Source organism: Salmonella sp. 2020_1395, assembly GCF_043848115.1.
GTDB lineage: Bacteria > Pseudomonadota > Gammaproteobacteria > Enterobacterales > Enterobacteriaceae > Salmonella > Salmonella enterica.
The window spans coordinates 57,672-173,014 of the sequence record NZ_JBCMFH010000007.1; the positions used below are offsets into that span (position 1 = coordinate 57,672).

Genomic DNA, 115,343 nt, shown 5'->3' on the forward strand with positions numbered 1-115,343 from the left:
TGAACCGCAGCCGTTAAGCGGACAGACTTATACCTTTTCAACGTTTGATCCCTCTTATTATGTCGATATGCATTATGACCAGGACAGCGATATCACGATGCCGGAACCGCTGCGCGAAAAGTGTCGGATTCAGGTTTATACTCCTGCGCCCGGCGAAGAGACGCTACGTTTCGCCCAGTCGCTGGATAAGGAGGACGCGCCGCCGGAGGATATGGATTTAGGTAAACAGTTTGCCCAAACGGTGACCTTGCAATGTCAGTAATTTTTTCTCAACGCACTCCGGGGCGACGCTGGCTCTCGCTGTGGCCATTGGCGTTATTCCTGCTGCTGATGCTGGTTGGCGGTCTGTGGATATGGCAGGCCTGGCCGCAGGTGATGTTGAAAAGCGCTCTTTGGCAGCGGGACGTAAATCAGCAGTTGAGCGCGCTGCTTAATGCGGTGGCGACGCATCCTGAGCGGGCGGGCGGATCGTTGCTTCTGCTGAGTTTTATGTATGGCGTGCTTCATGCGCTGGGGCCGGGACACGGCAAAGTGGTGATCGCGACATGGTTGGCGACGCATCCTTCGAAGCTGAAATCAAGTATCGTGTTAACCCTCGCCGCCGCGTTATTACAGGGGTTCGTGGCTATCGGGTTGGTGGTGGGCGTGCTGACCGTATTGCAACTTCCGGCCAGGCAGCTCCATCTGAGCGGCTTCTGGCTGGAAAAGGGGTGCTATGCGTTAGTTGGCGGGCTGGGCATTTTGCTGTGCTGGCGGGCCATAAAAAGGTTACGCGCGCTGCTACGTAAACCTGTCTTTATCGCTTTTACGCCGCGCCATGTTCACCATGAAAAATGCGGCTGCGGACATCAGCATCTACCGACGCAGGAACAATTGCATAGCGGCGATGACTGGCGCGCGCGATTCATGATCGTACTGTCTATGGGGATGCGGCCCTGTTCCGGCGCGATAATGGTGCTGTTATTCAGTAAAGTGATTGGCGTTTTTAGCTGGGGAATGGCGTCGGTACTGGCGATGGCGGCGGGAACCTCGCTAACGATTACCTCGCTGGCGTTGCTGGTACACACTTTTCGTGCTCTGGCGGTGAAGCTCAGTGGAAACAAAGCGCCGGCGTTATGGCGGCAGGTAGGCTGGTCAACGCTGGCGCTGGCCGGAGGGGTCATACTGCTTGTCGCGGCGCTGGTCATGTGGTTTAGCGTGCCGCAGCCTGTGGGCGGGCTGCGGCCATGGCGTGGTTGATTAGTGTCCGGCGGGTTTGAGATGCATCCGCGCGACGGATTCGTCTTCGGCCCAGTAAATGCGTTCGGCGACCATCGCTTCCGGATTGAGCTGAACGCCGCGCAGTACCCGTTCTTTAAAACGCAGATAGCCGCCTTTGTCGATCAGATGGCCCATATGTAGATAGATCGGTTTTCCGCCGAGCATCTCTTTTTCAAATTCATACAGGTTAACGATCACCTGCTTTATCACATCTTCAGTCACCCAGTTGAGGAAGAGCTTGCCGACGCGCGGCGTCTTTTTACTGGTGCGTCCGCCCAGACGGACTTGCCAGAGCTGATCCGGCTTACGTTGCCAGGCCAGCGTCGGACAGGCCAGCACGCACTCGCCGCAGCCGATACAGGCGGACTCTTCTTTGACCGCTTTGCCGTTCTTCAGCGCCAGGCAGCCTACCGCGTGGTGACTACAGGCCTTCACGCAGGCGCCGCAACCGATACAGCGATCGGCAGTGAAGCGCATTTTCGCCACGCCAATAATTCCCAGATCGGCCATTGACGCCTTCGCGCAATCATTCGGGCAGCCAACAATGACCGTTTTGAGATGATAAGGGCTGGGATAGACCAGTTTTTCAAGACGACGGGACAGACCGGTCGTGTCAGTGTTGGCTTTCTGGCAAATGCGGTTCCCCTGACAGGCGACAATATTTCGCCCGCCAATAGCGAGATAGCCCGCTTTGGTATCCTCAACCTGGACGTCGCACAGTTCTATTTCAATCTCGCGAAGAAACGGCTCCAGCGCAGCGTTCACGTTGTCGATATCTTCGTAACGGATACCCGGCATCGCCAGCTTCTGGCGGGTAGTGAGGTGAATTTGTCCGTTGCCCCAGGTTTCGGCGATGTCACGCGCCACCGTTAGCAAATGCGCGGGCAAAATACCGCCGGGAATGCGGACGCTGATCATGGCTTCGCCGCGCACTTTTGACAGGCGATATTCGTTTTTCGCACGGGCTTTAATGATATCAATATCAATGCTCATGATGTTCTCCTTAATCGGCAAAACGTTGCGCGACGGCGTAGTTAAATATCGGACCGTCGGTGCAGACATACACTTCGCCCATACGGCAGTGGCCGCACTTCCCGACGGAGCAGGCCATCCGGCGTTCGTAGTCCACCCAGATTTGCTCCGGCTTGAGCCCTTTTTGCAGCAGCATTTTTACGGTAAAGGTAATCATTATTGGCGGCCCAACGACGATGGCCTGCATAGTGTCGATATCGCTAAGCGTCATGTCGGCAAGCCGATCGGTCACCCGGCCAATCTGGTAACGGTCATCAGCCTCGCCTTCATCCAGCGTGAGTACCAGATTATGTTTGCCGCGCCACGTCGCCATTTCTTCTTTGTACAGCACGCAATCGCGATTTTTATAGCCGAGAATCATATCCAGTTGACCAATTTCCTGGGGATTCTCAACGAAATAGCGCATTAAGCCTTTCACCGGCGCGACGCCCGTACCGCCTGCGACAACCAGTAAGGGCTTATGGCGCAGCGTATCGACCGGATAGCCATTGCCATAGCAGCCGCGTAGCCACACGTTGTCGCCTTCTTTCAGCGTAAAGAGGGCGCTGGTCACTTTTCCGACATTACGAATCAGCAGATCTATCCAGCCGTCGCCGTAGTCGGAAACGGAGATGGGCGCTTCGCCGACGCGCGGCAGCGACACCTCAACAAATTGCCCCCAGTGCGCGGGAAAATCGACGGCCACGCGGAAATTCCACTCCAGCGGCGTGTGGCGAGTAATACTGAGGATGCGGTACGCCGCAGGCAGCAAACTGTGCTGCGGTTTATCATGACAGGAACAATGTGACATGCGTTATGCCTCCTCTGCCAGCGCCTGCCGAACGGCAGCGGTCATTTTGTTGATAATCAAAGAAAATTTGATGTATTGCGGGCAGCGATCGTCGCAGCGGCCGCAGCCGACGCACATATGTTCAATGCCGTTGCGCGCTTTGTAGTCATTGACCTTATGCAGGGCGCGGTAGCGCAGACGCTCGCCGGGTTTTTCGCGAAAACCATGACCGCCGGCCATGTCGCTAAAGCCCGGCACCATGCAGCTTGCCCACTGGCGACGGCGTTCGCCGCGCTGCGGATTTTCATCATAGGCGACGTCAAAGACGCTATAGCAGGTACAGGTTGGGCACCCGGTAGTGCAGCGGCCACAACTGATGCAGCGGCTGTCGTAGGCGTCCCATAGCGGGTGGCGGGTGAGAATGTCGCGAATTTTTTGCGGATCGCGGCAAACGCTGTCCGGCGTGACGACGGTTTCCCGGTTTTCGCTGACGAAAGAGGGGGTATAGTCAGCCTCCTGCCCCAGCCCTTGTATCGCCGCCTCGATAAAGGGATCGCGGATGCTGACAAGCGCGCCCTCATCGCTAAAACGCATGGCGGCGCTATAACAGTCAGTTTTATTGGTACCCATTGAGACGCAGAAACAATTTTCGAAGCTTTCTTCACACTCAATAAGGACGAAACGAATATGCTCCCGTAGCAGTTGGTAACTGTAATCGGAATTATTCCCATTTGATAAATACATATAATCCAGCCGCGACATGGCGTTAATGTCGCAGGCGCGGGCAAAGATGATTATCGGGGAAGTGTCTGTCTCGGCAATTTGGATGGTGTCTTTATCGAAATAAAAGAGCGTTTCGGTGATAGGGGCAATTATGGTATTCGGCGACATGTGCGATTTCTCGTGCCAGATGAGATCGCGCCAGCCGCTAATCCGTTGATAAATAATGTTGTCAGTGTCGGAAAAACGTCCGCCGCGAAACTCTGCGGACGGGGCAAACACGCGCCATTTTTTGTTTAATCGCTGGATAAGCAAACTAAACTCGTCAGGCGTAATTTTGATAGCCATCACATACTCCACAGTAATATTCAGGAAAAACAAATGAAAATAAATTGTTATAAAAATCAGTTGAATATTACTGTTACGCTAGCGCTAATCCACTGCCTTCGCTAACGGGAAAAAATGGTTTTTACTATCGGTATAATAAATATATTCTTAATCATAAAATATGCATATATACAGCGTCGCGCTATTTAGCGGATAGCGCGGTCTGAATAAATTTAATCATTGCATCACGGTAAAGGTTTGCATAACGTCCGGAAAAAGCATCAATGTGATCGCCGTCAGGAATGAAGATTTTTTGTTTGGGCTCCCGGGCGAGGGCATACAATTTCTCACTGTCCTGCCAGGGAATAACATGGTCTGCCGTGCCATGAAGAATCAATACCGGAATGGGGCTGACGCTGGCGATATTGCGATCCGCGCTATAGCGGTCATCAAGCAAATAGCCGCTGCCCGGGATCATCTGGTTGGCGATGGAGGAATAGGATAAAAACGTTGAGTCGAGGATAATCGCACGTATCCCCGCCTGGTCGGCGTAGCGCATATTTGCGCAGCCTACGCAGTGGCCTACGGCGGCCAGCACATTATTACCGCCCAGGCTCTGCCCCAGCAGTACCAGGCGCTCGGGGTTAACGTCGGCGCGATGCCGCACATAATCTATCGCGCTTTTCGTATCGTCCAGTAGCCCCTCTTGTGATGGGGTACCCTCCGATTCGCCAAAACCACGGTAATCAAACATAAACAGGTTTACGTTGCGTTCTGGCAGCCAACTGACTAACGGCCAGTGTGCCGACATATTTCCGGCGTTGCCATGGGCATGAATCACCGTCGCGACGGCGTTTTCCGGCCTGCCGAAAGCAGTGGGAATAAACCAGCCGTGCAGATGCGTGCCATCTTTGGCGGTAAAGGTAATGGATTCAGCTTCGGCAGGGGTTGGCCCATAGACTTTATTGTCCGGGTAATAAAAGGCATTGATCGCTACGCGGGGTAGCAGATAAATACAGACCACAATGATAAACAGAATAAAAAGGGATTTGACGATGCGTCGGGTATGTTGAAGGGTCATGTTCGCTTCCTTGCCGCTTTATGCCAATAGCGGAGCAGGGAGCGATCGTACAAAAACATGCAGGCAAGTAAAGCGATGAGGCTGTGTTTAGGAAAAACGCCTGAAAAGGCACGGCGGATGAGTGGCCCCATCCGCCGAAGAGACTTAGCGCTTCAGCGCATCGCTCAGTTCGTCGCGCATATTCGCCAGCATGGCTTTAACGACGCGCGGATTCCCCGCCACGATATTACCGGTCATCATGTAGTTATGACCGCCGGTGAAATCGCTGACGATACCGCCCGCTTCACGAACCAGCAGTTCGCCCGCGGCGAAATCCCACGGACGAAGGCCAATTTCAAAGAAACCATCGACACGACCTGCAGCCACATAGGCCAGATCCAGCGCGGCGGAACCGGTGCGGCGGAAATCGGCGCATTCGGTGAACAGCTTGCCGATAATATTAATGTAGGTGGTCGCGTATTGTTTGGCTTTGAACGGGAAGCCGGTAGCGAGGATAGTGCCGTCCAGATCGCGAGCGGTACTGCCGCGCAGACGGTAGCCGTTCAGCTGCGCGCCCTGACCGCGGGTGGCGGTGAACAGTTCGTTACGCATCGGATCGTACACGACAGCCACTTCAGTACGGCCTTTAATGCGTACAGCAATGGAAACAGCGAAGTGTGGCAGACGTTTGATGAAGTTGGTGGTGCCATCCAGCGGATCGATAACCCATTGAACATCCTGATCTGTGCCAACGTGCTCACCGCTTTCTTCGGTGATAATAGTGTGTTGCGGGTAAGATTTGCGAATGGTGTCGATAATCACCGCTTCAGCGGCCTTATCTACATTGGTCACAAAATCGTTACTGCCTTTTTGGCTCGCTTCTACAGCGTCCGGAGTTTCATAGTTTTTGGCAATTACATTACCCGCCTTGCGCGCTGCGCGCACGGCGATGGTCAGCATCGGATGCATCGGTCTCTCTCACTGGATGTTAAAGAACGGGAAAACGGCGCAGAGTATAGCAGCGAGATCGGAATCTGTCTTGGTTTTATGGTAAGATGTCAGAATAATCTTTAGCTGAAGAAAGACAATGCTGCAAAACATTCGAATTGTGCTGGTGGAAACCTCCCACACCGGCAATATGGGCTCCGTGGCTCGCGCTATGAAAACCATGGGCTTAACTAACCTGTGGCTGGTAAACCCGTTGGTGAAACCGGACTCCCAGGCCATCGCCCTGGCGGCAGGCGCCAGCGATGTGATCGGTAATGCGCAGATCGTCGATACGCTGGATGAAGCGTTGGCTGGCTGTAGCCTGGTGGTCGGCACCAGCGCCCGTTCCCGCACTTTGCCGTGGCCGATGCTTGATCCGCGCGAGTGCGGCTTAAAAAGCGTGGCGGAAGCGGCAAATACGCCGGTTGCGCTGGTTTTTGGTCGTGAGCGTGTCGGGCTGACTAACGATGAGTTGCAAAAATGCCATTATCACGTCGCGATTGCCGCTAACCCGGAGTACAGCTCGTTGAATCTGGCGATGGCGGTACAGGTCATCGCGTATGAAGTCCGCATGGCCTGGCTGGCGACGCAGGAAAACGGCGACGCGGCAGATCATGAAGAGACGCCGTATCCGCTGGTGGACGATCTTGAACGTTTCTACGGCCATCTGGAGCAGACGTTGCTCTCCACTGGCTTTATTCGCGAAAACCATCCGGGGCAGGTGATGAATAAATTGCGCCGTCTGTTTACCCGCGCCCGCCCGGAAAGCCAGGAGTTGAATATTCTGCGTGGGATTCTGGCGTCTATTGAGCAGCAGAATAAAGGCAAGTAACCGCATCAATATCGCACGGAACGCTAAATACCTGACTAATTTACTCAAGTAAATAGTTGACCAAATTACTCGGGAATGTCAGACTTGTCCCTGCTATGCAATACCCCCATTTTACAATAAAAAACCCCGGGCAGGGGCGAGTTTGAGGTTAAGTAAGACATGAGACTGACATCTAAAGGGCGTTATGCCGTGACCGCAATGTTAGACGTTGCGCTCAACTCCGAAGCGGGCCCGGTACCGTTGGCTGATATTTCTGAACGTCAGGGGATTTCCCTTTCTTATCTGGAACAGCTATTTTCCCGTTTACGTAAAAACGGTCTGGTTTCCAGCGTACGCGGGCCGGGCGGCGGTTATCTGCTGGGTAAAGATGCTGGCAGCATTGCGGTCGGCGAAGTGATCAGCGCGGTTGATGAATCCGTTGACGCGACCCGTTGCCAGGGCAAAGGCGGCTGCCAGGGCGGCGATAAATGCCTGACCCATGCGCTGTGGCGTGATTTAAGCGATCGTCTGACCGGTTTTCTCAACAATATTACCTTAGGCGAGCTGGTGAATAACCAGGAAGTTCTGGATGTGTCTGGTCGCCAGCACACGCATGACGCGCCGCGCGCCAGTAGTCGTGCGCAGGACGCTATCGACGTTAAATTACGCGCTTAATTAAAATATTACGCCATCTCTTCTGGCGGCCTCATGCGGTGAATGCCGCGGTCGTCTGAAAGATGAAGCGTAAAAAAGAATTCAGAATCAGGCCGGGACGCGGACGTCCCGTCAACACGGTCGTACATCCAGCCGGTTGCCTGATTCCTTGCATTGAGTGATGTACGGAGTTTAAGAGCAATGAAATTACCGATTTATCTCGACTACTCCGCAACCACGCCGGTGGACCCGCGTGTTGCCGAGAAAATGATGCAGTTTCTGACCCTGGACGGAACCTTTGGGAACCCGGCGTCTCGTTCACACCGTTTCGGCTGGCAGGCTGAAGAAGCCGTCGATATCGCCCGCAACCAGATTGCTGAACTGGTCGGCGCCGACCCGCGTGAAATCGTCTTTACCTCAGGGGCGACGGAGTCTGATAACCTGGCGATCAAAGGCGCTGCCAACTTTTATCAGAAAAAAGGCAAGCACATCATCACCAGCAAGACCGAGCACAAAGCGGTGCTGGACACCTGCCGTCAGCTTGAGCGCGAAGGGTTTGAAGTGACCTACCTGGCGCCCCAGCGCAACGGCATCATCGATCTCAACGAGCTCGAAGCAGCGATGCGTGACGACACCATTCTGGTTTCCATCATGCACGTGAACAACGAAATCGGCGTGGTGCAGGATATCGCGACCATCGGCGAAATGTGCCGCGCGCGCGGTATCATCTACCACGTTGACGCCACCCAGAGCGTGGGCAAACTGCCTATCGACCTGAGCCAACTGAAAGTGGATCTGATGTCCTTCTCCGGTCATAAAATTTATGGTCCGAAAGGCATTGGCGCGCTGTATGTGCGTCGTAAGCCGCGTATTCGCATTGAAGCGCAGATGCATGGCGGCGGGCACGAGCGCGGTATGCGCTCTGGTACTCTGCCTGTCCACCAGATTGTCGGCATGGGCGAAGCTTACCGTATCGCGAAAGAAGAGATGGAGACCGAAATGGCCCGTCTGCGCGGTCTGCGTAACCGTCTGTGGAACGGCATCAAAGATATTGAAGAAGTTTACCTGAACGGCGACCTTGAGCAGGGCGCGCCAAACATTCTCAACGTGAGCTTTAACTACGTTGAAGGCGAGTCGCTGATCATGGCGCTGAAAGACCTGGCGGTCTCTTCCGGTTCCGCCTGCACCTCCGCCAGTCTGGAACCGTCCTACGTGCTGCGCGCGTTGGGCATGAATGACGAGCTGGCGCATAGCTCTATCCGTTTCTCTTTAGGTCGTTTTACCACTGAAGAAGAGATCGACTACACCATTGATCTGGTTCGTAAATCCATTGGCCGTCTGCGTGACCTTTCTCCACTGTGGGAAATGTACAAGCAGGGTGTGGATCTGAACAGCATCGAATGGGCACATCATTAATCGGTATCGGAATCAGGAGAATTTATAATGGCTTACAGCGAAAAAGTAATCGATCACTATGAGAACCCGCGTAACGTAGGGTCGTTTGACAACAACGACGATAACGTGGGAAGCGGCATGGTTGGCGCTCCGGCCTGCGGCGACGTTATGAAGTTGCAGATTAAAGTTAACGATGAAGGTATCATTGAAGACGCGCGCTTCAAGACTTACGGCTGCGGTTCCGCTATCGCCTCCAGTTCTCTGGTAACGGAGTGGGTGAAAGGAAAATCCCTGGACGAAGCGCAGGCGATTAAAAACACCGACATTGCAGACGAACTGGAGCTGCCGCCGGTGAAAATTCACTGCTCTATTCTGGCGGAAGACGCGATTAAAGCCGCTATTGCGGATTACAAAAGCAAACGCGAAGCGAAATAAAATAGAACGTTAACATTGAGGTTTTGTTATGTCGATTACACTTAGCGACAGTGCAGCAGCGCGAGTTAATACCTTCCTGGCCAACCGTGGTAAAGGGTTTGGTCTGCGTCTGGGCGTGAGAACCTCCGGCTGCTCAGGTATGGCTTATGTACTGGAATTTGTTGACGAGCCAACGGCGGAAGACACCGTGTTTGAAGACAAAGGCGTTAAGGTAGTGGTTGACGGCAAGAGCCTGCAATTTCTGGACGGTACACAGCTGGACTTCGTAAAAGAAGGTCTGAACGAAGGGTTTAAATTCTCCAACCCGAATGTGAAAGATGAATGTGGTTGCGGCGAAAGCTTCCACGTGTAACCGTGTTCCGCTGTTATACCGAGCATTCGTGCTGCAGAAAAGCGGCAAGCGAGTGAATCCCCAGGCGCTTACTTGAGTAAATGACTGGGGGAACCCGCGCAGACAACGCATCTGCGGCGCGAAGTAAGAAGGTATAACCCCACCGTGGTCGCCTGCGTGTGGGGTTTGTTCTGACAGGCTATCCCTGAGAATGTTATGGATTACTTCACCCTCTTTGGCTTACCAGCCCGTTATCAGATTGACACCCAGGCGCTGAGCCTTCGTTTTCAGGATCTGCAACGCCAGTATCACCCTGACAAATTTGCCAACGGCACCCAGGCGCAGCAGCTTGCCGCCGTCCAGCAATCCGCCACGATCAACCAGGCCTGGCAAACGCTGCGTCACCCTTTGACGCGCGCGGAGTATCTGCTTTCCTTACACGGGTTCGATCTGGCCAGTGAGCAACATACGGTACGCGACACCGCGTTTCTGATGGAACAACTCACGCTTCGCGAAGAGCTGGACGATATCGATCAATCAAAAGACGACGTGCGGCTGGAAAGCTTCATCAAACGCGTACAAAAGATGTTTGATGCTCGCCTTCAGCAAATGGTGGAACAGTTGGACAACGCCGCGTGGGACGCGGCGGCGGATACGGTGCGCAAACTGCGGTTTCTCGATAAACTGCGAAGCAGCGCAGAACAACTCGAAGAAAAGCTGCTCGATTTTTAACTGGAATCTAACATGGCCTTATTACAAATTAGTGAGCCTGGTCTGAGCGCCGCGCCGCATCAGCGTCGTCTGGCGGCGGGCATCGACTTAGGCACTACCAACTCTCTGGTTGCGACGGTTCGCAGCGGCCAGGTGGAAACTCTGCCTGACCACGAAGGGCGCCACCTGTTGCCTTCAGTGGTTCACTATCAGCAGCAGGGCCATACGGTCGGTTACGCTGCGCGTGACAATGCCGCGCAGGATACGGCCAACACTATCAGCTCTGTGAAACGCATGATGGGACGCTCGCTGGCGGATATCCAGGCGCGCTATCCGCATCTGCCTTACCGGTTTAAGGCAAGCGTTAATGGGCTGCCGATGATTGACACGGCGGCTGGATTGCTCAATCCGGTACGCGTATCGGCTGATATTCTCAAAGCGCTGGCCGCGCGGGCTAGCGAATCGCTCTCCGGCGAGCTGGATGGCGTGGTGATTACCGTTCCCGCCTATTTCGATGATGCCCAACGTCAGGGGACGAAAGACGCCGCGCGGCTGGCAGGCCTGCATGTACTGCGCCTGCTCAACGAACCGACGGCGGCGGCGATTGCCTACGGTCTGGACTCAGGCAAAGAAGGCGTTATTGCTGTTTACGATCTCGGCGGCGGTACCTTCGATATCTCTATTTTACGCCTGAGCCGCGGGGTGTTTGAAGTGCTGGCGACGGGCGGTGATTCTGCGCTCGGCGGCGACGACTTTGACCATCTGCTGGCGGACTATATTCGCGAGCAGGCGGGAATTGCCGATCGTAGCGACAATCGCGTTCAGCGCGAACTGCTGGATGCCGCGATTGCGGCGAAAATTGCCTTAAGCGATGCCGATACCGTTCGCGTTAACGTTGCGGGCTGGCAGGGGGAGATCACTCGCGAGCAGTTTAACGATCTCATTTCCGCGCTGGTTAAGCGCACGCTATTGGCCTGCCGTCGCGCATTGAAAGATGCCGGCGTTGATCCCCAGGACGTTCTGGAAGTGGTCATGGTCGGCGGTTCGACCCGTGTACCGCTGGTGCGTGAGCGGGTGGGCGAATTTTTTGGCCGCACGCCGTTAACCGCTATCGACCCGGATAAAGTGGTCGCTATCGGCGCAGCGATTCAGGCCGATATTCTGGTCGGCAACAAGCCGGACAGCGAAATGCTGCTGCTGGACGTGATTCCACTCTCTCTTGGGCTGGAAACGATGGGTGGCCTGGTGGAAAAAGTCATTCCGCGCAACACCACTATCCCGGTGGCGCGCGCGCAGGATTTCACCACCTTCAAAGACGGCCAGACCGCGATGTCTATCCATGTGATGCAGGGCGAACGCGAACTGGTGCAGGACTGCCGCTCGCTGGCGCGCTTTGCGCTGCGCGGGATTCCGCCGCTGCCGGCGGGCGGGGCGCATATTCGCGTGACCTTCCAGGTAGACGCCGATGGCCTGTTGAGCGTCACCGCAATGGAAAAATCCACCGGCGTCGAGGCCTCCATTCAGGTCAAACCTTCCTATGGCCTGACCGATGGCGAAATCGCCTCGATGATCAAGGATTCCATGAGTTTTGCCGAGCAGGACGTGAAAGCGCGTATGCTGGCGGAGCAAAAAGTCGAAGCCGCGCGCGTGCTGGAAAGTTTGACCGGCGCGCTAACTGCCGACGCCGCGCTGTTAAGCGCCGCAGAACGTCAATGCATTGATGATGCCGCCGCACATTTAAGCGCGGTCGCACAAGGCGATGATGTTGACGCCATAGAACAAGCCATTAAAAACGTAGATAAACAAACCCAGGAATTTGCCGCTCGCCGCATGGACCAGTCGGTTCGTCGCGCGTTGAAAGGCCATTCCGTAGACGAGGTTTACCATGCCGAAGATTGTTATTCTGCCTCATCAGGATCTTTGTCCGGATGGCGCAGTTCTGGAAGCTGAGACCGGTGAAACCATTCTTGACGTTGCGCTGCGCAACGGCATCGAGATTGAACACGCCTGTGAGAAATCGTGCGCCTGCACCACCTGTCACTGTATTGTACGTGAAGGCTTCGACTCCTTGCCGGAAAGTTCGGAAGAAGAAGACGATATGCTGGATAAAGCGTGGGGGCTGGAGCCGGAAAGTCGACTGAGCTGCCAGGCCCGCGTTACCGACGACGATCTGGTTATCGAAATTCCACGTTACACAATCAACCATGCGCGTGAGCATTAACAGAGGGTAGTATGGGACTCAAGTGGACCGATAGCCGCGAGATCGGCGAAGCGTTATACGACGCATATCCTGATGTCGATCCTAAAACCGTTCGTTTCACCGATCTGCATCAGTGGATCTGCGAACTGGACGATTTTGACGACGACCCTAACGCATCCAATGAAAAAATTCTGGAGGCGATTCTGCTAGTCTGGTTGGATGAAGCAGAGTAATTTTTGCGTCATGATCCTCGCCGCAGGTGCGTTGGCTACGTTCGCTCACCCCAGTCACATAGTTTGCTATGCTCCCGGGGATGATGAGGGACATCCTTGTCCCTCACCAGAGGCAGCCTTTGGCTGTGCAAATTCGTTCCCGACGAATTTGTCGCTCACTTGCCGCCTTCCTGCAACGCGAATCATTTAGCAAAAGATCTAACGGGCTGCCCTACGGCGGCCCGTTTGCTAATAAGGAAAATAACAATGACAGAAGCCATGAAAATTACGCTTTCCACGCAGCCTGCCGATGCGCGCTGGGGCGATAAAGCCACTTACAGTATTAATAACGACGGTATTACCTTGCATCTTAACGGTAAAGACGATCTGGGATTGATCCAGCGTGCGGCGCGTAAAATCGACGGCCTGGGAATAAAACAGGTCGCGCTGACAGGCGAAGGATGGGATACCGAGCGTTGTTGGGCATTCTGGGCGGGTTACAAAGGACCAAAAGGCGTCCGTACCGTAATGTGGCCGGATTTAGACGATGCCCAACGTCAGGAGCTGGATAACCGCCTGACCATTATTGACTGGGTGCGCGACACCATTAATGCTCCGGCGGAAGAGCTTGGGCCGGAGCAACTGGCGCAGCGCGCGGTGGATCTGCTGTGCAGCGTCGCGTGCGATAGCGTCACTTATCGTATCACCAAAGGCGAAGATCTGCGCGAGCAGAACTATATGGGGTTGCATACCGTAGGCCGTGGTTCTGAGCGTCCGCCGGTGCTGCTGGCGCTGGATTACAACCCGACGGGAGACAAAGATGCGCCGGTTTATGCCTGCCTGGTCGGTAAAGGTATCACCTTTGACTCCGGCGGCTACAGTATCAAACAAAGCGCTTTTATGGACTCAATGAAATCCGATATGGGCGGCGCGGCGACAGTAACGGGCGCGCTGGCGTTCGCCATTACCCGTGGGCTGAATAAACGCGTAAAACTGTTCCTGTGCTGCGCCGATAATCTGATCAGCGGCAATGCGTTTAAACTGGGCGATATTATTCGCTACCGTAATGGTAAGAATGTCGAAGTCATGAATACCGATGCGGAAGGGCGACTGGTACTGGCGGATGGCCTGATTGACGCCAGCGCGCAACACCCGCAGCTAATCATTGATATGGCGACGTTAACCGGCGCGGCGAAAACGGCGCTGGGTAACGACTATCATGCGCTATTCAGTTTTGACGATACGCTGGCGGGGCGCTTGCTGACCAGCGCGGCGCAAGAGAATGAACCGTTCTGGCGTCTGCCGCTGGCGGAGTTCCACCGTAACCAGCTGCCGTCTAACTTTGCGGAACTGAACAACACCGGCAGCGCGGCGTATCCCGCCGGGGCAAGCACTGCCGCGGGTTTTCTGTCGCACTTTGTTGAAAATTACCGCGAAGGCTGGCTGCACATTGACTGTTCCGCCACTTATCGCAAAGCGCCGGTTGAGCAGTGGGCTGCCGGGGCAACCGGTCTGGGTGTGCGCACCATCGCGAATTTGCTGACCGCCTGAACGGTGTTTTTGTAGGCCGGGTAAGCGAAGCGCCACCCGGCATTTTGCCTGATGGCGACGCCGTGCGTCTTATCAGGCCTACAACCCATATACATAATTTGTGATTCCTATGTCCGAAACTAAAAATGAATTAGAAATCTTGCTGGAGAAAGCGGCGACTGAGCCCGCGCATCGTCCGGCATTTTTCCGTACCTTACTGGAGTCCACCGTCTGGGTGCCGGGCAGCGCTGCCGAAGGCGAGGCGATTGTGGAAGACAGCGCTCTGGATTTGCAGCACTGGGAAAAAGAAGACGGCACGACCGTCATTCCCTTCTTTACTTCTCTGGAGGCGCTGCAGCAGGCCGTGGAAGACGAACAGGCGTTTGTGGTGATGCCGGCGCGCACGCTGTTTGAAATGACGCTTGGCGAAACGCTATTCCTCAACGCTAAATTGCCGACCGGCAAAGAGTTTATGCCGCGTGAAATCAGCCTGCTTCTCGCTGAGGAAGGCAGTCCGTTAAGTACGCAGGAAGTGCTGGAAGGCGGCGAGTCGCTTATTTTATCCGAAGTGGCCGAGCCGCCGTCGCAGATGATTGATTCCCTCACTACGCTGTTTAAAACCATCAAACCGGTGAAACGCGCGTTTCTCTGCGCGATTAAAGAACATGCGGACGCCCAACCCAATCTGCTGATTGGCATTGAGGCTGACGGCGAGATTGAAGAGATCATTCACGCAGCGGGCAATGTGGCGACCGACACGTTACCGGGTGACGAACCGATCGATATTTGTCAGGTGAGGAAGGGCGAGCAGGGTATCAGCCACTTTATCACTGAGCATATCGCGCCGTTCTACGAGCGCCGCTGGGGCGGGTTCCTGCGCGATTTTAAACAGAACCGCATCATCTGAAGAAAAGAAAGCCGCCCAACAGGGCGGCCTCCTGGCTTACCTGCTCTGGACGTTGAGCGTTACGGGAACAGAGCTACCTGGGTGGCTTCTGTCTGCGTGAAGACACAACGTGCCAGAAACAAGAAGCACGACACAAAAGTATCGTACCTTCATGTTGCGGTCCTTGCGAAGACCGCATCACGACAGCACCGCTGGCGATAATGCCGTGATAGCAGGCACTGTGGTGTGCCTGCGCTTACGGCCATGGAACATCCTCTCCTGAAGCCAGCGCCCGTTTGCGAGACGGCGGAGGGGGCCGGGAAAGATAATACCTCAAATGCTGAATAGTTTCGTCGTGAATTAACTTGACTTTGCTCTCCTTAAAAGGGAGTATTTACCTACTGTGGTGTGCCTGCGTTGCTATGGCAACAAAGCCTGCTGGAAAGGCCGCGAACCGGACCAGCACAAAAAAACCGCTCAATTGAGCGGTTTTTTTGTGGCCTGCTTAAACCGAATTTATGTAGATTCGTTTTAAATCAGCCTGAACGGTAGGCCGGATAAGCGTGAGCGCCACCCGACAGCATGTCGATTAATCGACGAGCGCGTCCAGTTTTGCCCAAAACGCCTCATGATAATCCTCCAGGTCAAGTAAAGCGGCATCGCGTTTTTCATTCATTTTTTGCTGTGCCTTCCATTGCGAAAGATGTAAATCCTCTTCGGTAAAGCCAATGTCTTTAGCGCCCGAAATAATATTATAGAGATATTCCACCAGAGAAGACTCCGCCAGCCAGAATTCATTTCGTTCCATGCGGGCAATAGGGTATTCGCCGTTGGCATCCCGTTCGGTGATATAGATAAAAATGGCCTGATCGCCGACATGATCGATACGAATTAATGCCGGAAGACGGGGATCGTTACTCCAGACAGGCATCAGATCTTCAATATCAATACCTGAGCTATCCATGCCAGCGCCGTAATACGCCTCTTCATCAGGGGAGTAAGAATGAATTACTCCCTCTTTATCAATAGATCTTTGTAATGTTTCAATCACAGGCATATTATAATTGCTAAGTAGATCGCGGTCGTAGGCCAGTAGCGCCTTCAGGCTTTCAGGCAACTCAGTGGTTTCCGTATTTTGCGGATCGCGATACTTACGCACTCGCAGACGACTTATTTCCTCGGCAGGCATAGAATTAGGCACCTTATTGCGGTTAACCTTTTTAACCAACTCAATTAAATTAGCGAGTGAAATATCCATTTTCCATCCTTAAAAATTATATTTACAGGAGTTATTTCCCGGTGAAAACCAAAACAGCGGTGATGATACTCCTTATACCCGGCGTAAAGTATTTACCGATAAAAAATAGGATTTTATTAAGAGAAAATAATGCCCGTTTGCAGGACAGTGGAAAAGAGCTGAATAAAAACAATGTCTGTAGATCGTTTTACATCAGCCTGAACGGTAGGCCGGATAAGCGTGAGCGCCATCCGGCATGGCGGATATTAAGCGGGTTCAACCGGTAAATCGGTACGCGCGCCCCATTCGCTCCACGCGCCGTCGTAAAGCGTGACGTCAGGCACATCCAGCGTGGCGAGCGCCAGCACCACGACCGCGGCCGTCACGCCGGAACCGCAACTGGCGATAATCGGTCTGTCGAAACTCACGCCGTGGCTGAAAAAAACCTCATTCAGTTCGTCAGTGGTCTTTAATTCGCCCTCATACACCAGTTCCGTCCACGGGACGTTTAGCGCGCCAGGAATGTGTCCGCGCCTCAGTCCCGGACGCGGTTCATCAGCCTGAGCGTTAAAACGCGCCGCCGGACGCGCGTCAACGATTTGCGCGGTTTTTTCATGGCTTGCCAGCAATACGTCGGTGAGACGCACCACGGCTTGCGGCGTGAATTTCGCCTCAAACTCGCCTCCTTCATGCGCTTCCTCGCCTTCGCGCAATAGCCATTCGTCGCGCTGCCAGCCCGCCAGTCCGCCCGCCAGAATGGACACTTTCTCGGCACCGAACGTGCGCAGCATCCACCACGCCCGCGGAGCGGAGAACAGATTGCCTTCATCGTATATGACCAGGTGTTTATCCTGGCGAACACCCAGTTCACGCATGGCCACCGCAAACGCTTCCGGGCGCGGCATCATATGCGGCAACGGCGATGCGCGATCGGAAAGCGCTTCAATATCAAAAAACAGCGCGCCGGGAATATGTCCGGCGCGATATTCGCCCGCCATATCACGATGTCCCTGTCCTGGCGGCGCCATACGGGCGTCAAGAATCTGTATTTCCGGATCATCAATATGTTCGGCAAGCCAGTCGGCGGCGACAAAAAAGGCGGTGGTCATGGGCATCTCCATTGTTACCTGATTATGGTCAAATTGTCGGACGTTTCCCGAAAAGGGACAAGTAGAAGAGGCTGTTTTGGCTGGCGAAACCACATTTCTGCGTAAAATTTTCGCATCATCACAGTAATACGGACTTACACAATAAAATTTCTCGCGCATAATATCTCATCAACCGTTGCTGACAGGCCGTTAAGGCCAGGGATGAAAGATGAAACATTTACGCGTGGTGGCCTGCATGATCATGCTGGCGCTGGCGGGATGCGATAACAACGATAAAACCGCCCCGACGACTAAAAGCGAAGCGCCAGCCGTAGCGCAGCCCTCGCCCGCGCAAGACCCGGCACAGCTACAAAAGCTGGCGCAGCAAAGCCAGGGCAAAGCGCTCACGCTATTAGACGCCTCCGAAGCGCAGCTTGACGGCGCGGCGACGCTGGTGCTGACGTTTTCAATTCCTTTAGATCCTGAACAGGATTTCTCCCGTGTGGTTCACGTGGTTGATAAGAAAAGCGGCAGCGTTGACGGCGCATGGGAGCTGGCGCCAAATTTAAAAGAGCTAAGGTTACGTCATCTGGAACCTGAGCGCGTGCTGGTGGTCACGATTGATCCCGCCGTTAAAGCGCTGAATAACGCCACCTTCGGCAAGTCTTATGAAAAAACGATTACCACGCGTGATGTCCAGCCCAGCGTCGGCTTTGCCAGCCGGGGATCGCTGCTACCGGGGAAAATCGCGGAAGGACTGCCGGTCATGGCGCTTAACGTCAACCACGTTGATGTGAACTTTTTCCGCGTTAAGCCCGGATCGCTGGCGTCATTTGTCAGCCAGTGGGAGTACCGTAGTTCTCTCTCTAACTGGGAGTCCGACCATCTGCTGAAAATGGCGGATCTGGTTTATACCGGTCGTTTTGATCTTAATCCGGCGCGCAATACGCGTGAGAAACTGCTGCTGCCATTAAGCGATATTAAGCCGCTGCAACAGGCGGGCGTATATGTGGCGGTAATGAATCAGGCTGGACACTACAACTATAGTAATGCCGCTACGTTGTTTACCCTTAGCGATATCGGCGTGTCCGCGCACCGTTACCATAATCGGCTGGATATCTTTACGCAAAGCCTGGAAAACGGCGCGGCGCAGTCGGGAATTGAGATTGTTCTTCTGAATGATAAAGGTCAGACGCTGGCGCAGGCGACGAGCGACGCGCAGGGGCATGTGCAACTGGAAGCTGATAAAGCGGCGGCGCTATTACTGGCGCGTAAAGAGGAGCAGACCACGCTGCTCGATCTCACGCTTCCGGCTCTGGATCTGTCGGAATTTAATGTCGCTGGCGCGCCCGGCTACAGCAAGCAGTTCTTTATGTTCGGCCCGCGCGATCTCTACCGACCGGGCGAAACGGTTATCCTCAACGGATTACTGCGCGATAGCGACGGTAAAACGCTGCCCGATCAACCCGTTAAGCTGGAAGTGGTAAAACCAGACGGACAGGTGATGCGTACCGTCGTCAGCCAGCCGGAAAACGGGCTATACCGTTTGAATTATCCGCTGGATATCAACGCGCCGACCGGCTTGTGGCATGTCCGCGCCAACACCGGCGATAATTTGCTGCGGAGTTGGGATTTCCACGTGGAAGACTTTATGCCGGAGCGGATGGCGCTCAACCTGACGGCGCAAAAAACACCGCTGGCGCCTGCGGATGAGGTGAAATTCTCCGTTGTCGGCTATTACTTGTATGGCGCGCCTGCTAACGGCAATACCCTGCAAGGGCAACTTTTCCTGCGTCCGCTGCGCGACGCTGTCGCGGCCTTGCCTGGCTTCCAGTTCGGCAATATTGCTGAAGAGAATCTTTCGCGCAGCCTGGACGAAGTTCAACTGACGTTGGATAAAGGCGGACGTGGTGAAGTGAGTGCTGCCAGCCAGTGGCAAGAAGCGCATTCGCCGCTGCAGGTAATTCTACAGGCCAGCCTGCTGGAGTCTGGCGGTCGTCCGGTCACTCGTCGCGTAGAGCAGGCGATTTGGCCTGCCGATACGTTACCGGGAATTCGTCCACAGTTCGCCGCCAAAGCGGTATACGACTACCGTACGGATACCACCGTTAATCAACCGATTGTCGACGAAGACAGCAACGCCGCATTCGATATTGTTTACGCCAACGCGCAGGGCGAGAAAAAAGCGGTGTCCGGTTTACAGGTGCGGCTCATCCGCGAGCGTCGCGACTATTACTGGAACTGGTCGGAAAGCGAAGGCTGGCAGTCGCAGTTTGATCAAAAAGATCTGGTGGAGGGCGAGCAGACGCTGGATCTTAACGCGGATGAAACCGGAAAAGTCAGCTTCCCGGTGGAATGGGGCGCGTACCGTCTGGAGGTCAAAGCGCCGAATGAGACGGTCAGCAGCGTTCGTTTCTGGGCCGGCTATAGCTGGCAAGATAACAGCGACGGTAGCGGCGCGGCGCGTCCGGATCGCGTCACCCTCAAACTGGATAAAGCGAATTATCGTCCAGGCGATACCATGAAATTGCATATCGCCGCGCCGGTCGCCGGTAAAGGTTATGCCATGGTGGAGTCCAGCGACGGTCCGCTGTGGTGGCAGGCGATCGATGTGCCGGCACAAGGTCTGGAGCTCACGATTCCGGTGGATAAAACCTGGAATCGCCACGATCTCTATCTCAGTACGCTGGTGGTGCGTCCCGGCGATAAATCTCGTTCCGCGACGCCAAAACGCGCCGTGGGGTTACTACACCTGCCGCTGGGGGATGAAAACCGCCGCCTCGATCTGGCGCTGGAAAGCCCGGCTAAAATGCGCCCGAATCAGCCGCTCACCGTCAGGGTGAAAGCCAGCGTTAAACACGGCGAAATGCCAAAACAGATCAACGTGCTGGTCTCCGCGGTCGATAGCGGCGTATTGAATATCACCGATTACGCGACGCCGGACCCGTGGCAGGCGTTCTTCGGTCAAAAACGCTACGGTGCGGATATCTACGATATTTACGGCCAGGTCATTGAAGGGCAGGGGCGGCTGGCGGCGTTGCGTTTTGGCGGCGATGGCGACGACCTTAAGCGCGGCGGAAAACCGCCGGTAAACCATGTCAATATCATCGCGCAGCAGGCGCAGCCGATCACGCTCAATGAGCAGGGCGAAGGGGTCGTAACGCTGCCGATTGGCGACTTTAACGGCGAACTGCGGGTTATGGCGCAGGCATGGACAGCGGACGATTTTGGTCGCGGCGAAAGCAAAGTCGTTGTCGCCGCGCCAGTGATTGCCGAGCTGAATATGCCGCGTTTTCTGGCGGGAGGGGATGTTTCGCGACTGGTGCTGGACGTCACCAATCTGACCGACCGTCCGCAGACGCTGAATATTGCGCTCGCCGCCAGTGGGTTACTGGAATTGCTTAGTCAACAGCCGCAACCGGTCAACCTGGCGCCGGGCGTGCGCACCACCTTATTCGTTCCGGTACGCGCGCTGGAAGGTTTTGGCGAAGGCGAAATCCAGGCGACCATTAGCGGTCTGAATCTGCCGGGAGAAACCCTCGGCGCGCAGCATAAGCAGTGGCAAATCGGCGTGCGTCCGGCCTGGCCTGCCCAAACGGTAAATAGCGGCATTGCGCTGGCGCCGGGAGAGAGCTGGCATGTACCAGAGCAGCATCTGGCAAACGTCTCGCCAGCCACGTTACAGGGACAACTGCTGTTAAGCGGAAAACCGCCGCTCAATCTGGCGCGCTACATTCGCGAGCTGAAAGCATATCCGTACGGGTGCCTGGAACAAACCGCCAGCGGGTTATTCCCGGCGCTGTATACCAATGCCGCTCAATTGCAGTCGCTCGGTATTACCGGCGATAGCGATGAAAAACGGCGCGCCGCGGTGGATATCGGCATCTCCCGGATACTACAGATGCAGCGTGATAACGGCGGTTTTGCGCTATGGGATGAAAATGGGGCGGAAGAGCCCTGGCTAACGGCCTACGCGATGGATTTCCTCATTCGCGCGGGCGAGCAGGGATATAGCGTCCCGCCGGAGGCCATTAACCGGGGCAATGAGCGACTGCTGCGCTATCTGCAGGATCCCGGCACGATGCTGATGCTGATTCGTTATAGCGATAATACCCAGGCCAGTACTTTTGCCGCTCAGGCTTACGCCGCGCTGGTACTGGCGCGTCAGCAGAAAGCGCCGCTCGGCGCGCTGCGCGAAATCTGGGAGCGCCGTAGTCAGGCGGCTTCAGGACTGCCGCTGATGCAATTGGGCATCGCGTTAAACACGATGGGTGATGCCAGACGCGGCGAAGAGGCCATTACGCTGGCTCTGAATACGCCGCGTCAGGACGAACGGCAATGGATAGCGGATTACGGCAGTTCTCTGCGCGATAACGCTCTGATGTTGTCGTTACTGGAAGAGAACAACCTCAGACCGGACGCGCAAAACGCGCTATTAAGCTCGCTTTCTGAGCAGGCCTTCGGTCAGCGCTGGCTCTCTACCCAGGAGAACAATGCCTTGTTCCTCGCCGCGCATTCGCGACAGGCCAGCGCGGGCGCCTGGCAGGCGCAGACCTCGTTAGAGGCGCAGCCGCTGGCGGGCGACAAGGCGCTGACCCGTAATCTGGATGCTGACCAGTTGGCCGCCCTTGAGGTGACGAACACCGGTAGCCAGCCGCTATGGCTGCGTCTGGATAGCAGCGGCTATCCCTCATCTGCGCCTGAGCCTGCCAGCAACGTTTTGCAGATTGAACGACAAATACTGGGGACCGATGGTCAGCGCAAATCGCTGTCCTCGTTGCGTAGCGGCGAACTGGTGCTGGTCTGGTTAACGGTAGTGGCCGATCGCAATGTGCCGGATGCGCTGGTGGTGGACCTGCTCCCGGCCGGGCTGGAGCTGGAAAACCAGAATCTGGCTGACAGCAGCGCCAGCCTGCCGGAGAGCGGTAGCGAAGTGCAAAATCTGCTTAATCAGATGCAGCAGGCGGATATTCAGTATATGGAATTCCGCGACGATCGGTTTGTGGCTGCCGTCGTTGTCAATGAGGGCCAGCCCGTGACGCTGGTCTACCTGGCGCGCGCGGTAACGCCGGGAACGTACCAGCTTGCGCAACCGCAGGTGGAATCGATGTACGCGCCTCAGTGGCGGGCAACCGGCGCGAGCGAGGGGCTGCTGATTGTGACGCCTTAAATGAACGGTTGGCGTGGTAAACGTGGCCGCTGGCTGTGGCTGGCGGGCGCGCCGCTTTTTATTTTCCTGGCGTTATGGGCAGCGGATAAACTCTGGCCGCTGCCGCTCAATGAGGTCCATCCTGCGCGGGTCGTGGTAGCCCATGACGGTACGCCGCTGTGGCGCTTTGCCGACGCCGGGGGGATCTGGCGTTATCCGGTGACGATTGAAGAGGTCTCTCCCCGTTACCTGGAGGCCTTAATCAATTACGAAGATCGCTGGTTCTGGCAGCACCCTGGCGTTAACCCTTTTTCCGTCGCGCGCGCGGCATGGCAGGATCTTACCGCCGGGCGCGTTATTTCCGGCGGCAGTACGCTGACTATGCAGGTGGCGAGACTGCTGGACCCGCATTCGCGCACGTTCGGCGGTAAAATCCGCCAGCTTTGGCGCGCCCTCCAGCTTGAATGGCATTTGTCCAAGCGCGATATCCTGACGCTGTACCTGAACCGCGCGCCGTTCGGCGGCACGCTACAGGGTATTGGCGCTGCAAGCTGGGCCTACTTCGGCAAGCCGCCCGCGCGCCTGAGCTACGCTGACGCGGCGCTGCTGGCCGTATTGCCGCAGGCGCCGAGCCGGTTACGCCCCGACCGCTGGCCTGCGAGAGCCGAAGCGGCACGAAATAAAGTGCTGGATCGGATGGCGGCTCAGGGCGTCTGGCCTGCCGAAACGGTACGCGAGTCGCGTGAAGAACCGGTCTGGCTGGCGCCGCGTCAAATGCCGCAACTGGCGCCGCTTTTTGCCCGAATGATGTTGAGTAAAAGCCAGAACGACAAAATTGTGACCACGCTGGACGCCGGGTTGCAGCGGCAACTGGAAGATCTGGCGCGGGCATGGAAAGGGCGGCTGCCTGCACGCAGTTCGTTGGCGATGATCGTCGTCGATCATACCGATATGAGCGTGCGCGGCTGGGTCGGATCGGTAGACCTTAATGACGACAGCCGTTTTGGTCATGTCGACATGGTAACGGCGATCCGATCGCCGGGATCGGTACTCAAACCCTTTGTGTATGGTCTGGCGCTGGATGACGGCTTGATCCATCCCGCATCATTATTACAGGACGTTCCGCGCCGCACCGGAGATTACCGCCCGGGAAACTTCGACAGCGGATTTCACGGCCCGGTCAGCATGAGCGACGCGCTGGTACGCTCGCTGAATCTGCCTGCCGTTCAGGTACTTGAAGCCTATGGGCCGAAACGATTTGCGGCAAAACTGCGTAACGTCGGCCTGCCGCTATATTTGCCTGCTGGCGCGGCGCCCAATCTTTCGCTGATTCTGGGCGGCGCGGGCGCGCGGCTTGACGAGATGGCGGCGGCATACAGCGCGTTCGCTCGTCATGGGAAAGCGGCGAAACTACGGTTACAGCCGGACGATCCGCTGTCGGAAAGACCATTAATGTCGCCGGGAGCGGCGTGGATCATTCGACGGATTATGGCGGATGAAGCGCAACCCTTGCCGGATAACGCGCTGCCGCGCATTGTGCCGTTGGCGTGGAAAACCGGCACCAGCTACGGCTATCGCGATGCGTGGGCTATTGGCGTTAACGCGCGCTATATCATCGGCATCTGGATAGGCAGACCCGACGGCACGCCTGTGGTGGGGCAATTTGGTTTTGCCAGCGCGGTGCCATTGCTTAATCAGGTCAATAATCTGTTACTGGCGCATACGGGACGCCTGCCGGAAGATCCGCGTCCGCAGGCGGTAAGCCGCGGCGTCATTTGCTGGCCGGGCGGCCAGACTCTGCCTGCCGGAGACAGCAACTGTCGCCGCAGACTGGCGACATGGCTGCTCGATGACAGCCAGCCGCCCACGCTGCTGTTACCTGAGCAGGAAGACATCAACGGTATTCGTTTCCCGGTCTGGCTGGATGATACGGGGCGGCGTGTCGCTGCCGACTGTCCGCAGGCGCGTGCGCATACGTTTATCGTCTGGCCGCGGCCGCTGGAGCCGTGGCTGCCGCCTGCGGAAAGACGTAGCGCCCGCTTGCCCGCGGCGTCCGACCACTGTCCGCCGCTACAGGGCAGTGATGCCGCGCCGTTAATGCTGTCAGGAGTGAGGGACGGCGCGGTGATCAGGCAATTGCCAGGCCAGGAAAACGTTACGCTGCCCGTCTCGACTACCGGCGGTAAAGGGCGTCGCTGGTGGTTTTTAAATGGCGAACCTGTTAATGGCGAAAATAATCGCCTTTCTTTATTACTCAATATCGCTGGACGTTATCAACTTGTCGTAATGGATGAGTCCGGTCAGGTTGCAGCGGTTAATTTTGAATTAATACGTTAACAACTCTTCAGAATAAATTATGAATTTCATTTAATTTAAAGTTAATGAGAATTATTAATTTTTCCGGAATTACCCTTAATGAGGGAGCTTGATAAATATCAAGAGATCTAACACTTAAAAACGTGAGAATGGGTTTTTATTTGACGAGTCGGATCATGAAAAATATAAAAAGCCAGGGAAATGGCGAACAGCCCGCTATTTCTCGCCGCCACTTTATCCAGGCCAGCTCCGCGCTTATTGCGTTACCGTTTGTCTCCTCGCCAGCTACCGCTCAGGCGCGCGCTGTGACGGCAACTGAAAACAGGCCTGCGGAAAAAGTCGTTCAGACATGCAGCACTTTTGACTGCGGGGGTAAATGCGATATTCGGGCGCATGTTAGTGACGGTATCGTGACGCGAATTTCAACGCGACCGGATAATGCGCTGGATGCGCAAATGCCGGTGATGCGTGCCTGTGTTCGTGGACGCGCATACCGTAAATTTGTTTATCATCCTGACAGACTTAAATATCCCATGAAGCGCGTAGGAAAACGCGGTGAAGGAAAGTTCGAGCGAATTTCCTGGGATGAAGCGACAACCTTAATCGCCGATAATTTAAAATCGATTACTGAAAAATATGGCCCGGCTTCGCGCTATGTTCATGTTGGCACCGCCGTTTCCGGCGGCACCTTTTCCGGCGATAAAATGGCGCGTCGCCTGCTGAATCTGACCGGCGGCTATCTCGAAAGCTACCATTCTGTGAGTATGGGCAACACGGCGGCCGCGACGCCTTATACTTACGGCATTGCCGCCAGCGGCAGTTCGCTGGATACACTTTTGGAGACCAAACTGGTGATTCTGTGGGGCCATAACCCGACGGAGACCATTTTTGGTCATACCAACTATTTCTTGCAGAAGATGAAGCAGAACGGTACGCGGTTTATCGTGGTCGATCCGCGCTATTCCGACACCGTTTCGTCGCTGGCGGATCAGTGGATCCCGCTACTGCCCACCACCGACAATGCGCTGATGGACGCGATGATGTACGTCATCATCAGCGAGAATCTGCACGATCGCGCATTTATTGCGCGCTACGCTATCGGTTTTGACGAAGACTCAATGCCGGAAGGAGTACCGGCTAACGAATCGCTGGTGGCGTATCTGACCGGCGCCAAAGACGGTGTCGTTAAGTCCCCCGAGTGGGCGGAAAAGATCACCCATGTGCCGGCGCAAACCATTCGCCAGTTAGCGCGTGATTACGCGAATACCAAACCCGCCGCGTTGATTCAGGGGTGGGGACCACAGCGCCACAACTGCGGCGAGCGCACCGCGCGCGGCTCGACCCTACTGGCGACCATTACCGGTAATGTCGGCATCAAAGGCGGTTGGGCTGCGGGTTACGGCGGCTGCGCTAACCGTAAATTTGCCGCGGGTCCGGAGATGCCGGATAACCCGGTAAAAGCCAAAATTTCGGTGATGAACTGGGTGCAGGCCGCAGACGACGCCAGCAAAGTGACGCCGGATATGGGGCTGAAAGATGCCGATAAGCTGGACAGTAACATCCGTATTCTGTTCTCGCTGGCCGGGAACTATCTGGCGAATCAGAACCCCGATCTGCACCAGGCGGTACGCGTACTGGAGGATGAATCAAAGATCCAGTTTATTGTCGCCAGCGATCTGTTTATGACGCCGAGCGCGAAATACGCTGATCTACTGCTGCCGGAAACCAGCTTTATGGAACGCTGGAACATCGGTGAAACCTGGGGTACGGCAAGCTACCTGATACTCTCTGAAAAACTGATCGAGCCTGAATTTGAGCGGCGCTCCGACTACGACTGGCTACGTGAGGTGGCGGCGAAATTAGGCATTGAGAATGAATTTAGCCAAGGGCGCGATGAGAAAGCGTGGATTGAACACATCTGGGAACAGACGCGCTTGGCGATGCCGGACGAAAATCTGCCGGATTTCGCCACGCTGCAAAAGACCCGTCAGCATCTGTTCAAAAGCGCGCCATTTATCGCCTTTGAAGACAATATTCGCGATCCGGAAAATCATCCGTTCCCGACGCCGTCAGGGAAAATAGAGATCTTCTCGAAGCGCCTCTACGACATGCAGCATCCGGAAATCCCGGCGTTATCGCACTACGTTCCCGCGCATGAAGGCCCGGAGGATGCGCTGGCGAAAGATTTTCCGCTCCAGTTAATTACGTGGAAAGGAAAAAACCGCGCCAACTCAACGCAATACGCTAACCCGTGGCTGATTGAAGTGCAGCATCAGACATTGTGGATCAACCCGCAGGATGCGCAAAAGCGCGGCATTACGCATGGCGACATGGTGCGTATTCATAACTCACGCGGGATTTGCGAAATCCCGGCGGAAGTGACGCCGCGCATTATTCCTGGCGTTGTCGCGATGCAGGCCGGCGCCTGGTGGCAGCCGGATGAGAACGGTATTGATAAAGGCGGCTGTGCGAACGTCCTCAGCTCGGCCCGTATTACCGCGCTGGCGAAGGGAAATTCACATCAAACCATGCTGGTGGAGGTGGCTAAAGCATGAGTCAGTTTACACATTACCCGCCGGTGAGCGATAAACAACTGGGGTTTTTCATCGACTCCTCACGCTGCTCCGGTTGTAAAGCCTGCCAGGTGGCCTGCAAAGACAAAAACAATCTGGAAGTAGGCCGTCGTTTCCGCCGCGTCTATGAAGTCAAGGGCGGAAGTTTCATCCCGACCGGGCAGGGCGGGGTCAGCAATAACGTATTTGCTTATACGCTTTCCATTTCCTGCAACCACTGTGCGGACCCTGTCTGCACCAAAAATTGCCCGACTACCGCTATGCATAAACGCCCGGGCGACGGCATCGTGCGCGTTGATACCGACAAATGCGTCGGCTGTGGCTATTGCGCCTGGTCCTGCCCTTACGGTGCGCCGCAGCTTAACGAGCAGACCGGCCAAATGTCCAAGTGCGACATGTGCGTTGATTTACTGGCGAAAGGTGAACAGCCCGTCTGTGTCGCGACCTGCCCGCTGGAGGCCATCAAGTTTGGCCCGATTGATGAACTGCGCGCGAAGTACGGTAGCGTATGCGACGTTAACGGGCTGCCAGATTCATCCATAACCAAACCTAATCTGGTTGTCAAAGCGCATCAGGGCGCAGAAAAAGAGGGTAAACGCCATGCATGAGTTACCGCTGCTGATTTTTACGCTCTGTTTGCAAGGGTCTGTGGGTGTGACAGTGTGGCTGGCGTTGGGCCGCCAGTACGCCGTAGAGGGACGCGTGCCTGCACGCGGCGCGCTTCCCGCGATGGCGGGGGCGTTTGTACTGGCCTGCGTGGGGCTGCTTGCTTCAGCGCTGCACATGGGCTATCCCCTGAATGCGCTAAACGCGTTACGTCATGTCGCCAGTTCGTGGCTGAGTCGCGAAATCGTCTTTGCCAGCCTTTATCTGGCGACGCTGGGACTGGGGGTTGTGCTGCTATTTTTCCGAAAACCAGGCTGGCAGCCGCTGCTGGCGCTGGCGGCGGCGTTCGGGCTGGTGGATGTATTCTGCATGGCGCAGGTTTATATCCATGCCTCGGTGGCGACCTGGCAGCATAGCAACACGCTGGCGCTGTTTTTTGGCACATCAGGCATTATCGGCTCGGTAGTCATTGCGCTGGCTTATCTGCGCAACGCTGGCGCCGCAATGCGCTGCGCTGTGATAGTGGTCGCACTGATGGTGCTGATTCGCCTGATCATGCAGCCGCTATGGCTGGCGGATATTAATGCGGTGGATACGACGGTCGTCACTTTCCCGCATCATCCGCTACAGGCGCTGGCGCAGTTGCGTGACGTCTATCTTCTCGGCTGGTGTGTCTCAGCGGCGGGAATGCTCTGCTTTGCCGCAGGCGGTCTGCGAAACGCCAGAGGGACGCTGGTGGCGGGCAGCGTATTGCTGCTTCTCGGCGAGATTATGCTGCGCTACGTCTTCTTTAGTATTGGCTGATGGTTAACCTGACGATCGATCCGGCGGTAGACGTGACGCAGGCTTGCGTCCGTCGTCGCTTTCGTTTTTCTTCCTGCCGCGCTTGCGCCGATGTTTGTCCGGCGCAGGCGTTTTCGCTGGCGCAGGGGCAGGTCAGCATAGATACGACGCGCTGCATAGCCTGTGGCGACTGTCTGTTTGTCTGTCCTGTTGACGCCATTACCGGTATCAAACCGGTTAAACGCTTTGTGCAGGGGGATACGTTGGTGGGGCCGTTTTCGCTACAGGCGCCAACGGTCGATGAACTGCTTCTCTGGCACAGCCAGTACGGTATTCGCTTTATTGATATTGCGGTGGAGCGATCGGCGCAGTGGCTGATGGCGCTGGCGAGGCTAAATTTAGCGCTGCGCCGCTACGGCGAGCCGGGCTGGTCTTTCAAACACGTTGTCGGCGCGGAAATTAATGCCTCGCGGCGCACTCTGTTTCATGTTCCGCGCGACGCCATTACCCCGTGCGCCGTCGAGCCGGGGAAACGGCGTCTCAGACAGGCGTTTTCCGCGTTCAGCGAATGCGTACCCGAAATCAGTCCGCAAGAGTGCAGGATGTGCGGTGCCTGCTGGCGAAGCTGCCCGGAGAACGTTATCCAGTTTGACGACAATACCCTGACGATAGCGGCGGCGCGTTGTACGGGATGCGGCGGCTGTGCGGCGGTATGTCCGCATCAGGCGCTGCGGCTGCGGTTTGACGTGGAACCCGCCTCAACGCGGCATAGTGCGGCGTATACGCTCACCTGCGAAAGCTGCAAACGTACTTTTCATGCTCTCACGCCTGAACACACGCACTGCGTGCTGTGTCAGTCCCCTGAGTTTGCTGTGCGCCTTTAACTTTTGTTGCTAATGCTCATTTTATTTTAAAAAAATGTTACCTGCATCCATAGGCAATTGATGGGATGCTCTTTATAATCCGCGCCTGACATAACAACAGAACATATTTCAGAGGTAAACATGGCTATTGAACGGACTTTTTCCATCATTAAACCCAACGCGGTGGCAAAAAACGTTATTGGCAGCATCTTTGCGCGCTTTGAAGCTGCAGGGTTCAAAATTGTTGGCACTAAAATGCTGCACCTGACCGTTGAGCAGGCGCGCGGCTTCTATGCTGAGCACGACGGCAAGCCGTTCTTTGACGGTCTGGTGGAGTTCATGACCTCTGGCCCTATCGTGGTATCCGTGCTGGAAAGCGAAAATGCGGTACAGCGTCACCGCGATCTGCTTGGCGCCACCAACCCGGCGAACGCGTTGGCGGGTACGCTGCGCGCCGACTACGCTGATAGCTTAACTGAAAACGGCACCCACGGTTCGGATTCGCTGGAATCCGCGCAGCGCGAAATCGCCTTTTTCTTCGGTGAAGGCGAAGTGTGCCCGCGCACCCGTTAATCTCCTTCGTCTTTCACGCTGTAAATGCGTTGGCGATAAATTATCGGTTCAAATATTATTTTTGCTAATGCCGCGTGCAGACGTGGCATCCTTACGCCAGAATTTGTACAATGCAGCGCCCCTGGACGAGCAGTAAGCTTACCGGGGCGTTTCTTTTTTCAACCCTCCAGGGGCCATAACGTGTAATAACGAGGCCGGAATAGCATATGTCTGAACAAATTGTCACACCTGAAAGCAGTACCCCGGTAGTTCCTAACAAAGAAGCAAAAATTAACCTGCTGGATCTCAACCGTCAGCAGATGCGCGAGTTTTTTAAAAACTTAGGTGAAAAACCTTTCCGCGCCGATCAGGTGATGAAATGGATGTATCACTATTGCTGCGATAATTTTGATGAGATGACCGACATCAACAAAGTGTTGCGCGGCAAATTAAAAGAGGTCGCGGAAATCCGCGCGCCGGAGGTCGTTGAAGAGCAGCGTTCCTCAGACGGCACCATTAAGTGGGCGATTGCTGTCGGCGATCAGCGCGTTGAAACGGTCTATATCCCGGAAGACGACCGCGCTACGCTGTGTGTCTCTTCACAGGTAGGATGCGCGCTGGAGTGCAAGTTTTGTTCAACTGCGCAGCAGGGCTTTAACCGCAACCTGCGCGTATCGGAAATTATCGGTCAGGTCTGGCGTGCGGCGAAAATCGTCGGCGCGGCCAAAGTCACCGGCCAGCGTCCGATCACCAACGTGGTCATGATGGGGATGGGCGAGCCATTGCTTAACCTGACCAATGTCGTACCGGCGATGGAAATTATGCTCGATGACTTTGGTTTCGGCCTGTCCAAACGCCGCGTCACGCTCTCAACGTCCGGCGTGGTGCCTGCTCTGGATAAACTGGGCGATATGATAGATGTCGCGCTGGCTATCTCCTTACATGCGCCGAATGACACTATTCGCGACGAAATCGTCCCGATCAACAAAAAATACAATATCGAAACGTTCCTGGGCGCGGTTCGCCGCTATCTGGAGAAATCCAACGCCAATCAGGGGCGCGTGACGATTGAATACGTAATGCTTGACCACGTTAACGACGGCACTGAACACGCGCATCAACTGGCGGAGCTACTAAAAGAGACGCCTTGTAAGATTAATCTGATTCCGTGGAACCCGTTCCCTGGCGCGCCGTATGGCCGCAGCTCTAACAGCCGTATCGATCGCTTTTCTAAAGTTTTGATGAGTTATGGTTTCACGACCATCGTACGCAAGACGCGTGGCGATGACATTGATGCGGCATGCGGACAGTTGGCAGGCGATGTGATTGACCGTACTAAACGTACTCTGCGTAAGCGTATGCAGGGAGAGGTGATTGACATCAAGGCTATTTGATAGCAGTTGCGCCACGGGGCATTCATTATACCGTGGCGCAATGTCAGTTGAATAATGTCTGGCGTTGTACTTGTCTGGTCAATAATAACGGTGCGTTTTTGTCGACTTTAAGGCAGTATGTAATGGTGCAACAAGAGTTTAGCCTTGTGTCTTAGCGGTTTTGTCATCTGCGGCCTGACAGGCTTATACTGTCTGACTAAGGTTAACTAACCTGATGTTTCGCGGTGTGGGCGGGCATTACGGCTCGTCGGCGCCTGAATCCTAATTTACACGTACCTGTAGCTGTAGCGAATGAATACTGAAGCCACGCACGACCAAAATGAAGCACAAACCACCGGCGTTCGTCTGCGCAATGCCCGTGAACAACTCGGACTCAGCCAGCAGGCTGTCGCTGAGCGACTTTGCCTGAAGGTTTCTACGGTACGCGATATTGAAGAAGATAAGGCGCCGTCCGATCTTGCTTCAACCTTCCTGCGCGGATATATCCGCTCATATGCGCGTCTGGTGCATGTTCCAGAAGAGGAACTGCTGCCGGGGCTGGAAAAGCAGGCCCCGCTGCGCGCCGCCAAAGTCGCCCCGATGCAGAGTTTCTCATTAGGAAAGCGTCGTAAAAAACGCGACGGCTGGTTAATGTCTTTTACCTGGCTGGTACTGTTTGTGGTCGTAGGGCTGACCGGCGCCTGGTGGTGGCAGAACCATAAGGCGCAGCAGGAAGAGATCACGACAATGGCCGATCAAAGCACGGCTGAACTGAACGCAGATAAAGACAGCGGCCAAAGCGTACCGCTGGACACCGGTGCCGCGACAAGCCAGGATACGACGCCAGCGCAAACGGCTCCGGCTCCTGCGACGCCGGTTGATTCGACGGCGGCGACGCAAACGCCAGCGCCAACGGCGGCGGCGACGCAAAATACGGTAGTCGCGCCTTCGCAGGCGAATGTCGATACGGCTGCGACATCTGCCGCGCCAGCGGCAACGGAGACGCCGTCCGCGCTGCCGACCAGTCAGGCTGGCGTAGCGGCGCCTGCTGCCGATCCGAACGCGCTGGTGATGAATTTTACCGCTGACTGCTGGCTCGAAGTCACTGACGCCACGGGTAAGAAGCTGTTTAGCGGTATGCAGCGTAAAGATGGTAATTTAAACCTAACCGGTCAGGCGCCTTATAAACTTAAAATTGGCGCGCCGGCCGCGGTGCAGATCCAGTATCAAGGAAAACCTGTCGATCTGAGCCGCTTTATCAGAACTAATCAGGTTGCGCGTCTGACCCTTAATGCCGAACCGACACCGGCGCAGTAACAGACGGGTAACGCGGGAGGTTTTTCATGCATAACCAGGCTCCGATTCAACGTAGAAAATCGACACGTATTTACGTTGGGAATGTGCCGATTGGCGATGGCGCCCCCATCGCCGTCCAGTCGATGACTAACACGCGTACCACTGACGTGGAAGCGACGGTTAATCAGATCAAAGCGCTGGAGCGCGTTGGCGCAGATATTGTTCGTGTTTCTGTACCGACCATGGACGCCGCCGAAGCGTTTAAACTTATCAAACAGCAGGTTTCAGTTCCGCTGGTTGCCGATATTCACTTCGACTACCGCATTGCGCTGAAGGTGGCGGAATACGGCGTTGACTGCTTGCGTATCAACCCCGGCAATATCGGTAACGAAGAACGTATTCGTATGGTGGTGGACTGCGCGCGCGACAAAAACATCCCTATTCGTATCGGCGTAAATGCCGGATCGCTGGAAAAAGATCTGCAGGAAAAATACGGTGAGCCGACGCCGCAGGCGCTGCTGGAATCAGCCATGCGCCATGTCGATCATCTCGATCGTCTCAACTTTGATCAGTTCAAAGTGAGCGTAAAAGCGTCCGATGTATTCCTTGCCGTTGAGTCTTATCGTTTGTTGGCTAAACAGATCGATCAGCCGCTGCATCTGGGGATCACCGAAGCGGGCGGCGCGCGTAGCGGGGCGGTCAAGTCGGCGATCGGTTTAGGTCTGCTGTTATCGGAAGGCATCGGCGACACGCTGCGCGTATCGTTGGCGGCCGATCCGGTGGAAGAGATCAAAGTCGGTTTCGATATCCTGAAGTCGCTGCGCATTCGCGCGCGCGGCATCAATTTCATCGCTTGCCCGACCTGTTCTCGCCAGGAGTTCGACGTTATCGGCACGGTGAACGCGCTGGAGCAGCGTCTGGAAGATATCATCACCCCGATGGACGTCTCGATCATCGGTTGCGTGGTGAACGGGCCGGGCGAAGCGCTGGTATCGACGCTGGGCGTGACGGGCGGCAATAAGAAAAGCGGCCTGTATGAAGACGGCGTGCGCAAGGACAGACTCGATAACGACGATATGATCGCGCAGCTTGAATCCCGTATTCGCGCGAAAGCAAGTCAACTTGATGAAGCGCGTCGGATTGACGTGCTGCAGGTTGAAAAATAAGAACGTGATGGGAAGCGGCGCGCTTCCCGTGTATGATTGAACCCGCATGGCTCCCGGTTCGTTCGGGGAAGCGCTGAGGGTTCATTTTTATATTCAGAAAGAGAATAAACGTGGCAAAAAACATTCAAGCCATTCGCGGCATGAACGATTATCTGCCTGGCGAAACCGCCATCTGGCAGCGCATTGAAGGCACACTCAAAAACGTGCTCGGCAGCTACGGTTACAGTGAAATCCGCTTGCCGATTGTAGAGCAGACCCCGTTATTCAAACGCGCGATCGGTGAAGTTACTGACGTAGTTGAAAAAGAGATGTACACCTTTGAGGATCGCAACGGCGATAGCCTGACATTGCGCCCTGAAGGTACGGCGGGCTGTGTACGCGCCGGCATCGAACATGGTCTCCTGTACAATCAGGAACAGCGTTTGTGGTATATCGGCCCGATGTTCCGTCATGAGCGTCCGCAAAAAGGCCGCTACCGTCAGTTCCATCAGCTAGGCGCCGAAGTCTTCGGCTTACAAGGCCCGGATATTGACGCGGAGTTGATTATGCTGACCGCACGCTGGTGGCGCGCGCTGGGCATCGCTGACCACGTTAGCCTGGAGCTGAACTCTATTGGTTCATTAGAGGCGCGTGCGAACTATCGCGATGCGCTGGTCGCGTTCCTCGAACAGCATCAAGAGACGCTGGACGAAGACTGCAAACGCCGTATGTATACCAATCCGCTGCGCGTGCTGGATTCAAAAAATCCGGACGTGCAGGCGCTGCTCAACGACGCGCCCGCTCTCGGCGACTATCTCGATGACGATTCACGCGAGCACTTTGCCGGCCTGTGTAAATTGCTGGACGCGGCGGGAATTGCCTACACCGTCAACCAGCGTCTGGTACGCGGTCTGGATTACTACAACCGCACCGTATTTGAATGGGTAACAAACAGTCTGGGGTCACAAGGCACCGTCTGTGCGGGTGGTCGTTATGACGGTCTGGTGGAACAACTGGGCGGTCGCGCTACCCCGGCAGTGGGCTTTGCGATGGGCCTGGAACGACTTGTTTTGTTAGTTCAGGCAGTTAATCCGGAATTTATTGCCTCTCCTGTTGTCGATATATACCTGGTAGCTGCCGGCGCACAAACGCAGTCTGCGGCAATGACGCTGGCGGAGCGGCTGCGCGATGAAATGCCAGGCGTGAAGCTAATGACAAACCACGGCGGCGGCAACTTTAAGAAACAGTTTGCCCGCGCCGATAAGTGGGGCGCCCGTATTGCACTGGTTCTTGGCGAATCTGAAGTCGCCGATGGGACTGTTGTAGTGAAGGATTTGCGCTCCGGTGAGCAAACGGCAGTGGCGCAGGACAGCGTCGCCGCGCATTTGCGCACTTTATTGGGCTAAGGAGAAGGACAGCGTGGAAATTTACGAGAACGAACACGACCAGGTGGATGCGATTAAACGCTTCTTTGCCGAAAACGGCAAAGCGCTGGCTGTCGGAGTGATTTTAGGGGTTGGCGCGCTGGTTGGCTGGCGTTACTGGAGCAGCCATCAGACGGAGTCCGCGCGTGCTGCTTCTCTGGCGTATCAAAATGCGGTGACGGCGGTAAGCGCCGATAAGCCGGATAGCATTCCCGCCGCTGAAAAATTCGCGGCTGAGAATAAAAATACCTATGGTGCGCTGGCGTCTATGGAACTGGCGCAGCAGTTTGTGGATAAGAATGAACTTAAAAAAGCCGAAGCCCAGTTGCAGCAGGGGTTGGCGGCCACCAGCGATGAAAATCTCAAAGCGGTGATTAATCTGCGTCTCGCTCGCGTTCAGTTACAGCTTAAGCAAGCTGACGCCGCGCTGAAAACTCTGGATGCCGTTAAAGGCGAAGGATGGACGGCCATTGTCGCTGATTTGCGCGGCGAAGCGTTGCTGAGTAAGGGTGATAAAAAAGGCGCGCGCAGCGCATGGGAAGCGGGCGTCAATAGCGATGCTTCTCCGGCGTTGAGCGAAATGATGCAGATGAAAATCAATAATTTGTCCATCTGAGAGGGACCCGATGCAATTGCGTAAATTACTTCTGCCAGGGTTGCTTTCCGTTACCCTGCTCAGCGGCTGTTCACTGTTTAGCGGCGAAGAAGATGTCGTCAAGATGTCTCCATTACCGCAGGTTGAAAACCAGTTTACCCCGACCACTGTCTGGAGTACCTCTGTCGGTAACGGAATTGGCGAATTTTATTCTAACCTTCATCCGGTAATGGCAGATAACGTGGTCTATGCAGCCGATCGCGCGGGCGTGGTAAAAGCGCTCAATGCGGATGATGGCAAAGAGATCTGGTCTGTGAATCTGGGCGAGAAAGACGGCTGGTTCTCTCGTTCGTCCGCGCTGTTGTCCGGCGGCGTCACGGTCGCGGGCGGTCACGTCTATATCGGCAGTGAAAAGGCCGAGGTTTATGCGCTGAATACCAGCGACGGCACTACAGCATGGCAGACGAAGGTCGCAGGCGAAGCGTTGTCTCGCCCGGTTGTCAGTGATGGAATCGTCCTTATCCATACCAGCAACGGTCAGTTGCAGGCGCTAAATCAGGCGGATGGCGCTATTAAATGGACGGTGAACCTGGATATGCCTTCGTTGTCGCTGCGCGGCGAATCTGCGCCGGCAACCGCGTTCGGCGCGGCTATTGTTGGTGGTGATAATGGCCGCGTCAGCGCCGTGTTGATGCAACAAGGCCAGATGATTTGGCAACAGCGTATCTCCCAGGCCACTGGCCCAACGGAAATTGACCGTCTGAGCGACGTTGATACCACGCCGGTTGTGGTAAACGGCGTCGTTTACGCGTTGGCGTATAATGGTAACTTAACGGCACTGGATCTGCGCAGTGGTCAGATTATGTGGAAACGCGAGCTGGGTTCGGTCAATGACTTTATCGTCGACGGCGACCGTATCTACCTGGTCGATCAGAACGATCGCGTGCTGGCGCTGACCACTGACGGCGGCGTAACGCTGTGGACGCAAAGCGATCTGCTGCACCGTTTGCTGACCTCCCCGGTGCTGTATAATGGTGATTTAGTCGTCGGCGATAGCGAAGGTTATCTGCACTGGATAAATGTTGATGACGGGCGTTTTGTGGCCCAACAAAAAGTAGACAGTTCCGGTTTCCTGACCGAACCGACGGTGGCGGATGGTAAACTGCTCATCCAGGCCAAAGACGGTACGGTCTACGCGATTACGCGTTAATCGTCACGGTTGTGCGTTTTAAAAAACGGCTCCTGGTGTAGGGGCCGTTTTCCTGTTTTTAACAATGGCGCAAAATGCGCGCGTTGTCTGATGATTTTTTTAATGAGGCTTTAAACATGGTACCTGTGGTCGCGCTTGTCGGGCGCCCTAACGTCGGAAAATCCACGCTATTTAACCGTCTGACCCGCACCCGAGATGCGCTGGTTGCGGATTTCCCGGGTCTGACTCGTGACCGTAAGTACGGTCGTGCGGAAGTTGAAGGCCGCGAGTTTATCTGTATCGACACCGGCGGTATTGACGGCACCGAAGACGGCGTCGAAACGCGGATGGCGGAACAGTCGCTGCTGGCGATTGAAGAAGCGGATGTGGTGTTATTCATGGTAGATGCGCGCGCTGGCCTGATGCCGGCGGATGAAGCGATTGCCAAACATCTGCGTTCCCGTGAAAAACCGACCTTCCTGGTGGCGAATAAAACGGATGGTCTCGATCCCGATCAGGCGGTTGTCGATTTTTACTCGCTGGGATTAGGCGAAATTTACCCTATCGCCGCCTCACATGGTCGCGGCGTATTGAGCCTGCTGGAACATGTGCTTCTGCCGTGGATGGATGATGTCGCGCCGCAGGAAGAGGTGGATGAAGACGCGGAATACTGGGCGCAGTTCGAGGCGGAACAAAATGGCGAAGAAGCGCCGGAAGATGATTTTGACCCGCAAAGCCTGCCGATAAAGCTGGCGATTGTCGGTCGCCCGAACGTAGGTAAGTCAACACTCACTAACCGTATTCTCGGCGAAGAGCGCGTGGTGGTATACGACATGCCGGGCACCACTCGCGACAGCATTTATATCCCGATGGAACGCGACGAACGGGAATATGTGCTGATTGACACGGCGGGGGTGCGTAAGCGCGGAAAAATCACCGATGCGGTAGAAAAGTTCTCGGTGATTAAAACGTTGCAGGCGATTGAAGACGCTAACGTCGTACTGTTGGTCATCGATGCGCGCGAGGGGATCTCCGACCAGGATTTGTCTCTGCTGGGCTTTATCCTCAATAGTGGGCGCTCACTCGTGATCGTAGTCAACAAATGGGATGGCCTGAGCCAGGAAGTCAAAGAGCAGGTGAAAGAGACGCTGGATTTCCGTCTGGGCTTTATTGATTTTGCCCGCGTCCATTTTATCTCTGCGCTACATGGCAGCGGCGTCGGCAACCTGTTTGAGTCCGTACGCGAGGCTTACGACAGTTCCACTCGCCGGGTGAGCACTGCGATGCTGACCCGTATCATGACGATGGCGGTGGAAGATCATCAGCCGCCGCTGGTGCGCGGTCGCCGTGTGAAACTGAAATATGCCCACGCTGGCGGCTATAACCCGCCGATTGTGGTTATCCACGGCAACCAGGTAAAAGATCTGCCAGACTCCTATAAGCGCTATCTGATGAACTACTTCCGCAAGTCGTTGGAAGTGATGGGGACGCCGATTCGCATTCAGTTTAAAGAAGGGGAGAACCCATATGCGAACAAGCGTAACACACTGACGCCAACGCAAATGCGCAAACGTAAGCGTCTGATGAAACATATCAAGAAAAGCAAGTAATGCTTTTTCAGTAATATTCCAGGCCTGACAAGCGCTGCGCTATCAGGCCTTTCAAGTAAAAGTAAGTCACGCGCCTGAGGAGAATGTTATGGAAATAACCTGCCCCGTTTGCCATCACGCGCTGGAGCGCAATGGCGATACAGCGCATTGCGAGACATGCGCTAAAGATTTCTCGTTACAGGCAATTTGTCCTGACTGCCGCCAGCCGTTACAGGTTTTGAAAGCCTGCGGCGCAGTGGACTATTTTTGCCAGAACGGTCATGGTTTAATTTCAAAAAAACGGGTTAACTTCGTCATTTCCGATCAATAAAACCGCTGTCGACGTTGCGCCGCAGAGCAGAGGCGCCGACGTCTTATCCGGCTAAGGGCAAAAGCGTTATTCGATACTCCCGTAATATCCTGCCCGGCAGCTATTTTATTCTTTTTATTGATTCAACTATTTATAGAGAATATTATTCCCGATAACTAATATTAGAAATAAATAACAGCCTTCTTTTTATTTATTATATCAATATTATAAGTCTGTTTCATATTAAACTTTTCTTTTTAGGAATATATTTAGGTCTGTTAGTTATGATTCCATCTGAATCATCCATATAATATCTTTTCATCGAGGCGTGTTTATTTAACGACAGGGATATCATATGGTGCGAAGGATTCGCATTCTGGTTTTGCTATTAGTGTCTGGAGTATCGGTTGCGGCTTCCGGCGCAGATAACTCTGTATCTGCAAATGATGAAAGCCACTCCTCTCTGCCTGATTTAGCCAGCGAATCCGCCAAAAAAGAAGAACAGGAAAATAAAGGAAAGTCCTTTAAAGAACAGGGCGCTGACTACTTTATTAATTCCGCCACCCAGGGCTTTGATAATCTCACCCCGGAAGCGCTGGAATCCCAGGCGCGTAGCTATTTGCAAAACCAAATTACTTCCTCAGCACAGTCATATCTTGAAGGCGTAATGTCACCTTATGGCAAGATCCGTACCAGCCTCACCGTGGGCGAAGGCGGCGATCTGGACGGCAGTTCGCTGGATTATTTTATTCCCTGGTATGACAATCAGAGCACGCTTTTCTTTAGCCAGATTTCGGCTCAGCGTAAGGAAGATCGCACCATTGGTAACTTTGGGCTTGGCGTGCGCCAGAACGTCGGCAACTGGCTGCTTGGCGGCAACGCATTCTATGACTACGATTTTACGCGCGGTCACCGTCGATTAGGTCTGGGAACCGAAGCCTGGACAGATTACCTGAAATTCTCCGGCAACTATTACCATCCTCTTTCTGACTGGAAAGACTCCGAAGATTTCGACTTTTATGAAGAACGACCCGCGCGCGGCTGGGATATCCGCATGGAAAGCTGGCTGCCGTTTTATCCGCAGCTTGGCGCTAAATTAGTTTACGAACAGTACTACGGCGATGAAGTAGCGCTGTTTGGCACCGATAATCTGCAAAAAGATCCTCATGCCGTCACTTTGGGGCTGGAATATACGCCGGTACCGCTGGTCACGGTTGGTACGGATTACAAAGCCGGTACTGGCGACAGTAACGACTTTAGCGTTAACGCGACCGTGAACTACCAGATAGGCACGCCGCTGGCGGCGCAACTCGATCCGGAAAACGTTAAAATTCAGCACTCCTTAATGGGCAGCCGCACCGATTTTGTCGATCGTAACAATTTCATCATTCTCGAATATCGCGAGAAAGATCCGCTGGACGTCACGTTGTGGCTGAAGGCTGACGCCACCAACGAACACCCGGAATGCGTGATTGAAGATACGCCTGAGGCCGCGGTGGGGCTGGAGAAATGTAAGTGGACGGTCAACGCGCTGATTAACCACCATTACAAAATTATTTCTGCTTCCTGGCAGGCGAAAAACAACGCCGCCCGTACGCTGGTGATGCCGGTAGTAAAAGCTAATGCGTTAACCGAAGGCAACAATAACAGCTGGAATCTGGTGCTTCCTGCCTGGGTTAACGCCGATACCGAAGAGCAGCGCACCGCCCTGAACACCTGGAAAGTACGCATGACGCTGGAAGACGAAAAGGGCAATAAGCAGAACTCTGGCGTGGTGGAAATCACCGTCCAGCAGGATCGCAAAATTGAGCTGATCGTCGACAACATTGCCGATACCGATCGCAGCGATCACAGCCATGAAGCCAGCGCGCTGGCCGATGGCGAAGACGGCGTGGTGATGGATCTGCTGATCACCGATTCCTTTGGCGACTCCACGGATCGCAATGGTAACGAACTGGTGGACGATACCATGACGCCCGTGTTGTACGACAGCAATGATAAAAAAGTCACCCTGGCCCAGACGCCCTGCACCACGGAAACCCCCTGCGTGTTTATTGCCAGCCGTGATAAAGAAGCGGGGACGGTGACGCTTTCCAGCACCCTGCCGGGCACTTTCCGCTGGAAGGCGAAAGCAGACGCCTATGGCGACAGTAACTACGTTGATGTCACTTTTATCGGCGACAACCTGAGCGCGCTGAATGCGGTGATTTATCAGGTCAAAGCCGCTAACCCTGTCAACCTTATCGGCAAAGAAGATAAACACCCTACGGTCAATAATGCTTACCGTTTCCTGCTGTGGCGCGACAAGAATAAAGACAATGTTTTTCAGATGTCCGAGCAGCTCACGGAAGAAGAGATGGCGCTGTACGACTACCAGTGGGAGTTTACCGGGCAGAGTACAAATGGACATACCGGCGCGCTGGCCAACACCATGAATGAAGATCTTGTCCTGCCAGTAACCAATAAAGAGGCGGCGCAGAAGTTTGCCGCCAACGAGGAAGATGGCGTTCAGGGTTACGGCATACGCGTTACGTATAGCCAGAAATAGCGTCAGCGTTATGGCTGACCAGCCAGCCGCTGAATTTTGAGAAAAAGGAGAGTCTGAATGCAAGCAACAGTAAAACGGCGGCTGACGAAGGTCGCTTTAGCATTAGTAGTTGCCGGATATTGCGCCGCGCCAGCGGTGGCGGCGAACGGTAATCTGAAATCGGGGCAGTGGCAGATTGTCTCTGAACAGACGGGCACCATTCAGGGTACGGTGCCGTGGATTACCCGTGCAGCGGATAAAACTGCGGATACCGACAAAGATCACGTAACGGTAACGGTCGATCGCGGCGATCGTACCGTTGTGACCGAAGGCGATAAGCAGTTCCACGTTGGCGATAAGGTCACCGTGAACTGGGCGATTGGCGATACGGAAGGCGACCTCGACACCGACAACGCCGCCACGAAACAGACGGTGCAGTGGATGAGATACAGCGACCAGAATGGTAGCAATCCCGAAGAGATTGGCACCAAAGGTAGCGATACCTATGAAATTCAGGCGAGTGACGCAGACCATTATATCGGTATCAAAATCACGCCGACCACCACCACCGGTGACCCTGCCGTAGCAACCGAACTGTTGTTGAAAGACCTGTCGACCTATGCGGGCGGTGGTGCGGATGGGGATGACGACGATATTCCGGAAGGTCCGGTGGTGGATGACAACGTCCATGTGGTTATTCATGAGAAAGGTTCGAATACCAACCTGTTGAAGAATACAGGGACGACACTCAAAACGAATACCACCTATCAGGTATTGCTGTGGAGCGATAAGAACGGCAACGGCACCTATGATGCTGGTGAAAACGTTACCGACCAGTATGACTACCGCTGGAAATTCGTCGGCACCAGTAAAATTGCAGGTACTGGTACCGGCGGTATTGTCAACGAAAGCTGGAACGATAAAGACCTTGTCATCCCTGTCACCAATGTCGACGCGAAAGCAGCGTTCGAGGGTGCGGAAGGCGGCGTTACCGTGGGTAGCGACGGTGTCCAGGGCTTTGCTTTGTCCATCGACTACAAACGCAAATAAGTTGTCCTCAACATACCACTCCCTGCGGGGAGTGGTATTTTCCGCGCACTTTGCTTAGCCGCGCGCTAAGCAAAGTGGGTTGAATCACGACAGAAAATGAAAACGGGTGGCTATCGCTCATGGACAGGAATCGGCAAGTGAATAAAGTTGTACATTTCTTACTGACATTACTGGTCATGTTTGCAGCGTCGATCGCGCCTGCGCAGGCGCTATTGAAGGGCGGAACCTGGCAAGAGCTGAACTCGACGACCGGCGCGGTTAACGGCACCGCGCCGCTGGCCGACGGGGCCATTATCCCCCTGTATCAGGGCAGTACGTTGCTTGACCCGAGCAAAACCCACGATATTGAATTCAGCGCCATGCCGCGCGATTTTAGCGCGGATGCTACCTCAACCTCGATGCAGGCGGTCAATTCCACCGATACCGAAGGCGATCTCTTTAGCGATCCGCCCACCATCGCCTGGGAAAACCGCCAGCCGCCCGCCATGGGGCTGGTATGGGCCGATGCCGCCACGCCCGACACGCCGCTCTCGCCGCAGCCGGTTCCGAACCTGACCTTTTGCGCCCAAAACCTCGCCGGGCGACAGCTGGTGGCTTGGGCGCAGGTGGAAGATGAAACCAACGTTCCCGCGCTGTGGCTCTTTACGAATACCGGGGTGCCGAATTATGCGACCATTCCGCTGTTAAGCCCGAAAGTGACGCTGAATATCAAACCAGCGGTGAGCGACCCTGTTTCTGTGAGCGGCGATCATGTCGATGCCAGTTTTGAAGCATCGAAAGTTAAGGTCGGAGAAAGTATTACTCTTACTGTCACCACCAAAGCGTGTGATGGCAAACCTGCGATCAATGCGCCGTTTGTGATCCGTCGCGAGGATGCAATAAATCGCCAGGGTGTGGTCAATAACGCTAACCCGGTGCGCGTTGGCAATACCGAGTTAACGACTGCGCAAACAGAATATCATGGTGTAACGGACGGGCAGGGCAACGCCACGGTGGTGGTAACGCAAGAGAACGGTCCGGGGGTAAAAACGCGACTTATCGTCTCTTCGCAAAACTATCCCACGCTGACCGACAATGTCGACGTCATTTTCACCACCATCACCAGTCCGGACAGCGATAAGGCCAGTATGTACGGCCATATGGTGGAGAGCACCACCGCGACGCTGAACGGTATAACCTACACCTTCACCCGCCCGAAGCTGGCGGCGGAAGCGAGCGGCGCTGACAAAAGCGTCGTCGATACCAACGAAACCTGGGCGCTGTTCGACTGGAACGGCGCCGATAACCATTGCAATATTCTGCCGGACGCCGAACAACTGGTGCAGATGCGACATGAGCACAGTACGCTGGCAACGTACACCGGCTGGCCGGCGACGGACGATGCCGAATACTGGTCGTCGACCAAAGATCAGATGAGCGGCTACCACGCTGCCGTACATATGAACAGCGCGTCGGTTGCCAGGGCCGCCGACAGCGACACGCTGCTGGTCAGCTGTGTGGATAAAGCCCAGCCTGCGGCGCACCCGCAGATTACTCTCTCCCCGCAAGGGCCGTATAAAGCGCGGGTAGGGGAGTCGATTGATCTGGTGATGACAGTGGTTGACAGGGACACGCAAAAACCGCTGCCTTACCGTTATATGGAGCTGTTTATCGACCCGGCGACAAACCGCAAAGGGGAGCATCAGGACGCGTGGGATAACCAGCGGGTCACCGTCGATTCCGAAGGCATGAGCGCCTCCTCGCCGGAGCACTATACCGGCGTGACTGACGTTAACGGCCAGGCGCATCTGACGTTAAAACACGACAGCGGTATGGGGGTCGAAACGCCTATCCGCATCGTGATGCCGGACGACGAAGGCGGCAACGTCGAGCTGCCCTTTAGCGTGATTTTCACCGTAATCACCAGCCCGGACGTGGACGGCGCCAACATGTGGGGCCATATGCGCGGCGTGGTGGACGCGGGCAACCTGTACAAACGCCCGCTGCTGGCGGTGGAGGCCAGCCATAAAGACGGCCAGTTCGACGAAAACAACGAACAGTGGGCGACATTTAACTCCGTGGCGTCGGCCACCGCGCAGTGCGGTACCGGCCAGGTGCCGGATCAGTCGTCGCTGGCGCATTTGTACAGCGAACATGCGGGCGGGCAGATGGAAAGCGAACACGGCTGGCCGACCGAAGATTATTACATCGCCGCCGACAGCGACGCCTCCGGGACGGTACACGTCAACCTCGAAAACGGCGATAGTGGCAAATTTACCGATACGCCGAACTACCTGACCTGCTCGGCCAATGAAATGGTGGTGGTGCTGGACGTCTATTTCAACGACGACCCGGCGACCAAAAACGCCGATATGACCGCCAAAGTGGGTGAACAGATTAAGCTGAACATCCATTCGCGCAACGCTCTTAACGGCATGGCGATCGCCAATACCGACTTCACCATCACCATGGCGAACGGCAGGCGGCGCGACGGGCTGACGACCGGTTTTACCGATACCAGCAACGGCGAGATGCAGTTTGACGGCGTCGGCTACATTGCCGGACAGGTTTATCAGGGGATCACCGACGCCAACGGCGATGCGACCATTATCCTCACCCAGGATAAGGGCGTGGGGCTGCTGACGCAGTTAAGCATCGTGCCCGTCGATTCATACATCAATACGCCGGTTTCCCGCAGCGTGAAGTTTACCGTCGCCACCAGCCCGGATACGGCAAAAGCCAAAATGTGGGGCCATATGGCCGACACAATTACCGTGGGTGACTGGACCTTTGAGCGGCCCAAACTGGCGGGTGAAGTGAGCAACCCGCTGCGTACCCAGGACGAGAGCAATGAGACCTGGACGCGTGTGGCCCACACCGACGCGGCGGGCAATCCGGATGCGGGCGGCTGCGCGGCGAACCGCCTGCCGCGCATCGACCAGCTTGAGGCGCTGTATAACGCCAACAGCGGTGGCAAAATTAACGGCATTCAGGGCTGGCCAGTCTATCTTAACTACTGGTCGTCCACCTACCAGAGCGCCACCACCTGGAAACTGATCGCGCTGGCGAACGGCAGTGAATTTGCCAACAGCAACGTCTCCATTTATGCCAGCTGCCTGGCCAGCGACAACCCGGTACCAGCCGCCATCACCATTGAACCGGTCGATCCATCGCTGTGGTACGACGGCAGCGACGTGCATGCAGTCAAAGTGAAAAAGGGCGATACCCTACAGCTCAAGGTGACGGTGAAGGACGCCAGCGGCAACCCGATCCCGGAAGCGCCGTTTGTGCTCACCCGCGGCGACGGTTACGATCGCCGGGGCGAAAAGTATACCGCCCAGGAAGGTGACGATCTGCAAGGCATCGTGACGCCCGTGGTGATCGACGGCGAATCGCTGGCCTGGACCACCACTAAAATGGGGTCGCAGACCGGCCCTGACGGCACCCGCATTATTAGTGTTACCCGCCCGGACACCCACGGCACCCGCACCGCGATTAACGCGACGCTGTATGAAAATGCCGCCGTGAGCGCCAGCATTGACACCATCTTTACCGTCGTCACCAGCCCGGATGTCAGCGTCGCCCGCATGTGGGGGCATATGGCGCCATCGCTGACGGCGGCAGATGGCGCGGTGTATCAGCGCCCGCTGTTGTACGCTGAGCTGGCCAGTACGGACAATACTACGTCTAAGCAAGAAACCAACGAAACCTGGGCGATTTTTCATGGGCCAGCCAATACAGGGGCAAATCCGGCCCGCTGCGCGGCGGGCTATTACCCTGCCGTTGAGGCGCTGGATTCGCTCTACAGCAAATACCCGAACCGAACGATAAATACTGCCCAGGGCTGGCCGGTCTACTATTCTTACTGGAGCGGATCGAACTCGACGTCACTCTCCAGCGGGGCAAAAGTTGACTTCTATTACGTAGTCGATCTGGCTGATGGTTCGCGTCGGTCAGAAAACAGCTCGCCCAACTCTGTCTGGCAGTACCAAATTTGCGCCAGGACGCCGATACCGCAGGCCACGCAGATCACCCTCACCTCCCCGCAGGCGATGGATGACGCCATTCAGGCGGTGAAGGCGAAAAACAGCGAGTCGATCCCGCTGCTCATCACCACTACCGATGCGATGGGCAACCCGATGCCTTATACGGCTTTTTCGCTTAAACGCGACGCCGGGACGCCGCGCAACACTGACTATAATAAATTTGTAGCCACTAACGGCACCAACATGACGGTGACGCCGCTAGCCGGTGCGCAGCAACAGTTTTACTATGCCACATCGGCTCTGACCGGCACCACCGGCGCGGACGGTACGCTGACTCTGACACTTGCCGAACCCGGCGGCATAGGGTTGAAAAACCTGCTGACCGCGAGTCTGTACGATACGCCGACGGCGACCTCATCGCTGCCGGTGGTGTTCACCGTCCTCACCAGCCCGGACAGCGACAAGGCCAACATGTACGGCCATATGCCGGAGACCTTCACCGCCAGCAACGGTGCGGAGTTTAAGCGCCCGCTGGTGGTAGGCGAGCCCTCATCGGAGGCGCACACGGATACCTATTTCGAAACCAATGAATACTGGATCATGGTGAATAATTTTAATACCGGTAATTACGGTGGGTGTCCGATGAATCAGATGGCTGCGATAGATGATTTCACGGCGCTGTACAAGGATCACCCAAGCGGCAAGGTGGCGACCGATATTGGATTGCCCGTCGGGAAGCGGTGGTGGGCTGGCGATAGCCTGCTGAAAGGCTCAACCCTTTACTGGCAGTATAAAGATCTCAAGACGGGGAAAGACTACAGCATGTCGGAAAACCCGGGTAACTACTACTTACAACTCTGCCTGACAAAACCGCGCAGCGGGCTGAATATCGCGCTCTCTTCCGACGCATGGAACGCCGATAAATCAGCGGCCGTGGCGAAAAAAGGCGAAACGATACCGATGACGGTAACGGTGACTAACGACGACGGGCAGCCGCAGGCCGGGGTGGCCGTACTGTTGACGCGTGGATACGCTTATTCGCGCGGTGCGGTGGATAAGCAATACATTGATCCCGGCGTGATTGGCGAGCCGGTTCCGTTGACAACTGCGCCAGCGAATATGATGCTGACGCCGGTTGCACCTGCGGGTACGGCAGTGGTGTTTAATAACCAGAATGGCCTCAGCACAAAATGGTCTGGCTTCACTGGCGATGACGGTAAGTTGCGGTTTACGTTAACTCAGGATAAATCGTCGGGGTTAAAAACGTCTGTCACGGCGGCGCTTGCGAATCAATTTGATGAGGCGGCGAGCGTGGATACAATCTTTACGGTACAAACCAGCCCGGATACGCCGTATGCGTCATACTGGGGTCATATGCCGGATACCGTGCAGGTGAACGGCGTTACGCTGCGCCGCCCGTATCTGAAAGCCGAGCTCTCTGCCATGCCCCAGTATACCTGGCTGATGACTAACGAATACTGGGCGTCGAACTATTATTATCAGTCCGAGCACGTTGAAACATCGCTGACACATCTTTGCGGATCGCAGGAAAATATGGCCTCGCTGGACGATCTGAAAGCGTTGCAGAGCGTTATCAGCACGTTGCAATGGCCGACGACATCGTCCTGGGATTATGTGTCGCAAGATGAAGGTCAAAGCAATAAGGTCTACTGTTCATTTAACGAAACGACCGGCCAGACAACCTGTAATCGTGAAAAATCGACGACCTCGGGCTTAGGCTCGTGCCGGGTGCCGTAGTGAATGGGGCCGGGAGCGCCTTTGAATGTTGGGTGACGCATTGCGTCGCCCAACCTGGGTATCCCTTGCGGCTGGCGTTGTTCCGGTAGCGATGCATTTTTACGTTTTTGTATTCACGGAATGAACTGCAACGAAATGGACCTTTCTCAGGTACGTCAGTGAAATCGAAAAAGTGTGTCGGTTTTTTATTCTGGCTGCTGCTATGCGCCCTCAGTTTAACGCCTTTCTTCGCGCAGGCCGTGCGAAGCAGCGGCGCATGGCAGGAACTCACTGAGCAAACTGCGGCTATTAACGGCACTCCGCCTCAGGCCGACAGTGTAACGATCCCGGTATATCAGGGTAGCGTTCAGTTGCGCTCTGATGCGGCGAATCCTGTAGCTCGTTAGGCTGGCCGACGCAGGGCTATCCCTGTTTATCTAAATCAACCTCGAGCGGCGGCATGTATTGCGGCGTGGATGAGAATACCAGGCAACAAAACTGCGCCATTAAGCCGGCAAGCACAGCAGGTTATGCGACGTGTGTGGAGTAACGTATTACGCGTCTGGCGCTACCTATATACTCTAAATAATTCGAGTTGCAGGAAGGCGGCAAGCGAGCGAATCCCCGGGAGCTTACTAAAGTAAGTGACTGGGGTGAGGGAACGCAGCCGCAGCACATGCAACTTGAAGTATGACGAGTATATTTAAAACAACGCCAGGTGTCGCATGATAATTACCCCTTTTTGCCTCACGCATCTATTTATCTCAATATATGAAATCATTAAATGATATTCACAATATAAATATATATAAAAGAGATGGATATATTTATATCAATTATAAATTAATCAAAAGTTGACCCGATATTGAAATAGGCCTTGAAATTGGTTAATAATTTGGCTTTGATAATATATTGTTACAGGTGATTGCAATCATTCATAAAACCATATTTTTATCATTTATTATTTATCTCATTTATATACACCATTTAAAAGCTATTTACAGCCAATCAAAATCCAGTTTGCTTCGTGAACGTTATTAAAAGGAAATTTAAAAATTGAACAGGACCTACAGTATTGTCTGGAGCGCCGTGCGAAATATGTATGTTGTGGCTTCAGAACTGGCGCGAGGCCACAGCAAAGTTAAAGCGCAAGTATGCGCGAGTGAAACCCATTCCCCAAATAAAAAGTCCGAATATGGACAAATAATAAAAGCAACGCGAGCGGCGCTGGCTTGCGCCGTGGCTGCGGCGCTCGGATTTTTCAGCCCGCTGGCCATGGCCGATAATCCGGTATCCTACATTGACGGAACCGAGCACGACTTGAGCACAGAAACGTCTCCAATCTCTTATTCAGGTACCGGCCAGGGTACAGCACTGTCTCTGGAAGGTCTGCCAACGGATAAGGGGGGCTGGCAGGCAACGTCGGGTACAGGCACGGATGTTGTGATTGAAACAGACGGCGGTGGAGACATCCTCTCAGGTAGTACTCGTGCGATCGGCACGGCGGTTTCGCTTAACAAAGGGGCGACGCTTAACCTTACCGACGCACAAATCACTACGACAGGAATCTACACTGCCGGCATCGATCTCAAAGAACAAAGTAGCATGACACTAACGGGGGGAATCATCCAGATCGGGGGGAACTATGGTGTCCTGACGCTCAATGGCGAGTCAAAAGCAACCTTGATAGGGACTGAGGTTAAGGCGACAACGGAAAATACCAGTGACTTAACATCGCAAGAAGGAAGTACGCTGAGAATTGAGGGCGGCAGCACAATCACGCTGACAAACGGCCAGGTGCGTGTGGTTGGCGATACGACATACAACTCCTGGCTGGAGGTGGACGGTAGTGCAGTTAGTTCCACGGGTACAGACAGTACTGTTATTGCGTCCAACAAGGGCGTTCTTGATATTACGAACTCTACCGTCACGCACGATAATGCCAAAGGCGCCGCCATTGAGGCCGCTAACGCCTCAACGGTGAATATTTCCGGCGACAATAAAAGCTCAATGTTCATTAAATCCGAAGGCATAGGCATTAAAAGCGCGAGATCTTCCGTCAACATTGACGGTGCCACCGTCGAAGCCAAAGGCGATGGCATTTTGATGACCACGGGAGGTAGCACCTTTTACAGCAATATCTCCGGGCTGACGGTCGAAAATGCGGACGTGACTTCATCAGACGCCGCCGCGCTGCACGTTGATAAAAACACGGTGATAGAAACGCCCATTACACTAACCGACAGCACATTGACCGGCCCAACGGCTATTAAACTGGATAATGCGGCAACCGTAGAGGCCAAAAACACAACGCTGAATGGCAACATTGAAGCGGGGAGCACAGTATCGGCCTTGTCGCTGGCCGAAAAATCCTCACTGCAAGGGAGCGTCAACGGCCTGAACAGTTCATTGTCGCTCGACGACACCAGCCTGTGGAACATGACCGACCCGTCAACCGTCGGCAACCTGACCAACGACGGCGGCATTACGCTGGGCAACGCGAGCGGTTCGACAGGTACGCTGCTGACGGTGGATAATACCCTGACCTTGCAGGACGGCAGCCAGATAAACGCGACGCTGGATACTGCCAACAGCTCGCCAATTATCAAAGCCGCCAACGTCACGCTGGACGGGACGCTGAACCTTAGCTCAACGGCCACCTTTGTCGCGCCCGAAACCGACGAACACTTTGGATCGGTCACGCTGATTGATTCGCAAACTGCGATCACTACCGATTTTGACAGCGTAACGCTGAATGCCGACACCTCTGCTATGCCGGATTACCTTACGATCAACGCGGGCGTTGATGCGAATGATAATACCAACTACGAGTTGTCTACGGGCTTGAGTTGGTACGCGGGCGCAAATTCTGCGCGCGCTGCGCATGGCACTTTTACCGTTGATGCAGACAGTACCTTTACCGTCACCAGCGAACTGGACGAAACCACGGCTAACTCCAACTGGGGTGGCAGCAAGCTAACCAAACAGGGCGACGGCACGCTGATCCTCAGCAACACCGGCAACGACTACGGCGACACTGAAATTGTCGGCGGCATTCTGGCCGCCAAAGACGCCGCCTCGCTCGGCACTGGCGATGTGACGATTGCAGAAAACGCAACGCTTGCGCTGAGCCAGGGCACGCTGGATAACAACGTGACCGGCGAGGGCCAAATTGTCAAAAGCGGTAGCGATGAGCTGATCGTGACCGGCGATAACAATTACTCCGGCGGCACCACTATTTCCGGCGGTACGCTGTCTGCGAAAGACGCCGCCTCGCTCGGCAGCGGCGACGTGGACATTGCTGAAAACGCAAAGCTTGAGTTGAGCCAGGGCACGCTGGATAACAACGTGACCGGCGGGGGCCAAATTGTCAAAAGCGGTAGCGATGAGCTGATCGTGACCGGTGCTAATGACTATAGCGGCGGCACCACTATTACCGGCGGTACGCTGACGGCTGACCATGCGGATTCGCTGGGCAGCGGTGATATCGACAACAGCGGCGTGCTTCAGGTCGGCGAGGGCGAGCTGAAAAATACACTTTTCGGCAGCGGCTCGCTGGTGAAAACCGGTACGGGCGAGCTGACGCTAAGCGGCGATAACAGCTATTCCGGCACCACCACTATCACTGACGGCACGCTGATTGCCGCCAGCGTCAACGCGCTGGGTAGCGGCGATATCGACAACAGCGGCGTGCTTCAGGTCGGCGAGGGCGAGCTGAAAAATACACTTTTCGGCAGCGGCTCGCTGGTGAAAACCGGTACGGGCGAACTGACGTTAAACGGCGATAACGATTACTCCGGCGGCACCACCATTGACGACGGTGTGCTGATTGCCGCCAGCGTCAACGCGCTGGGCAGCGGCGATATCGACAACAGCGGCGTGCTTCAGGTTGGCGAGGGCGAGCTGAAAAATACGCTTTTCGGCAGCGGCTCGCTGGTGAAAACCGGTACGGGCGAGCTGACGTTAAGCGGCGATAACACTTACTCCGGCGGCACCACTATTTCCGACGGCACGCTGATTGCTGACCATGCGGATTCGCTGGGTACCGGAGCTGTTGCCAACAGCGGTGTGCTTCAGGTCGGTGAGGGCGAGCTGGAAAATACGCTTTCCGGCAGCGGTTCGCTGGTCAAAACCGGTACCGGCGAGCTGACGTTAGGCGGCGATAACAGCTATTCCGGCGATACCACCATCGCCGACGGCACGCTGATTGCCGCCAACGTCAACGCGCTGGGCAGCGGCAATATCGACAACAGCGGTACGCTGATGCTGGATGCCAACGGCGCATTTGAGCTTGCGAACATCACCACCCATAGCGGCGCCACGACCGCGCTGGCGGCGGGCAGCACCCTTGACGCGGGCCAGCTCACCCAGGAAGACGGCAGTACGCTAAGTATTGACCTCGGCGCGGCCACCGACGACGCCGTGATTACCGCCGACAGCGTCACGCTGGGCGGCACTCTGAATGTTACCGGCATCGGCAGCGTTACGGACAGTTGGACGCCTGAGGCATACACCTACACGCTGATTGACAGCGACAGCGCCATTACGAGCGATTTCGACGATCTGACCATTGCAGGGATGAACCGCGAAGATGTTGACTTCCTGACTATCGACGGAAAAGTCGATGAAACGGACAACACCAACTATGATCTGACGGCCTCCCTCTCCTGGTATGCGGACAGAGACAACGCCACTACCGACGCCCACGGCACCTTTACCCTGAGCGACCCTGACGGCAGCTTTAACGTTGCGGCTACACTGACAGACGTTGACGATACGCTGGATCCGGGTAGCAGATGGGACGGTAAATCGCTGACCAAAGAAGGCGCAGGCACGCTGATCCTCTCTGGCGACAACGACTACAGCGGCGGCACCACCATCAATGAAGGTACGCTGGTCGCCGCCAGTACGACGGCGCTGGGCACCGGTCTGGTAGACAATAATGCCACGCTGGTGCTGGACGCAGACGGTGAAGTCAGCGCGGTGGGCGGCATCACCACTCATAGCGGCGCGACGACCCAACTGGCGCTCGGCACCTCGTTGGATCTCGGCGACAGCGCGTTAATTCAGCAAGATGGCAGTACGCTGAACGTTGAGCTGAATAGTGACTCAGTGCAACCGCTGATTACCGGCGGCAGCGCCACGCTTGGCGGCAATTTGGTCGTCAGCGACGCCAGCCTGCAAGCGCGCGCCTCCGACGCGGAGTTCCAGTCCTTTAAACTGATGGATATGGACAGCGATATCAGCGGCGACTTTACCAGCCTGACGATGAACCTCACCGACCAGCCGGACTATCTGACCGTAACCGGGACAATCAATCCTGAAGATGCGTCAGAATATCTGCTTACCGAAGGGCTGAGCTGGAATGCGACCGCCACGTCAGCGACGCCAGCACACGGCACGTTTACTCTGGGCGCAGGCGACAGTTTTGAAGTCACCAGCGTACTGGGCGATAAAACCGGCAACGGCGACTGGGACGGTAAATCGCTGACCAAACTGGGAGCGGGTAAACTGACGCTGAGCGGCGCGAACACCTACACCGGCGATACTAACGTACAGGAAGGCACGCTATGGCTGTCCGGAGACGGCTCGATTGGCGAGATGGGCAGCCAGCAGGCGGTGAACGTCGCCTCCGGGGCGACCTTCGGCGGCAGCAACGGTACTACCGTTAACGGTAAGGTGACCAACGAAGGGACGCTGGTCTTCGGCGACAGCGAGGAAACAGGCGCCATCTTCACCCTCAATGGCGATCTGATCAACATGGGGACAATGACCAGCGGTAGCAGCTCCAGCACGCCTGGCAATACGCTTTATGTTGATGGCAATTACACCGGCAACGGCGGCTCGCTTTACCTGAATACCGTCCTGGGCGACGATGATTCGGCGACCGATAAGTTGGTCATTACCGGCGATGCCTCCGGCACCACCGATCTGTACATCAACGGCATCGGCGATGGAGCACAGACCACTAACGGTATCGAAGTGGTGGATGTTGGCGGCGTATCGACCAGCGATGCGTTTGAGCTAAAAAATGAGGTTAACGCCGGTCTGTATACCTACCGTCTGTACTGGAATGAAAGTGACAACGACTGGTATCTGGCATCAAAAGCACAGTCTGATGATGACGACAGCGGCGGTGATGACACGCCTTCGGATGGCGGTGACGATGGCGGTAATGTCACGCCTCCGGACGATGGCGGCGATGGCGGTAATGTCACGCCTCCGGACGACGGCGGCGACGGCGGCGATGTCACGCCTCCGGACCACGGCGGCGATGTCGCACCGCAGTACCGTGCGGATATCGGCGCGTACATGGGCAACCAGTGGATGGCGCGCAACCTGCAAATGCAGACCCTCTATGACCGCGAGGGCAGCCAGTATCGTAATGCCGATGGCAGCGTATGGGCGCGCTTCAAAGCGGGTAAAGCGGAATCCGAGGCTGTCAGCGGCAATATCGATATGGACAGCAACTACTCCCAGTTCCAGCTAGGCGGTGACATTCTGGCCTGGGGTAACGGCCAGCAGAGCTTTACCGTTGGCGTCATGGCGAGCTACATCAACGCCGATACCGACAGCACCGGTAACCGTGGCGCAGACGGTAGCCAGTTCACCAGTAGCGCCAACGTAGACGGCTACAACCTCGGTGTCTATGCCACCTGGTTTGCCGATGCCCAAACGCATAGCGGCGCGTATGTCGATAGCTGGTATCAATACGGTTTCTACAACAACAGCGTAGAGAGCGGTGATGCGGGATCTGAATCTTATGATTCAACCGCTAACGCTGTCTCGCTGGAAACCGGTTATCGCTACGATATTGCGCTTAGCAACGGTAATACTGTCAGTCTGACGCCGCAGGCGCAGGTTGTCTGGCAGAATTACTCAGCGGATAGCGTGAAGGATAACTACGGCACCCGGATCGATGGTCAGGATGGCGACAGTTGGACAACGCGTCTGGGTCTGCGTGTTGACGGCAAGCTGTACAAAGGCAGCCGTACGGTTATCCAGCCGTTTGCTGAAGCTAACTGGCTGCACACCAGCGATGATGTGTCGGTATCGTTTGATGATGCCACGGTGAAACAGGATCTTCCGGCTAACCGTGCGGAGCTGAAAGTGGGTCTGCAGGCAGATATCGATAAGCAGTGGAGCGTTCGCGCTCAGGTTGCCGGGCAGACTGGCAGCAATGATTTTGGCGATCTGAACGGTAGCCTCAATCTGCGCTATAACTGGTAAGTTAGACAAAACCGGGCGGGTATTCCCTGCCCGGTTTTGAGGCGAATGACAAACCGGTTGATCGTCGGATTGTGGCTACACCTTATCCGGCGTAGCGCGTGGGTTGGCTGAGGCGAAGTCGAAACCCAACATCGCGCTGCAAAGGGTGGGGGAATATTGGATTACGTGCCCGGCGTGACGGATTTGACTTCACTTTCAAGCCAGCCGTCCTCCAGTCTCGTGGTCATGATATCGCCTGCTTTGACCTGTTTGATCTTTTTCAGCACCTTGCCGTTTGTTGTCGTCGAAACCGTATAGCCGCGCGCCAGCGTGGCTAACGGGCTGACCGCTTCCAGATGCGTGACCGCGTTGCCGAAACGCTCGCGCTGTTCGCTTAACCGTGAGCGGATATTCTCCGTCAGACGATATTCCAGCTGTTGGATGCGCGACTGCGCGCGGTGAATGCGCGGCTGCGGATTTTGCTGGCTCAGGCGTTGACTTACGCGCTGTTGGCGCTGAGTGGCCTGCTTAATCCTGGCCTCAAGCGCAAATCCCATCCGTTGGCGTAGACGTTCCAGCGCGGTTTGCTGACGGGCCAGACGCAGTTGCGGATGTTGCTGTTGCAGACGGTGAAAAATCTGCGTGAAACGGCGGCTGCGGTTGGCGAGGTAGTAGTCCATCGCCATGCCCAGACGCTGTTGGGCGGATTGAATCCGGCGCAACAACTCCTGCTGGTTGCGGCTGACAATTTCTGCAGCTGCTGATGGCGTCGGCGCGCGCAGGTCGGCGACAAAATCAGCTATCGTGACGTCCGTTTCGTGACCGACGGCGCTGACCACCGGAATACGGCTGGCAAAAATCGCCCGCGCCACGCGTTCGTCGTTAAAACTCCACAAATCTTCCAGCGAACCGCCGCCGCGCCCGACGATCAGTACATCACATTCGCCGCGCGCGTTCGCCAGTTCGATAGCACGAACGATCTGCCCCGGCGCGTCGTCGCCCTGTACCGCGGTTGGATAGATAATAACGGGCAGGGATGGGTCACGACGCTTCAACACATGGAGGATATCGTGCAGCGCCGCGCCGGTTTTCGAGGTGATCACCCCAACGCAGTGGGCCGGGGAGGGCAACGGTTGTTTATGCTGCTGATCGAACAAGCCTTCGGAATGGAGTTTGGCTTTTAGCTGCTCATATTTCTGCTGCAACAAGCCTTCTCCCGCGGGCTGCATACTTTCGGCGATGATTTGATAATCGCCGCGCGGCTCGTACAGCGTGATATTGGCGCGTACCAGCACCTGCTGCCCGTGCTGCGGACGGAACGTCACCCGGCGGTTGCTGTTACGGAACATCGCACAGCGCACCTGAGCGGTATCGTCTTTGAGCGTAAAGTACCAGTGGCCCGACGCAGGCTGCGTGAAATTAGAAATCTCGCCGCTGATCCATACCTGTCCCATCTCCTGTTCTAACAGCAGACGAACCGTCTGGTTAAGGCGGCTTACGGTAAAAATTGAGGAAGTTTGAGAGGATAACATGTGAGCGGGATCAAATTCTAAATCAGCAGGTTATTCAATCGATAGTAACCTGCTCACGGGGGATCGCAAGCACTATTTGCAAAAAAATGTAGATGCAACCGATTACGTTCTGTATAATGCCGCGGCAATATTTATTAACCTCCCAGGTGAGATATTGCCCATGCTACGTATCGCTAAAGAAGCCCTGACGTTTGACGACGTCCTCCTTGTTCCCGCTCACTCCACCGTTTTGCCGAATACTGCCGATCTCAGCACGCAGTTGACGAAAACCATTCGTCTGAATATTCCTATGCTTTCTGCGGCGATGGACACCGTGACGGAAGCGCGCCTGGCAATTGCCCTGGCCCAGGAAGGCGGCATTGGTTTTATCCACAAAAACATGTCCATTGAGCGCCAGGCGGAAGAAGTTCGCCGCGTGAAGAAACACGAGTCCGGCGTAGTGACCGACCCGCAGACCGTCCTGCCAACCACCACGTTGCATGAAGTGAAAGCCCTGACCGAGCGTAACGGTTTTGCGGGCTATCCGGTGGTGACTGAAGATAACGAGCTGGTGGGTATCATCACCGGTCGTGACGTACGTTTTGTGACTGACCTGAACCAGCCGGTGAGTGTTTACATGACGCCGAAAGAGCGTCTGGTGACCGTTCGTGAAGGCGAAGCCCGTGAAGTCGTGCTGGCAAAAATGCACGAAAAACGCGTAGAAAAAGCGCTGGTCGTTGATGATAACTTCCATCTGCTTGGCATGATTACCGTAAAAGATTTCCAGAAAGCGGAACGTAAACCAAACTCCTGTAAAGATGAGCAGGGCCGTTTACGTGTCGGCGCGGCGGTCGGCGCAGGCGCGGGCAACGAAGAGCGCGTTGACGCGCTGGTGGCGGCAGGCGTTGACGTTCTGCTGATCGACTCCTCTCACGGTCACTCGGAAGGTGTTCTGCAACGTATCCGTGAGACGCGCGCTAAATATCCTGACCTGCAAATCATCGGCGGCAACGTCGCCACTGGCGCAGGCGCCCGCGCACTGGCGGAAGCCGGTTGCAGCGCGGTGAAAGTCGGTATCGGCCCTGGCTCCATCTGTACCACCCGTATCGTGACTGGTGTGGGCGTTCCGCAGATCACCGCTGTTTCCGACGCGGTAGAAGCGCTGGAAGGCACCGGGATTCCGGTTATCGCTGACGGCGGTATCCGCTTCTCCGGCGATATCGCCAAAGCCATCGCCGCAGGCGCGAGCGCGGTAATGGTGGGCTCTATGCTGGCCGGTACCGAAGAATCCCCGGGCGAAATCGAACTCTACCAGGGCCGTTCTTACAAATCTTACCGCGGGATGGGTTCTCTGGGCGCGATGTCCAAAGGTTCCTCCGACCGTTACTTCCAGAGCGACAACGCCGCCGACAAACTGGTGCCGGAAGGTATCGAAGGCCGCGTAGCCTATAAAGGTCGCCTGAAAGAGATCATTCACCAGCAGATGGGCGGCCTGCGCTCCTGTATGGGGCTGACCGGTTGTGCTACCATCGACGAACTGCGTACTAAAGCGGAGTTTGTGCGTATCAGCGGTGCGGGTATCCAGGAAAGCCACGTTCACGACGTGACCATCACCAAAGAGTCCCCGAACTACCGTCTGGGCTCCTGATTTTCTTCGCCCGACCTTCGCGTCGGGCGATTTATTTAATCTGTTTCACTTGCCTCGGAATAAGCGTCAATGACGGAAAACATTCATAAGCATCGCATCCTCATTCTGGACTTCGGTTCTCAGTACACTCAACTGGTTGCGCGCCGCGTGCGTGAGCTGGGTGTTTACTGCGAACTGTGGGCGTGGGATGTGACAGAAGCACAAATTCGTGACTTCAACCCAAGCGGCATTATTCTTTCCGGCGGCCCGGAAAGCACCACCGAAGAAAACAGCCCGCGCGCGCCGCAGTATGTCTTTGAAGCAGGCGTGCCGGTATTTGGCGTCTGCTACGGGATGCAGACCATGGCGATGCAGCTTGGCGGTCATGTAGAAGGTTCTAATGAGCGTGAATTTGGTTACGCACAGGTCGAAGTGTTGACCGACAGCGCGCTGGTTCGCGGTATTGAAGATTCCCTGACCGCCGACGGCAAACCGCTGCTTGATGTCTGGATGAGCCACGGTGATAAAGTGACGGCGATTCCGTCCGACTTCGTGACAGTCGCCAGCACCGAGAGCTGTCCGTTCGCCATTATGGCCAATGAAGAAAAACGCTTCTACGGCGTACAGTTCCACCCGGAAGTGACTCACACCCGCCAGGGTATGCGCATGCTGGAGCGTTTTGTACGCGATATCTGCCAGTGTGAAGCGTTGTGGACGCCGGCGAAAATTATCGACGACGCCGTGGCGCGCATTCGCGAGCAGGTAGGCGACGATAAAGTGATCCTCGGTCTCTCCGGCGGCGTGGATTCTTCCGTCACCGCGATGCTGCTGCACCGCGCGATCGGTAAAAATCTGACCTGTGTTTTCGTCGATAACGGCCTGTTGCGCCTCAACGAAGCCGAGCAGGTGATGGACATGTTTGGCGACCATTTTGGTCTGAACATTGTTCACGTACCGGCAGAAGATCGCTTCCTGTCAGCGCTGGCTGGTGAGAACGATCCGGAAGCCAAGCGTAAGATCATCGGTCGCGTTTTCGTTGAAGTATTCGACGAAGAAGCGCTCAAACTGGAAGACGTGAAATGGCTGGCGCAGGGCACCATCTACCCTGACGTTATCGAATCTGCTGCGTCTGCAACCGGTAAAGCGCACGTCATCAAATCTCACCACAATGTCGGCGGCCTGCCGAAAGAGATGAAGATGGGTCTGGTTGAACCGCTGAAAGAGCTGTTCAAAGACGAAGTGCGTAAGATCGGTCTGGAGCTGGGCCTGCCGTACGACATGCTGTACCGTCATCCGTTCCCGGGGCCGGGCCTCGGCGTGCGTGTTCTGGGTGAAGTGAAGAAAGAGTACTGCGACCTGCTGCGTCGCGCGGACGCCATCTTCATTGAAGAGCTGCGCAAAGCGGATTTGTACGACAAAGTCAGCCAGGCGTTCACCGTCTTCCTGCCGGTCCGTTCCGTTGGCGTCATGGGCGATGGTCGTAAGTATGACTGGGTGGTCTCCCTGCGTGCCGTCGAAACCATCGACTTTATGACCGCACACTGGGCACATCTGCCGTATGACTTCCTGGGTCGTGTTTCCAACCGCATCATCAATGAAGTCAACGGGATTTCCCGTGTGGTGTATGACATCAGCGGTAAGCCACCGGCTACCATTGAGTGGGAATGATTTAACGTCTGGCAACAGCCTGCACGTAAAAGCAGTAAAGTACCTCTAAGCCCGCGTAACTGCGGGCTTTTTTGTTTTTGTGTCTGGCACTTTCTGGCAGCTTTTAGCAACGGGAAGCATGGTTTTTTCAATGGAATTTTTGATGGTACTCTCTGGTTTTGAATTCAGGTTTGAAAAAGTACCATGTGATAAATTTCGGTTGAGTTATGGTATTTTTTTTTATAACTCAATTAAAAACAGCGAGTTAAATGAATTTTCTGAATTTTTTACAACATGGTATTTTTTGATAAAGGAAAACAATAAACCATGTTGACTGACACCAGGCTGCGTCACCTTAAGCCGAAGGAGAAACTCTATAAAGTTAATGACCGTGATGGTCTGTATGTTGCGGTCACTCCGGCTGGAACTATTTCATTTCGTTATAACTATTCAATAAACGGAAGACAGGAGACCGTTACTTTTGGCCGCTATGGTGTTGGAGGGATCACGCTTGCAGAAGCGCGTGAACGGCTCAATGAAGCCAAAAAAATGGTTGCCAGTGGAAGGTCACTCGAAACCTCGACGTAACCAGAGTAAGGGCGATATATAAGAAAGCTGATTATCGTGAACAGCGTAAAGCCAAGATGCAGGACTGAGCTGATATGATTGACGAGTGAGCATTATGGTGCTCGAAAGATCAGTAGTTCAAAATGGGGTGATAAGAATGAATATGGAAGAAGATCGAAAGAAGGCTGTAGCTTCTTTATTGAAGGATATGGAATCCATTGCTGACCGAATGCGTGAGTTGATTGTCAAAATGCCTCCGCATGATTTGCTCGGGTACATCTACGCTCAGCACATGATGAAAAAAATGGGAAACCAAATTGGGGGCGAAAAGCAAGGCCAAGAGGGTAGCCCAGCTGACGTAGTTAATGAAACCCAGTTCTTACTGGAGTATGTTCACGCGGTTCTGGCATCTGAGGCCGCACCTGCGGATATGGAATTCGACGAAGCACTGTGCGCTGAGCTGTTTGAACGTAGCCGAAAACTGAGAGAGCTGGCCATGTTCTTTGCTATGGCCACCTCTGCTGATACCAAAGATGGCATCTTCGGTCCTAATACGGCCGACATTGAATTCCGTGCGAAATCCACTTGGGTCATGATACGCGGGAATCGTTATCAAGTTTTGGAGGGCGAGTTCTATCGCTACGTTCTGGCGCCTCACAATGATGTTTTGGAGGAGGTGTACGGCATTGGTGCCACCGATATTGCGGAAGGCTTTCAAGCCATGGCCGACGCTACTCGTTCTGGACAGGCCAACGCTATCATTGAGATGATGAAGCAGTTTGAGGCGGTAAAAGCTTTTTCTATAGAGCAAAGTAAGTCTATGGAAGACGCTATGGAGTCATGGATTGCTGAAAATGAGGAGCAGTCGAAAGCGGCCCGGGGGGCGATGGAGGATATACTTCGCGGCGGTATTGCCAATGTAAGTCGTCACACGAAGTTGCCACCGACATTGCTAGCAGACTTGTCATACCAGCGAGGAGAAGATACAGAGTTCTTCGCAGCGGGCGATTTTAAGGGGACACCCTTTCGGACACTGCCAGCACGTAAGAAACCTCTAATTCAACTTGGGTCGGACTACTACGCGGTCGATCCCTGTTTTGCTCGCGATGCGGGGTATCGTGCGCTCCTATTTAATCTCCTTCAGCGAAAGCCGGATTACAATAAGGTCTTTAAAGATCGGCAGAAAATGATGAGCGAAGCAGCCTTTGCTGACATTCTCTATGCCCAGCTTCCGGGAGCCACAGTTCTCCAGGAGGTTTACTACAAGGATCCTGACAGCAAGCAGTGGTCCGAAAATGATACTCTCATCCTGGTCGATGATGTGCTGTTACTAGTTGAGGCTAAGGCTGGTGCAGCTGCCACCATTGCATCACCGGCGCTTGATTTTGGCCGCCATGCTCAATCAGTGCAGGACTTAGTACTCAAGGCATATAAACAATGTGCGCGCTTCTTCAATTATATGAATTCGGCGGATGAAGTGTCCCTCTACCACCTCGTGAATGGCAAATACGAAGAGTGTTGTCGTGTGCGTCGCTCTGACTACCGGGTGATGGTGCCGATTGGGTTGACAGTCGAGTCGTTCTCGCCCTTTTCCACGTACTGTAAAGAATTACCGCAGGTTGAGCCTTTACTTGGAAAGCATGCTTTCATTTCACTGTCCATCGACGATTTGTTTGTGCTCAAGCGACTCTTGCCCACACCCGGGGAGTTTGTCCATTACTTGGAGGTGCGGCAAGCCGTGGCCGGAATACGCGGGGCTCATCTCTTTGATGAGTTCGATCACTTGGGTGCTTACCTGTCGAAGAACCGTTTTGATCAGGATATTATCGAGCAATTGAAGGAAGAGAAAGCGAACATGGTTATCTGGGATGGCATGAGTGACATCGTCGACAGGGCCTTCGAAGGTGAGGAGTGGGAAAGCAAACCGTTCCCAAGTCAGAAGTTCCCGGAGGAGGTTCTGAAGCTGCTTGGAGCACTCGATAGCACCCGAGCTAGCGGCTGGCTTTCAGCAGAGAGTCATATCCGTGACCTAGGAGAGGAAGGCCGGAATAATCTGGCCAGGATGCTGTCCGACCATCGAAAAACACTGATTCAGCATCCCGTTCGTTACTTTGTTCTGGGCGGGGACGGTGTACTGCTCTTCGTTTGGCTTCAACGGCATGGTCATCCAATTGACTGGAATAAGGTGAACAATAAGGCTAGCGCAGTTGCGTTGAGCGCCAAGGCTACTAACGTCATTGGCGTTGTGGCTGAAGTTAGTGCCGATGGTACTTATGTCCAGGCGCGGTCTTTCAAAATTTACATACCGACGGAGCAAACAGCAGAAAACGCACACATTTATGAAGACGCGGCGAAAATGGCCAATCCTGTACGTACGGTCAATCTCGAACGGGAAAAACAAGTCCACCTTGGTCGCAAGAGCAAAAAGATTGGCCGTAATGTCCCTTGTCCATGTGGCAGTGGCATGAAATACAAGAGATGTCATGGACGGTAGAATCTGCTTAGGAGTTCAAATGGAGGTTGTGCATAAATTTGTGTAATATACTGATTTTTATCTTTAATTTGAGATTTTATTCATGTTGTGCGAGAGTTTTCTCAGCATGAGCCTGAGCTTAATAAACATCGATGAGCAGAAAAAATAAAAAAATCTCCGCATGGTATAGATTGTGGTATCGAGAAAGATCGACTTTATAACTAACTGTTATTTCGATTAATTTTAATTTAATTGATAATTGAGTGGGAATAAGTCGATAATCCTTCCTGTGTTTTCATGAACAGGTAAAAGTGAATTTAACCCTCTGTTTTTGCAGAGGGTTTTTATTTATGTGCATTCATGAATTTTCTATGTGGCGCACAGTTCCTGACGGCAAATTTGACGTAATTACGAACCCACGAAGGTTGGTTGTATCTTGCCGTGGTCGTTGATTTGTTCTCGCGCAAAGTTATCGGTTGGTCAATGCAACCACGAATGACAAAAGACATTGTTCTGAATGCGCTTCTGATGGCCGTGTGGCGACGTCATCCCCAAAAACAGGTGCTGGTTCAGTCTGATCAGGGTAGTCAGTACACCCGCTATGAATGGCTGAAATCGCACGGACTGGAGGGCAGTATGAGCCGTCGTGGCAACTGTCATAATGCGGTTGCAGAAAGCTTTTTCCAGCTACTGAAGCGTGAGCGGATAAAGAAAAAGATCTACCAACGACTCAGAAGTGTCCAGGTTATCCGTGGCGATTCAGCCCAAATAAGGGGTATTTAAAAATATGATAACTTTATTCTTCAACTATATAACCAACGCCCAGCTTTAGCACTTTCAACGAGCATACCAACCGTTAGTGGCTTACGCGGATCAGGCTCTTTACTTCCAAAGTACTCTGGATTCAGATAGTTGAGTATGTCAAATCCTTCTGAATCTACATTCCAACGCTTGAAGTACTTTTGTAGAAGTTCTTCACTATCTTCAAAAACGAGTTTAAGATCATCCCTAATACTGGTATCAAGCGTGATGATTCGCTTTGGCCCACAGAGAAAGTACTTTTTAGTGTTATATTCCTGATCGATAAAATCGATAATTTCTTTCTCAATATCTCTCATTAGAAGTACGTCCACTGAATGCGATCTTTAGGAACCGCCACACGATTAAATGTATCTTTAATATCACGCTGGATATCATAAATCGTAGTGAATGTCATAACTCAATCGAGCCAGGGTACATTACGACCAACGAAACGACCTAAATTATTCGTTGAGCTTAGCTGTAATGAGTTGATGGTTTTGCCTGTCAACGTTGGTGATCTGATCCCTCGTGGCTCTTTACAAAACAAATCCTGACGTATGGGACTGGTCACCTTATTCTCCTTCCACGGTGGTTATCTTCGCATTGATTCTGGCGGATAGGGCGGAACCGCAGGTGACCTTTGAGTATACGTTTACGGTAAAGCACTGCATCGACACAATAGCGGGTTCCTGAAGCGCGTTGAGGTTGAGCCGCATCCGGCTATCGCAGAGATACTCACACAGTTTGAGAGTACCGTACGTCAGTGCCCGCTGGGATGCCAGATTTGCCCTGAACTTGTGCCAGCTACCGGGAGTTTAACCACGCTGAAGGCTATCGGGTTTTGTATTCGGTCGAGGGAATCTTAGTAACCGCGCATGTGATCTTATCACCCAGGCAGGATATCCCGCGGTTGCTCTTTAAGCGTCTGATCATGGCCTGAACCCATTGAGTGGGTTGTCTTTTTGCGTTAACGCTAAAGCTTCTTTTTCTTGCGCGGGCTTTTTAACGGATAACAGCTTAACGTTGTCCCGGTGTGGTGACAGAAAGCGATGACTGTTGCGCTTCTTTTTTATCCTGATGGTGCTGCCAGGCGCCGATAGAAGAGTAGACGAAACGTCCAAAGAAGAAGAGAAAACTGATAAGCAGTACGATACGGGTCATGCGAGTGTTAAATCGATGTCGTTTTCGCATACTGTTGGCCTGACTCACAAAGGGTTCCTTAACGTTGGCCCAGCGATATGGGCGGGATCAGGCTGGGTTCTTCACGGGTATTATCAAGGCGAAGAACGTAACAAGCCTGCGTTCACTCTACATTAAGGCATACTGCGAACCGATGGTCAATTCCTCTTAATGTAAAATTGCGTCAGTTGATTTATCTTATATTGTTATGGAAGATAATTTTAGTATTTACATTAATAATAAATTAATGATAACAAAGAATAAAAAGGCGAATAAAGGCTGCAGGAGAAAGGTAATAATTGACTTAAATCAAATGTTACTTTTGTTTAATAATTACAATCGATGACTATCGTGTGATGTATATCGCATCATCAATTTAAAGTCAGGTGGGATGCCTGTCTGTTAACGCCCCTTTGGGATTGGGGGGTTCTGCTGAGCATCTATGAAACTAAATAAAACTTATATAAATATCAGAGATAAATGGTGGGGACTACCGCTCATCCTTCCTTCGATTTTACTACCTGTTTTAAGTAGCGCAAATACTTATGCGCTTACCAGCACTGGAAATGTGGTTCTTTTTTACCTGCCGTTAGCTTTTATGCTTAGCCTGATGCTCTTTTTCGGCTGGGCAGCACTGCCGGGCATTGTGCTTGCTATCTTCTGGCGCAGATACCCGCAGACAGGGCTGTATGAAACCCTTTCTGTGACGATGCACTTTATCATCACTATCGTGCTAAGCTGGGGCGGCTATCGTGTCTTTTCCCCCCGGCGAAACAATGTTTCCCACGGCGACGCCCACCTGCTGTTTCAACGAATATTCTGGCAGGTATTTTGTTCTGCAACATTATTTCTGGTCATCTACCAGTTTGCCGCTTTTGTTGGCATGTACGAAAGCAAAGCCAGCCTGATGGGGGTAATGCCCTTTAATATCAACACGCTGATTAATTACCAGGCGTTACTGGTCGGTAACCTTGTCGGCGTGCCATTGTGCTATTTTATTATTCGTACTCTCCGCAATCCGCTGCACCTGCGGGGGTATTATCAGCAATTAAAGCTACAGATTGATAGCAAGGCCACTAAAAAAGAGATCGTTATTTGGCTGGCCGTATTGACTACACTAATGTTTATACTGTGTATGCCATTGACTGATAATAGTTCAATATTTAGTACCAACTATACGCTTTCGTTATTATTGCCGGTCATGCTGTGGGGGGCGATGCGCTATGGCTATAAGTTTATTTCAATTATCTGGGCCGTCGTGTTAATTACGTCGATTCATTATTATCAGCGTTATATGCCCTGGTATTCAGGTTATGATACGCAATTAGCGATTACCTCTTCGAGCTATCTGGTTTTTTCTTTTATTGTTAATTATATGTCTGTACTGGCCACGCGTCAGCGCGTAGTGAGTGGTCGCGCACGGCGGCTGGCCTATCTTGACCCGGTTGTACATCTTCCCAATTTACGTGCGTTAAACCGCGCGCTCCAAAATGCGCCCTGGTCTACGATCTGTTTTTTACACGTGCCGGGCCTGGAGCTATTGGGTAAAAATTATGGCGTCATGCTACGCATCCAGTATAAGCAAAAGCTCTCTCACTGGATTACGCCGATGCTGGCCTCAAATGAGTGCGTCTACCAGATGTCAGGGCACGACCTGGTGCTGCGTCTTAATACAGAGGCGCATCAGCAGCGTATTGAAGCGCTGGATAAACATATTAAGCAGTTTCGGTTTATCTGGGATGGACTGCCGCTACAGCCGCCTGTCGGCGTGAGCTACTGCTGCGTGCGTTCTCCGGTTAGCCACCTTTATCTTCTGCTGGGCGAATTAAGCACCAGTTCCGATCTTTCGTTGACGACTAACGCGCCGGAGGATTTACAGCGGCGCGGCGCAATGCACCTGCAGCGCGATTTGAAGGGCAGAATTGCGATGATGAATCGCCTGCAACAGGCGTTGGAGCACGATCATTTTTTCCTGATGGCGCAGCCTATTTTCGGTGTTCGTGGGGACGTTTACCATGAAATTTTACTGCGACTCAGGGATGACAACGGCGACGTTATCAACCCGGACAATTTTTTACCCGTGGCGCATGAGTTTGGTTTGTCTTCCGCTATCGATCTCTGGGTGATTGAAAACACGCTGCGGTTTATGGCGGCCAGCCGGGAATATATGCCCGCGCATCGTTTTGCCATTAATCTGTCGCCAACATCGGTATGCCGCGCTCGTTTTCCTGCAGAAGTTAAGCAGCTGCTTACGCAATATCAGGTTGAACCCTGGCAACTGGTTTTTGAGGTAACGGAAAGCAACTCTCTCACCAATGCTGAGCAGGCGCAGTTGACGCTGGGACAGCTACAGCAGTTTGGCTGTCAGATAGCGATTGATGATTTCGGTACTGGCTACGCCAGCTATGCGCGGCTGAAAAACGTTGACGCCGATATTCTTAAAATTGACGGCAGTTTTATTCGCAATATAGTGTCAAACAGTCTCGATTATCAGATTGTGGCTTCTATTTGTCATTTAGCGCGAATGAAAAATATGCAGGTCGTCGCGGAGTATGTCGAGAGCGAAGAAATACGAAGCGTCGTGCTCTCGTTGGGGATCGACTATCTTCAGGGATATTTAATTGGCGAGCCGCAGCTATTATCTGAGATTCAGTAAAGGCAGACGCCGCGGCGCGGCGTCTGGCCCACAATTTACGCGGCGATCTCCGGCGAGCTTTCTTCCTCAATATTGAGACGCCAGCCAGTTACCGCTTCCCAGTACTGCTGTTCTTTTTCCAGATCAAGCAGTACCAGCGCATTCTGGCTGAACCAGTCATGCGGAAAACATAACGTCCAGTGGCTGTCATCGGTCGTTAGCCGCAGCGTCGGCGGCGTGGTGGTCGCCTGCCGCTGGTTGTTCAGTAATACGCCCAGCCGAAGTAGCTGAATTAACGGCAGATACTGTTTTTTCTTAAACAGCGTAAAGCGGGGCATATCATCCAGTTTTATGGCTTTACGATGGTAACGCACCAGCGTCGCCATCATCATTTGCTGCTCCTGATTAAAGCCGGGCAAATCGCTGTGTTGCAGAATATAAGCCGAATGGCGATGTAAACCGCTGTGATTAATATTCAGTCCAACCTCATGCAGCATTGCCGCCCAGCGAAGCAACGCTTCAAGCTGCGGATGCGCCAGTTTTGGCTGCTGGGCCTGCCACTGTTCGTACATCTGCATGGTGGTTTCCAGCACGCGTCTGGCCTGTTCTCTGTCAATGTTGTATTGATTGGCCAGACTTTTTGCGGTACGGCTGCGAACATCCTGATGGCGGAAGCGGCCTTCCATTTCATACAGCACGCCTTCGCGCAACGCGCCGTCGGAAAGGCGAAGCTCGCGGATAGCCAGAGCATCAAAAACGCCGCACAGAATCGCCAGGCCCGGCACAAAGACCGCTTTTCGTTCTTCAGACAGACCCGGCAGGCTGAGCGCATTAAAGGAGCGGTGCTTCAACACTTCTGACTTCAGTTTATCGAGGCGCTCCGGCGTAATGAAGCCATCTTTCTCACCCAGCGCCAGGAGAACTTCATGAGCGGCCTTAATCGTACCGGAAGCGCCCATCGCCACGTTCCAACCCTGAATACGATACTGCCAGGTTAAGGTTTCCAGTTTTTGCGCCGCCGCCATTCGGGCGCGCTGGAAGTTTTCTTTATTGATAACGCCGCCGGGAAAGTAGAGCTGCGCGAAGCTCACGCAGCCCATACGACGGCTTTCAACCAGCCTGGGTTCGAAGTTTTCGCCAATGACCAGCTCTGTTGACCCGCCGCCGATATCGATCACCAGCTTGCGGCCTTTTTCCGGCTGCGTATGTTCTACGCCCATAAAAATCAGGCGCGCTTCTTCGTTACCGGAAATAATCTCTATCGGGTAGGGAATAACCTTTTCCGCGCGTTTGAGAAAATCAGCGGCATTTTGCGCCTGACGTAACGTATGGGTGCCTACGATACAGACGCTGGAAGGGGAGAAACCTTGTAAGCGTTCAGCAAACAGCGACAGACAGCTAAGCCCCCGTTCCATGGCTTCTTCGCTGAGTTTGTTATCTGCGCCCAGCCCGTCCGCCAGATGGACGCGCTGTTTTAAACGGCCGATAATCTGCATTGCGCCGTCAACCACGCGGGCAATAACCATATGAAAGCTGTTTGAGCCGAGATCGACCGCAGCGAACTCCTGCGGGCGGGGGGATTTATCGTAAATTGGCATAGCGTTAGTCTGGTTGCTCGAGTGATTTGATGTAGTCATAAATTGCCAGCTGCGCCTGGACTTTACGGCGATTGCCGCGCGGTACGTAGCGGTTGCTGAGTTCTTTATCGATAAAACGCGCTTTTACCGTGTCGCTAAACAGAATGTCAATGATATCCAGGACGCGTTGTTTAAGCCGCGGGTCGAGGATAGGCGTAGCGACTTCGATACGGTAGTCAATATTACGCGTCATCCAGTCAGCTGAAGAGAGCCAAACTTGCTTATCACCGCCGTTTTCGAAAATATAAACCCGATCGTGTTCCAGATAGCGATCCACAATGCTAATCGCGCGAATATTATCGCTAATGCCTTCCAGTTGCGGAATAAGAGAACACATACCGCGCACCAGCAGATTGACCTGGACGCCCGAACCCGACGCGGCGTATAGCCTGTCGACTAGCCCTTTATCGACCAGGTTGTTAAGCTTTAAGGTAATCCCTGACGGTAAGCCTTGCTGGGCATTGGCGATTTCACGATCGATCATCTCATACAGCAGACGCCGTGAGTTTTGTGGAGAAACCATCAAATAATCGAAAGTGACCGGGCGATAGGGGTTTTCAATAAAATTAAAGACCCGGCGCACTTCATTGGTAATGCGCGCATCGGCGGTCAGCAGCGAATAATCGGTATACAGCCGCGCCGTTTTTTCGTTGAAGTTACCGGTGCCGATATGCGCATAACGCACCACGTCATCGCCCTCTTTTCGTGAGATGAGGAAGAGTTTGGCGTGAATTTTCAGCCCGGGCGCAGAGAAAATAACATGGACGCCCGCTTCGGTTAACCGCTTGGCCCAGTGAATATTTGCCTCTTCATCGAAGCGCGCCTGCAACTCCACCACCACGGTGACTTTTTTGCCGTTATGGGCGGCATGGATCATCGAGTCAATAATGCGCGAGTCTTTCGCTACGCGATAAATATTGATTTTGATCGCCAGCACGCTTGGATCAAACGACGCCTGACGCAGCAGTTCCAGCACATGTTCAAAGGTGTGATAAGGATAATAGAGCAGCACATCACGTTCACGAATCGCGTCGAAACCGTTACGAAATTTCTCTTTATCAAACCAAAGATGGCGTAACCGCGGTAACGGTTTATTGACCAGGTTGGCTTTACCGACATTCGGAAAATTAATAAAGTCTTTAAAATTGTGGTAGCGCCCGCCGGGTACGATTGAGTCATACCGGGAGATCGTCAGTTTTTCCCGCAGCACGTCGACCAGCGCGGCGGGCATATCGCGTTGGTAGACAAAGCGCACAGGTTCAGCGGTCAGGCGCTGCTTCAGGCTGGAAGACATCAGCTCCATCAGACTGGATTCCATCTCATGCACCAGGTCATATTCGGCATCGCGGGTCATTTTCATCGAATAGGCATTAAGCGCGTCATAGTCGAAGAACCCTTTAAAAATGTCATCCAGGCAGTAGCGCAGAATATTATCCAGAAGGATCATCGGCTTGCGTCTGCGTGGTGTTTCCGGCGGCAGATTAACGAAGCGTGGGACTTTGTCGGACGGTATCTCCAGCAGCGCATAGTTGATGGTGTCGCCGCGGATAATCTCCACCGCCAGATAGGTGTAATCATCTTTTAAAAACTGAACAAGATCCGTCTCCCGGTTAATGAGAATCGGGGTAATATGCTGGCGCAAATAGTGCTTAAAATAGTGGCGCAACCAGCTTTGTTGGTTCACCGAGAGCTGACGCTCGTTGATCAGAAAGATTTGATTACGCGCCATTTCCAGCAGTAATTCGTTGTACAGGCCGTCGAACTCCTGGTCTGCTTTCAACACGCGGGACTGAATTTTGCCTAACAAATGGCGTGAATGAGAATTTGAACCCTGCTCTTCGCTGATAATAATGCGTCGTTTCAGTTCAGCGAAACGCACTTTGTAGAACTCGTCGAGGTTATTAGAATAGATTCCCAGGAACCGCATCCGCTCAATCAACGGGTTGGATTTGTCCGCCGCTTCCTGTAACACGCGTTCGTTAAATGCTAACCAGCTTAGTTCTTTCTCGATATATAGCTTTTCCTGACCCATTACTACCTATACTCCGTTTTATTCACGGGACACTGCCTGATGATTATGGCGAGCATTACGTGTTAATGTCCAACTGCGCCAGAAAAATATGACAATAAACTGATAGCATAAAGGAAGGGAAAAGAGTAGGCCGGATAGGCATTTATGCCGCCATCCGGCAAGCAGACGCAGTCCTGTTCGATGACGTATTATTCGTCAGACGCATAACCTTGCGGCGGCAGACGACGCCCGTCCAGCCAGGCGGCGTTATCGCGCATCTTTAGACGCCCCTGCGCAAACCAGCTAATCACCAGCGGATAAATCGCATGTTCCTGAGTCTGTACGCGTGCGGTGATATCATCTTCGCTGTCGTCGGCAAAAACCGGCACCTTCGCCTGGAGAATGACCGGGCCGCCGTCGAGTTCGTCTGTCACGAAATGCACCGAGGTACCGTGCTCCTCATCGCCGTTTTCCAGCGCCTGGCGATGGGTATGCAACCCTGGATATTTTGGCAGCAGGGAAGGGTGAATGTTCAGCAGACGCCCGTAGTAATGCGCGACAAACATCGGACTCAGAATACGCATAAAACCGGCCAGCACGACCACATCGGGCGCATACGCGTCTATCTTGCGAATCAACTCGCGATCGAAGGCGTCGCGGCTGTCAAACCGATCGGCAGTCAGCGCTTGCGCCGGAATACCGGCTTCTCTGGCGCGTTCAAGGCCGAACGCGTCGGCCTTATTGCTGAATACTGCCCTGAGGGTGCCTTTAATTTTCTTCGCTTCGCAGGCATCGATAATCGCCTGTAAATTGCTTCCATTGCCGGAAATCAGCACCACAATATTCATTATTCAATAACCACACGCTGTTCGGAATCAGAGGCTTTGATGATACCGATTTTCCATGCGTTTTCACCTTTCTCGTTTAGCAGAGCAAGCGCTTTGTCCGCTTCCGGAGCGGAGAGCGCAATCACCATGCCGACGCCGCAGTTAAAGGTACGGTACATTTCATGTCGGCTGACATTACCGGCGGTTTGCAGCCAGGTAAAGATGGCGGGCCACTGCCAGGACGACTCATTAATTACCGCCTGGGTATTCTCCGGCAGAACGCGCGGAATATTTTCCCAAAAGCCGCCGCCGGTGAGGTGGGCGATAGCGTGCACATCGACGTTTTCAATCAGTTCCAGAACCGATTTTACGTAGATACGCGTCGGTTCAAGCAGATGATCGGCCAGCGGCTTCCCTTCCAGCAGAGTGGTTTGTGGGTCGCAGCCGCTAACGTCAATAATTTTCCGCACCAGCGAATATCCATTCGAGTGCGGGCCGCTGGAGCCGAGCGCAATCAGCACGTCGCCTTCGGCAACCCGGGAGCCGTCGATGATTTCTGATTTTTCGACTACGCCGACGCAGAAACCCGCCACATCGTAATCTTCGCCGTGATACATGCCCGGCATTTCCGCCGTCTCGCCGCCGACCAGCGCGCAGCCGGATTGCAGGCAGCCTTCGGCAATACCGTTGATCACGCTGGCAGCGGTATCGACATCCAGTTTACCCGTGGCATAGTAATCGAGGAAAAACAGCGGTTCCGCGCCCTGAACGACCAGATCGTTTACGCACATCGCCACCAGATCAATACCGATAGCGTCGTGACGCTTTAAGTCCATCGCCAGGCGAAGTTTGGTGCCTACGCCGTCAGTGCCGGAAACCAGTACCGGTTCACGATATTTTTGCGGCAACGCGCACAGCGCACCGAAACCGCCCAGACCGCCCATAACCTCCGGGCGGCGAGTTTTCTTCACTACGCCTTTGATTCGATCAACCAGAGCGTTACCCGCATCAATATCGACGCCGGCATCTTTATAGCTAAGAGAGGTCTTATCGGTCACTGCCTGGTTCCCCACGTTTTTTCTTGCGGTAAAAGTTAAATTCGGCGCAATTCTAACAGGGAAAGCAAACGTTTGCGAGCGTGGTCTGCGCCCTGGATATCCGGGCGATTTTTTTGGCATGGTTTCGGTCGCTGCTTGAAAATTTCTCTGTTGGTAAAAAAGAAAAGGATATCCAGCACTTGGTTTACGACAGGCGGTCGGGACAGGTCATTCACCCTTAAAATTGCTAATATTCAATCGGTTGTTAGCCTTTATCGCCTGTTTCAACGTGAGTGATTTATACTCACTTTTCCACTATCAGCGCTTTTGGTTGATCCAGGTCAAGCATACATTGTGTTGCGTCAGAGAGGAAAAGCGGTATAATCCGGCGATTTTTTTTGTGGTTGCCAGTCATCTGAGGATAGGAGAAGAGTATGAAGATCGTGGAAGTCAAACACCCACTCGTCAAACACAAGCTGGGTCTGATGCGTGAAAACGACATTAGCACTAAACGCTTTCGTGAACTCGCCTCAGAAGTAGGCAGCCTGCTGACGTATGAAGCGACAGCCGACCTGGAAACGGAAAAAGTCACCATCGAAGGCTGGAATGGCCCGGTGGAAATCGACCAGATCAAAGGTAAAAAAATTACCGTTGTGCCGATTCTGCGCGCGGGTCTGGGTATGATGGAAGGCGTTCTGGAAAATGTACCGAGCGCGCGTATCAGCGTAGTCGGGATGTACCGTAACGAAGAGACGCTTGAGCCAGTACCTTATTTCCAGAAACTGGTATCGAACATTGATGAGCGCATGGCGCTGATCGTCGACCCGATGCTGGCGACCGGCGGTTCTGTCATCGCGACCATCGACCTGCTGAAAAAAGCAGGCTGTAGCAGCATTAAGGTGCTGGTGCTGGTCGCCGCGCCGGAAGGCATTGCAGCGCTGGAAAAAGCGCACCCGGACGTTGAACTGTACACCGCCTCTATCGATCAGGGGCTTAACGAGCACGGATACATTATTCCGGGGCTTGGCGATGCCGGCGATAAGATTTTTGGTACCAAATAAGTGAATAAATAATTAAAAGCCGACTTTAAGAGTCGGCTTTTTTTTGAATAAAACAACTCATAACAAACACACTTAGAGGAAAACACTATGACGCGCCGTGCTATCGGGGTGAGTGAAAGACCGCCGCTTTTACAGACAATCCCGCTTAGTTTACAGCACCTTTTCGCCATGTTTGGCGCGACCGTGCTGGTGCCAGTTCTGTTTCATATCAACCCCGCGACGGTGCTGCTGTTTAACGGTATCGGAACGTTGCTGTATCTCTTTATCTGCAAAGGTAAAATTCCGGCCTACCTCGGATCGAGCTTTGCCTTTATTTCCCCGGTACTACTGCTGTTGCCGCTGGGTTATGAAGTGGCGCTGGGCGGTTTTATTATGTGCGGCGTGCTGTTCTGTCTGGTCTCTTTCATCGTTAAAAAAGCGGGCACCGGCTGGCTGGATGTGATGTTCCCGCCTGCGGCAATGGGCGCAATCGTTGCCGTCATCGGTCTGGAGCTGGCTGGCGTTGCGGCGGGGATGGCCGGATTGCTGCCTGCGCAAGGGCAGTCGCCGGACACGAAAACAATTATCATCTCCATGGTCACGCTGGCGGTGACGGTGTTCGGCTCCGTACTGTTTCGCGGTTTCCTGGCGATCATTCCGATTTTGATCGGCGTGCTGGCGGGCTATGCGCTGTCATTCGCGCTGGGAGTGGTCGATACCACGCCGATTGCCCAGGCGCACTGGTTTGCGCTACCGACTTTCTATACGCCGCGTTTTGAATGGTTCGCGATCCTGACGATTCTGCCCGCAGCGTTGGTCGTGATCGCCGAGCATGTCGGTCATCTGGTGGTGACGGCGAATATCGTCAAAAAAGATTTAGTGCGCGATCCCGGTTTGCACCGCTCGATGTTCGCTAACGGACTGTCGACGATCGTCTCCGGTTTCTTCGGCTCCACGCCGAATACCACCTATGGGGAAAATATTGGCGTCATGGCGATTACCCGCGTTTACAGTACCTGGGTTATCGGCGGCGCGGCGATTTTCGCCATTCTGCTTTCCTGCGTTGGCAAACTGGCGGCGGCGATTCAGATTATCCCGTTACCCGTGATGGGCGGCGTCTCGCTGCTGTTGTACGGCGTCATCGGCGCGTCGGGGATTCGCGTATTGATCGAATCAAAAGTCGATTACAACAAAGCGCAAAACCTGATCCTCACCTCGGTGATTTTGATCATCGGCGTGAGCGGCGCGAAAGTGCATATCGGCGCGGCAGAATTGAAAGGGATGGCGCTGGCGACCATCGTCGGGATTTGCCTGAGCCTGATTTTTAAACTGATTAGCCTGTTGCGTCCGGAAGAAGTGGTACTGGAGGCAAATGATGCGGAGTCTCCGCATCAGTAACGGGTTGCCGGGCAGCGATGCTGCCCGGTTCTATCTCAAGGGAATTATGTGGTAAACTCAGCGCGATTTTATGTCATCCTGGGTTGAGGTATCTCTGAACACACCGGCACAGCTCTCTTTGCCACTTTATCTTCCTGACGACGAAACTTTCGCAAGTTTCTGGCCGGGGGATAACGCCTCTCTACTGGCCGCGTTACAAAACGTGTTGCGCCAGGAACATAGTGGATATATCTACCTTTGGGCGCGTGAAGGCGCGGGCCGCAGCCATTTGCTGCACGCCGCCTGCGCTGAACTGTCGCAGCGTGGAGATGCGGTAGGCTACGTCCCGCTCGATAAACGTACCTGGTTCGTGCCGGAAGTGCTCGACGGTATGGAACACCTCTCGCTGGTGTGTATTGATAACATTGAGTGTGTCGCTGGCGATGAACTGTGGGAGATGGCGATCTTTGATCTCTATAACCGCATTCTGGAGTCCGGTAAGACGCGGTTATTGATCACCGGCGATCGTCCGCCAAGACAGTTAAATCTGGGCTTGCCCGATCTCGCTTCCCGTCTGGACTGGGGGCAAATCTATAAACTCCAGCCTCTTTCCGATGAAGACAAACTTCAGGCGCTACAGTTGCGCGCCCGGTTACGGGGGTTTGAACTGCCGGAAGATGTCGGGCGGTTTTTACTCAAACGTCTTGATCGCGAAATGCGCACGCTGTTTATGACGCTGGATCAGCTCGATCATGCGTCGATCACTGCCCAGCGAAAACTGACGATCCCGTTTGTCAAAGAGATCCTGAAACTGTAATACGCCGCGACGGCGGCGTTCAACGGTTAACCGAGGATGTCCAGCACCTGCTCAGGCGGTCGGCCAATGCGCGCCTGACCATTTGCCACCACAATGGGGCGCTCCATCAGTTTAGGGTGTTCAACCAGCGCCTGGATTAACGCCTCTTCACTTAGCTGGCTATCCGCCAGGTGAAGCGTTTTATAGAGATCTTCTTTCTGGCGCATCAGTTCGCGCGCGCTGGACATGCCCAACATACGCAGCAGTTCCCGCACGGTGGCGGCGTCGGCGGGCGTATCCAGATAAAGCACCACTTCCGGTTCCACGCCGTTAGATTTCAGCAGGTTCAGCGTGTCGCGGCTCTTCGAGCAGCGTGGGTTATGGTAGATTTTAATCGTGTCGGTCATGAGTTCTCCTTGTGACGCCATCCGGCTAATAAACGGCGATTACATTTTCGTGTATGGCTTGAAGCGTTCCTGTAACTGGCGCAGCTGGTCGATACGCGCATCGTAACGCGCCTGTTGCTGGCTACCCAGTTTTGCCTGGGCGCTGGCGCTACTGAGCAGTGAAATTGCCTGATCCAGTCGTCCCGCCAGCGCATAACTTTCAGCGCGCGCCGCCAGCTCCTGATCGCGGTTGTTCAGCGCGGCTTCGGCCTGAGCAAGCAGATCCCAGCCGTTACCGTCATCTTTATGGCTAAAGGTGTAGCGATTCAGAATGGTTTCCGCCGCTTTCGGCTGGCCTCCCTGGAGGTACGCATTGGCGAGGTTTAACTGCAGCACAGGATTAACGCGCAGATCGCGGGCATTTTTCAGGCGATTAATCGCGTCGTTGGCTCTTTTCTGCCCGAGGTCAATATCGGTGGCGAGGTCAAGATACCAGGCGTTGTTCGGTTCCGCGCTTAATAGCGGCTGCAACGTTTTGCGCGCTTCATCGTACTTGCTCGCTTCCATCGCCTGCAACGCCCGGCCATATTGCGCCGCATGTTGCTGACGCACGTTGCCTTTAGACCACTGATCCAGCAGGTCGCTGGTGAGCTGGTTACGTCCGGAATTGTACATTCCCAGGGCGCGCGCTTTGGCGAGATAAAAGTCGGCGGAAGATTGCACCACGACCGGGCGCATCTGGTTGGCACGGTTGCGGGCATCCGCAAGGCGGCTTTCCGGTAAGGGGTGAGTGAGCAAAATTTCAGGCGGACGCGTGGAGTAACGCGCCTGGTCGAGCAGTTTTTCGAGGAAAGAGGGCATCGCCTGTGGGTCAAATCCGGCGCGTTGCAGTACCTGAATACCAATACGGTCGGCTTCTTGCTCATTTTGCTGGGTGAAACTTATCATTCCCTGGCGCGTTCCAGCCAGAGTACCGGTTAGTGCCGCCATACCGGCCTGTGGGCTGGCCATGGCCAGCAAAATGGAACCCAGCGCGCCCACCCAGGTAAGCGGCGCGCTGCGCTTTTGATCTTCCATCGCGCGCGCCAGGTGGCGCTGCGTCACGTGGGAGATTTCATGCGCCATGACTGAAGCTAGCTGGCTTTCGTTATCCGCGTAGCGAAAAAGCGCCGAGTGCAGCACCACATTGCCGCCAAAGAACGCGAACGCGTTGATTTCGTCATTATTGATCAAGAAAAAATGGAAGGGCGTTTTGACGGAGTCGGCGTGCGAGACCAGACGCATCCCCAGCGCGTTAATGTATTGCACCAGCAGCGGATCGTTGATTAACGGCGCGCTGCCGCGTAGCTGGCGCACATAAAAGTCGCCCATTTGCATCTCTTGTCCGATAGAAAGCGTGCTTCCTGCCGAGGTTCCCATATCGGGCAGCGTGTCGGCAGGGTCGGCAAATGCGGGCGCGACCTGACCGAGAGCCAATGCTGCAATGAGGGTTGCCACCAGGTTTTTTTTCAACTGCCTGAACATAACCTCTATCCTGTTGTTTTGAGATAGCCCTTTGACCAACGTCGTGAAATATCGTTCCACGCTCCGACACTTCATAAGTGTAACTGTGATGAGCACAGACTCACTATTTTAGTTTCCTGAATCAACGATAAAAAGCGAAGTCTTTTTTGTGACATTTCGATACAATTCGGCATCACAATCCCGCAGTTGAGTTCTGGGAAGGGTTTTATGCTCGAAATGTTAATGCAATGGTATCGCCGTCGCTTCAGCGACCCGGAGGCGATTGCCTTGCTGGTCATTCTGGTGGCTGGTTTTAGCATCCTCTTTTTCTTTAGCGGCCTGTTAGCGCCGCTGCTGGTCGCTATCGTACTGGCCTACCTGCTGGAGTGGCCGACGGCGCGCCTGCAGGCGATTGGCTGTTCCCGGCGCTGGGCAGCCTCCATTGTCCTTATCCTCTTTGTCGGCATTCTGTTATTAATGGCGTTTGTGGTGATGCCGATTGCCTGGCAGCAGGGTATTTACCTGATTCGTGATATGCCCGGTATGCTGAATAAACTGTCCGATTTTGCCGCGACCTTGCCGCGACGCTATCCGGCGCTGATGGATGCGGGCATTATTGATGCGATGGCGGAAAACATGCGTACCCGGATGCTTAACATGGGCGATTCGGTGGTGAAGTATTCGCTGGCTTCGTTAGTCGGGCTACTGACGCTGGCGGTATATTTGGTGCTGGTGCCGCTGATGGTCTTTTTCCTGGTAAAAGATAAAGAGCAGATGCTGAATGCCGTGCGCCGCGTGCTGCCGCGTAATCGCGGGCTGGCGGGGCAGGTGTGGAATGAGATGAATCAGCAGATCACCAACTATATCCGCGGAAAAGTGCTGGAGATGGTGGTGGTGGGCGTAGCGACCTGGCTGGGCTTTTTGCTGTTTGGCCTCAATTATTCGCTACTGCTGGCGGTACTGGTGGGCTTTTCGGTCCTGATCCCCTATATCGGCGCCTTTGTGGTGACAATTCCGGTGGTGGGCGTCGCGCTGTTTCAGTTTGGCCTGGGGACGGAATTCTGGAGCTGTTTTGCCGTTTATCTGATTATTCAGGCGCTGGATGGCAATTTGCTGGTACCGGTACTTTTCTCCGAAGCGGTGAATTTGCATCCGCTGGTGATTATTCTGTCAGTGGTGATTTTCGGCGGTCTGTGGGGTTTCTGGGGAGTGTTTTTCGCCATTCCATTGGCGACGCTGATTAAAGCCGTTGTCCATGCCTGGCCGGATGGTCAGGTGACAGATGCCTCATCCTGAGCGGCCTGTACAAAAGTTGTAAAGCGTGAACGACATCATAGTGCCCTGCCGCCATTTTGCGCACGCCTGATGAGGGACAAGCGCTTAGAAAGCCGCTCTTTTTTTTAATGCCGCACCGTGTTGCGGCATTTTTATTGTCGGAACCTACAAAATTCTCGCTGTAAAGCCGCCAAAATTTGGTGACTTAGCCTAAGCATTCTTCTGAGAAATTCGTTAATAAGTGACATCATTGATGCGAGATTGTTTTTTTAATGTGAAGCGATAACGAAACAGGGAATGAGTGTGTTGAGAAAACATTACTTGAAAGGGTATACCGCGCGGCAAATTGTACAGCGAGCCATGAAAATTATTCCTTACTCGGTAAATGTCATGGATGAACATGGCGTCATTATCGCGTCTGGCGAACCTTCGCGACTTCGCCAGCGTCATGAAGGAGCCATTCTGGCGCTAAAGGAAAACCGTATTGTAGAAATTGATTCCGCTACCGCCAATCAGCTAAAAGGCGTGCGATCCGGCATTAATCTTCCCATCTCTTTTCATGAACAGCTTATTGGCGTGGTCGGCATTACCGGCGAACCGGAGGAGGTTCGCGCGTATGCCGAGCTGGTTAAAATGGCGGCGGAGCTGGTGATCGAGCATATGGTGCTGATCGAACAGCGACAGTGGGATAAACGCTATCGCGAAGAGCTGATCAACCAATTGATTTTGCGAGAAAATTCAACAGAGTCGTTGCGCTCCATGGCAGCCTATCTGGGCATTGATCTGGCGGTTCCCAGAGTGGTGCTGATTATTGAACTTTCCCAGCCGGATCGCGAAGCGTTGCGCAATGTAATGGATTATTTCGAGAATCACGCGCGCAACCATTTGGTGACGTTTACCGAATTTAATGAATTAATCATTATTAAGCCTATCACGTTAAAAGAGGGAAAGTGGAATACCCGCCAGGAAATGGGCGAATTGCAGATTTTTAAATCATGGGCTGCATCATCGGGCTTTAGCCGTATTTTGGTTGGGGGTTATTTTGCCGGCGAGACGGGATTGCACCGATCTTTGCTCACTGCGAGAGCCACGCAGGCGATGGCGAAAAGACAAAAGCTGCGCAGCCAGTACATTTTTTATCATGACCACGCGCTTCCCGCGCTGCTAAGCGGGCTGTCTGAAAGTTGGCAAGTGCAGGAGTTATCGCGTCTGTGGCTACAACTGGCGCAACATGACGCGAAAGGCGTATTGCAACAGACGCTGCGGACCTGGTTTGAACATAATTGTGACCTGACGCAAACGGCCAAAGCATTGCATATTCATGTGAATACATTGCGCTATCGCTTACAGCGCTGTGAGGATATTACGCACATAAAAATCAACGAGTTAAAAAGTACGCTTTGGCTTTATATCGGTATGGAGCTCCAGGCCGAATCTGTACCGTCCGACAAGTTACCGCTGCCAGGTCGAATCGAAATTTGTTGAAAGCTCCAGCGGATTTTTAGGCGGGTTTTTCCATACTGCGCGCTCCATGTTAAAGGAGGCGCAGTATATGACGTCGATATCCACCCTGGGAGCCATTGCCGCATTGGTTGTGGCCATCGTATTAATTTTAAGAAAAGTGTCGCCAGCCTACGGCATGATGGCGGGCGCGCTGGTCGGCGGTTTGATTGGCGGCGCCGATCTTCTGCAAACCGTGTCGCTGATGGTGTCAGGCGCGCAGGGCATCGTTAATGCCGTATTGCGTATTCTGGCCGCAGGCGTACTGGCGGGCGTATTAATTGAGTCCGGGGCGGCGAATACGATTGCTGAGACGATTGTCCGCAAAGTGGGGGAAACCCGGGCATTATTGGCATTAGCCATTGCCACACTATGTTTGACCGCCGTCGGCGTATTTATTGATGTGGCGGTGATTACCGTCGCGCCGATTGCGCTGTCGATTGCGCGTAATGCAGGCCTGTCAAAAAGCGCTATTCTGCTGGCGATGGTTGGCGGCGGCAAAGCGGGTAACGTGATGTCACCCAACCCGAACGCTATTGCCGCCTCTGATGCGTTTCATGTTCCTCTTACCTCTATTATGCTGGCGGGCGTGGTTCCGGGCATCGTTGGGCTTATTATCGCCTATCTGTTAGCGAAACGGCTGAATAATAAAGGCGCGGGCGTCGCCGATCATGAAGTGACTCACCATGATGACTCCGTCGCCAGACCCGGTTTTCTGGTGGCGATTAGCGCGCCGCTGGTCGCTATTTTCCTGCTTTCTCTCCGTCCGTTTGCCGGCATTTCCATTGACCCGTTAATTGCCCTGCCCGTAGGGGGATTGGTCGGTCTGCTGTTGATGGGACGCGCGCGCCACTGTAACCAGTACATGGTCGCCGGTCTGATGCGTATGGCGCCTGTCGCTATTATGTTGCTGGGAACCGGTACGCTGGCCGGCATTATCGCTAATTCCGAACTTAAAGATGTCCTGATTCATGGCCTCACCGCTTCGGGATTGCCGTCCTGGCTGCTGGCGCCCGTGTCTGGCGCCATGATGTCAATGGCGACGGCCTCAACCACAGCGGGAACGGCGGTGGCGTCCGGCGTTTTCTCTCCCACGTTACTTGAACTTGGCGTTTCCGCCCTGGCGGGAGCCGCTATGATCCATGCGGGCGCCACGGTGCTGGACCATCTGCCGCACGGCAGCTTTTTCCACGCGACGGGCGGCAGCGTCAATATGCAAATTCATGAACGTTTAAAGCTAATGCCGTATGAAACGCTGGTGGGGTTAGCCATTACCTTTATTTCTACTCTGATGTTCGGTTTCTTTGGTTTTGCAGGATAATCCCTATGAAAATTGTTATTGCTCCTGATTCATTTAAAGAAAGTTTGTCCGCAATGGCGGTCGCTGAGGCGATAGAAAAGGGGTTCCGCGAAATTTATCCTGACGCCGACTACGTTAAAGTGCCCATGGCGGATGGCGGGGAAGGAACCGTACAATCAATGGTGGAGGCCAGCGGTGGGTGTTATGTCGACCAATGGGTACAAGGCCCGCTTGGGCAACCGGTGGCCGCGCGCTGGGGAATGCTGGGCGATAGCGATACCGCCGTGATTGAAATGGCGGCGGCATCCGGGCTGCATCACGTTTCGCCTGAATTGCGCAACCCGCTTAATACCACCAGCTACGGCACCGGCGAGTTAATCGTCGCGGCGCTGGAGCGTGGCGTAAAGCGTATTATTCTGGGAATTGGCGGCAGCGCGACGAATGACGGCGGCGCGGGGATGATGCAGGCGCTTGGCGTTATATTGCGCGATAAACAGGGGCGCTCGCTTTCTCCGGGCGGCGAGGCGCTGGCGGCGCTGGCCTCTATCGATCTGTCCGGTTGTCACCCATTGCTGCGTAAGGTATCGATAACCGTGGCGTGCGATGTCAACAATCCGCTGTGTGGTCCCCAGGGCGCATCGGCCATTTTTGGCCCACAAAAAGGGGCGACAGCGGAAATGGTGAACACCCTGGACGCGGCGCTGGAAAACTGGGGCCGGCATATTTATCAGGCTACGGGACGTGAGGTGATTAATGCTCCCGGCGCGGGCGCGGCAGGTGGAATGGGCGCCGCGCTTTTAGGGTTGCTCAATGCGGAATTACGCGCCGGCGTAGAGATTGTCGTGGAAACGCTACAGCTTGAGCAGGCGGTTAAAGATGCCGATCTGGTGATTACCGGAGAAGGTCGGCTGGACAGCCAAAGTATTTGCGGCAAGACGCCGATTGGCGTCGCCAGAGTGGCGAAGCGGTATCATAAACCGGTTATCGCGCTCGCCGGTGGGCTGCAACACGATCATCACGTTGTGTATCAGCAGGGTATCGATGCGGCGCTATCGATTTTGTCGCATATCGTTACGCTGCCGGAAGCCTTACACGAGGCGGAATATAACCTGAGCCTGTCGGCGCGCAATGTGGCGGCGATATGGCGTCTGGCGCGGCAAGCCTGACGGCGCATTCCCTTTCCAGGCCGCACATCAGCGCGGCCTGAGGCTTTTACGCGTTTTCTTTCAGCCAGTTCAGCACCACATCATGGTGATTGCTGGTTTTAAAATCATTAAAGACGTGTTCAATCTTACCATCAGCGTCAATCAAAAAGCTGATGCGGTGAATGCCGTCATACGTTTTGCCCATAAACGACTTTTCGCCCCAGACGCCGAACTGTTCACACACCTGATGGTTTTCATCGGACAAAAGGGTAAAGTTCAGCAGCTCTTTTTCAGCGAAACGGGAGAGTTTTTCAGGTTTATCGGTGCTGATGCCCAGCACGTCCACGCCTGCTTTTTTGAGCTCGTCCATGTTATCGCGTAAGCCGCAGGCCTGCACGGTACAGCCGGGTGTCATGGCTTTTGGGTAGAAATAAACCAGAACGCGCTGTCCCTGGAAGTCGGTCAAATTTACTTGTTCCCCGTCTTGATCCGGCAAGCTAAATTTCGGTGCGATATCACCGGCTTTCAGTGGATTCATTACTTAACTCCATCCTGTTCATCATGTTGTGAGTAATTGACGACGTTTATACTGCCTTGCGCATTGAGTTCTGTACATAGTGCTTTAAAGGCTTGCTCAATATTTGCGGAATTTTGCGACGCCGGGCTATGTGCGGTGATTTGAATAAATAATTGCGCAGCTTTATCACCTTCAGCCGGCTGCGTGCGGGAGACCAGCTCCGCAATATTCATTTCATGACTATTAAACAGCGCGGTGAATCGCTCAATTAAATGCGGGGAGTCGGCGACCTCAACCTGAACCCATACCGTCGCGGGCATTGCCGGGCGGGGTCGGTCGGACGTTCGTTTCATCACAATCAGCAGATCCAGCTCCGCGCCTTTTAACGGCAATGTCGATTCAATCAAGGTAATCGCGTTCCACGTGCCGGACAACAGCATAATAAACGTGAATTCATCGCCCAGCATCGCCAGTCGGCTGTCTTCGATATTACAGCCGCAACTGCTGACATGGCGAGTAATGGTATTCACAATACCGGGCCTGTCGGCGCCCAGCGCAGTGATAACCAAATAGTGTTGTGATGACGGTGTCAAACCAGTTATTCCTTTGAGCGGTGAGGTAATCTTAAGGAAACCATAAAAAAAACCTGCATACAACAATCAGAACGGCTTTGGTCGCTTGCTTTTATTGCCATACCAAACGTACCATTGAGAGACTTGTTTGCACAGAGGATGGCCCATGTTCACGGGAAGTATTGTCGCGCTTGTTACGCCGATGGATGAGAAAGGTAACGTCAGTAGGTCTTGCCTGAAAAAACTCATTGATTATCATGTCGCCAACGGTACCTCGGCGATTGTTTCGGTTGGCACTACCGGCGAGTCTGCCACGCTAAGCCATGATGAACATGGCGATGTCGTGATGATGACGCTGGAACTGGCTGACGGACGTATTCCGGTTATCGCCGGCACGGGCGCAAACGCGACCGCGGAAGCGATTAGCCTGACGCAGCGTTTTAACGATAGCGGCATTGTTGGCTGCCTGACGGTAACGCCGTACTACAATCGCCCCACGCAGGAAGGTTTGTTCCAGCATTTCAAAGCCATCGCGGAACACACTGACTTGCCGCAAATTCTGTATAATGTGCCGTCCCGTACCGGTTGCGATATGTTGCCGGAAACCGTGGGTCGTCTGGCGGAAATAAAAAATATTATCGCTATCAAAGAGGCGACAGGGAACTTAACCCGCGTTCACCAGATCAAAGAGCTGGTTTCAGACGATTTTATTCTGCTTAGCGGCGATGACGCGTCTGCGCTGGACTTTATGCAACTGGGTGGTCATGGCGTGATTTCCGTTACGGCTAACGTAGCGGCGCGCGAGATGGCTGACATGTGCAAACTGGCGGCGGAAGGGCAATTTGCCGAGGCGCGCGCTATCAACCAGCGTCTGATGCCGTTACACAACAAACTATTTGTCGAACCCAATCCTATCCCGGTGAAATGGGCATGTAAGGCATTGGGTCTTGTGGCGACCGACACGCTGCGCCTGCCAATGACGCCTATCACGGACCATGGTCGTGACATCGTCAAAGCAGCGCTTCAGCATGCTGGCCTGCTGTAAAGTTTAGGGAGATTTGATGGCTTACTCAGTACAAAAGTCGCGCCTGGCGAAGGTTGCGGGTGTTTCGCTTGTTTTGCTGCTCGCTGCCTGTAGTTCCGATTCGCGCTACAAGCGCCAGGTAAGCGGCGATGAATCCTATCTGGATGCCGCGCCGCTTGCTGAACTTCACGCCCCGGCAGGAATGATCCTGCCGATAACGACCGGCGACTACGTTATTCCGGTCACGAAGGGGAGCGGCGCGGTTGGTAAGGCGTTGGATATCCGTCCGCCAGCGCAGCCGTTAGCGTTAGTGAGCGGCGCGCGTACCCAGTTCTCTGGCGATACCGCTACGCTATTGGTGGAAAATGGTCGTAGCAGCACGCTGTGGCCGCAAGTCGTCAGCGTGATTCAGGCGAAAAATTATCCGATTGAAAAACGTGACGATGCCAGCCAGACCCTGACGACCGATTGGGTGAGCTGGAACCGCCTGGATGAAGACGAACAGTATCGTGGACGTTATCAAATCTCGGTGAAGCCGCAGGGCTATCAGCAGGCGGTAACGGTAAAACTGGTTAATCTGGAACAGGCTGGCAAGCCGGTCGCTGACGCGGCGTCGCTGCAGCGCTATAGCACGGAAATGATGAACGTCATTTCCGCCGGTCTGGATAAGACCGCTACGGATGCGGCAAATGCCGCGCAGAACCGTTCCGCCGCAACGATGGATGTGCAGAGCGCCGCTGATGATACCGGTTTACCTATGCTGGTCGTTCGCGGTCCGTTCAACCTCGTGTGGCAGCGCCTCCCGGCCGCGCTGGAAAAAGTGGGCATGAAAGTCACCGACAGCACTCGCTCTCAGGGCAGCATGGCGGTAACGTACAAACCGTTGTCTGACAGCGACTGGCGGGATCTGGGCGCTAGCGACCCGGGCCTGGCATCCGGAGACTATAAATTGCAGGTTGGCGATTTAGATAACCGCAGCAGCTTGCAGTTTATCGATCCTAAGGGGCATACTCTGACGCAAAGCCAGAACGACGCGCTGGTTGCCGTCTTCCAGGCAGCGTTCAACAAGTAATTTAACAGGGCTGGAGTAATCCGGCCCTTTTTTCTGATAAGATACGCAAACGTGTGCGTCGGTACAAAAACGCGATTTAACCGCTATTTCGCACCACAATTACAGGCCGACGTCTCCGGCAGGCGTAGCAGGAAATGAATACTTATCGTTAATTCACACCCAGGAGTGTTAAAGATGCAAAAGCAAGCTGAGTTGTATCGTGGTAAAGCGAAAACCGTATACAGCACGGAAAACCCGGACCTGTTGGTGCTCGAATTCCGCAATGATACGTCAGCAGGGGATGGCGCGCGCATTGAACAGTTTGATCGCAAAGGCATGGTAAATAACAAATTCAACCATTTTATTATGACCAAACTGGCCGAGGCGGGCATCCCGACCCAGATGGAACGTTTGCTGTCTGATACCGAGTGTCTGGTGAAGAAGCTGGAGATGGTGCCGGTTGAATGTGTGGTGCGCAACCGTGCGGCAGGGTCGCTGGTCAAGCGTCTGGGCGTGGAAGAAGGCATGGAGCTTAACCCGCCGATATTCGATCTGTTCCTGAAAAACGACGCGCTGCACGACCCGATGGTGAATAGTTCCTACTGTGAAACGTTCGGTTGGGTAAGTCAGGAAAATCTGGCGCGTATGAAAGAGCTAACCTACAAAGCCAACGACGTACTGAAAAAACTGTTTGATGACGCGGGTCTTATCCTGGTGGATTTCAAACTGGAGTTTGGCCTGTATAAAGGCGAAGTGGTGCTGGGCGATGAGTTTTCGCCGGACGGCAGCCGCCTGTGGGATAAAGAGACGCTGGACAAAATGGACAAAGACCGCTTCCGCCAGAGTCTGGGCGGTCTGATTGAAGCCTATGAAGCCGTCGCGCATCGCCTGGGCGTGAAATTAGATTAATTCCGCTTCTGACCGGGGGGCAACCGCTCTCCGGTATCATCCTTTCCTCATTCTGATAGCGTTTACCTGTGGTAATCCTGCGCCTGACCGCCTACGATCATCTGTATAACAAAGAGAGAATGAGGTGATTATGCGCTGGCAAGGGCGTCGTGAAAGCAACAATGTAGAGGACAGACGTAATCGGCCAGGCGGCCCCTCGCTGGGTGGCCCAGGCTTTCGTCTTCCGCGCGGGAAAGGCGGCATCATTCTGTTGGTGGTGGTGTTGGTCGCAGGGTACTATGGGGTGGATTTAACCGGTCTGTTGACCGGTCAGCCGGTTTCGCAGCAGCAGTCGACGCGTTCGATAAGCCCCAATGATGATGAAGCGGCAAAATTTACCTCGGTGATTCTGGCGACGACCGAAGATACCTGGGGGCAACTCTTTCAAAAAATGGGGCGCGGCTATCAGCAGCCAAAACTGGTGATGTACCGTGGTATGACGCGCACCGGCTGTGGTGCGGGTCAGTCCGTGATGGGGCCGTTTTACTGCCCGGCGGACGGCACCGTTTATATCGATCTCTCATTTTACGATGATATGAAAAATAAGCTGGGCGCGGACGGTGATTTTGCCCAGGGTTATGTCATCGCCCACGAAGTCGGCCACCACGTACAAAAACTGTTAGGTATTGAGCCGAAAGTACGCCAGTTGCAGCAAAACGCGTCGCAAACGGAGGTGAATCGCCTTTCGGTGCGCATGGAGCTACAGGCGGATTGCTTTGCCGGCGTGTGGGGACACAGTATGCAGCAGCAAGGCGTACTGGAGGCGGGCGATCTGGAAGAGGCGCTCAATGCCGCACAGGCTATCGGCGACGATCGCTTACAGCAACAGGGGCAGGGGCGCGTCGTGCCGGATAGTTTTACCCACGGCACCTCAGAACAGCGCTACAGCTGGTTTAAGCGTGGCTTTGACAGCGGTGACCCGGCGCAATGTAATACGTTTGGCAAAAACTTTTGATAAACCGGGGCAGGGATGTCTGATATCGATGCGCTACAGGCGTTAACGTCGCAAATGACACAGGAAGGCATTCGCCGTTTACTGGTCATCAGCGGCGATGCGGCGTGGTGCCGGGAGCGGGCCGAGGCGATACGCGCTGCGCTGCCCGGTGACTGGCTGTGGGTCGCGCCTGACGCGCCCGCCCAGCCGCGCTGTACGCCACAGGCGTTACAAACGCTGCTGGGCCGTGAATTCCGTCATGCGATATTTGATGCCTGGCAGGGCTTTGACGCCGCAGCGTTTGCCGCCCTGAGCGGGACCTTGCAGGCCGGAAGCTGGCTGCTTCTGCTGATGCCGCCGTATGAGACGTGGGAAAGCAGGCCTGATACCGATTCACTGCGCTGGAGCGACTGCGCGCAGCCTATCCCTACACCGCAGTTTGCACAGCATCTTAAACGGACTCTTTCCCGCGATCCGCAAACGCTGCTTTGGCGACAGCGCCAGCCGTTTTGCTGGCCATCTTATCCTTTCCGTGGACGCTGGCGACCCGCCACCGGCGAGCCGCAGCCGGAGCAGGCGGCTATCTTATCGCGTTTACGTGAAATGCCGCCCGGCGTGGCGACGGTGATTGCCCCCCGTGGGCGCGGCAAATCGGCGCTGGCCGGGCAATTCATCTCCCGGATGGCGGGTACGGCTATCGTGACCGCACCGGCGAAAACGGCAACGGATATCCTGGCAGCGTTTGCCGGTGAGCGGTTCTGCTTTATGGCGCCGGATGCGTTGCTGGCGAGCGGGGCAAGAGCCGACTGGCTGGTGGTTGACGAGGCGGCGGCAATCCCCGCGCCGCTGCTGCTGCAACTGGTTTCGCGCTTTCCCCGCATACTACTCACCACCACCGTTCAGGGCTACGAAGGCACCGGACGCGGTTTTTTACTTAAGTTTTGCGCCCGTTTTCCGCAGCTTCACCGCTTCACGCTTCGTCAGCCTGTCCGCTGGGCGCCAGAATGCCCGCTGGAAAATATCGTCAGCGAGGCGCTGATATTCGACGATGAAGCGTTTGCGCAGGCGCCACATGGCGCGATAGCAATCTCGGCGTTTTACCAACAGGCCTGGGTGAATACGCCCGCGTTGCCGAGGGCTGTGTATCAGTTACTGTCGGGGGCGCACTATCGTACTTCGCCGCTGGATCTGCGCCGAATGATGGATGCGCCAGGACAGCATTTCTTGCAGGCCACGGCGAATAACCGTGTGGCGGGCGCCGTCTGGCTGGTCGAAGAGGGCGGGTTATCCGCAGAACTCAGTCAGGCTGTATGGTGCGGTTTCCGGCGTCCGCGTGGAAATCTGGTGGCGCAGTCGCTGGCGGCGCACGGTAGCGACCCTTTAGCCGCGACGCTGGTCGGGCGTCGCGTAAGCCGTATCGCGGTGCACCCCGCCCGCCAGCGCGAAGGCATCGGTCAGCAGTTGATTGCCTGCGCGTGCGAGCAGGCGGCGCAGTGTGATTATCTTTCCGTCAGCTTTGGCTATACGCCGGAGCTGTGGCGTTTCTGGCAACGCTGCGGCTTTGTGCTGGTACGGATGGGCAACCATCGGGAGGCGAGCAGCGGTTGCTATACGGCGATGGCGTTATTGCCGCTGAGCGACGCGGGAAAACGGCTGGCGCAACAGGAACACCGACGTTTGCGCCGCGATGCGGATATCCTGACGCAGTGGAACGGCGAGGCGATACCGCTGGCGGCGTTGCGCGAACAGGCGCTTAATGATGAAGACTGGCGTGAGCTGGTCGGTTTTGCGTTCGCGCACCGCCCGCTACTGACATCGTTAGGTTGCCTGCATCGTTTACTGCAATACAGCGCATTGCCATTACCGGCGCTGAGAGGGCGGCTGGAGGAAAAAGCCAGCGATGCCGAACTGTGCGCCCGGCTACGCATTTCAGGCCGTAAAGCTCTGCTGGCGTTGCAGCGTGCGCAGGCGGCGCAGGCGCTAATTGCGTTGGATGCCGGACGAACGCAGCGTTTGCGCGACGTAATGCCCGGCGGTGGGAACCATACCGGATAGCGATACCTGTCCGGCATGTTATCCAGTTACTTTTTCGGCTGATCTTTCTTCGGCCAGTCGTCTTCATCGTCCCACTTATCGTTAAAATCGCGATGCGGGGGCAGCTCAGGTTTATTGGCAAGGAATTTCTTATGGTCGATGCGTTTGAGATCTTTGATCACATTCAGCAGTACGCCTACCAGAAACACCAATACCAGAATCCACCAATATTTTGCCAGCCAGTCCATGCTTATTTCCTCTTACCGGAACGCTCATCAGGCGACGAGCTGTTCCATAATGCGTTGATACATACGGGCCAGTAGCTGGAGATCGGCGGCATTCACACATTCATTAATTTTATGAATGGTGGCGTTCACCGGCCCCAGTTCTACCACCTGCGCTCCCATACGGGCGATAAAACGTCCGTCGGACGTACCGCCCGTCGTCAGTAATTGCGGTTTAATTTCATTATAGTGCTCAATGGCGTTTACCACCGCGTCCACCAGCTTGCCGCGTGCGGTCAGGAACGGCTGGCCGGAAAGCCACCAGTCTACGGTATAGCGTAGCTGATGCTTCTCAAGCAGCGCATGTACCCGCTCTTTGATCATCTCATCGGTCAGTTCCGTGCTGAAACGGAAGTTAAACTGCACGAACAGTTCACCGGGAATGACATTATTGCTGCCGGTGCCTGCCTGGATATTGGCTACCTGCATACTGGTGGCCGGGAAAAAGTCATTGCCCCGATCCCACTCGATAGCGACCAGTTCATTAAGAAAAGGCGCAGCGCGATGAACAGGGTTATCCGCCAGATGCGGATAGGCGACGTGCCCCTGAACGCCATGAATAGTGAGGTTACAGGTGAGGGAACCGCGACGCCCGTTTTTGACGACATCGCCCACAATTTCAGTACTGGAAGGTTCGCCGACCAGACAGTAATCCAGCCGCTCGTGACGGGCCATCAGCGCTTCAACCACCTTTACGGTGCCATTTTTTGCGCTGGCTTCCTCATCAGAGGTAATCAAAAACGCGAGGCGGCCCCGGTGATGAGGATGCTGCGCAACAAAACGTTCAGCAGCCACCACCATGGCCGCCAGTGAACCTTTCATATCCGCCGCGCCGCGACCGAACAACATTCCGTCGCGAATCGTAGGTTCAAACGGCGGATTGATCCAGCGATCGACATCGCCAGCCGGTACGACGTCAGTATGCCCGGCGAACGCCAGCGTTTCGCCACGCCCACGCCATGCCCAAAAATTTTGCGTGTCGCCAAAATCCATATGCTCAATGGTAAAACCGATTTTACGCAGGCGTTCAATCATTAATGCCTGACAGCCTGCGTCATCCGGACTCAGGGAGGGGCGACGAATAAGTTGCTGTGTCAGCTCAATAACCGGGCACGACATAGACTACACCTCATCAAAAAACTGCTGATAACGGGATTCACTGAAACCAAGCAGCATAGGCTTCCCGGGCGCGCAGAGCAATGGGCGTTTGATGATTGCCGGCTGTTCAACCATGAGAGCAGCGGCGGAGTCGGCATCGGTAATCCCGCTGCGGTCGCCTTCATCCAGTTTGCGCCATGTTGTGCCGCGCGTATTCAGTAACGGCTGCCAGCCGAGTTCGGCAATAAAGGTATTAAGAAGAGGGAGGTCTATGCCATCCACACGGTAATCGTGAAAACGATAATCAATGCCATGCTCCTCCAGCCAACGGCGCGCTTTTTTGATCGTGTCGCAATTCTTAATGCCATAGAGGGTAATCATATTGAATCCTTTAACGCGAAATTCGAATAAATAATCAATAGTATCGTCTGCGGGATAATAAGTGTGGCTGTTAATGGTTATTTATCCAGCGCTGATCGGCAATCAATATAACATTGTTGAGTGAATGTGAATAATGATTCCAAAACGTTCCAGATGTGGCTTGTTTATAATTCGCGAGGAAAATCCTATTTTGCGCACATGCAATTGATTGTTTTTTAACCCGATTTGATAAAGTAGTAGAAAAGGTATTAATGTTGCTAAATATTGCAGTAAGTCACATAAAATTTACGGCTACAGCGCCATAGTAATATCATAGACAGCGTAACCAGAGGATATCGCAACAATCGGTTAAATGAACTTCTCTCTATACCGCTAACTACGTAGAATACCCATAATAATAAGAGAGGCTATTATGATTGAACGTGAACTGGGGAACTGGAAAGATTTTATCGAAGTCATGCTTCGTAAATAAATGCCTGGAAGGCACCGCGCTCCCATAGGGGATAAGAAAAGGCGACTCAACGAAAGTCGCCTTTTTTGTGCCCGACACCTCGTATCAGGCTGGCCGGGAGCTTATTCCGGGCGCGGCTTCAGCGGGAAGCGGCGACGTATCAGCACGAAAAACAGGGGTACAAAGAAGATAGCCAGAATGGTTGCTGAGATCATTCCCCCCATCACGCCGGTTCCGACAGCATGTTGGCTACCCGAGCCTGCCCCGGTGCTGGTGGCCATCGGCAATACGCCAAAGATAAACGCCAGCGAAGTCATCAGTATCGGTCGCAGGCGCTGGCGGCTGGCGTACAGCGTGGCGTCTAACAGCGCGTGTCCCTTCTGATTCATTTCGTTGGCGAATTCCACAATCAGAATCGCGTTTTTCGCCGAGAGGCCGATAACGGTCAACAGCCCCACCTGGAAGTAAACATCGTTTTCCAGCCCGCGCATCCAGGTAGCGAGTAGCGCGCCAATGACGCCGAGCGGCACAACCAGCATCACCGAGAAGGGCACCGACCAGCTTTCATACAATGCCGCCAGACACAGGAAGACGACTAATAGCGAAATAGCGTACAGCGCGGGCGCCTGCGCGCCGGAGAGCCGTTCCTGGTAAGACATGGCTGTCCATTCCAGGCCAAAACCGCCCGGTAGCTGATGCACCAACGACTCCATGACATCCATCGCCGTCCCGGTACTGACCCCCGGCGCGGCCTCTCCGACAATTTCTACCGCCGAATAGCCGTTATAGCGTTCCAGACGCGGCGAGCCGGTTTCCCAGCGCGAGGTGGCGAAGGCGGAGAAGGGGACCATGCCGCCATCTTTGTTACGGACATACCAAAGATTAATATCATCCGGCAACATACGATATTTCGCTGCGGCCTGAACATAGACTTTCTTCACGCGACCACGGTCCATAAAGTCGTTGACGTAGCTCGATCCCCAGGCTGTTTGCAGGGTGTCGTTGATATCGTCAATCGATACGCCCAGCGCCTGCGCTTTCCGTTGGTCAATATCAATTTGCAGTTGCGGGCTGTCGTCCAGGCCGTTGTGGCGCACGCGGGTCAAGGAACTGTTTTTCCCGGCCAGCTCAATGAGTTGATCTCGTGCGGCCATCAGCGCGTCATGGCCTGCTCCGGCGTGATCCTGTAATTCCATATCAAAACCGGCGGAGCTGCCCAGACCGCTAATTGCCGGCGGGCTGCTGGCGAAGACGCGAGCTTCTTTAATCTGGTTAAACGCTTTTGTCGCCCGCTCAATAATGGCGAACGAGGAGCCGGTGGTGGGATCGCGCGCGTCCCAGTCTTTCAAGCGAACAAACATGCGCGCGACGTTTTGCCCATTCCCGCCAGGGCCGGAACCTACCGTCGAGAAGACCGACATAATGTTGTCTTTCTCATGGGTGAAGTAATAGTTTTCAACCTTTTCAACGACTTTCAGGGTCTGCTGTTGCGTAGAACCGCTCGGTAGCTGGATAGACGTAGTGAACATGCCCCGATCTTCTTGCGGCAGAAAGGAGGTGGGGAGGCGCAGAAACAGGAACACCATGCCGCCAAGCAACAGAACATAAATCAGAATCCAGCGCAGGCTGCGATGCAAAATTTTCGCTACGCCTTTCTCATAACGTTCGGCATTACGATTGAAGGTACGGTTAAACCAGCCGAAAAATCCGCGTTGCCCGTGTTGTTCGCCTTTGTGCAGCGGTTTTAATAACGTTGCGCACAGCGCCGGTGTCAGGATCATGGCGACCAGCACCGACAGCACCATTGCCGAGACAATGGTGATAGAAAACTGACGATAAATCGCCCCGGTGGTACCGCCAAAGAACGCCATCGGCACGAATACCGCAGACAGCACCATCGCGATACCAACCAGCGCCCCCTGGATTTGTCCCATGGATTTGCGCGTCGCTTCACGCGGCGTGAGCCCTTCTTCGCTCATGATACGTTCGACGTTTTCCACCACCACGATGGCATCGTCGACCAGGAGCCCGATTGCCAGCACCATCGCGAACATGGTTAATGTGTTAATACTGTAGCCGAACGCGTAAAGCACAGAGAAGGTGCCCATTAATACTACCGGCACGGCGATCGTCGGAATTAGCGTGGCGCGAAAGTTTTGCAGGAACAGGTACATCACCAGGAAAACCAGCGCGATAGCCTCCAGCAACGTTTTGACCACATCGATAATCGAGGCTTTGACAAAGGAGGTGGTTTCATACGCGATCTTGTATTCCAGCCCGTGGGGAAAGTACTGCGCCAGCTCGTTGAGGCGATCCAGCACCAGCTTCGCGGTCGCCATTTCATTCGCGCCGGAGGCCAGCTTAACGCCAAGACCGGAAGCCGGATTGCCGTTAAAACGGCTGAGGTAGTCATACTTTTCCGCCCCCAGCTCCACGGTGGCGACATCGCCCAGTTTGACCTCGGAACCGTCCTGATTAACGCGCAGGGTGATATCGCGAAATTGTTGCGGCGTTTGCAGCAGTGACTGCGCATTAATGGTGGCGTTCAGCGCCTGTTTGTCGACCGAAGGCGTACCGCCAAGCTGCCCGACGGCGATTTGCGCATTCTGCGACTCAATTGCATCGGTCACGTCTTTCGTGGTCATCTGAAAACTATTCAATTTGGCCGGATCGAGCCAGATACGCATAGAGTACTGTGAACCATAAGCGTCAATATCGCCGACGCCGTTGACGCGGCTGAGCGGGTCCTGAATATTACTGGCGACGTAGTCGGCGATATCCTGCTTGTCCATAGAGCCGTCGGTAGAGACGAAAGCGATGGTCAAAATATTGGTATCGCCCGTTTTGCGTACCGTGACGCCTTGATCCTGTACCGCCTGCGGCAGTTTACGCATCGCGGACTGTAACTGGTTTTGCACCTGCTGAACCGCCTCATCAGGATCGGTTCCCGCAATAAAGCTCAGGGTGATGGTCGCCTGTCCGGTGCCGCTACTTTGTGATGACATGTACATCAGATTATCGAGGCCCGTCATATTCTGCTCAATAACCTGGGTTACGGTATTTTCCAGCGTTTGCGCCGACGCTCCCGGATAATTCGCGGTAATACGTACGTTGGGCGGCGCCAGATCGGGATATTGTTCAACAGGTAAAGAGAAAATGGCTAACGCCCCTGTCAGACACAACAGGATAGCCAGCACCCAGGCAAAAATGGGGCGATCGATAAAAAAATTCGCCATTAAAGGGAAACCTCGTGTTTCTACATATCATTATAGATTTGAACTGCTTCACTGTAGCGGCAAGCTACGAGCCAAACGTGGAGAAATAAAGGAGATAATGTAAATTATCATGCGCTTTTACAGCATACTTTTTGTGCCAACGCCGGAAAGCCTGACATCTGGCCTTCCGGCGATTTGCCGTTCTTTACGTTAACTGACTCTCTTCCTTATTGGAGGAGCGAAAACTGATACTGACCAGCGTGCCGCCGCCGGAGGGTTGCGAAAAATTCAGCGTGCCGCCAAGGCGCTCCGCGCGCTCACGCATTATATTCAGACCATAGTGTCCGGCAGGCTCATGCGGTTCGCCGATACCAATGCCATTATCGCGAATATAAACGGTATGATCGCCGTCAGGCGCGGTGACGCAGCTCACGGCGATTTCGCTCGCGTTGGCGTGTTTAATGGCGTTCAGGACCGCTTCACGCACAATTTGCAATAAATGCACCTGCATTTGCGCATCCAGCGCCAGCGTGGGTAAACGGCAATCCAACGTGAGTTTGGCCGGAGTCTGACTCTGTAAATCTTCCAGCATCTCATGCAATGCGGAGGGTAAATCGGCCTGCTGTAACGTCAGACGGAACGTGGTGAGTAGCTCGCGAAGCTGACGGTAGGCGTCGTTCAGCGCTCTGGAAAAATCCGCCATGATGCTTTGCGCGCCGGCGTTATCCTCAGGAATAGCGCGCTTCAAAAGCGTTAACTGAATACGTAAATAAGAAAGTACCTGCGCCAGCGAATCGTGTAGCTCACGGGCAATCGTCGCGCGCTCTTCCATTAACAAAAGTTGCTGGAAGTGTTTTTGCGCCTGATTAAAGTACAAACCACGCCCCAGCATCGTGGAGACGCTGTTCAGCAGCGGCGTAGAGGCATTAACGTTGGGGCTTTGCCAGTGGAGTTCGCCATAGACCGTGTCCTGCATCGTCACTGGCAGCATTTGCATCGGCAGGTCGGGGCTTTGCGTGCCTTCGCTAATCCGCCAGTTATCGCCCACGGTTAACTCCAGATACCAGGCGGCGTCATGTTCACGGACAATTTGCAAAATATGGCGAAAACAGTGGACGTCGATTTGGCTGGTATTCAGCGCCTGGGAGCACTGGTATAACACCTCCAGGCGGCGATGCGCTTCGTGCAGATCGTGCGTTTTTTCTTCCACCGAGGCTTCCAGCGAACGGTAAAGTTTATGCAGCTCGCTCGACATCTGACTAAACGTTTTCGCCAACAATCCCAGCTCATTGGGTAAGCTGGTATCCAGCGGCAGCGGGGCGAACTGACCATGTTCAATTCGCTGACTGGCGGTGACCAGTTGATTCAGCGGGCGAACGACCTGCTGGCGAATACGCCGTAGGGTAAAAAAGACCAGCGTAAAGATGCCGATACCGCCCGCCAGCGATATGGCGACGACCAGCATGACTTTACGCTCGGCGTAATGCTGTAACGCCAGAACGAAGAGATCAATTTGATCGACGTAATTGTTGATATTGGTCTGATACCAGGCAATGTCGCCGTCCTGTAGGCGGCTATTCATCTCCAGCCAGTTGGCGTGCAGGCGCGCGTAGCGAGTTTTCACCGCCTGCGGCACATACCAGGCGTTGAGATTTTGCAGTACCGGCGAGTTGAGCGCGTGCTGGAAAAGTTGACGATGCGCATTAATCTGCGGGCTACGGCTTTGCAGATCGTAACCCAGCCGATAGCTCTGCATTCGTAGCGAACCGGCGATATTGATCGCTTCGGCATCCCGTAAACTGCTGGTCAGCGTCAGTAATGCGCTGCCGGTGGACAGAATAGACAACAGCACAATATAGAAAAAAGCCTTAGCCAGACTGGCTGAGACCGGGCGTTTAACCGTCACGCTGGCACTCCCCGCATTTAGCTGAATCGCAATTGCATTTGCTTTGAAATAAATTGATCTGCCACAGGTTCTGGACAGATAGTTGTGCTTCCTGGGCAGATGAACATTGCCGACCCCGCCTTCGTCAGTTAATAACAATGCTCATATAAAGAATAAGGTTTTTACAACCAAAACAGAAGGATGCCATGAATCGTTTTATTATGGCCAATAGCCAGCAGTGTCTGGGCTGCCATGCCTGCGAGGTCGCCTGCGTAATGGCTCACAATGATGAGCGACATGTCCTGACGTCACAGCGCTATCAGCCCCGAATTACTGTCATTAAACATCAGCACCAGCGCAGCGCGGTCACATGTCACCATTGCGAAGATGCGCCCTGCGCCCGTAGCTGTCCGAACGGCGCGATCGCGCATATTAACGACAGCGTGCAGGTCAATGCGCAGAAGTGCATCGGCTGTAAATCCTGCGTCGTCGCCTGTCCATTCGGCACCATGCAGATGGTATTGACGCCCGTCGCGCCAAACCAGTTCAAAGCCAGCGCGCATAAATGCGATCTGTGTCAGGGACGTGAACAGGGTCCGGCCTGTGTGGAAAATTGCCCGGCGGATGCGCTGCAACTGGTCACCGAAGACTCGTTGACCCGTCTGGCTAAAACGCGACGGCTGCGTACCGCCCGGCAGGAGATTCGCCCCTGGCATACCGTGGATACACAACACAGTGGGGCAGCAAGCAGCAAAGCCGAGCGTATGCAGGCGACGCCGCCGCGCGGCGAACCGGATAAACTGGCGATTGAAGCGCGTAAAACCACCTTTGAGGAAATTTATCTGCCGTTTCGCGCCGCGCAGGCGGAGCGTGAAGCGTCCCGCTGCCTCACATGCGGGGAACACAGTATCTGCGAATGGACCTGTCCGCTGCATAACCATATTCCCCAGTGGATCGAACTGGTGAAAGCCGGCGATATTGATGCGGCGGTAGAGCTTTCTCACCAGACCAACTGCCTGCCGGAAATTACCGGGCGCGTTTGTCCGCAGGACCGGCTATGTGAAGGCGCGTGTACACTCCGCGATGAGTATGGCGCGGTTACCATCGGCAACATTGAGCGCTATATCTCCGATCGCGCTCTGAGCAAAGGCTGGCGTCCCGACCTGTCGGACGTACAGAAGAGCGATAAGCGCGTGGCGATTATCGGCGCGGGGCCGGCAGGTCTTGCCTGCGCTGACGTGCTGGCGCGCCATGGCGTAAGCGCCACCGTCTACGATCGCCATCCGGAAATCGGCGGTTTGCTCACCTTTGGTATTCCGGCTTTCAAACTGGATAAATCTCTGCTGGCGCGCCGTCGGGAGATCTTCAGCTCGATGGGGATTCGTTTCGAGCTTAACTGCGAAGTAGGGAAAGATATTTCTCTGGAGACGCTGCTGGAGAGTTATGACGCCGTCTTTGTCGGGGTAGGAACCTACCGTTCCATGAAGGCTGATTTACCGAATGAAGACGCGCCGGGGGTATATGATGCGTTGCCATTCCTCATCGCCAATACCAAACAGGTGATGGGGCTTCCGGCGTTGCCTGACGAGCCGTTTATTGATACTGCGGGTCTTAACGTGGTTGTGCTGGGCGGCGGTGACACCGCAATGGACTGCGTACGTACGGCGCTGCGTCATGGCGCTGCCAACGTCACCTGCGCTTATCGACGCGATGAGACCAATATGCCGGGGTCGAAAAAAGAGGTGAAAAACGCGCGGGAAGAGGGCGCGAACTTTGAATTTAACGTTCAGCCGGTTGAGTTGGTGCTGGATACGCACGGGCGCGCCAGCGGTATTCGCTTTTTGCGTACGCGGCTTGGCGAACCGGATGGTCAGGGACGACGCCGCCCGGTACCTGTACCGGACAGCGAGTTCGTGATGCCGGCGGATGCGGTCATTATGGCGTTTGGTTTTCATCCGCATGGTATGTCGTGGCTGGAATCGCATGGCGTGAAGGTGGATAACTGGGGACGTATTGCCGCCAGCGTCGAGAGCGAGTTTCGTTACCAGACGTCCAACCCGAAAATTTTCGCCGGCGGAGATGCGGTGCGCGGCGCCGATCTGGTGGTGACGGCGATGGCAGAAGGCCGACATGCGGCGCAGGGGATACTCGACTGGTTAGCTAAATAAGCGTATTTGTAGGCCGGTTAAGGCCTGGAACGGTTAAATGATTGAGTGATAAAAAATCTTAAACTTATTGGCTAACCTTACTCCGTTTGCAGAAATGTTGACGCTCGCAGGGCTGGACGCCCTGCGATAAACATTTTCCCGTCGGGTCGACGTTTAACCGGCCTGATGAGGCCAATCTTAGTATTGAAAATAGAGTGTAAATTGAAGGAAGGGACGCTATCAGAATCCCTTCTTAGAGCCTATCCCATTAGGGCTATTTTACTTGCCATTTTGGTCCTGGGCAGTGCTCGCCAAAACGCGTTAGCGTTTTGAACGCCGCTTGCGGCGGCCCGAAGGGCGAGCGTAGCGAGTCAAACCTCACGTACTACGTGTACGCTCCGGTTTTTGCGCGCTGTCCGTGTCCAAACTGGCTGCGCCAATAACGCCTACAGAGATAGGCTCTTAATTTTTATTTTAAGGAACCATATATCTGGTCAACAATCCAGCCATACGTCGCCGCAGGTAATAATCCACTGACAAAAACATTCGGATTCACTTTAGGATTTGCTACCGGCGAGTGCGGCCTGTTACCTAAAATCACAATCGCCATATGATTAACCGGATCGATAGACGTCAGCGTTCCGGTCCATCCGGTATGTCCATACGTTTGCGGACTGGCTAATACCCCGAACGTGGGGGTCATTGAGGCGTTGCCGTTAACGCGCCACCCCAGACCAAAGGTAGCGTCTTCTGGCGAGCGGCGAGTAAACTGCGCAACCGTTTTGTCGTCGAATAGCTTCACGTTACCGTAGCCGCCCCCATTGAGCATGACTTGCATTAACACAGCTATATCATGGGTGTCAGAAAACAGTCCGGCGTGTCCTGAAACGCCGCCCATTGAGTACCAGGCTTTTTCATCATGCACCTGGCCCCATAGTGTATTGGTGCGAATATTGGGGAAATGAATCACGCCGTCACGCGTATTGCCGTGTAGTTCCGTTGCGGCGATTTGCGGCGGCGTGAAGCCTTTCATCAGCGGGTTAAAGACGGTATGTTTTAATCCGAGCGGTTTATAAATGGTGGTTTCGACGTAGCGATCTAATGGCATTGCCGTTATCGATTCAATGATAAAACCAAGAATCATATAATCCACGTCGCTGTAGATATGCTTCGACCCAGGTTGATATTCCAGCGGTGTCTTTTTAATCATCTCCAGAGTAGTGCTTTTACTCTGTGAAAATAATTTACCGGCGACGTTTTTATTAGGATATTGTGGGTCGGCAGGAAAGCCCGCGACGTGATGAAGAATATCAATAATGCGGAGTTTATCTTTGCCTTTTATTTTATCCCCAGGCATATCCTTAAAGTCGGGGATGTATTTTGATACCAAATCATTGACATCTATTTTTCCTTCATACACTAGTTTTTGCAATGCGAAGTTAGTGGCATACATTTTTGTGTTTGAAGCCAGATCATACATCGTGTTAGTGGTCGCCAGAATGGGATGGGCTAACAGCGTGGAACCGTCATATTTTTTGGCATAGCCCCAGGCTTTTTGTAGAACAATATGATTATCTTTTATCACCAGAAGATTGATGCTGGGATATCCGGCATCAATTTGATTTTGAATCCAGCCATCAAGTCGGTGAAGTTTTTGGCTATCAAACCCCACCTGATCAGGGCTCGCGGTGGTCAATACCGGATACTCAACGGCAAAAGCTGAAAGGGAAAACGTCAGTAGAACCGTCGCAACGAGAGTAAATTTCATGATGATTCCCTCAGTCTCACTCCGGCCGTCAAATCATATCGCGAGCATGGACTCTGCGGCCCGGAGAAGCAGAATATGGTCATGACAGTGACAGAAAAATATGGCTGTACGTCCGTTCAGTTGGCATTAAGGATTAACCCTTCAGCAGACAAAACCGGCCTCACGGCGTAATATTAATGCTCTTTTTACACCCTGGAGCCAGCATGTCGCAAACCATTACGCTTATTAAGGATAAAATTCTTTCTGATAATTATTTTACTCTGCGCAACATTACCTATGACCTGACCCGTCGTAATGGCGAGGTTATCCGTCACAAGCGTGAGGTTTACGATCGCGGGAATGGCGCAACCATTCTGCTTTACAACTCAACTAAAAAAACCGTGGTTCTGGTTCGCCAGTTTCGCGTGGCGACATGGGTCAACGGTAATCAAGACGGTATGTTAATTGAAACCTGCGCTGGCCTGCTTGATAACGACGAGCCGGAGGTCTGTATCCGTAAAGAGGCCATTGAAGAGACAGGGTATGACGTTGGTGAGGTACGCAAGATATTTGAGCTGTATATGTCGCCAGGCGGCGTCACGGAGCTGATTCATTTCTTCATTGCCGAATATCATGATAGCGAGCGCGCCAGCATCGGCGGCGGCGTGGAGGATGAAGAGATTGAGGTGCTTGAACTGCCGTTTTCCCGGGCGCTGGAAATGGTGCGCTCAGGCGAGATTCGGGACGGTAAGACCGTGTTATTGCTTAACTATTTACAGACGTCTCATCTAATGGACTGAAAAAAAAGAAATATATTTCTTTACACAAAAAAGACCAATCCGATAAATCTGATTGAGAACCCTGAGGCGCGCAAGGAAGATACCGCCTTAGCTGTGTTGTTCTGAATCTGGGGTTGTTCCGTTCATGCGCTACCGCGTTATTCTTTTTTGTCTGTTTGGCCTGTTGCCGGTCCAGCTACTGTGGGCTGCGCCAGCGCAACGGACTTTTTCCGACTGGCAGGTCACCTGCAATAACCAAAATTTTTGCGTAGCGCGCAATACTGGCGAACATCATGGGCTGGTGATGACATTAAGCCGCAGCGCCGGGGCGCGTACCGATGCGGTACTGCGTATCGACCGCGGCGGTTTGGCGCCGCCCGACGCTAAAGAAGCCGCAATTGCGCCTCGCTTATTGCTGGATGGCAAACCGCTTTCGTTCAACAGTCCACACTGGCGCGTGTCGCCCTGGCATCTCATGACTGGCGATCCTGCCACCATCACCGCATTTTTACAGACGATTCAGGATGCGCAGGCTATCACCTTAAAAAACGGCGTTCAGACGCTTTCGCTGGCGGGATTAAAAGCGGCATTACTGTTTATCGACGCGCAACAAAAACGTGTGGGCAGCGAAACCGCCTGGATTGAAAAAGGAAACGAACCGCCGCTCAGCGTGCCCCCGGCACCGGCATTAAAGGGGATCGCCGTGATTAATCCAACGCCCGTACCGCTGAGTGAGGAAGAACGCGACGATCTGCTGGACTACGCAGCATGGCGGGTAAACGGCATTCGCTGTTCGCTTGACCCGCTGCGTCGCGAGACGCAGGTCAGCGCGTTGACGGATGATAAAGCGTTATTGATTGTTAACTGCGAAGCCGGCGCCTATAACACTATTGATCTCGCCTGGGTAGTTTCACGCAAAAAAACGCTCGCCTCGCGCGCCGTACGTTTGCGGCTGCCGTTTAATCGCGGCGTCGAAAGTAATGACATGGAGTTGATGAACGCCTTCTTTGACGAGAAAACGCGCGAGCTGGTGACGTTGGCGAAAGGGCGGGGGTTAACCGACTGTGGTATCCAGACGCGCTGGCGCTATGATGGCGATCGTTTTCGTCTGGTACGTTATGCCGAAGAACCGAGCTGCGATAACTGGCACGGGCCGGATGCCTGGCCTACGCTGTGGATCACGCGTTGAATCCTGGTTGTTATCCCCTTTTCAGAATAGGGATACACCTATTGAGGTTTCATTTATGGTATAGAGATTGCTACGTTACGGTAGGATTGTTACTTTACCCGATAGCCTCACCACAGCAGGAAATAGTATGAAAATAAATAATGGCCCCGTATTATGCCCCCATTGTGGCTGCCTGAGCGCTTATTATGAAATAGATCGGCTGGCGGCGATAAGAGAGAAAGTGAATAAAGAAGGCGGATCAGCGGCATGGGATTCAACATTACAGGCGCATAAAAAAAAGGCCTTTTGCCTGATGTGCCATAAATCCATTGATGAGGTCGTCATCGGGCAGTCAGATGCGCCTGAGTCTACGAAGTAATTTTGCACAGCCTACAGAACAGGTCTGCAGACTGTGCAAAGTCTGTGTTGCTAACGCTCGCCTTAGCCTTTGATGTTTAGCACCCGGCGGGCTTTTTCTACAATATTTTCCACGGTAAAGCCAAAATACGGGAACAGTTTGTCAGCCGGAGCGGATTCACCGTATCCCGTCATGCCGATAATTGCGCCTTTTAGGCCAACATATTTATACCAGTAGTCGGCTATACCGGCTTCCACCGCGACGCGGGCGGTCACGTGCGCCGGTAGCACTGATTCGCGATATGCCTCGTCCTGCGCATCGAAAATATCCGTTGAAGGCAACGACACCACGCGAACGTTATGCCCCTCGCCAGTCAATTTTTCCGCCGCCTGGAGGGTAATTTCCATTTCCGATCCGGTAGCGATCAGAATGATATCCGGCTTGCCGCCGCTATCTTTCAGAATATAACCGCCGCGGGCAATCGCTTTCACCTGTTCCGGCGTGCGTTCCACCTGCGCCAGATTCTGCCGCGAGAGAATCAACGCCGTCGGCCCGTGCTGACGTTCAATGGCCAGCTTCCAACCGACTGCCGCCTCAACCTGATCGCAGGGACGCCAGGTGCTGAAGTTAGGCGTTAAGCGCAGGCTCGCCAGTTGTTCCACGGCCTGGTGCGTCGGGCCATCTTCGCCCAAACCGATGGAGTCGTGGGTATAGACCATAATCTGCCGGGCTTTCATTAAGGCCGCCATACGCGCCGCGTTACGCGCATATTCGACAAACATCAGAAACGTGGCGGTATACGGTACAAAGCCGCCGTGGTGGGCGATGCCGTTAGCAATGGCGGTCATGCCGAATTCGCGCACGCCATAGTGGATGTAATTACCTGCCGGATCCTCTTTCAACGAGGTCGAACCTTTCCAGATAGTCAGGTTGCTCGGCGCCAGATCCGCCGATCCGCCCAACAGTTCCGGCAACAGGGGACCGTAGGCATTGAGCGTATTTTGCGATGCTTTACGGGTGGCGATTTTGGCCGGATTAGCCTGCAAGTCGTTAATAAATTTTTGCGTGGCGGATTCCCATGCCTCCGGCAATCCGCCGCTCATCCGGCGGGTAAACTCCGCGGCCAGCTCAGGATAAGCCTTCTCATAAGCAGCAAACTTTTCCTGCCACTGCTGCTGCGCTTTCTCGCCTTTTTCACGGCCATCCCACGCGCGGTAAATTTCTTTTGGGATCTCAAACGCCGGATGATGCCATCCCAGCTTCTGGCGGGTCAGCGCCACCTCTTCTTCGCCCAGCGCCGCGCCGTGCGACTCCTCTTTCCCGGCTTTATTCGGCGAGCCAAAACCTATCACCGTCCGACAGATAATTAGCGAAGGTTTATCTTTTACGCTCTGGGCTTCGAGAATGGCTTTTTTCACCGCCTCCGGATCGTGCCCGTCAATGTCATGTACGACATGCCAGTGGTAGGCTTCAAAACGTTTGGCGGTATCGTCGGTAAACCAGCCTTCGGTTTCGCCATCAATGGAGATGCCGTTGTGATCGTAAAAGCCGATCAGTTTGCCCAGTCCCAGCGTACCAGCCAGCGAACACACCTCATGCGAGATCCCCTCCATCAGACAGCCGTCGCCCATAAAGACATAGGTGTAGTGGTCGACAATCTCATGGTCCGGCCGGTTGAACTGTGCGCCTAACGTACGCTCGGCAATCGCCAGCCCGACGGCATTCGCCAGCCCCTGGCCCAGCGGCCCGGTGGTGGTTTCAACGCCAGGCGTATAGCCAATCTCCGGGTGACCTGGCGTTTTAGAGTGCAGTTGACGGAAGTTTTTTAACTCCTCCAGCGGCAGGTCATAACCGGTTAAATGCAGCAGACTATAGAGCAGCATGGAGGCGTGACCGTTGGAAAGGATAAAACGATCACGGTCATACCAGGTCGGATCGGTGGGGTTATGTTTAAGAAAATCGTTCCATAGCACTTCAGCGATATCCGCCATCCCCATCGGCGCGCCGGGGTGCCCGGAATTGGCTTTTTGAACGGCATCCATGCTCAGCGCACGAATCGCATTGGCAAGGTCTTTACGGGACATAAATCACTCCATGCAAGGTTTATAGTTTGGCGGCAAGCAGGTCTTCCAGTTTGCGCTGGTCAACGGCAAAAAGACGGATACCTTCCGACAGCTTCTCTACGGCCATCGCGTCCTGATTATGTTCCCAGCGGAACTCCGCTTCCGTCATTGGCGTAGGACGGTGGAACATCTGCGAGGAAGGCACCAGTTTACGGATCACCGGTTCTTCTTTTTCTTTCAGCTCTTTAAGCAGGTTAGGGGAGATAGTCAGTCGATCGCAGCCGGTTAGCGCGAGGATTTGCTCAGTACGGCGGAAACTTGCCCCCATCACGATGGTTTCATAGCGATGCTGTTTAAAGTAATCGTAGATATTGCGTACCGATTTCACGCCGGGATCTTCCTCCACGACATACGGCTCCAGCGGACTACGCGCCTGATACCAGTCGTAAATTCGGCCCACGAACGGAGAGATCAAATAGACGCCCGCTTCGGCGCAGGCACGCGCCTGGGCAAAAGAGAACAACAACGTCAGGTTGCAATTAATGCCCTCTTTTTCGAGCTGCCCGGCGGCGCGGATACCTTCCCAGGTTGCGGCGAGCTTGATCAGAATGCGCGATTTATCAATACCCTGCTGCTGGTAGAGATCCACCAGATGGCGCGCTTTCTCGATACTTTTTTCTTTATCGAATGATAACCGCGCGTCGACTTCAGTGGAGACGCGACCGGGAATACTTTTCAGTATTTCCGCGCCAAAATTAACCGCCAGTTTATCGCTGGCTGCCGCAACCTGCTGTTCCTGCGTACCGCCGTGTTTTTTTCCCCAGGCAATCGCATCCTCAATCAAATGACCATACTGCTCAAGCCCGGCGGCTTTTAACAGTAAAGAGGGATTTGTCGTGGCATCCTGCGGCTGGTAGTGGCGGATGGACTCGATGTCGCCGCTGTCGGCGACGACGGTAGTGAATTGTTTGATGCCGTCTAGCTGGTTCATAGGAAATACTCCTTGAAAAGTAAAGTGTTAGATGAGTGTGTTGATTCACACTTCTGAAAGATTGATACACTACATAACCAAAAAGCATAGCAGACAGGCATGGTATTGCTGGTATAAGCAGGTAACATGGCCGTTATAAGTTGATAACAAACTCTTGCGCCGTGTCGTGATAGTTTGCAGACCTTCAAAGTTTGTGTTGCGCAGTACGGTGATAATGTGCGGCGCACCAGGCCGCGTCACTTTTTGAACGATACGTGAAAGGAACAACAAAATGGATGAGCAGTTAAAACAAAGCGCCCTTGATTTCCACGAATTTCCGGTACCCGGTAAAATTCAGGTTTCTCCGACTAAGCCCCTTGCTACCCAACGCGATCTGGCGTTGGCTTACTCGCCAGGCGTGGCGGCGCCCTGCCTGGAAATCGAAAAAGATCCGCTGGCAGCCTACAAATACACCGCGCGCGGCAACCTTGTCGCGGTCATTTCCAACGGTACAGCGGTACTGGGGTTAGGCAACATTGGCGCGCTGGCCGGCAAGCCGGTCATGGAAGGCAAAGGCGTTCTGTTTAAAAAATTCGCCGGCATCGATGTGTTTGACATTGAAGTCGATGAGCTTGATCCGGACAAATTTATCAATGTGGTCGCAGCGCTGGAGCCGACCTTTGGCGGCATTAACCTCGAAGACATTAAAGCGCCGGAATGTTTCTATATTGAGCAGAAACTGCGCGAGCGCATGAACATCCCGGTTTTCCATGACGATCAGCACGGAACGGCGATCATTAGTACGGCCGCCATTCTTAATGGCCTACGAGTCGTAGAGAAAAATATTTCCGACGTGCGGATGGTCGTCTCCGGCGCAGGGGCGGCGGCAATCGCTTGTATGAACCTGCTGGTCGCGTTGGGGATGCAAAAGCACAACATCGTGGTGTGCGACTCTAAGGGCGTTATTTACAAAGGCCGTGAGCCGAATATGGCGGAGACCAAAGCGGCCTATGCGGTAGACGACAGCGGCAAGCGCACGCTGGATGAGGTCATTGACGGCGCGGATATTTTCCTCGGCTGTTCAGGCCCGAAAGTGCTGACTCAGGAGATGGTGAAGAAAATGGCCCGCGCGCCAATGATTCTGGCGCTGGCCAACCCGGAACCGGAAATTCTGCCGCCGCTGGCGAAAGAAGTGCGTCCGGACGCCATTATCTGTACCGGTCGTTCCGACTATCCGAACCAGGTGAACAACGTATTGTGCTTCCCGTTTATCTTCCGCGGCGCACTGGACGTCGGCGCGACGGCGATCAACGAAGAGATGAAACTGGCGGCGGTCCGTGCGATTGCCGAGCTGGCGCACGCCGAACAGAGCGAAGTGGTGGCCTCGGCCTATGGCGATCAGGACCTGAGCTTTGGGCCAGAATACATTATTCCGAAACCGTTTGACCCGCGTCTGATTGTCAAAATCGCTCCGGCGGTCGCGAAAGCGGCAATGGATTCCGGCGTGGCGACGCGCCCGATTGCTGACTTTGATGCCTATATCGATAAACTGACCGAGTTTGTCTACAAAACTAACCTGTTCATGAAGCCGATCTTCTCGCAGGCACGCAAAGATCCGAAGCGCGTAGTGCTGCCGGAAGGGGAAGAGGCGCGCGTGCTGCACGCAACCCAGGAGTTGATAACCCTGGGGCTGGCGAAGCCCATCCTGATCGGGCGTCCGAGCGTGATCGAAATGCGTATCCAGAAACTGGGGCTACAGATCAAAGCGGGAGTTGATTTCGAGATCGTGAATAATGAATCCGATCCGCGCTTCAAAGAGTACTGGAGCGAGTATTACCAGATCATGAAGCGTCGCGGGGTAACTCAGGAACAGGCGCAGCGTGCGATGATCGGCAACCATACGGCCATTGGCGCAATCATGGTGCAGCGTGGGGAAGCGGATGCGATGATCTGCGGCACCATCGGCGACTACCATGAGCATTTCAGCGTCGTGAAAGCCGTCTTTGGCTACCGTGACGGCGTGCATACGGCAGGGGCGATGAACGCCTTACTGCTGCCAAGCGGCAACACTTTTATCGCCGATACTTATGTTAACGAAGATCCCACACCGGAACAGTTGGCGGAGATCGCCGTAATGGCGGCGGAAACCGTTCGCCGCTTTGGTATTGAGCCGAAAGTCGCGCTGTTGTCGCACTCTAACTTTGGTTCCTCAAATTCGCTGTCCGCCAGCAAAATGCGCGAAACCCTTGAGCGGGTACGCGAACGAGCGCCCGATCTGATGATTGACGGCGAGATGCACGGTGATGCGGCGTTGGTGGAAAGTATTCGTAATGACCGGATGCCGGATAGCCCGCTGAAGGGAGCCGCCAATATTCTGGTGATGCCGAATATGGAAGCCGCCCGCATTAGTTACAACTTACTACGCGTCTCCAGTTCCGAAGGCGTCACGGTCGGCCCGGTCCTGATGGGCGTGTCTAAACCGGTACATGTATTAACGCCGATCGCCTCTGTACGTCGTATCGTGAATATGGTGGCGTTAGCGGTAGTTGAAGCGCAAACCACGCCGCTTTAATAACGCATTACTCTCTCTTCTGGCGCAGGTTCTCCTGCGCTTTTTTTATGCGCCGCTGGGCTTCGCCATGGTATGAAAGGCTCGGGTGGGGATATTCTGGAACCTATTGCGTTACCCCTACTTATTTCACTGAATCTGTACTATGCACAAATCGAGTGATACGTATTATTTTTATCAATGGTAGTAATACAAAGAATAGTCGGTGAGTATTTATTGCGGAACAGGCTTAAATTCAGAATGACGCCTGAAAATGTGATGCACCACGATATTTATCGTTAACACCTTCGACAGAAGTCACTTTTATTTTCTTTCTCTTAGTGATCTACCTCACCTTTTACATCACCTTGCCGAATTTTGTTATTTACTCCGACAAAAAATTGCCACGATGACGGCAGTTTCAGTGGAGACGGTGAGCAATGAATAAAGAACGCATTATTCAGGAATTTGTGCCGGGCAAACAGGTCACGCTGGCGCATCTCATTGCGCACCCTGGTGAAGAACTGGCGAAAAAGATCGGTGTTCCCGATGCCGGCGCGATTGGCATTATGACTTTAACGCCGGGGGAAACGGCGATGATCGCTGGCGATTTAGCGATGAAGGCTGCGGATGTACACATCGGTTTTCTCGACAGATTTAGCGGCGCGCTGGTGATTTATGGCACCGTCGGCGCAGTAGAAGAAGCGCTATTACAGACGGTCAGCGGGCTGGGGCGATTATTAAACTTTACCCTGTGTGAGTTAACAAAAAGTTAATTGGTGGCGGTAATGAAACGTATTGCTTTTGTCGGCGCGGTCGGTGCCGGAAAGACAACGCTTTTTAACGCGTTACGGGGAAATTATTCCCTCGCCAGAAAAACGCAGGCCGTGGAATTTAATGATCATGGCGATATCGATACGCCGGGTGAATATTTTAGCCATCCCCGTTGGTATCACGCCTTAATTACCACGTTGCAGGATGTGGACACGCTGATTTATGTCCACGCGGTAAACGATAAAGAAAGTCGCTTACCTGCCGGGTTATTGGATGTTGGAACCCGTAAACGACATATCGCCGTTATCAGCAAAACGGACATGCCGGATGCCGACGTCGCCGCTACGCGGCAGTTGCTTTGCGAGATTGGATTCCGGGAGCCGATTTTCGAGCTCAACGGCCACGACCCGCAAAGCGTGCGGCAGTTGGTGGATTATCTGGCGGCTCTCAGTGAACAGGAGGAAAAGGCAGGTGAAAAAACTTATCACAGCTAACGATATTCGTGCGGCCCACGCCCGCGGCGAACAGGCGATGTCGGTAGTGCTGCGCGCCAGCATTATTACCCCGGAGGCTCGCGAAGTGGCGGAACTACTGGGATTCACGATTACCGAATGCGACGAGTCCGTCCCGGCATCCACATCGGCGCAGGCGTGTAAAAGCGAAAGCCAGCGCATTCGGGAAGCCATCATCGCGCAGCTCCCGGAAGGGCAGTTTACTGAAAGCCTGGTGGCGCAGTTGATGGAAAAAGTGCTGAAGGAAAAGCAGTCGCTGGAACTGGGGACGATGCAGCCGAGCTTTACCTCCGTCACGGGTAAAGGCGGCGTGAAAGTCATTGACGGCAGCAGCGTGAAATTTGGCCGCTTCGACGGCGCCGAACCGCACTGCGTCGGCTTAACCGATCTGGTTACAGAGCAGGACGGCAGCAGCATGGCCGCCGGGTTTATGCAGTGGGACAACGCCTTTTTCCCGTGGACGCTGAACTACGACGAAATCGACATGGTGCTGGAGGGCGAACTGCATGTACGCCATGAAGGCGAAACCATGATTGCCAAAGCCGGAGATGTCATGTTCATCCCTAAAGGCTCCAGCATTGAATTTGGCACGCCAACGTCCGTGCGCTTTCTGTACGTCGCCTGGCCTGCGAACTGGCAATCCGTATGAACGATTTCATCACCGAAACGTGGCTCAGAGCGAATCATACGCTCAGCGAAGGATCGGAGATCCATCTGCCCGCTGACGCACGACTGACGCCCTCGGCCCGGGAACTGCTGGAAAGTCGCCGCCTGCGCATTAAGTTTCTGGATCAGCAAGGCCGGCTGTTTGTCGATGATGACGAACAGCAGCCGCAGCCGGTACATGGCTTAACCAGTAGCGATACGCACCCACAGGCCTGCTGTGAACTGTGCCGCCAGCCGGTGGTGAAAAAGCCCGATACGCTGACCCATCTGACGGCGGACAAAATGGTCGCCAAAAGCGACCCGCGCCTCGGCTTTCGCGCCGCGCTCGACAGCGCCATCGCACTGACCGTGTGGCTACAAATCGAACTGGCGGAACCCTGGCAGCCGTGGCTTTTCGATATCCGCTCGCGGCTGGGCAACATTATGCGCGCCGACGCTATAGATGAACCGCTGGCGGCGCAGTCTATCGTCGGGCTGAACGAGGATGAGCTGCATCGGCTTTCCCACCAGCCGCTGCGCTATCTCGACCACGATCACCTGGTGCCGGAGGCCAGCCACGGTCGCGATGCGGCGCTGCTTAATCTGCTGCGAACCAAAGTCCGCGAAACGGAAACCCTCGCCGCACAAGTGTTTATTACCCGTAGTTTTGAGGTCTTGCGCCCGGACATTTTACAGGCGCTAAACCGTCTCTCCAGCACGGTTTACGTGATGATGATTTTGAGCGTGGCGAAACATCCGCTGACGGTCGCCCAAATTCAACAACGGTTGGGAGAGAAGCCATGATCATTGAACGCGCCCGCGAACTGGCGGTACGCGCCCCCGCCAGAGTCGTCTTTCCTGATGCGCTGGACGAACGCGTGCTGAAAGCGGCGCATTACCTGCAACAGTACGGTCTGGCTCGCCCCGTTCTGGTCGCCAGTCCGTTTGCGCTGCGTCAGTTTGCCCTGAGTCATCGTATGGCGATGGATGGCATTCAGGTCATCGACCCACACAGCAACCTGAGTATGCGCCAGCGTTTTGCACAACGCTGGCTCGCCCGTGCCGGAGAAAAAACGCCGCCGGACGCAGTGGAAAAGCTTAGCGACCCGCTAATGTTCGCTGCCGCCATGGTGAGCGCCGGTGAGGCTGATGTGTGTATCGCAGGCAACCTGTCGTCAACGGCGAATGTGCTGCGCGCAGGGCTGCGGGTGATTGGCCTGCAACCCGGGTGCAAAACATTGTCGTCTATTTTCCTGATGCTGCCGCAGTATGCCGGTCCGGCATTAGGGTTCGCCGATTGCAGCGTAGTGCCGCAGCCGACGGCGGCGCAGCTGGCGGATATCGCTATCGCCAGCGCCGACACCTGGCAGGCCATTACCGGCGAAGAGCCGCGCGTGGCGATGCTGTCATTTTCAAGCAACGGCAGCGCCCGTCACCCCAATGTTGCCAACGTGCAGCAGGCGACAGAGCTCGTTCGCGAACGTGCGCCGCAACTGCTTGTGGACGGTGAATTGCAGTTTGACGCCGCTTTCGTACCGGAGGTCGCCGCGCAAAAAGCGCCTGACAGCCCGCTGCAAGGCCGCGCCAACGTGATGATTTTCCCGTCGCTGGAGGCGGGCAATATTGGCTACAAAATCGCTCAGCGTCTGGGAGGCTATCGCGCTGTTGGGCCGCTAATTCAGGGGCTTGCCGCGCCGCTTCACGACCTCTCCCGAGGCTGTAGCGTGCAGGAAATTATCGAACTGGCGTTGGTGGCAGCCGTGCCGCGCCAGGCTGACGTGAGCCGCGAACGCAGCTTACACACACTGGTTGAATGAACGGTCCCGTTCTGGACCCCTTTAATGAGAGGAAAACACGATGGAAGCATTAGGAATGATTGAAACCCGGGGCCTGGTTGCGCTGATTGAGGCCTCAGATGCGATGGTAAAAGCCGCACGCGTGAAGCTGGTCGGCGTGAAGCAGATTGGCGGTGGCCTGTGTACGGCCATGGTGCGTGGCGACGTGGCGGCGTGCAAAGCCGCAACCGATGCTGGCGCCGCTGCGGCGCAGCGCATTGGCGAGCTGGTCTCCGTACACGTGATTCCACGCCCGCACGGCGATCTGGAAGAAGTGTTCCCGATCAGCTTCAAAGGCGACAGCAACATTTGATGGTAGGCCGGATAAGACGCGCAGCGTCGCCATCCGGCATGAATGCGCGCCATTGCCTGATGGTGCGCAGATCCAAGGCCTACGACCCAACGGGCAATCCATGGAGGCGGATATGAAACTGGCAGTCGTCACAGGACAAATCGTATGTACCGTCCGCCATCAGGGACTGGCGCATGACAAATTGCTGATGGTGGAAATGATCGATGCCCAGGGCAACCCCGACGGGCAGTGTGCCGTCGCCATCGACAGTATCGGGGCGGGAACCGGAGAGTGGGTACTGCTGGTCAGCGGCAGTTCCGCACGCCAGGCGCATCGCAGCGAATTATCACCGGTCGATCTGTGCGTCATTGGCATCGTCGATGAAGTGGTGGCTGGCGGGAAAGTGGTTTTCCATAAATAGGACTGAACATCATGAATCAACAGGATATTGAACAGGTGGTGAAAGCGGTACTGCTGAAAATGAAAGACAGCAGCCAGCCGGCCAGCACTGTTCATGAGATGGGCGTTTTTGCCTCCCTGGATGACGCAGTGGCGGCAGCAAAACGGGCCCAGCAGGGGCTGAAGAGCGTGGCGATGCGCCAGCTTGCCATTCATGCCATTCGCGAAGCGGGCGAAAAACACGCCCGAGAATTAGCGGAACTTGCCGTCAGCGAAACCGGCATGGGACGCGTTGACGATAAATTTGCTAAAAACGTGGCGCAGGCGCGCGGCACGCCGGGCGTCGAGTGTTTATCTCCGCAGGTGCTGACCGGCGATAACGGCCTGACGCTGATTGAAAATGCGCCGTGGGGCGTGGTGGCCTCGGTCACGCCGTCCACCAATCCGGCGGCGACGGTGATTAATAACGCCATCAGCCTGATTGCCGCAGGCAACAGCGTCGTGTTTGCCCCGCATCCGGCGGCGAAAAAGGTCTCTCAGCG

At 54.3% G+C, this 115,343-nt stretch carries 91 protein-coding genes and 5 pseudogenes (2 of these 96 cut by a window edge); 68 read left to right on the forward strand and 28 right to left on the reverse strand.

Annotated features, from left to right (window positions below; genetic code table 11):
* A protein-coding gene (locus ACH0WD_RS12935) for a DUF1007 family protein (RefSeq protein ID WP_000805728.1) crosses the window boundary here: on the forward strand, positions 1–262 show its 3' portion. Its footprint begins 377 nt before the window's first position; 262 of the gene's 639 nt are visible here — the last part of the coding sequence; its start codon lies off the left edge, out of view; its stop codon occupies positions 260–262.
* Positions 253–1,239, forward strand: a complete 987-nt coding sequence (locus ACH0WD_RS12940; RefSeq protein WP_000111010.1) for a nickel/cobalt transporter — start codon at positions 253–255, stop codon at positions 1,237–1,239. Before ACH0WD_RS12935 ends, ACH0WD_RS12940 begins: the two co-directional genes overlap by 10 nt.
* Here the strand turns inward: ACH0WD_RS12940 and asrC are convergent, their stop codons facing one another.
* The 5 genes from asrC to suhB all read right to left on the reverse strand — a co-directional run bounded on the left by asrC (position 1,240) and on the right by suhB (position 6,137).
* Complete coding sequence (asrC, locus tag ACH0WD_RS12945; RefSeq protein ID WP_000020685.1) at positions 1,240–2,253, reverse strand: sulfite reductase subunit C; 1,014 nt, start codon at positions 2,251–2,253, stop codon at positions 1,240–1,242.
* Between the two features lie 10 nt (positions 2,254–2,263).
* Positions 2,264–3,082 carry an anaerobic sulfite reductase subunit AsrB gene (gene asrB / locus ACH0WD_RS12950; protein WP_000017587.1) on the reverse strand — a complete coding sequence of 273 codons (819 nt, stop codon included), beginning with the start codon at positions 3,080–3,082 and terminating at the stop codon, positions 2,264–2,266.
* 3 nt (positions 3,083–3,085) lie between these two features.
* Entirely contained in the window at positions 3,086–4,129 is a 1,044-nt protein-coding gene (gene asrA, locus ACH0WD_RS12955) for an anaerobic sulfite reductase subunit AsrA (protein ID WP_000985209.1), read from the reverse strand.
* A gap of 181 nt (positions 4,130–4,310) precedes the next feature.
* Positions 4,311–5,189, reverse strand: coding sequence for an alpha/beta hydrolase (locus tag ACH0WD_RS12960; RefSeq protein ID WP_000174939.1), 879 nt, complete (start codon positions 5,187–5,189; stop codon positions 4,311–4,313).
* A gap of 144 nt (positions 5,190–5,333) precedes the next feature.
* Positions 5,334–6,137 (reverse strand): inositol-1-monophosphatase, encoded by an 804-nt coding sequence (gene suhB, locus ACH0WD_RS12965; RefSeq protein WP_000553467.1) that lies wholly within the window; start codon positions 6,135–6,137, stop codon positions 5,334–5,336.
* 118 nt (positions 6,138–6,255) lie between these two features.
* Here suhB and trmJ point away from each other — a divergent pair, with 118 nt between their 5' ends.
* The 11 genes from trmJ to sseB all read left to right on the forward strand — a co-directional run bounded on the left by trmJ (position 6,256) and on the right by sseB (position 15,341).
* A complete protein-coding gene (trmJ, locus tag ACH0WD_RS12970) occupies positions 6,256–6,987 on the forward strand; it encodes a tRNA (cytosine(32)/uridine(32)-2'-O)-methyltransferase TrmJ (RefSeq protein ID WP_000940032.1) in 732 nt (243 codons plus the stop codon).
* Positions 6,988–7,146: 159 nt separating this feature from the next.
* Positions 7,147–7,641: a Fe-S cluster assembly transcriptional regulator IscR gene (iscR, locus tag ACH0WD_RS12975; RefSeq protein ID WP_001241348.1), complete on the forward strand. Its 495-nt coding sequence runs from the start codon at positions 7,147–7,149 to the stop codon at positions 7,639–7,641.
* A 180-nt stretch (positions 7,642–7,821) separates the two neighbouring features.
* The gene (gene iscS, locus ACH0WD_RS12980) at positions 7,822–9,036 is read left to right on the forward strand and encodes a cysteine desulfurase (protein WP_000775263.1); all 1,215 of its coding nucleotides are present in this window, start codon (positions 7,822–7,824) and stop codon (positions 9,034–9,036) included.
* Between the two features lie 27 nt (positions 9,037–9,063).
* The gene (iscU, locus tag ACH0WD_RS12985) at positions 9,064–9,450 is read left to right on the forward strand and encodes a Fe-S cluster assembly scaffold IscU (protein ID WP_000331704.1); all 387 of its coding nucleotides are present in this window, start codon (positions 9,064–9,066) and stop codon (positions 9,448–9,450) included.
* Between the two features lie 28 nt (positions 9,451–9,478).
* A complete protein-coding gene (iscA, locus tag ACH0WD_RS12990) occupies positions 9,479–9,802 on the forward strand; it encodes an iron-sulfur cluster assembly protein IscA (RefSeq protein ID WP_000028952.1) in 324 nt (107 codons plus the stop codon).
* Positions 9,803–9,997: 195 nt separating this feature from the next.
* Positions 9,998–10,513 (forward strand): co-chaperone HscB, encoded by a 516-nt coding sequence (gene hscB / locus ACH0WD_RS12995; protein WP_000384394.1) that lies wholly within the window; start codon positions 9,998–10,000, stop codon positions 10,511–10,513.
* Between the two features lie 12 nt (positions 10,514–10,525).
* Entirely contained in the window at positions 10,526–12,442 is a 1,917-nt protein-coding gene (hscA, locus tag ACH0WD_RS13000; RefSeq protein ID WP_006684728.1) for a Fe-S protein assembly chaperone HscA, read from the forward strand.
* Positions 12,378–12,713, forward strand: a complete 336-nt coding sequence (fdx, locus tag ACH0WD_RS13005; RefSeq protein ID WP_001124466.1) for an ISC system 2Fe-2S type ferredoxin — start codon at positions 12,378–12,380, stop codon at positions 12,711–12,713. The genes hscA and fdx overlap by 65 nt, the downstream gene beginning before the upstream one ends.
* Before the next feature lie 11 nt (positions 12,714–12,724).
* The gene (gene iscX, locus ACH0WD_RS13010) at positions 12,725–12,925 is read left to right on the forward strand and encodes a Fe-S cluster assembly protein IscX (protein WP_000523621.1); all 201 of its coding nucleotides are present in this window, start codon (positions 12,725–12,727) and stop codon (positions 12,923–12,925) included.
* A gap of 246 nt (positions 12,926–13,171) precedes the next feature.
* Complete coding sequence (pepB, locus tag ACH0WD_RS13015) at positions 13,172–14,455, forward strand: aminopeptidase PepB (RefSeq protein ID WP_000133541.1); 1,284 nt, start codon at positions 13,172–13,174, stop codon at positions 14,453–14,455.
* A 109-nt stretch (positions 14,456–14,564) separates the two neighbouring features.
* Positions 14,565–15,341, forward strand: a complete 777-nt coding sequence (sseB, locus tag ACH0WD_RS13020; protein ID WP_001533245.1) for an enhanced serine sensitivity protein SseB — start codon at positions 14,565–14,567, stop codon at positions 15,339–15,341.
* A 36-nt stretch (positions 15,342–15,377) separates the two neighbouring features.
* Here the strand turns inward: sseB and timP are convergent, their stop codons facing one another.
* On the reverse strand, positions 15,378–15,494 hold the full coding sequence (gene timP / locus ACH0WD_RS13025) for a small toxic inner membrane protein TimP (RefSeq protein WP_350028759.1): 117 nt from the start codon (positions 15,492–15,494) through the stop codon (positions 15,378–15,380).
* A gap of 415 nt (positions 15,495–15,909) precedes the next feature.
* The gene (locus ACH0WD_RS13030) at positions 15,910–16,578 is read right to left on the reverse strand and encodes a DUF5066 family protein (RefSeq protein WP_000355299.1); all 669 of its coding nucleotides are present in this window, start codon (positions 16,576–16,578) and stop codon (positions 15,910–15,912) included.
* Positions 16,579–16,619: 41 nt separating this feature from the next.
* On the opposite strand from ACH0WD_RS13030, the gene ACH0WD_RS13035 reads away from it, so the two are divergent.
* Positions 16,620–16,844: a hypothetical protein gene (locus tag ACH0WD_RS13035; RefSeq protein WP_001533267.1), complete on the forward strand. Its 225-nt coding sequence runs from the start codon at positions 16,620–16,622 to the stop codon at positions 16,842–16,844.
* Here ACH0WD_RS13035 and sseA read toward each other — a convergent pair.
* Entirely contained in the window at positions 16,824–17,666 is an 843-nt protein-coding gene (gene sseA / locus ACH0WD_RS13040; RefSeq protein WP_000205254.1) for a 3-mercaptopyruvate sulfurtransferase, read from the reverse strand. The genes ACH0WD_RS13035 and sseA overlap by 21 nt on opposite strands.
* A gap of 208 nt (positions 17,667–17,874) precedes the next feature.
* Between sseA and ACH0WD_RS13045 the strand changes: the two genes are divergently transcribed.
* The 20 genes and pseudogenes from ACH0WD_RS13045 to shdA all read left to right on the forward strand — a co-directional run bounded on the left by ACH0WD_RS13045 (position 17,875) and on the right by shdA (position 55,917).
* A complete protein-coding gene (locus ACH0WD_RS13045; RefSeq protein WP_000681847.1) occupies positions 17,875–22,815 on the forward strand; it encodes an alpha-2-macroglobulin in 4,941 nt (1,646 codons plus the stop codon).
* Positions 22,816–25,131, forward strand: coding sequence for a peptidoglycan glycosyltransferase PbpC (gene pbpC, locus ACH0WD_RS13050; RefSeq protein WP_001014748.1), 2,316 nt, complete (start codon positions 22,816–22,818; stop codon positions 25,129–25,131).
* 155 nt (positions 25,132–25,286) lie between these two features.
* A complete protein-coding gene (locus ACH0WD_RS13055) occupies positions 25,287–27,665 on the forward strand; it encodes a DMSO/selenate family reductase complex A subunit (RefSeq protein WP_001519256.1) in 2,379 nt (792 codons plus the stop codon).
* Positions 27,662–28,291 (forward strand): DMSO/selenate family reductase complex B subunit, encoded by a 630-nt coding sequence (locus ACH0WD_RS13060; RefSeq protein WP_000077437.1) that lies wholly within the window; start codon positions 27,662–27,664, stop codon positions 28,289–28,291. The genes ACH0WD_RS13055 and ACH0WD_RS13060 overlap by 4 nt, the downstream gene beginning before the upstream one ends.
* Complete coding sequence (locus ACH0WD_RS13065; protein ID WP_000544898.1) at positions 28,284–29,093, forward strand: dimethyl sulfoxide reductase anchor subunit family protein; 810 nt, start codon at positions 28,284–28,286, stop codon at positions 29,091–29,093. The genes ACH0WD_RS13060 and ACH0WD_RS13065 overlap by 8 nt, the downstream gene beginning before the upstream one ends.
* The gene (locus tag ACH0WD_RS13070; RefSeq protein WP_000247787.1) at positions 29,093–29,956 is read left to right on the forward strand and encodes a 4Fe-4S binding protein; all 864 of its coding nucleotides are present in this window, start codon (positions 29,093–29,095) and stop codon (positions 29,954–29,956) included. Before ACH0WD_RS13065 ends, ACH0WD_RS13070 begins: the two co-directional genes overlap by 1 nt.
* Positions 29,957–30,076: 120 nt before the next feature.
* Positions 30,077–30,508, forward strand: coding sequence for a nucleoside-diphosphate kinase (ndk, locus tag ACH0WD_RS13075; RefSeq protein WP_000963846.1), 432 nt, complete (start codon positions 30,077–30,079; stop codon positions 30,506–30,508).
* Between the two features lie 206 nt (positions 30,509–30,714).
* Entirely contained in the window at positions 30,715–31,881 is a 1,167-nt protein-coding gene (locus ACH0WD_RS13080) for a bifunctional tRNA (adenosine(37)-C2)-methyltransferase TrmG/ribosomal RNA large subunit methyltransferase RlmN (protein WP_000003210.1), read from the forward strand.
* 291 nt (positions 31,882–32,172) lie between these two features.
* Positions 32,173–33,177: a cytoskeleton protein RodZ gene (gene rodZ, locus ACH0WD_RS13085; protein ID WP_001090890.1), complete on the forward strand. Its 1,005-nt coding sequence runs from the start codon at positions 32,173–32,175 to the stop codon at positions 33,175–33,177.
* Between the two features lie 26 nt (positions 33,178–33,203).
* Positions 33,204–34,322, forward strand: coding sequence for a flavodoxin-dependent (E)-4-hydroxy-3-methylbut-2-enyl-diphosphate synthase (gene ispG / locus ACH0WD_RS13090; protein WP_000551815.1), 1,119 nt, complete (start codon positions 33,204–33,206; stop codon positions 34,320–34,322).
* 110 nt (positions 34,323–34,432) lie between these two features.
* Positions 34,433–35,707: a histidine--tRNA ligase gene (gene hisS / locus ACH0WD_RS13095; protein WP_001107139.1), complete on the forward strand. Its 1,275-nt coding sequence runs from the start codon at positions 34,433–34,435 to the stop codon at positions 35,705–35,707.
* Positions 35,708–35,720: 13 nt separating this feature from the next.
* Complete coding sequence (locus tag ACH0WD_RS13100) at positions 35,721–36,341, forward strand: YfgM family protein (protein WP_000409190.1); 621 nt, start codon at positions 35,721–35,723, stop codon at positions 36,339–36,341.
* A 10-nt stretch (positions 36,342–36,351) separates the two neighbouring features.
* Positions 36,352–37,530 carry an outer membrane protein assembly factor BamB gene (bamB, locus tag ACH0WD_RS13105; protein ID WP_001177072.1) on the forward strand — a complete coding sequence of 393 codons (1,179 nt, stop codon included), beginning with the start codon at positions 36,352–36,354 and terminating at the stop codon, positions 37,528–37,530.
* Between the two features lie 116 nt (positions 37,531–37,646).
* Positions 37,647–39,119, forward strand: a complete 1,473-nt coding sequence (gene der, locus ACH0WD_RS13110; protein ID WP_000249411.1) for a ribosome biogenesis GTPase Der — start codon at positions 37,647–37,649, stop codon at positions 39,117–39,119.
* A gap of 88 nt (positions 39,120–39,207) precedes the next feature.
* The gene (locus ACH0WD_RS13115; RefSeq protein WP_000406465.1) at positions 39,208–39,429 is read left to right on the forward strand and encodes a zinc ribbon domain-containing protein; all 222 of its coding nucleotides are present in this window, start codon (positions 39,208–39,210) and stop codon (positions 39,427–39,429) included.
* Between the two features lie 334 nt (positions 39,430–39,763).
* Positions 39,764–41,956 (forward strand): intimin-like inverse autotransporter SinH, encoded by a 2,193-nt coding sequence (gene sinH, locus ACH0WD_RS13120; RefSeq protein ID WP_000252231.1) that lies wholly within the window; start codon positions 39,764–39,766, stop codon positions 41,954–41,956.
* Positions 41,957–42,013: 57 nt separating this feature from the next.
* On the forward strand, positions 42,014–42,985 hold the full coding sequence (locus ACH0WD_RS13125) for a SinI family autotransporter-associated protein (protein WP_001149084.1): 972 nt from the start codon (positions 42,014–42,016) through the stop codon (positions 42,983–42,985).
* Between the two features lie 119 nt (positions 42,986–43,104).
* Positions 43,105–48,708, forward strand: coding sequence for a DUF823/DUF824 repeat adhesin RatA (gene ratA / locus ACH0WD_RS13130; RefSeq protein ID WP_172480760.1), 5,604 nt, complete (start codon positions 43,105–43,107; stop codon positions 48,706–48,708).
* 158 nt (positions 48,709–48,866) lie between these two features.
* Positions 48,867–49,085 (forward strand): annotated as a pseudogene (locus tag ACH0WD_RS13135) (hypothetical protein); the annotation flags it as partial.
* A gap of 658 nt (positions 49,086–49,743) precedes the next feature.
* A complete protein-coding gene (shdA, locus tag ACH0WD_RS13140) occupies positions 49,744–55,917 on the forward strand; it encodes a fibronectin-binding autotransporter adhesin ShdA (protein WP_010835709.1) in 6,174 nt (2,057 codons plus the stop codon).
* A 161-nt stretch (positions 55,918–56,078) separates the two neighbouring features.
* Here the strand turns inward: shdA and xseA are convergent, their stop codons facing one another.
* Positions 56,079–57,428, reverse strand: a complete 1,350-nt coding sequence (xseA, locus tag ACH0WD_RS13145) for an exodeoxyribonuclease VII large subunit (RefSeq protein ID WP_000953158.1) — start codon at positions 57,426–57,428, stop codon at positions 56,079–56,081.
* Between the two features lie 160 nt (positions 57,429–57,588).
* Between xseA and guaB the strand changes: the two genes are divergently transcribed.
* From guaB to ACH0WD_RS13170, 5 genes and pseudogenes are all read left to right on the forward strand, one after another.
* Positions 57,589–59,055 (forward strand): IMP dehydrogenase, encoded by a 1,467-nt coding sequence (gene guaB, locus ACH0WD_RS13150; RefSeq protein ID WP_000944174.1) that lies wholly within the window; start codon positions 57,589–57,591, stop codon positions 59,053–59,055.
* A gap of 69 nt (positions 59,056–59,124) precedes the next feature.
* Entirely contained in the window at positions 59,125–60,702 is a 1,578-nt protein-coding gene (gene guaA / locus ACH0WD_RS13155; protein ID WP_000138293.1) for a glutamine-hydrolyzing GMP synthase, read from the forward strand.
* Between the two features lie 306 nt (positions 60,703–61,008).
* Positions 61,009–61,251 (forward strand): annotated as a pseudogene (locus ACH0WD_RS13160) (Arm DNA-binding domain-containing protein); the annotation flags it as partial.
* A gap of 154 nt (positions 61,252–61,405) precedes the next feature.
* A complete protein-coding gene (locus ACH0WD_RS13165; protein WP_001055614.1) occupies positions 61,406–63,742 on the forward strand; it encodes a YecA family protein in 2,337 nt (778 codons plus the stop codon).
* A gap of 387 nt (positions 63,743–64,129) precedes the next feature.
* Positions 64,130–64,444, forward strand: a pseudogene (locus tag ACH0WD_RS13170) (DDE-type integrase/transposase/recombinase); the annotation flags it as partial.
* Between the two features lie 80 nt (positions 64,445–64,524).
* Here the strand turns inward: ACH0WD_RS13170 and ACH0WD_RS13175 are convergent.
* Together ACH0WD_RS13175 and ACH0WD_RS13180 are read right to left on the reverse strand one after the other, a co-directional pair.
* Positions 64,525–64,854 carry a DUF1493 family protein gene (locus ACH0WD_RS13175; protein WP_001738968.1) on the reverse strand — a complete coding sequence of 110 codons (330 nt, stop codon included), beginning with the start codon at positions 64,852–64,854 and terminating at the stop codon, positions 64,525–64,527.
* Positions 64,839–65,060 (reverse strand): annotated as a pseudogene (locus tag ACH0WD_RS13180) (hypothetical protein); the annotation flags it as partial. The pseudogene ACH0WD_RS13180 and the gene ACH0WD_RS13175, both read right to left, overlap by 16 nt.
* A gap of 258 nt (positions 65,061–65,318) precedes the next feature.
* Between ACH0WD_RS13180 and ACH0WD_RS13185 the strand changes: the two are divergent.
* Positions 65,319–65,462, forward strand: a pseudogene (locus tag ACH0WD_RS13185) (hypothetical protein); the annotation flags it as partial.
* Between the two features lie 77 nt (positions 65,463–65,539).
* On the opposite strand, the gene ACH0WD_RS13190 reads toward ACH0WD_RS13185, so the two are convergent.
* On the reverse strand, positions 65,540–65,731 hold the full coding sequence (locus ACH0WD_RS13190; protein WP_000075924.1) for a YfgG family protein: 192 nt from the start codon (positions 65,729–65,731) through the stop codon (positions 65,540–65,542).
* A 178-nt stretch (positions 65,732–65,909) separates the two neighbouring features.
* On the opposite strand from ACH0WD_RS13190, the gene ACH0WD_RS13195 reads away from it, so the two are divergent.
* The gene (locus ACH0WD_RS13195) at positions 65,910–66,047 is read left to right on the forward strand and encodes a hypothetical protein (protein WP_001540598.1); all 138 of its coding nucleotides are present in this window, start codon (positions 65,910–65,912) and stop codon (positions 66,045–66,047) included.
* A 96-nt stretch (positions 66,048–66,143) separates the two neighbouring features.
* A complete protein-coding gene (locus ACH0WD_RS13200) occupies positions 66,144–68,357 on the forward strand; it encodes a sensor domain-containing phosphodiesterase (RefSeq protein WP_000773647.1) in 2,214 nt (737 codons plus the stop codon).
* A 35-nt stretch (positions 68,358–68,392) separates the two neighbouring features.
* Here the strand turns inward: ACH0WD_RS13200 and ppx are convergent, their stop codons facing one another.
* From ppx to purM, 4 genes are all read right to left on the reverse strand, one after another.
* Positions 68,393–69,934: an exopolyphosphatase gene (gene ppx, locus ACH0WD_RS13205; protein WP_001123330.1), complete on the reverse strand. Its 1,542-nt coding sequence runs from the start codon at positions 69,932–69,934 to the stop codon at positions 68,393–68,395.
* A 4-nt stretch (positions 69,935–69,938) separates the two neighbouring features.
* A complete protein-coding gene (gene ppk1 / locus ACH0WD_RS13210; RefSeq protein WP_000529555.1) occupies positions 69,939–72,005 on the reverse strand; it encodes a polyphosphate kinase 1 in 2,067 nt (688 codons plus the stop codon).
* 188 nt (positions 72,006–72,193) lie between these two features.
* Complete coding sequence (gene purN, locus ACH0WD_RS13215) at positions 72,194–72,832, reverse strand: phosphoribosylglycinamide formyltransferase (RefSeq protein ID WP_001028589.1); 639 nt, start codon at positions 72,830–72,832, stop codon at positions 72,194–72,196.
* Positions 72,832–73,869: a phosphoribosylformylglycinamidine cyclo-ligase gene (gene purM, locus ACH0WD_RS13220; RefSeq protein WP_000130477.1), complete on the reverse strand. Its 1,038-nt coding sequence runs from the start codon at positions 73,867–73,869 to the stop codon at positions 72,832–72,834. Before purM ends, purN begins: the two co-directional genes overlap by 1 nt.
* Before the next feature lie 413 nt (positions 73,870–74,282).
* Between purM and upp the strand changes: the two genes are divergently transcribed.
* The 3 genes from upp to ACH0WD_RS13235 all read left to right on the forward strand — a co-directional run bounded on the left by upp (position 74,283) and on the right by ACH0WD_RS13235 (position 77,082).
* Positions 74,283–74,909 (forward strand): uracil phosphoribosyltransferase, encoded by a 627-nt coding sequence (gene upp / locus ACH0WD_RS13225; protein ID WP_000706208.1) that lies wholly within the window; start codon positions 74,283–74,285, stop codon positions 74,907–74,909.
* An 87-nt stretch (positions 74,910–74,996) separates the two neighbouring features.
* Positions 74,997–76,286: a uracil permease gene (gene uraA, locus ACH0WD_RS13230; RefSeq protein ID WP_000198344.1), complete on the forward strand. Its 1,290-nt coding sequence runs from the start codon at positions 74,997–74,999 to the stop codon at positions 76,284–76,286.
* A gap of 94 nt (positions 76,287–76,380) precedes the next feature.
* Positions 76,381–77,082 (forward strand): DnaA inactivator Hda, encoded by a 702-nt coding sequence (locus ACH0WD_RS13235; RefSeq protein WP_061835882.1) that lies wholly within the window; start codon positions 76,381–76,383, stop codon positions 77,080–77,082.
* Between the two features lie 26 nt (positions 77,083–77,108).
* Here the strand turns inward: ACH0WD_RS13235 and arsC are convergent, their stop codons facing one another.
* Positions 77,109–77,468, reverse strand: a complete 360-nt coding sequence (arsC, locus tag ACH0WD_RS13240) for an arsenate reductase (glutaredoxin) (RefSeq protein WP_000132650.1) — start codon at positions 77,466–77,468, stop codon at positions 77,109–77,111.
* Positions 77,469–77,507: 39 nt separating this feature from the next.
* Positions 77,508–78,971 carry a beta-barrel assembly-enhancing protease gene (gene bepA / locus ACH0WD_RS13245; protein WP_000489631.1) on the reverse strand — a complete coding sequence of 488 codons (1,464 nt, stop codon included), beginning with the start codon at positions 78,969–78,971 and terminating at the stop codon, positions 77,508–77,510.
* Positions 78,972–79,178: 207 nt separating this feature from the next.
* On the opposite strand from bepA, the gene ACH0WD_RS13250 reads away from it, so the two are divergent.
* From ACH0WD_RS13250 to ACH0WD_RS13265, 4 genes are all read left to right on the forward strand, one after another.
* A complete protein-coding gene (locus ACH0WD_RS13250; protein ID WP_000892056.1) occupies positions 79,179–80,246 on the forward strand; it encodes an AI-2E family transporter in 1,068 nt (355 codons plus the stop codon).
* Positions 80,247–80,522: 276 nt separating this feature from the next.
* Positions 80,523–81,710, forward strand: a complete 1,188-nt coding sequence (locus ACH0WD_RS13255) for a sugar diacid recognition domain-containing protein (protein ID WP_001533732.1) — start codon at positions 80,523–80,525, stop codon at positions 81,708–81,710.
* A 67-nt stretch (positions 81,711–81,777) separates the two neighbouring features.
* Entirely contained in the window at positions 81,778–83,046 is a 1,269-nt protein-coding gene (locus tag ACH0WD_RS13260) for a GntP family permease (protein ID WP_000200859.1), read from the forward strand.
* Positions 83,047–83,051: 5 nt separating this feature from the next.
* Positions 83,052–84,191: a glycerate kinase gene (locus ACH0WD_RS13265; protein WP_000706369.1), complete on the forward strand. Its 1,140-nt coding sequence runs from the start codon at positions 83,052–83,054 to the stop codon at positions 84,189–84,191.
* A 46-nt stretch (positions 84,192–84,237) separates the two neighbouring features.
* On the opposite strand, the gene bcp is transcribed toward ACH0WD_RS13265, so the two are convergent.
* Together bcp and ACH0WD_RS13275 are read right to left on the reverse strand one after the other, a co-directional pair.
* Positions 84,238–84,708, reverse strand: a complete 471-nt coding sequence (gene bcp / locus ACH0WD_RS13270; RefSeq protein ID WP_001068686.1) for a thioredoxin-dependent thiol peroxidase — start codon at positions 84,706–84,708, stop codon at positions 84,238–84,240.
* Positions 84,708–85,280: a glycine cleavage system transcriptional repressor gene (locus tag ACH0WD_RS13275; protein ID WP_000189061.1), complete on the reverse strand. Its 573-nt coding sequence runs from the start codon at positions 85,278–85,280 to the stop codon at positions 84,708–84,710. Before ACH0WD_RS13275 ends, bcp begins: the two co-directional genes overlap by 1 nt.
* Before the next feature lie 145 nt (positions 85,281–85,425).
* Here ACH0WD_RS13275 and dapA point away from each other — a divergent pair, with 145 nt between their 5' ends.
* The 5 genes from dapA (at position 85,426) to tmcA (ending at position 91,271) form a co-directional block, all read left to right on the forward strand.
* Positions 85,426–86,304 carry a 4-hydroxy-tetrahydrodipicolinate synthase gene (gene dapA / locus ACH0WD_RS13280; RefSeq protein WP_000494020.1) on the forward strand — a complete coding sequence of 293 codons (879 nt, stop codon included), beginning with the start codon at positions 85,426–85,428 and terminating at the stop codon, positions 86,302–86,304.
* A 16-nt stretch (positions 86,305–86,320) separates the two neighbouring features.
* Positions 86,321–87,355: an outer membrane protein assembly factor BamC gene (gene bamC, locus ACH0WD_RS13285; RefSeq protein ID WP_000331880.1), complete on the forward strand. Its 1,035-nt coding sequence runs from the start codon at positions 86,321–86,323 to the stop codon at positions 87,353–87,355.
* Between the two features lie 174 nt (positions 87,356–87,529).
* Positions 87,530–88,243, forward strand: coding sequence for a phosphoribosylaminoimidazolesuccinocarboxamide synthase (gene purC / locus ACH0WD_RS13290; protein WP_001171630.1), 714 nt, complete (start codon positions 87,530–87,532; stop codon positions 88,241–88,243).
* A 130-nt stretch (positions 88,244–88,373) separates the two neighbouring features.
* Complete coding sequence (locus ACH0WD_RS13295; protein ID WP_001267523.1) at positions 88,374–89,237, forward strand: neutral zinc metallopeptidase; 864 nt, start codon at positions 88,374–88,376, stop codon at positions 89,235–89,237.
* Between the two features lie 15 nt (positions 89,238–89,252).
* On the forward strand, positions 89,253–91,271 hold the full coding sequence (tmcA, locus tag ACH0WD_RS13300; RefSeq protein ID WP_001747767.1) for a tRNA cytosine(34) acetyltransferase TmcA: 2,019 nt from the start codon (positions 89,253–89,255) through the stop codon (positions 91,269–91,271).
* Positions 91,272–91,297: 26 nt separating this feature from the next.
* Here tmcA and ACH0WD_RS13305 read toward each other — a convergent pair whose 3' ends face one another.
* Genes ACH0WD_RS13305 through ACH0WD_RS13315 form a run of 3 tightly spaced genes read right to left on the reverse strand, consistent with a single transcriptional unit; the run spans position 91,298 to position 93,013 of the window.
* Positions 91,298–91,498: a YpfN family protein gene (locus ACH0WD_RS13305; RefSeq protein ID WP_000383839.1), complete on the reverse strand. Its 201-nt coding sequence runs from the start codon at positions 91,496–91,498 to the stop codon at positions 91,298–91,300.
* Between the two features lie 27 nt (positions 91,499–91,525).
* Complete coding sequence (gene dapE / locus ACH0WD_RS13310; RefSeq protein WP_001277822.1) at positions 91,526–92,653, reverse strand: succinyl-diaminopimelate desuccinylase; 1,128 nt, start codon at positions 92,651–92,653, stop codon at positions 91,526–91,528.
* A gap of 3 nt (positions 92,654–92,656) precedes the next feature.
* The gene (locus tag ACH0WD_RS13315) at positions 92,657–93,013 is read right to left on the reverse strand and encodes an ArsC family reductase (RefSeq protein ID WP_000631923.1); all 357 of its coding nucleotides are present in this window, start codon (positions 93,011–93,013) and stop codon (positions 92,657–92,659) included.
* Positions 93,014–93,425: 412 nt separating this feature from the next.
* Between ACH0WD_RS13315 and ypfM the strand changes: the two genes are divergently transcribed.
* A complete protein-coding gene (gene ypfM / locus ACH0WD_RS13320; protein WP_001386977.1) occupies positions 93,426–93,485 on the forward strand; it encodes a protein YpfM in 60 nt (19 codons plus the stop codon).
* 101 nt (positions 93,486–93,586) lie between these two features.
* On the opposite strand, the gene acrD is transcribed toward ypfM, so the two are convergent.
* Both acrD and narQ read right to left on the reverse strand, forming a co-directional pair.
* Positions 93,587–96,700 (reverse strand): multidrug efflux RND transporter permease AcrD, encoded by a 3,114-nt coding sequence (acrD, locus tag ACH0WD_RS13325; RefSeq protein WP_001263076.1) that lies wholly within the window; start codon positions 96,698–96,700, stop codon positions 93,587–93,589.
* A 184-nt stretch (positions 96,701–96,884) separates the two neighbouring features.
* The gene (gene narQ, locus ACH0WD_RS13330) at positions 96,885–98,585 is read right to left on the reverse strand and encodes a nitrate/nitrite two-component system sensor histidine kinase NarQ (protein ID WP_000216814.1); all 1,701 of its coding nucleotides are present in this window, start codon (positions 98,583–98,585) and stop codon (positions 96,885–96,887) included.
* 185 nt (positions 98,586–98,770) lie between these two features.
* Here narQ and aegA point away from each other — a divergent pair, with 185 nt between their 5' ends.
* Positions 98,771–100,732: a formate-dependent uric acid utilization protein AegA gene (gene aegA, locus ACH0WD_RS13335; protein ID WP_001078939.1), complete on the forward strand. Its 1,962-nt coding sequence runs from the start codon at positions 98,771–98,773 to the stop codon at positions 100,730–100,732.
* A 448-nt stretch (positions 100,733–101,180) separates the two neighbouring features.
* On the opposite strand, the gene pbp4b is transcribed toward aegA, so the two are convergent.
* Positions 101,181–102,479 carry a penicillin binding protein PBP4B gene (pbp4b, locus tag ACH0WD_RS13340; protein ID WP_000673289.1) on the reverse strand — a complete coding sequence of 433 codons (1,299 nt, stop codon included), beginning with the start codon at positions 102,477–102,479 and terminating at the stop codon, positions 101,181–101,183.
* Between the two features lie 203 nt (positions 102,480–102,682).
* Here pbp4b and nudK point away from each other — a divergent pair, with 203 nt between their 5' ends.
* The 3 genes from nudK (at position 102,683) to ACH0WD_RS13355 (ending at position 104,784) form a co-directional block, all read left to right on the forward strand.
* Entirely contained in the window at positions 102,683–103,258 is a 576-nt protein-coding gene (gene nudK / locus ACH0WD_RS13345) for a GDP-mannose pyrophosphatase NudK (protein WP_000084037.1), read from the forward strand.
* 124 nt (positions 103,259–103,382) lie between these two features.
* Positions 103,383–104,426 (forward strand): DUF1176 domain-containing protein, encoded by a 1,044-nt coding sequence (locus ACH0WD_RS13350; RefSeq protein ID WP_001270668.1) that lies wholly within the window; start codon positions 103,383–103,385, stop codon positions 104,424–104,426.
* Positions 104,427–104,553: 127 nt separating this feature from the next.
* Complete coding sequence (locus ACH0WD_RS13355; protein WP_000700635.1) at positions 104,554–104,784, forward strand: hypothetical protein; 231 nt, start codon at positions 104,554–104,556, stop codon at positions 104,782–104,784.
* 62 nt (positions 104,785–104,846) lie between these two features.
* Here ACH0WD_RS13355 and tkt read toward each other — a convergent pair whose 3' ends face one another.
* On the reverse strand, positions 104,847–106,847 hold the full coding sequence (gene tkt, locus ACH0WD_RS13360) for a transketolase (protein ID WP_000087326.1): 2,001 nt from the start codon (positions 106,845–106,847) through the stop codon (positions 104,847–104,849).
* A 19-nt stretch (positions 106,848–106,866) separates the two neighbouring features.
* Positions 106,867–107,817 (reverse strand): transaldolase, encoded by a 951-nt coding sequence (tal, locus tag ACH0WD_RS13365; RefSeq protein ID WP_001072443.1) that lies wholly within the window; start codon positions 107,815–107,817, stop codon positions 106,867–106,869.
* Between the two features lie 271 nt (positions 107,818–108,088).
* On the opposite strand from tal, the gene maeB reads away from it, so the two are divergent.
* The 9 genes from maeB to ACH0WD_RS13410 all read left to right on the forward strand — a co-directional run.
* Entirely contained in the window at positions 108,089–110,368 is a 2,280-nt protein-coding gene (gene maeB, locus ACH0WD_RS13370; RefSeq protein WP_000344299.1) for an NADP-dependent oxaloacetate-decarboxylating malate dehydrogenase, read from the forward strand.
* A gap of 416 nt (positions 110,369–110,784) precedes the next feature.
* On the forward strand, positions 110,785–111,120 hold the full coding sequence (gene eutS, locus ACH0WD_RS13375; RefSeq protein WP_001031445.1) for an ethanolamine utilization microcompartment protein EutS: 336 nt from the start codon (positions 110,785–110,787) through the stop codon (positions 111,118–111,120).
* Between the two features lie 12 nt (positions 111,121–111,132).
* The gene (eutP, locus tag ACH0WD_RS13380) at positions 111,133–111,612 is read left to right on the forward strand and encodes an ethanolamine utilization acetate kinase EutP (RefSeq protein WP_000820755.1); all 480 of its coding nucleotides are present in this window, start codon (positions 111,133–111,135) and stop codon (positions 111,610–111,612) included.
* Positions 111,590–112,279 (forward strand): ethanolamine utilization acetate kinase EutQ, encoded by a 690-nt coding sequence (gene eutQ, locus ACH0WD_RS13385; RefSeq protein ID WP_000733867.1) that lies wholly within the window; start codon positions 111,590–111,592, stop codon positions 112,277–112,279. The genes eutP and eutQ overlap by 23 nt, the downstream gene beginning before the upstream one ends.
* Complete coding sequence (gene eutT / locus ACH0WD_RS13390; RefSeq protein WP_000997661.1) at positions 112,276–113,079, forward strand: ethanolamine utilization cob(I)yrinic acid a,c-diamide adenosyltransferase EutT; 804 nt, start codon at positions 112,276–112,278, stop codon at positions 113,077–113,079. The genes eutQ and eutT overlap by 4 nt, the downstream gene beginning before the upstream one ends.
* Complete coding sequence (gene pta / locus ACH0WD_RS13395) at positions 113,076–114,092, forward strand: phosphate acetyltransferase (RefSeq protein ID WP_000582921.1); 1,017 nt, start codon at positions 113,076–113,078, stop codon at positions 114,090–114,092. Before eutT ends, pta begins: the two co-directional genes overlap by 4 nt.
* A 40-nt stretch (positions 114,093–114,132) precedes the next feature.
* The gene (gene eutM, locus ACH0WD_RS13400; protein WP_000387716.1) at positions 114,133–114,423 is read left to right on the forward strand and encodes an ethanolamine utilization microcompartment protein EutM; all 291 of its coding nucleotides are present in this window, start codon (positions 114,133–114,135) and stop codon (positions 114,421–114,423) included.
* 112 nt (positions 114,424–114,535) lie between these two features.
* Positions 114,536–114,823: an ethanolamine utilization microcompartment protein EutN gene (gene eutN, locus ACH0WD_RS13405; RefSeq protein ID WP_001522340.1), complete on the forward strand. Its 288-nt coding sequence runs from the start codon at positions 114,536–114,538 to the stop codon at positions 114,821–114,823.
* 11 nt (positions 114,824–114,834) lie between these two features.
* On the forward strand, positions 114,835–115,343 hold the start of the coding sequence (locus ACH0WD_RS13410) for an aldehyde dehydrogenase family protein (protein WP_001075642.1). Its footprint extends 895 nt past the window's final position; only the first 509 of its 1,404 coding nucleotides appear in the window; the start codon lies at positions 114,835–114,837; its stop codon lies beyond the right edge, outside the window.

Coding starts and splice junctions, on each gene's coding strand:
- ACH0WD_RS13195 (WP_001540598.1), top strand. CDS start 65,910: ATGGAAGATAATTTTAGTATTTACATTAATAATAAATTAATGATAACA.
- eutN (WP_001522340.1), top strand. CDS start 114,536: ATGAAACTGGCAGTCGTCACAGGACAAATCGTATGTACCGTCCGCCAT.
- tmcA (WP_001747767.1), top strand. CDS start 89,253: ATGTCTGATATCGATGCGCTACAGGCGTTAACGTCGCAAATGACACAG.
- pbp4b (WP_000673289.1), bottom strand. CDS start 102,479: ATGAAATTTACTCTCGTTGCGACGGTTCTACTGACGTTTTCCCTTTCA.
- upp (WP_000706208.1), top strand. CDS start 74,283: ATGAAGATCGTGGAAGTCAAACACCCACTCGTCAAACACAAGCTGGGT.
- pta (WP_000582921.1), top strand. CDS start 113,076: ATGATCATTGAACGCGCCCGCGAACTGGCGGTACGCGCCCCCGCCAGA.
- ACH0WD_RS12960 (WP_000174939.1), bottom strand. CDS start 5,189: ATGACCCTTCAACATACCCGACGCATCGTCAAATCCCTTTTTATTCTG.
- asrB (WP_000017587.1), bottom strand. CDS start 3,082: ATGTCACATTGTTCCTGTCATGATAAACCGCAGCACAGTTTGCTGCCT.
- ACH0WD_RS13125 (WP_001149084.1), top strand. CDS start 42,014: ATGCAAGCAACAGTAAAACGGCGGCTGACGAAGGTCGCTTTAGCATTA.
- ACH0WD_RS13255 (WP_001533732.1), top strand. CDS start 80,523: ATGAGTGTGTTGAGAAAACATTACTTGAAAGGGTATACCGCGCGGCAA.
- sseB (WP_001533245.1), top strand. CDS start 14,565: ATGTCCGAAACTAAAAATGAATTAGAAATCTTGCTGGAGAAAGCGGCG.
- ACH0WD_RS13260 (WP_000200859.1), top strand. CDS start 81,778: ATGACGTCGATATCCACCCTGGGAGCCATTGCCGCATTGGTTGTGGCC.
- der (WP_000249411.1), top strand. CDS start 37,647: ATGGTACCTGTGGTCGCGCTTGTCGGGCGCCCTAACGTCGGAAAATCC.
- asrC (WP_000020685.1), bottom strand. CDS start 2,253: ATGAGCATTGATATTGATATCATTAAAGCCCGTGCGAAAAACGAATAT.
- bepA (WP_000489631.1), bottom strand. CDS start 78,971: ATGTTCAGGCAGTTGAAAAAAAACCTGGTGGCAACCCTCATTGCAGCA.
- maeB (WP_000344299.1), top strand. CDS start 108,089: ATGGATGAGCAGTTAAAACAAAGCGCCCTTGATTTCCACGAATTTCCG.
- ACH0WD_RS12940 (WP_000111010.1), top strand. CDS start 253: ATGTCAGTAATTTTTTCTCAACGCACTCCGGGGCGACGCTGGCTCTCG.
- ndk (WP_000963846.1), top strand. CDS start 30,077: ATGGCTATTGAACGGACTTTTTCCATCATTAAACCCAACGCGGTGGCA.
- iscS (WP_000775263.1), top strand. CDS start 7,822: ATGAAATTACCGATTTATCTCGACTACTCCGCAACCACGCCGGTGGAC.
- ACH0WD_RS13265 (WP_000706369.1), top strand. CDS start 83,052: ATGAAAATTGTTATTGCTCCTGATTCATTTAAAGAAAGTTTGTCCGCA.
- ACH0WD_RS13250 (WP_000892056.1), top strand. CDS start 79,179: ATGCTCGAAATGTTAATGCAATGGTATCGCCGTCGCTTCAGCGACCCG.
- tkt (WP_000087326.1), bottom strand. CDS start 106,847: ATGTCCCGTAAAGACCTTGCCAATGCGATTCGTGCGCTGAGCATGGAT.
- ppx (WP_001123330.1), bottom strand. CDS start 69,934: ATGCCAATTTACGATAAATCCCCCCGCCCGCAGGAGTTCGCTGCGGTC.
- ispG (WP_000551815.1), top strand. CDS start 33,204: ATGCATAACCAGGCTCCGATTCAACGTAGAAAATCGACACGTATTTAC.
- rodZ (WP_001090890.1), top strand. CDS start 32,173: ATGAATACTGAAGCCACGCACGACCAAAATGAAGCACAAACCACCGGC.
- ACH0WD_RS13060 (WP_000077437.1), top strand. CDS start 27,662: ATGAGTCAGTTTACACATTACCCGCCGGTGAGCGATAAACAACTGGGG.
- purN (WP_001028589.1), bottom strand. CDS start 72,832: ATGAATATTGTGGTGCTGATTTCCGGCAATGGAAGCAATTTACAGGCG.
- aegA (WP_001078939.1), top strand. CDS start 98,771: ATGAATCGTTTTATTATGGCCAATAGCCAGCAGTGTCTGGGCTGCCAT.
- ACH0WD_RS13045 (WP_000681847.1), top strand. CDS start 17,875: ATGAAACATTTACGCGTGGTGGCCTGCATGATCATGCTGGCGCTGGCG.
- ACH0WD_RS13065 (WP_000544898.1), top strand. CDS start 28,284: ATGCATGAGTTACCGCTGCTGATTTTTACGCTCTGTTTGCAAGGGTCT.
- iscA (WP_000028952.1), top strand. CDS start 9,479: ATGTCGATTACACTTAGCGACAGTGCAGCAGCGCGAGTTAATACCTTC.
- nudK (WP_000084037.1), top strand. CDS start 102,683: ATGTCGCAAACCATTACGCTTATTAAGGATAAAATTCTTTCTGATAAT.
- hscA (WP_006684728.1), top strand. CDS start 10,526: ATGGCCTTATTACAAATTAGTGAGCCTGGTCTGAGCGCCGCGCCGCAT.
- eutP (WP_000820755.1), top strand. CDS start 111,133: ATGAAACGTATTGCTTTTGTCGGCGCGGTCGGTGCCGGAAAGACAACG.
- dapE (WP_001277822.1), bottom strand. CDS start 92,653: ATGTCGTGCCCGGTTATTGAGCTGACACAGCAACTTATTCGTCGCCCC.
- eutS (WP_001031445.1), top strand. CDS start 110,785: ATGAATAAAGAACGCATTATTCAGGAATTTGTGCCGGGCAAACAGGTC.
- bamB (WP_001177072.1), top strand. CDS start 36,352: ATGCAATTGCGTAAATTACTTCTGCCAGGGTTGCTTTCCGTTACCCTG.
- sseA (WP_000205254.1), bottom strand. CDS start 17,666: ATGACCACCGCCTTTTTTGTCGCCGCCGACTGGCTTGCCGAACATATT.
- ratA (WP_172480760.1), top strand. CDS start 43,105: ATGGACAGGAATCGGCAAGTGAATAAAGTTGTACATTTCTTACTGACA.
- guaB (WP_000944174.1), top strand. CDS start 57,589: ATGCTACGTATCGCTAAAGAAGCCCTGACGTTTGACGACGTCCTCCTT.
- ppk1 (WP_000529555.1), bottom strand. CDS start 72,005: ATGGGTCAGGAAAAGCTATATATCGAGAAAGAACTAAGCTGGTTAGCA.
- ACH0WD_RS13355 (WP_000700635.1), top strand. CDS start 104,554: ATGAAAATAAATAATGGCCCCGTATTATGCCCCCATTGTGGCTGCCTG.
- ACH0WD_RS13070 (WP_000247787.1), top strand. CDS start 29,093: ATGGTTAACCTGACGATCGATCCGGCGGTAGACGTGACGCAGGCTTGC.
- pbpC (WP_001014748.1), top strand. CDS start 22,816: ATGAACGGTTGGCGTGGTAAACGTGGCCGCTGGCTGTGGCTGGCGGGC.
- bamC (WP_000331880.1), top strand. CDS start 86,321: ATGGCTTACTCAGTACAAAAGTCGCGCCTGGCGAAGGTTGCGGGTGTT.
- ACH0WD_RS13295 (WP_001267523.1), top strand. CDS start 88,374: ATGCGCTGGCAAGGGCGTCGTGAAAGCAACAATGTAGAGGACAGACGT.
- suhB (WP_000553467.1), bottom strand. CDS start 6,137: ATGCATCCGATGCTGACCATCGCCGTGCGCGCAGCGCGCAAGGCGGGT.
- sinH (WP_000252231.1), top strand. CDS start 39,764: ATGGTGCGAAGGATTCGCATTCTGGTTTTGCTATTAGTGTCTGGAGTA.
- iscU (WP_000331704.1), top strand. CDS start 9,064: ATGGCTTACAGCGAAAAAGTAATCGATCACTATGAGAACCCGCGTAAC.
- iscX (WP_000523621.1), top strand. CDS start 12,725: ATGGGACTCAAGTGGACCGATAGCCGCGAGATCGGCGAAGCGTTATAC.
- ACH0WD_RS13115 (WP_000406465.1), top strand. CDS start 39,208: ATGGAAATAACCTGCCCCGTTTGCCATCACGCGCTGGAGCGCAATGGC.
- ACH0WD_RS13080 (WP_000003210.1), top strand. CDS start 30,715: ATGTCTGAACAAATTGTCACACCTGAAAGCAGTACCCCGGTAGTTCCT.
- pepB (WP_000133541.1), top strand. CDS start 13,172: ATGACAGAAGCCATGAAAATTACGCTTTCCACGCAGCCTGCCGATGCG.
- ACH0WD_RS13315 (WP_000631923.1), bottom strand. CDS start 93,013: ATGATTACCCTCTATGGCATTAAGAATTGCGACACGATCAAAAAAGCG.
- ACH0WD_RS13350 (WP_001270668.1), top strand. CDS start 103,383: ATGCGCTACCGCGTTATTCTTTTTTGTCTGTTTGGCCTGTTGCCGGTC.
- fdx (WP_001124466.1), top strand. CDS start 12,378: ATGCCGAAGATTGTTATTCTGCCTCATCAGGATCTTTGTCCGGATGGC.
- trmJ (WP_000940032.1), top strand. CDS start 6,256: ATGCTGCAAAACATTCGAATTGTGCTGGTGGAAACCTCCCACACCGGC.
- ACH0WD_RS13055 (WP_001519256.1), top strand. CDS start 25,287: ATGAAAAATATAAAAAGCCAGGGAAATGGCGAACAGCCCGCTATTTCT.
- ACH0WD_RS13200 (WP_000773647.1), top strand. CDS start 66,144: ATGAAACTAAATAAAACTTATATAAATATCAGAGATAAATGGTGGGGA.
- purC (WP_001171630.1), top strand. CDS start 87,530: ATGCAAAAGCAAGCTGAGTTGTATCGTGGTAAAGCGAAAACCGTATAC.
- acrD (WP_001263076.1), bottom strand. CDS start 96,700: ATGGCGAATTTTTTTATCGATCGCCCCATTTTTGCCTGGGTGCTGGCT.
- tal (WP_001072443.1), bottom strand. CDS start 107,817: ATGAACCAGCTAGACGGCATCAAACAATTCACTACCGTCGTCGCCGAC.
- arsC (WP_000132650.1), bottom strand. CDS start 77,468: ATGACCGACACGATTAAAATCTACCATAACCCACGCTGCTCGAAGAGC.
- bcp (WP_001068686.1), bottom strand. CDS start 84,708: ATGAATCCACTGAAAGCCGGTGATATCGCACCGAAATTTAGCTTGCCG.
- xseA (WP_000953158.1), bottom strand. CDS start 57,428: ATGTTATCCTCTCAAACTTCCTCAATTTTTACCGTAAGCCGCCTTAAC.
- guaA (WP_000138293.1), top strand. CDS start 59,125: ATGACGGAAAACATTCATAAGCATCGCATCCTCATTCTGGACTTCGGT.
- ACH0WD_RS13030 (WP_000355299.1), bottom strand. CDS start 16,578: ATGGATATTTCACTCGCTAATTTAATTGAGTTGGTTAAAAAGGTTAAC.
- ACH0WD_RS13165 (WP_001055614.1), top strand. CDS start 61,406: ATGAATATGGAAGAAGATCGAAAGAAGGCTGTAGCTTCTTTATTGAAG.
- timP (WP_350028759.1), bottom strand. CDS start 15,494: ATGAAGGTACGATACTTTTGTGTCGTGCTTCTTGTTTCTGGCACGTTG.
- asrA (WP_000985209.1), bottom strand. CDS start 4,129: ATGGCTATCAAAATTACGCCTGACGAGTTTAGTTTGCTTATCCAGCGA.
- dapA (WP_000494020.1), top strand. CDS start 85,426: ATGTTCACGGGAAGTATTGTCGCGCTTGTTACGCCGATGGATGAGAAA.
- eutT (WP_000997661.1), top strand. CDS start 112,276: ATGAACGATTTCATCACCGAAACGTGGCTCAGAGCGAATCATACGCTC.
- uraA (WP_000198344.1), top strand. CDS start 74,997: ATGACGCGCCGTGCTATCGGGGTGAGTGAAAGACCGCCGCTTTTACAG.
- ACH0WD_RS13305 (WP_000383839.1), bottom strand. CDS start 91,498: ATGGACTGGCTGGCAAAATATTGGTGGATTCTGGTATTGGTGTTTCTG.
- hscB (WP_000384394.1), top strand. CDS start 9,998: ATGGATTACTTCACCCTCTTTGGCTTACCAGCCCGTTATCAGATTGAC.
- iscR (WP_001241348.1), top strand. CDS start 7,147: ATGAGACTGACATCTAAAGGGCGTTATGCCGTGACCGCAATGTTAGAC.
- eutM (WP_000387716.1), top strand. CDS start 114,133: ATGGAAGCATTAGGAATGATTGAAACCCGGGGCCTGGTTGCGCTGATT.